We start from the raw sequence: 112,197 nt of genomic DNA on the forward strand, positions 1-112,197 counted from the left end.
CGTCCCCGGGCGCGGCATGGCGAAGATCAACGCCGCGTACGCGTGGGGCGGCGTCCCGCTGACGGTGCAGACCGTCGAGAACCTCCTCGACGTCCGGATCGACCACGTCGCCGAGATCGACTTCGCGGGCTTCCGGGACATGACCGACGCCCTCGGCGGCGTCACGGTGAACGCACCGAAGGCGTTCACCGCCGGAGGACACTCCTACACCGCTGGCGACAACCGCCTCGACGGTGATGCCGCACTGGCGTTCGTGCGTGAGCGCCACTCCTTCGCCGACGCCGACTACACCCGCGTGAAGAACCAGCAGGCGTTCATGCGCGGCATCCTCGACGGCGTCCTCGCGAAGGGCACGATCACGAACCCTGGGCGCATCCAGGACTTCGTGACCGCGACGAGCGAGTACCTGTCCGTCGACGAAGGCCTGACCTTCCAGACCCTCGTCGGTCTCGGCTGGTCGTTGCGCGACGTCCGACCGTCCGACCTCACGACCTTCACGATGCCCACCGCGGGAACCGGGACCTCACCGGGCGGCCAGTCCATCGTGAACGTCAACACCCTCGCGGTGCAGTCGCTGTCGCAGGCGCTCCGGTCCGACGACATGCCGCAGTGGCTGCGGGACAACCCGCAGTAGTCCGTGACGACGGAACGCCCCGCGACCGAGGTCGCGGGGCGTTCTGTACTGATCGGCGGCGCTCAGGCGGGGAGCTGGAGCACCTGGCCGGCGTAGACGAGGTTCGCGTCGTCGATCGTCGACGTGTTCGCGGCCCAGAGCTTGTTCCAGCCACCGTCGATCTTGAGCTTCGTCGCGATGCTGTCGAGCGTCTCGCCCGACACGATCGTGTACGTCTTGCCGCTCGTCTTGACGGGTGCGGGCTTGCTCGGAGCAGCAGGCTTCGGCGCGGCCTGCGTGGTGCTCGGCGCGGCCTGCGTCGTGCTCGGTGCCGCCTGCTGCGGCGCGGCCTGCTGCTGCGGGGCGGCGGCGGGCGCCGGAGCGGCGGGTGCCGGAGCCGCTGCCTGCGGAGCCGCACCGGCCGTGCCGCTCAGGCCGAGCTTCGCGGAGCAGGCGGGCCATGCGCCCCAGCCCTGCGAGGCGAGGACGCGCTCGGCGACGGCGATCTGCGCGCTGCGGCTCGCGGAGGCCGGGTTCCCGGCGCCACCGTTCGCCTGCCAGGTGCCGAGGTTGAACTGCAGGCCGCCGTAGTAGCCGTTGCCGGTGTTGATCGCCCAGTTGCCGCCGGACTCGCACTGCGCGAGGGCGTCCCAGGTCGAACCGGATGCTGCGTTCGCGGGTGCTGCTGCGAGGCCGACACCGGTCGCGGCGATGCCGGCGAAGGCCAGGCCGCCGACGATGGTGCGGGTACGGGAAAGCTTCTTCATGGTTGATACTCCAAGCAGTTGCGGGAGCGCCACCGAGGGTGGGGGTCTCGTGCCGGCGGCGCCTCGGTCGGCCACCATAGGAAACTCTTGACTGTTATCAAACCGAGACCAACGGTTCTACCCGTAGATGCTATGTACCCCGGCGCTGACCCTGTACGCGCCAATCGCCGCGAGCGCGGCGATCACGGCGTACCCGGGTACGCCACCTTGGCAATTCCCTGGCAATGACGGCCTGGAGGCACGTGGCGGCGGTGAGCTGCGCCTCCCGTCCGCCATCCCGGTCACCTCCGGGACAGCAGCGTGACGGCTTCCAGGTGCCCCGTCTGCGGGAACATGTCGAGCACGCGTGCGCGCCGCAGGCGCAGCGACGGCATGCGCGCGAGGTCCTTCGCCAACGTGACCGGGTTGCAGCTCGAGTAGACCACGTGCTGGACGTCGGAGTCCTCCAGCCAGGTGGACAGCGTCTCGCCGATCCCGCGCCGCGGCGGGTTCACCACGACGAGTTCCGGCAGCGCCTCGGGGCGGGACCGCAGCGCGTGCTCCGTCGCGTCGTCGGCGGCGAACCGGACCTCCTCGAGCCCGGCTTCGCGCGCCGACTGCTTCGCCGACCGGATCGCCTCTCTGCTGGTCTCGATCCCCGTCACCGCGCGGCCCGGACGCGCGGCGTGCAGGGCGAATCCGCCGACCCCGCAGTACAGGTCCCACAGCGAGGCGGGCGACACCTCGTCGATCCACGCCGACGCCTGCGCGTACAGCTGCGTCGCCACGGACGTGTTCGTCTGGAAGAAGCTCTGCGGGCGCAGGTGCATCGTGACGTCGCCGAGCCGCATCGACAGGGTCTCCTGGTCGGTGAGCACGATCTCGCGCTCGCCCTCGGTGACCGCCTTGTGTTCGGGCAGCAGGTTCGCGGTCACGACCACGGCGTTCGGCAGCACGCGCTGGAGCGCCCCGAGCTGCTGCCGGAGCCGCGGGAGCTGCCCCTCGGAACGCAGGACGAACCGGACCATGAGTTCCGCATCGGGCGACTCGGTCACGAGCACGTACTTCAGCTCGCCCCGGCGTGCGGCGACGTCGTACGGGATGAGCCCGGCGTCGGCGATGAAGCCGGCGAGGATCGGCAGCGCGTGCTGGATGCCCGGGGTGCAGATGCCGCAGTGCCGCAGGTCGACGCCGCGCTGCCGGTGGTCGAGGATCCCCACCGTCGGGTGCTGCACCGTCCCGCCGACGACCATCTTCGCCTTGTTGCGGTAGGCCGACTCGGGGCTCCTGATGGCCGGGAGCCACTCGACTGCCCCGGGCCCACCGACGGCCTCCACCGCGTCGTGCAGGAGTTCGCGCGTGCGGAGTTCCTTGTCCAGGACCTGCTCGGCGTACGGCTGACCCATGAGCGTGCACGATCGGCACACCCCGCGGTCGAAGTAGTCGCACTGCATGGCCGGGTCAGGATACGACAGCGCGGCGCCTCGTCGTGGTGATCGGTTCTCGAGCCCAGTGCGACCACGCCGCCCTGCACACGATGTCGGCTCGAGCGGCGAGTTCGCGCGTGGCCGCACCGCTCGCCGAGGTCGCCGCGTCGATCGCCGCGCACCACGAGTCCACCGAGCGGTCGGCGAGGTACCGGGAGTCCGGGTAGAGGTCGGCCATGCTCGACCCCGCGGGACCGACTGCGGGGGTCCCGAGCTCGAGCGCTCTGATCGCGATGCCGGACTGGAAGAAGCGCGTGTAGGGCACGAGCACCGCGTGGGCGGTCGACATCAGGTCGTCCAGGCGTTCCTCCGTGACGAAGGCGTCCGTGACCGTCCAGCCGTCGACAGCGGGCCACCGCCGACCGACGATCTCGAGACGGTGCGAGTCGCCCAGTCGTGCGCCGATCCCGGCGAGCACCGCAAGGTCGCGGTCGGGTTTGAACTGCCCCAGGACACGGACGACCGGCCGCCCTCCGGCCGCCCGCTTCGGCGCGGTCGCGGCACGCGGGACGACCGGATGCGGCAGGAGCACGGGCACGAGGTCGGGGCAGTCCGCGGCGAGGGCGGCTGCTGCTGTCCCGCTGTGCACGACGACCTCGACCCGGCAGCGGTCACCGACCCAACGGGCGACCCGTCCGTAGCCACGGGCCGGGACGAGTGGGCGCGGGTCGTGCATGACGAGCGACGACTCCACGCCGCGACCGAGCACCACGTGCACGATCAGTCGATCGAGGTGCCCGAGGACCGGCCACGTGACGAGCACTCGTGCGCCGGACCGACGGGCGGATCGTCGTGCGGACCACAGTGCGAGCACGTACCGGCGGACCCAGCCGACTCCGCTGCCGCCCGCCCGGCTCGGCTCGTCGACGTGGTCGACGGAGATCCGCGCCCCCGAGGCGCCGATGGACGCGACGAGCCCCACCGTGTAGTGCCGGAGCGCACCACCGAGCGTGTTGACGACGATGACGTCCGCGGCGGTCACGACTGCGCCTGGATCGGGCGGTCGGCCACGTCGGCGACGAGTCGCGCGGTCGCCCCGTGCAACCAGGCATCCGCGACCAGGCGGCCGTCGGTCTCGGGCAGCGATGCACGGACCTGGTCACGATCGAGCGGCGCACGCAACACGCGGACGATCGCCCTCGACAATCGACGCGTGAACGAGGTGCCGGCGTGCCCCACCACTTCGTGCCCATGGTCCCGCAGCCACCCGGCGAGACCGGTCTGCTCCGTGGTGACGATCGTGACGCCCGCGGCCAGCGCCTCCTTGATCGGGAGGCCGATCTGTTCCCTCCAGCGCCCGTCGGGCACGGACGGAGCAACCAAGGCCGTGGCCGACCGGAGCACCCGGGCAGCCTCGGTGTGCGGCAACCGTCCGACGACGCACCGCGTCGACGGCGATTCGGCTGCCCAGGCAGAGGTCTCGTCGAGGAGCGGGCCCGGCCCGACGAGGACCAGACGAGCCCCGGGCACCTCGGCCTCGACCAGCGGCCAAGCCTCGATGAGCGCACGGACACCCTTGCGGTGCTCCATCGCGCCGACGAACACGCACGTGGGCGGCACGTCCGGCGGAGTCGCCGCGACCGCCCGGGGAAGTTCGATCGTGGCCGCCTGCTCGATGCCGTCGACGAACGGCAGCGCCCGGTAGGCAGCCCTCGACGCAGCGCTCGCGAACGCGATCCTGTCGATCGTCAGACGCGCGGTCGCGCCGATGAGTGTCGCGACCGCGCGGACCGTCCAGGCCGGCGCTGCACGGCGGCCGCCGACGAGCGTCGCGATGTCGTTGTTCTCCATCGCGTACGTCACGACACGGTGCGCACGGCGCCGGAGGACACCGGCGGCCCTGAAGCCGACGACGAGCACGACGTGCTTCGGCCAGAAGCGCATCCACAACGGCTCCGGGACCTCGAGCGTGGTCGCGTTCGTGCGGAAGAAGCGCCCCAGGGCTCCCGCGACCGTGACCCGCTGGATGCCGCCCGCGACGGGCGTGCCAGCGAGGTCGTAGTTCGTGCCGAGGTACAGGAGTTCGGCGGGGGTGCCGAGCCGGTGCCGCTCGATGTGCGCGGCGCGGAGCTCGGGCACGATCCGCATGCTGGCGACCGGGGCGTTCACGAGTCGACCCGCTCGGTCAGGACAGGAGTGGCGAGCCCAGCCGTCGCTGCGAGGGTGTGTTCGTAGTCGCTGCAGACACCAGCCCAGGTGTAGGCGGATCGTGCCCGCTCCACGACCGCGGACCGGAGCCTGCGCCGCTGGGCCGGGTCGGCGAGCAGCGCGAGGACGGCGCCGGCGATGGCATCGGGGTGGGGCGCTACGAGACGGCTGCCGGTACCGGCGAGGACCTCCCGGTTGTAGACCGTGTCCCGCGCCACCGTCGGCGCACCGCAGTGCATCGCCTGCACCAGGGCCGGGTTCGTCCCACCGACACTGTGCCCGTGGAAGTACACGCCCGCGTGCTGCCACAACGCGAACAACCGGGCGTCGTCGGACAGGTGACCGAGCCAGTGCACGTTCGGGTTCGACGCCGCGAGCGTCCGCGCCTGCTCGTCGAGGTCGCCGCCGTACCCGGTCGACCCCACGATCACCACCGGGTACTGCTCGGCGATCCGCTCCGCAGCGACCAGGAACTCCGGCACCGTGTTCTCCGGCACGAACCGCGCCACCACCAGCGCGAACGGCTTCCCGCTCAGGTGCGCGTCGTCCTCGTGCAACGGCAGGTCGGCGGTCTCTGTGCCGCCGTACGGGATCACCACACCGGTCTTGTCGAACTCGCGGCGCCAGTAGTCACCGATCGCGTCGGCGTCGAACACCAGACGGTCGGCGAACCACGCCGTGCACCGGGCACCGGACCTGAACACGAACTTCGCGAGGCGACCCCACTTCGCCCGCTCCCACTCGATGCCGTCCACGTTCACCACCGTCGGGATCCCGGCGAGCCGCAGCAGCGGGAGCCAGAACCCGTTCGCGCAGTTCATCACCAGCGCCACGTCCGGACGCCGGCGGATCGTGTCGAGGACCGCGGTCAGGCCGTAGGTCAGCGTCGACAGCGACTTCGACTCCGACCCCCGGGTCGTGCGGCGGGTGATGCGTTCGTCGAGGGACGGGTCCCCGACCCGCTCCTGTCCGGGGCGGCCGTACACCGTCACGTCCCAACCCTGGTCGGCCAGGTGCGGTGCGATGTGCCGCACCGCCGTCTCGAACCCGCCGTAGTAGGACGGGTACCCACGCGTCCCGATGACCGCCACACGCTTCGTCATGCGCACTCCGTTTCCTGGTCGACTGCAATGAAATACTACATTGCAGTACCAGGTTCCGGAAGTGCCACTACCGAGCAGCGTCCGTGGTCGTCGTCGCGATCCGGTAGACCGACGTCGTCGCCGCCAGGAACAGCGTGGTACCGTCGTCCCCGCCGAAGCAGAGGTTCGCCACCGTCTCCGGCACGTCGATCTGGCCGAGCCGGCGCCCCGACGGGTCGAACACCACCACGCCCCGGTGGGACGACGACCACACGTTGCCGTGCACGTCGACCCGGATCCCGTCCGGCGCGCCCTCGCCGGGTTCGAGACGCGCAAACACCCGACCGTTCTTCAGCCGAACGCCGCTCCGGTCGTATGCACGGATCACCGGCTCGTCGGAGGACGAACTCGCGATGTAGAGGACCCGTTCGGTCGGGTCGAACGCCAATCCGTTCGGTTCGTCGAGGTCGACCGCCACCGGGCGCAGCCCCTCGCCGTCGGGGCCGCAGCGGAACACCCAGTGGTCGCCGTACTCCCGCTCGCCGGGGTGCCCTTCCCGCGGCTGCGTGATGCCGTACGCGGGGTCGGTGAACCAGATGCTGCCGTCACGGGCCACCACGACGTCGTTCGGGGAGTTCAGCCGGACGCCGTTCCACGAGTCGACGACCGGCGTGACGACGCCGTCCCGGTCCCGCTCGACCCGCCGGAGTCCGTGCGAGCACTGCACCACGCTGCCGTCGCGGTCGAGCGTGCGGCCGTTGGTGAACTCGACGCCCACGGCGTGGTCGTCCACCGCACCGGTGTCGGCGTGCCACTGCCGGATGCGGTCACCGGGGATGTCGGACCAGCGCAGCGTCCTCGTCGCGGGGATCCAGCACGGGCCCTCGGCCCAGGTGCTGCCCGTGGCGATCAGGTCGAGCGCGGCGGGGTCGGGAACGAGGTCGGTCAGCCCACGGGGCACGTCGTCATGCACGTCGCCAGCGTATGCCGGTTCAGTCGATCTCGGGCTCCCGGAACCGCGAGAGGAAGCTCTCGCGCGTGGGGACGTAGAGGGCCTGGAACGCGTCCAGGACGGCGGAGAGTTCGCCGGCCAGCACCGCATCGTGCACCACGTCGACGGTGGACCGGAGGGCCTGGACGTCCACCGTCGTGACCGCACCACCCGGGGAGAGGAACCGCGCGAGCTCGGTGTCGATGCGTCCGACCTGGCCGTCGAGCTCCGCGTTGCCGACCCGCTCCGTGAGGACGCGGAAGAACGCGCTCACGCCGCGTGCGATGCGGAGCCCGTCACCGGACTCGACAGCGGCCCGCACCTCGTCGCGCCGGGCGGTGAGCGCTTCTGCGATGGCACGCACGTCGGTCCCGACCACCCGGCGAGCTGCGTACTCGTTGAACACCGCCGACACGAACAGCGCTCGGTTCGTGCGATCCGGCGCGAGCTCGGCGACGGTGGTCTGCCGACCGGCGGACATCTCGATGAGGCCGGACTCGGCGAGACGGATCAGCGCGTGCCGGATCGGTGTGCGGGACATCCCGAGCCACGCCATCAGTTCCTCGTCACGCAGGACCTCGCCGGGGAGGAGCTGGCCCGACTGGATCGCGTCGAACAGGGCGCCGTACGCCCGGTCGCGGAGGAAGGTGCGGCCGGCCGGCTGCGCGGCGCTTCCGGGGAGCGGCATCAGATCGTCTCCTGGGCACGTGCTCCGAGCACGGTTCGTGGGTGTGCGTCGTGGGCGTCGAACCAACGACGGAGGACGGCCTCGGCATGGTCGCCGTCACCGTCCGCCACCGCAGCGGCGAATCCGTCCAGGTCGAGTTCGTCCATCGACGGCATGTGCTCGGGCGCGAGCGTCCAGGTCCGGAGCACGTGCGGGACGAGTTCGTCCCACGCCTGCCGGAGTCGTGGGTTGCCGATGACCCCGACGAGTGCGTCGAAGACGCCGTCCTCCGCGATCAGCTCGGTCGCCGACCGGACGGACCGCGTGCGCCGCACGACGGCGTCGCGCTGGGAGACCGTGGTGGCCGGGACGACGATCCGCGACGACACGGCGAGCAGCTCACCGAGCAGGGAGAAGGACGACGACGCCCGGCGCGGGTCGAGCGCGGCGACGAGTGTCCCGCGCTGCGGCAGCACGTCGACAAGCCCCACCGCCGCCAGCCGGTCGATCGCCTCGCGCACCGGGGTCCGGGACGCGTTCGCCCACGACTCGACGTCGGACTCACCGATCGTCTCCCCCGGCTGCAGCTGCCCGCTCACGATCGCATCGCGCAGCTTCGCGAACACGACGTCTCGGAGCAGCAGTCGCTTCGCCGGGCGGGTCGGCTTCGGGATCGGCATGCACACAGCATAAAGCCATCACTGGATATCAGATACTGCGCGGTCGGGCACGGCGTGTCGACGTCCGCATCGACCGTTCGACTCAGACCCGGTCGATGATCTCCCGCATCGCCGCCGACGCAGCCGAGGCGTCACCGGCCGCGATCGCTCGAGCGACCGTGACGTGCAGTCCGATGTCGTGCAGGTCCGGGCCGATGCCGGCGCGCTCGTCGAGCGCACGGTCCACCACACCGCCGAGGTGGCGGAACAGCGCGTTGCCCGACATCGCCAGGATCCTGCGGTGCAACTCACGATCGGCCTGGAGGAACGCGGCGGCGTCATCGGGACCGGTGGCGGCGGCGAGACGGTCGGCGGCGGCGAGCAGCGCCTCCAGTCGGTCCTGGCAGGACGCGTCCGACGCGCGCTCCGCGGCTGCCGCGGCCGCGGCGGGTTCGATCGCGCGCCGCAGGGCGTGCAGTTCGTCGAGCACCTGGCCACGGTCCGGTCCGGCGAGCCGCCACCCGACCACGCGCGGATCGGAGACGTCCCACATGCCGATCGGCACCGCGACGACGCCGACGCGGCGTCGGGCGGTCAGCAGTCCGAGGCCGACCAGGACTCGGACGGCCTCCCGGACGATGCTGCGACTCGCCCCGGTGCGTTCGACGAGCTGGTCGATGCTGCGACGTTCCCACGCCGGGTGCGCTCCGGTGACGACCGCGGCGCCGAGCTCGTCGAGCACCCGGTCGAACGTGCTGGTCACCGCTGCGACACCGGGCTCACGACGAGTTCGTCGATGCGCACGTGCGCGGGCGACCCCAGCACGAACGAGACGGTCCGGGCGATGTCGGTCGGCTGGAGCATGACGGCCCGGGCGGCGTCGTCCGGCACCGAGGGCCGCTGGTCGAGGAAGTCGGTCGCGACGTCGCCGGGGCAGAGGTGCGTGGCGCGGACCCCGTGTGGTGCCTCCTGTTGGTTGAGTGTCCGGACGACCGAGCCGAGGGCGCTCTTGCTCGCCGAGTAGGCGACCCCGGCCCCCGGCTGGAACGACCACCCGGCGTACGAGGACACCACGACGACCACCCCGCCGGACTCGCGCAGCGCGGGGAGCGCCGCGTCGACGACGGAGACGACCGCCGTGAGGTTCGTGTCCACGATCGCGCGGAAGTCGGGCACCGACTGGTCGTCCCACCGACGCCGCGGGACGTTCAGGCCGGCGGCGAGCACGAGCCCGTCGAGCCGCCCGTGCTCGGCGAGCACTGCGTCCCGAGCGGCGCGCACGGCGTCGTCGTCGGAGACGTCGAGCGGGAGGGCGCGAGCCGAGCCGCCGTCGGCGCGGATGGCCGCGACGACCTCGTCGAGCGCCTCGGGTCGTCGGCCGCTGACCACCACGGTCCAGCCGTCGGCCGCCGCCGCCCGGGCACTCGCGGCCCCCATGCCGCTGCCGCCGCCGGTGATCCACAGGACTCGCTGCTCCGTCATGCTGGAATAGTATGCCTATTGCAGTCGCCGTCGACCCGCGGTCGCGGCCTGCCCGACGAACAGGAGCGTCCGATGCACCTCGACCTGACCGACCGCGTGGTCATCGTGACCGGGGCCGCCCGCGGCATCGGGCACCGCATCGCCTCGCGCTTCGCCGACGAGGGAGCACGCGTCGTGGCCCTCGACCTCGCGTTCGAGCCGGACTTCCCGCTCGAGCACGTGGTCTGCAACGTCGCCGACCCCGCTTCCGTCCGGGCCGCCGTGGACACGGTCGTCGAACGGCACGGCACGATCGACGTCCTCGTGAACAACGCGGGCATCAACGTCGAGGGCACCGTCGCCGAGCTGGAGTGGGACGCCTGGCGTCGCTGCATGGACGTCAACCTCGGCGGCACGTTCCTGATGAGCCAGGCGGTCGCACCGGTGATGCAGGCGGCGGGTCGCGGTCGGATCATCAACGCGGCGTCCTTCGCGGCGATCGTGCCGAGCGTCGGCAGCGCTGCGTACGCGGCCTCGAAGTCGGCCGTCGTCGCCTTCACCAGGGTGCTCGCGTCGGAGCTCGGGCCGTGGGACATCACCGTGAACGCCTACGCGCCGGGCATGGTGCCGACGGCGATGAACGGCTTCGCGACGATGCCGACCGAGGCGCAGGACCGGCTGCTCGACACGCTGTCGCTCCGGCGGTGGGAGACCCCGGACGACGTCGCCGACCTGCTCGTGTTCGTGGCGAGCGACGCCGCTGGCTACATCACCGGAACGCTGCTCGACGTGTCGGGCGGCAAGCTCGCGACGCAGATCCCGTCCCGGGCGCACGGGCGCTGACCGACGCCGGCGGCAGCGCCCGTCAGCGCAGCATCCGCTCGAGCAGGTCGCGCAGCGCGTGCCGGTCGTCGACCGGCAACCGCGTCGTCAGGGGCAGCAGCGCGTCGCGCATCGCCGCCTCGAGCGACCTCGCGACCTCGAGGCCGGCCACGGTGATCACGACGTCGACCGCGCGGGCGTCCTCGGCGTTGGGCTCCCGCGCGAGCAAGCCCTTGGCCGATGCCCGCGCGACGAGTCCGGTCATCGTCGACCGCTCGAGCCCGAGGTGGTCCGCGAGGTCCCCGATCCGCAGCCGACGATCGCGCAGGATCGCGAGCACCCGCAGCTGCGTCAGGGAGACCCCGGCATCCGCGGCGATCCCGGTCAGCGCGCCCATCGTGCGGAACGCGGTCTCGCCGAGTGCATCGACGAGCAGTTCGTCCTCGGTCATCTCCTGCATGTACCCAGCCTACTTGACTCGTTTCGTGTTGCGAACTAATTTGTTTCGTAACACGAATCATCAGGAGGACACCATGCACGCAGCAGTCGTCATCACCTTCGGCCACGCCCCGACCTGGCAGGAGTTCGCGGAGCCCACCCCGGCGGACGGCGAGGTCGTGGTCGAGGTCGTCGCCGCCGGGCTCCACCCGCGCGTCCGCTCACAGGCCGACGGATCCCACTACACGAGCGAGGGCGCACTTCCACTGATCCCCGGCGTCGACGGCGTCGGGCGCTTCCCGGACGGCTCGCTCCGCTACTTCGCCGTCGGGAGCGACACCCGTGGGTCGATGGCCGAACGCGTCGCCGTCGACCCGCGCGCGAGTGTCGCCCTGCCCGACGGTGCCGACCCGGTCGCGATCGCCGCCGGTGCCAACCCGGTGATGTCGTCGTGGGTGGCCCTCCGCCGGCGGATCACGTTCGAGTCCGGTAGCCGCGTGCTCGTCCTCGGCGCGACCGGAGCGTCCGGCACCGCCGCCGTGCAGGTCGCGAAGCACCTCGGCGCGTCGCGCGTGGTCGCGAGCGGTCGCGACGCCGGCCGGCTCGCAGCACTCCGCGGCCTCGGTGCCGACGTCGTCGTCCCGCTCGACGACGTCGAGGGCGTGGCCGCCGCGGCCGCCGACGTGGACGTCGTCATCGACTACGTCTGGGGACAGCCCGCAGCGGACGTCATGCGGGCGCTCGTCACGGCCCGGTCGGACCGCGGTCGTCGCCTCGACTGGGTCGCGATCGGGTCGACGGCCGGCCAGGAGGCACGGATCCCCTCCGCCGCGCTCCGTGCGTCCGGCCTCACGATCGTCGGGAGCGGCCAGGGCTCGGTCGGTCGCGCCGCGTTCGTCGCAGAGCTGCCCGGGATCGTCGCCGCGATCGCGGACGGCACCGTCCGCATCGAGGCGACGGGCATGCGGTTCGCGGAGGTCGAGTCGGTCTGGGCCGGACAGGGTGGGACCGGCGCGGGCAGAGTGGTCCTGCAGGCCTGATCCTCGATCGGCCTCCCTGTCCGTCCACTCAGGCTCTCCACATCGCGCGCTCCGTAGGCTGTGAGCGCCCAGTGAGCCGGACTGCAGCCCGACCCCGAGGAGGTGTCCGATGGTCACCGTCCTCGTCGCGTTCGCGGTCGTCGCCCTGATCGTCCCCGCCCTGACCCCCGTCCTCGGCCGCCACGTGTTCACCGTGGCGGCCCTCGCACCGGCAGCGGCCGCGGTCCTCACCGTGGCGCAGACCGGCTCGGCGTTGGACGGCGGCGTCACCGAGCGGTTCGGGTGGGTGCCACAGCTCGACCTCGCGATCGCCCTGCGGATGGACGCCCTGTCGTGGGTGCTCGCCCTCGTCGTCTCGGTGGTCGGTGCCCTCGTGCTCGTCTACTGCGCGTCGTACTTCGGCCGCGACGAACCCGGACTCGGTCGGTTCGCCGGCGTCCTCACCGCCTTCGCCGGGTCGATGTACGGCCTCGTGGTCGCCGACGACGTCATCGTCCTGTTCGTCCTGTGGGAAGCCACCACGGTCTTCTCCTACCTGCTCATCGGCCACGACTCGGTGAAGCGCGCCAGCCGTGCGGCCGCGATGCAGGCCCTCGTCGTCACCACGGCCGGCGGGCTCGCGATGCTGGCCGGGCTGGTGATGCTCTCGGTCACGGCGGGCACGACCTCGCTCTCCGGGATCATCGCCGACCCGCCGACGGGCACGATCGTCTCCGTCTCCGTGGTCCTCGTGCTGCTCGGCGCCCTGACGAAGTCCGCGATCGTCCCCTTCCACTTCTGGCTCCCGGCCGCGATGGCCGCGCCCACCCCGGTCAGCGCCTACCTGCACGCCGCGGCGATGGTGAAGGCGGGCATCTACCTCGTCGCCCGCCTGGCCCCGGCGTTCGCACTGCTCGAGGGGTGGCGGGAGACCATCACCCTGCTCGGTGTCGCCGGCATGCTCATCGGCGGGTACCGGGCGCTCCGGCAGACGGACGTCAAGCTCCTGCTCGCCTACGGCACGGTCGCGCAGCTCGGGTTCCTCGTGCTCGCCGCCGGGTGGGGAGCACCGGCGGTCGCGCTCGGCGGGGTCGCCCTGCTCGTGGCGCACGCGGCGTTCAAGTCGACACTGTTCCTCGTCGTCGGGGCGATCGACCACGTCACCGGCACCCGCGACCTCGCGAAGCTGAGCGGCCTCGGCCGGAAGCTCCCGTGGCTCGCCGTGGTGGCGGTCCTGGCGCTGCTGTCCATGGCCGGCATCCCGCCGACGATCGGGTTCGTCGCGAAGGAGGCCGTGCTCACCGGGTTCACGGAGTCACTGCACGGCCCCGATGCCGGCTGGGCCTGGTTCGCGCTCGTCGGCGTGACGATCGGTTCGGTGCTGACGGTGGCGTACTCGCTCCGGTTCCTCTGGGGCGCGTTCGCCCGGAAGCCCGGCGTGCCGGACACGGAGCCGCACGCCCTGCACGGGCTCGGTGTCGTCCCGTCGGTCCTGGCGCTCACCGGCGTCGCCCTGGGGATCGCGACGCCGTTGGTGGCGCACGGCCTGGAGCCCGCGGCGCGCGCCGCCGCACTCCCCGGCGATGTCCCGCACCTCGCGCTCTGGCACGGTCTCGAGCCGGCGCTCGGCCTGTCCGCGATCACCCTCGTCGGTGGTCTCGCGCTCTTCGCCCTGCGCCGCCCGGTCGAGGCGCTGCAGCACCGTCTCGCGGGGTTCCCGAGCGCGTCGGGCATCTACCGGCACGTCATGCGCGGACTCGACCGCGGGGCGACCGCCCTCACCGCCGGGGTCCAGCGCGGTTCGCTCCCCTACTACCTGACGGTGATCCTGTCGGTGTTCGTCGCCGGCGCCCTCGTCAACCTGGTCATCGGCGGCCCGTGGGTGTTCCACGTCCGGTTCGCCGACTCGTGGGGCCAGATCCCCGTGGTGATCGTGATGTCCGTCGCGGCGATCGCCGTGCTCACGGCGAAGACCCGGTTCGCGGCCGCGGTGCTGGTCGGGGTGACCGGGTACGGCATGTCCGTGCTGTTCGTCCTGCACGGCGCGGTCGACCTCGCGCTGACGCAGATGGTGGTCGAGACGGTGACGCTCATCGCGTTCGTGCTCGTGCTCCGGCGGCTCCCCCCGCGGATCGCGACGACGAACCCGTCCCGCTTCCGGGTCGTCCGGGCACTGTTCGCCGCCCTCGCGGGCGTGACGCTCGCGATCGTCGTGGTCGTCGCCGCCTCGGCCCGCACCGCCGAGCCGCTCTGGCCGGACCTGCCGGCGCTGACGAGCTCGTTCGGCCACGGCCTGAACGTGGTGAACGTGGCGCTCGTGGACCTCCGCGGCTGGGACACCCTCGGCGAGCTGACCGTCGTGGTCGCCGCGGCCACCGGTGTCGCGAGCCTGATCTTCGTGAACTCGCGGGAGGACACGCTCCCCCGACTCCGCGACCTCCCCGCGACGGTCACGGCCGACAAGCACCGCCCCGACGGTGAACCGCGCGCCTGGCTGCCGACGAGCGCCGCGATCCCGACCGGCCGCTCGGCGCTCCTCGACGTCGTCGTACGCCTGCTGTTCCACGGGCTGATCGTGCTGTCGGTGTACCTGCTGTTCGCCGGGCACAACGCGGCGGGCGGCGGCTTCGCGGGCGGCCTCGTCGCGGGCATCGCCCTCGCGGCCCGGTACCTCGCCGGTGGTCCGGCCGAACTCGGCGCCGCAGCTCCGGTCCGCGCCGGTCGGCTGCTCGGGCTCGGTGTCGCCACCGCCGCGATCACCGCGCTCGTGCCGATGTTCTTCGGCAAGGAGGCCCTGTCCTCGGAGTTCTTCGAGGCGACCGTCCCGGTGCTCGGGCACGTGGAGTTCGTCACGGCGACGTTCTTCGACATCGGCGTGTACCTCGTGGTCGTCGGCCTGGTGCTCGACGTCCTCCGCAGTCTCGGGGCCGAGGTCGACCGCCAGCGACTGGCGGACGCCTCGACCCCCGTGCAGGACATGCTCGAGACCCCCACCCCGGAAGGGAGCGCCACGTGACCGTCACCCTCGTGCTCGTCATCGCGATGGCGGTGCTGTTCTCCTGCGGCGTCTACCTGCTGCTCGAACGGTCGCTGACGCGGATGCTGCTCGGCTTCCTGCTGCTCGGCAACGCGCTCAACCTGCTGCTCCTCGTGATGTCCGGCGCCGCCGGGAACCCGCCGATCGGCAAGACGTCCGAGGGCATCGCCGACCCGTTGCCGCAGGCGTTCGCCCTCACCGCGATCGTGATCACCTTCGCGGTCAGTGCGTTCCTGCTCGCGCTCATCCACCGCTCCTGGAAGCTGTCCCGTGCCGACGAGGTCGAGGTGGACGAGGCGGACGTCGCGATCGGCCGCGAGCGTGACGAGGCCGCCGACGAGGACCCGGAGACCACCACCGACGCAGAACAGGAGGCGACCCGATGACCTGGCTCGTCCCGCTCCTCGTCCTCGTCCCGCTGCTCGGTGCCGCGGTCGCGCTCGGACTCCTCAACCACCAGAAGCTCCAGCGGGCGATCACCGTCGTGGTGCTCGTGGTCGCGCTGGCGGTCGCGGCGACGCTCATGGTGCTCGTGGACCAGCACGGCACGATCGTCGTGCAGGTCGGCGGGTGGGAGGCTCCGTACGGCATCTCACTCGTGGTCGACCGACTGAGCGCGCTGCTCCTCACCGTGAGCGCGAGCGTGCTGCTCATCGTCCTGCTGTTCTCGATCGGGCAGGGGCTCGCCGCGGACGACGGCGAAGCACCGGTGACGATCTTCTACCCGACGTACCTCGTGCTGGCTGCTGGCGTGCTCGACTCGTTCATCGCCGGTGACCTGTTCAACCTGTACGTGGCGTTCGAGATGCTCCTGGTGGCGAGCTACGTGCTCATCACCCTCGGCGGCAGCGAGCAACGCGTGCGGGCCGGGACGACGTACATCGTGACGAGCCTCATCGCATCGGCGATCTTCCTCGCGGCGATCGGCCTCGTCTACGGCGCGACCGGCACGGTGAACATCGCGCAGATCAGCGAGCGGATGGCCGGTCTGCCGGAGCACGTGCAGCTGTTGCTCCACACGATGCTGCTCATCGGCTTCGGCATCAAGGCGGCCGTGTTCCCGCTGGCGTTCTGGTTGCCCGACTCGTACCCGACGGCTCCGGCCCCGGTGACTGCGGTCTTCGCGGGCCTGCTGACGAAGGTCGGCATCTACGCGATCATCCGCCTCGAGACGATCATCTTCCCGAGGCCACAGCTCAACACCGTGCTGCTGATCGTGGCGATCCTGACGATGGTGGTCGGCGTGCTCGGTGCGGTGTCGCAGACCGACGTGAAACGCCTGCTGTCCTTCACGCTCATCAGCCACATCGGGTTCATGGTGATGGGCATCGGCCTCGGCTCGGTCGTCGGTACGGCCGCGGCGGTGTTCTACACGGTGCACCACATCGTCGTGCAGACCACGCTCTTCCTGGTCTCGGGGTTGATGGAACGGGTCGGCGGCACCACCTCGACCCGGTCCCTCGGCGGGCTGCTCAAGGCCTCTCCGCTCCTGGCGGCGCTGTACCTCGTGCCCGCGTTCAACCTGGGTGGCATCCCGCCGTTCTCCGGGTTCATCGGGAAGCTCGGGCTGTTCCGTGCCGCGGCGATCGACGGCTCGCCCCTGGCGTACGCGACCATCGCCGCCGGCGTCGTGACGAGCCTCCTCACCCTCTACGCGCTCATGCGCGTCTGGGATGCCGCCTTCTGGCGGCCGCGGCCGGCGGCAGAGGCCGCGGCACCGCACGCGAGCGTGGCCGAGCCGCACGCGCACCTGCGGTCCCCGGAGCCCGCCCCGCTGACCGTGTCCGAGGACACGGGCAAGGCGTTCCACCCTGGAGGCACGGTGACCGTCACCGACGCGGCCCACGCGAGTCGCGCCTCCAGTCCGGAGACCGCGCCGACGGCCACGCAGGACGGCGTCGGTGAGGCGCCCACCCGCGTGAAGCTGCCGCGCATGCTCGTCGGCGTGACCACGGTCGCGGTCCTCGGGTCGGTCGCGCTGACGGTCGTCGCCGGCCCGCTGTACGGCTACGCGACGCGCGCGGCCGAGTCGCTCGAGTCCCCCGACCAGTACGTGCAAGCGGTCCTCGGAGGTGGGCGATGAGCGACACCCGCCGCATCACCAACGCCCGCCGGATCGCCGTCGCCTGGCGCTACGACGTCCCGCTCGTCGCCGGGCTCACCGTCCTGTGGGCGCTGCTCTGGGGCTCGTGGACCCCGCTGACGCTGCTCTGCGGCATCGTCGTGGCGCTGCTCGTGACGCAGGCGCTCCCGCTCCCGCCGGTGCCCCTGTCGTCCCGGTTCTCGATCGTGCACTTCGCGTGGTTCCTCGTGGTGTGGTCGGGGCTCGTCGTCACGGCGTCGTTCCGGGTCGCCTGGGTGGCGCTCCGGCCGCGAGGGGTCCGGCGCAGCTCGATCACCCTGCTGCAGCTGCACACCACGTCCGAGATGACCTTCACGCTGGCGACCCTCGCGATCTCGCTCGTGCCGGGGTCGTACGTGGCCGACGTCGACCTCCGCCGCCGCCGACTGCTGCTGCACGTGCTCGACACCGAGCGCATCGAGCAGGTCGACGCGGCACGGCGCGAGGCACTCGGCATCGAGGCGATGGTCATCCGCGCGCTCGGGTCGAAGCAGGACCTGTCCGAACTGTCCGAGCCACTGCCGGAGGTCACCCGATGAGCGCCGCCGTCGTCGTCATGGGCATCGGGATCGCCCTCGTCCTCGCGCTCCTGGGCGCCACCCTCGCACTCGCGGTCTTCCGGATCGTGCGGGGTCCGACCATCCTCGACCGCATGATCGGGTCGGACATGGTGCTGACCACGGCGCTCATCGTGATCGGTGCCGCGATGGTCGTGCGGCAGGACCTCACCGGGGTACCCGTCCTGGTGGTGATCGCCGCGACGAGCGTGTTCGCCACGATCGCCGTCGCGCGGGCCGTCACGCCGTCCTCCGATCCGTCCGACGAGGGACTCACCGTCACCACGCCGGAGCAGGCCACGGAAGGGGATCGCTCGTGATCGACGTCATCCAGGGCTTCATCGACGGTGCGGGGGTCCGCGCGTGGATCGCGATGGGACTGCTGCTCGTCGGATCGCTGCTGTCCCTCGGCGCGGGTGTCGGGATCGTGCGCTTCCCCGACCCGCTTGTCCGGCTGCACGCCATGGCGAAGCCGCAGGTCCTCGGGCTGGCGTTCGCGCTGGCTGCGATCGTCGTCGCCGTGTGGACGTGGACGGCGTTGTGGGTGGTCCTGCCGATCATGGTGTTCCAGCTGTTCCTCGTGCCGGTGTCGACGCACATGATCGCCCGCGCGGGTCTGCGGTCGAACGACTACCGCCACCAGGACCTGCTCGTCGACGACACGGAGTGAGTGTTTACATTCCTTATCCGACTTTATGAGATCGCGATAAAGCGGTGTAAACCTTGTAACGTTGCGGCGTGGACAGCGTCAGGAACCCCTTCACGCCGAACGCCGGCGCGACGCCCGAGATCGTCGCCGGCCGAGTCGAACACACCCGTGCATTCGAGGTGCTCCTCCAACGCCTCCTGCGCGGCCGCACGGAGCAGTCGTTGATCATGACGGGGCTGCGGGGCGTCGGGAAGACAGTGCTCCTGAACGAGTTCGCCGACCAGGCGCGGACGGCTCGTTGGGAGGTCGTGGAGCTCGAAGCGACCAAGCACGACGACGGCCAGTTCCGGCAGACGATGGCCTCACTGCTGCGATCCGCCCTCCTCCAGATGTCGCCGCGCAAGCGATGGGGTGAACGTGCCAGCCGCGCGGCCTCGGTCCTCACGTCGTTCGGCCTCTCGATGACCTCGGACGGCACGTGGTCGATGTCCTGGGACGTCGAGCCGGCCGAGGGGCTTGCGGACCACGGCGACCTGGCGATGGACCTCACGGACGTCTTCGTGGCCGTCGGACAAGCCGCCCAGGAACAGGGGCGCGGCGTCGCGATCCTCGTCGACGAGGTCCAGTTCCTCCGATCCGCGCAGCTCGAGGCGCTGATCCAGGCGTTGCACAAGACCGTGCAGCGACGACTGCCCATCACCTTCGTCGGCGCCGGTCTCCCGCAGATCGCCGAACTCGCGGGCGACGCCAAGTCCTACGCAGAGCGGCTCTTCCGTTTCCCCGAGATCGGATCGCTCGACGATCACGACGCCCGCGAAGCCCTCACCCGCCCCGCCGAGATCGAGGGCGCGACGTTCTCGGAGGCCGCGGTCGGCCTCGCGCTCGAGATCACGAAGGGGTACCCGTACTTCATCCAGGAGCTCGGCTACCAGGCATGGGAGATCGCCGCGGGTCCGGAGATCACGGCCGACGACGTGGATGCCGCCCGAGATGGGTACCTCACGAAGCTCGATCGATCGTTCTTCCGAGTGCGGCTCGACCGAGCAACCGTGCTCCAGACCGCCTACCTCCGAGCGATGGCGGAGTTGGGGCCGGCTCCCCAGAAGGCCGCCGACGTCGCCCGCGTCCTCCACCGCGAGTCGACACAGCTCGGGCCGACCCGCGCCGAGCTCATCGACATGGGGCTCCTCTTCACGCCGGAACACGGGTACGCCGCGTTCACCGTGCCTGACTTCGACCAGTTCATGCTGCGCGCGGTGCCGCAGCTGGTCATCCCGGAGGTCCGGGCACGGCGGCGGCGCAACGACGGCTGACGGTCGGAGGAGACCACCGTCAGCTGGTCACGCCGCGTTGCGACGCGGCAGCAGCAGGTTCACCACCGCTGCGAGCACCACGATCGCGGCGGACGCGGCGGGCAGCAGCATCGCTGCCGCGGCACCGTGCTGCTCCGCGACGTCGCCGGCGACCGCCGACGTGAGCGACTGCCCGACGATCACGGCGGACCCGAGGATCGTCATGGTCGTGGCCGAACGGCCGACGGGCGAGCGGTCCGACCCGAGGCTGTACTGCGCGACCAGGGTCGGGCCGATGCCGACGCCCATCACGGCGAGGACGATGCCGACTGCGAGCACGGACTCGGCCTGCGAGAACGCGATCGCCCCGCCGAGCAGGACGACGCCGAACACGAGCCACCGCCAGCCGAGGGCGAACCGGGTCGGGAAGGCAGCCGATCCGAGGGCGAGCCCAGCGGACCCGATGCCCATCAAGCCGTAGAGGAGTCCCGCCTGCGAGGGCTCGCCGTGGGTCTCCATGAACGCCGTCAGCGAGGTCAGCGTCGACCCGAAGAACATGCCGACGCCGAGGATGCCGACGACCACGACGACGAGTCGCGGCCGGAGCAGTTCGCGGGCCGGGGCCTGCACGAGTTCCTCGTGACGACCGAGCACGAGCTTGCCGGTCGGGTGCAGGGCGAACGCGGTGACGAACACGAACGTCAGCGCCGATGCCCCGGCGACGGCGACCCACGGGGCGATGGCACTCGCCAGGACTCCGACCAGGAACGGGCCGATGATGAAGACGGTCTCGTCGGCGGCCGACTCGTACGCCATCGTGCCGCTGAGGACCTTGCCACGGCGCGCGGGGGCCATCCGCTGCCCGATGATCGCGACGAGCCGCGTGCGGGACATGGGGGCGACCTGCGGTGCGGAGGCACCGATGCAGAACGCCATCGCGAGCACGGCGAGGTCGGGCGCGGTCCCGATCACGACGAAGGGGAACGCTGCGAGCAGGACGGCGTTCACCAGGCCGACGGGGACGAGCACGGTGCGCTGGCCGAACCGGTCGGCCGCAGCGCCGACCATCGGGCCGAACACCGCCGCGCCGATGCCGACGGAGGCCGAGTTGATGCCGCCGAGGGCCACGGAGTCGCGGGCGGAGACCACGAGCGTCAGGACGCCGACGACCATCATGGCGAACGGGAGCCGGGCGATGAACGCGACCGGGAAGTACCACCGCCCGGCGTGCGCGATGAGCGATCGGTCGTCCGCCGTCGAGGCAGGCGGAGCAGAAGTGGTGTGGAGCATGGGGTGTGCCTTCTCGGCCCGGCCCGGTGTTGCGGGGGGCGGACCCATCGGGTGCCGCCGTTGTCCGCCGGGGTTGCCGACGGCCGGTAGATACACACTGCGTGTTGGTGGAGCCCGTCCAGGGTACCAGCGGTAACGGTTCGTCACCCGGGGCCCACGGGGCGAAGGGTCCTCATATCGTGGCGCGCATGGAACAGCGACGCATGGGGCGGACGGGCGCTCCCGTGAGCGCGCTGACCCTCGGGAGCAGGGCGCTCGTCCCCGTCGCGGAGCGGGAACCCGACGACGCCGTCCGGCTCGTGCACGAGACGCTCGCCCGTGGTGTCACCTCGGTGGACGTGTCCGACGCGGACGGTGCCGGGCTCGCCGAGAGCGTCGTCGGGGCGGCACTCGGCGACCGGCGGGACGACGTCTTCCTGTCGGTCCGGTTCGGCGACCCGGTCGACCGCGACCCGTCGCACCACGGCAACGGTCGACGCTGGATGTTCCGCGCGGTCGAGCGGAGTCTGAGCCGGCTCGGCACCGACGTCATCGACCTGTACCAGCCGGCCCACCCCGACCCGGCGACCTCGCTCGACGAGACCCTCGACGCCCTGGCGGACCTGGTGTCGCAGGGCAAGATCCGGGCGTTCGGGATCCCCGGCTTCCCCGCCGAGGAACTCGTCGAGGCGCAGTGGCTCCGGTCCGGCTCCAAGAGCGTCACCGCGACGCACGCCCCGTACTCGATCCTCACGCGGACGGCGGAGCGCACGACGTTCCCGGTCGCTCGCCGCTTCGGACTCGGCGTGCTCGCAGCGGCACCGCTCGCCGGCGGCTGGCTCGCCGGCGCGTACCGGAACGGCACCGTGCAGCCCCGGTCGCCCCGGGTGGCCGAGGAGCCGCACGCCTACGACATCGGTGCCCCGGCGAACCGCCGGAAGCTCGAGGTCGCCGACCGACTGGGGCAGCTCGCGGACGAATCCGGGCTGACGCTCCTCGAGCTCGCGGTCGGCTTCACGTTGACGCACCCGGACGTGTCCTCGGTGGTCATCGGTCCGCGCACGGTCTCGCACGTGGACGCCTACGCGCAGGCATCGGAGGTCGCGCTCGACGACGGCGTGCTCGACGCGATCGACGCGATCGTGCCGCCGGGGACCCACGTGCTCGAGGGCGACACGGGCGTGGTGCTGCCCGGGCTCACCCGGGAGCGGTTGCGCGGCCGCGTCCTCGCCCGCTGACGCTGCGGCGTGCGCCGGTGTCTCGTGCGAACGAGACACCGCCTCGCCCGCGAGACACCCCCAGGTCAACGAGACACCGCCGTTTCCGGCGGCGTCTCGTTCCTGCGGCGGTGTCTCGCGCGGCGGGCGGCGTCTGACGTCCGCGAGACTCCGCAAGACCCCGCGGCTTCCCCACCCCTAGGATCTCGACCATGGTGGAGATCCCGCAGCCGAAGCCGACGGACCTGCTCACGATCGGCGAGGTCGTCGAACGGACCGGGGTCGCCGCATCGGCGCTGCACTTCTACGAGCGCAAGGGCCTCATCCACCCCGAGCGCACGGCCGGCGGCACACGGCTCTACCCGCGGCACGTCGAGCGGCGCATCGCGATCATCCAGGTCGCCAAACGCCTCGGCATCCCGTTGAGCGAGGTCGCCGAGCAGTTCGCGACGCTCCCCTCCGACCGCATGCCGTCCCTCCGCGACTGGAACCGGCTGAACGAGCGGTGGCGCGCACGGTTGCGCGCACGGCAGCTCGAGCTCGAGCGCCTGCAGCAGGAGATGACGCAGTGCATCGGTTGCGGGTGCGTCTCACTGAACGCGTGCCTGGTCATGAACCCCGGGGACCAGTTGGGCGCCGAGGGGCGCGGGGCCCGGCGGTTGCTGCCGATCGAGGACGAGGCGCCGGACGCACCCGACTGACGGCCTGGAGGCGCGTGGCGGCGCCGCACCGTGCCTCCAGGCCGTCAGCGGGTCGCCTCCCGCAATCCCTCGTCGACCCGCGTCAGCAGCGCGAACGTCGCGGCGACGTCCCGCTCGTCCCCGGCGAGCGCCGCGCGGAGTGCGGTCGCCCAGTGCGCGTGCAGCCGCGCGATGCTCTGCGCGGCGAGCTCGGTCGAGAACAGCTGCACGGTCCGGGCGTCCTCCGGGTCGGGTCGGCGCTCGACCATCCCCTTCGCCACGAGGGACCCGAGCGCGACGCTGAGGTTGCTGCGTTTGAGTGCCGTCGCATCCGCCACCGCACTCGGCGTCGATCCCGGGTTCCGGTCGATCCAGCGCATCACGAGTGCCTCGGTGCCGGTGAGCGGCACGATGTCGAGCGACCGCGCACCGTGCGGGTCGACCTCGCGCGAGATCCGGAGCACGACGTCGGCGAGCTCGGCGAGGAGGTCGTCGGACACCGCGGGTTCCATGCGGTCACTGTACCGGCGCGGACAATGAGTTATGATTTCATAATCATGACGACCGACACCGGCTCCATCCGCGCGCACGCCGCGCCGCCCACGACCCGCCAGCAGGGCATCACGACCGGGCTCCTGCTCGTGCTCGGTCTGCTCAGCGCCGTCGCGCCGTTCGCGACTGACCTCTACCTGCCGGCGTTCCCGCAGATGACCGGGGAGCTGCAGGCCTCCGCCACGACCGTGCAGCTCACCCTCACCGCGTTCCTGGTCGGCGTCACCGCGGGGCAGCTCGTCTTCGGGCCGCTCTCCGATCGGTTCGGCCGGGTCCCGCCGCTCCTCGCCGGGGCGGCGCTCTGCGTGCTCGCGAGCGCCGCGGCCGTGCTCGCGCCGAACGTCGGCGTGCTCGTCGTCGCACGCCTCCTGCAGGGCCTCGGCGGAGCGGCCGGCATGGTCATCGGCCGTGCGGTGATCTCCGACCTGGCGACCGGCAAGCCCGCGGCCCGCGCGTTCTCGCTCATGATGATCGTCGGCGGAGTCGCCCCGGTGGTCGCCCCGCTGCTCGGTGGCCTGCTCACCGGGCCGATCGGGTGGCGCGGGCTGCTCACGATCGTGCTCGGGCTGTCGATCCTCATGCTCGTGGCGGTGCTCGTGGTCGTCCGCGAGACCCACCTCCGCTCGCGCCGCGACGCCCTGCGTGCCGAGCGACAGGGCTCGGGCTCGCCGCTCCGTGCCCTGCGGTCCCGGACGTTCCTCGGCTACACCGCGGTGTTCGGCTTCGCGTTCGCGGTGATGATGGCGTACATCTCGGCTTCGCCGTTCCTGTACCAGGACATGCTCGGGCTCGGCACGGTCGGCTACGGGCTGGCGTTCGGCCTGAACGCACTCGCGTTGATGGGGATCAGTATCCTGTCCGCGAAGCTCACCGCGACCCGGTCCGTCTCCGGCGTGCTCACCGTCGGGATCGCCCTCGTGCTCGCGTCCACGGTCGCGTTCGCGGTGCTCGTCGTCACCGGTGCGCCCGTCTTCTGGCTGGCCGTCCCGCTGTTCACGGCGGTGGGGTCGCTCGGGCTCGTGCTCGGGAACGCGACGGCGCTGGCGCTCGGCGCGGTGCCGTCCGTGGCGGGCAGCGCCTCGGCCGTGCTCGGTGCGCTGCAGTTCGGCCTGGCCGCGCTGGTGTCGCCGCTCGTGAGCATCGGTGGTGAGGGCACGGCGGCGCCGCTCGCGATCGTGATGCTCGCGTCCGCCCTGGTCGCGGTGGTCGCCCTCGTGCTGGCGCGAGGCCGGAACAGCAGCCGAGGCCGGAGCTGAGGCCACGGCCGGGGCCGGGGTCGCGGCCGGTCAGCGCGTCCGGGCCCGGGCCCGCGGCGGTCAGCGCGTCCGGGTCCCCCGCGGCCGCAGGAACGGGATCTTCGGCATGAGCCAGTCGACCCACACCACGCGCACACCCGGTGCCACGGCGAGCGCCCACACGATCGAGGCGAGCGCGTCCGTCGGGTAGTGCACGGCATCGATCGACACCGAGAAGAACACGACGACGATCGCGACGATCCCGAGCGTCAGCACCATCCGGTGCCACCGGGTGTCGCGGAGGAGCCAGATCAGCGCGATCACGAACGCCGTGATGTAGACCGTGTGCCCGCTCGGGTAGCCGGGGTCCGGCTGCACCGGGAACGGGTGCGGCAGCACGGCGACGTCGGGTCGTGCACGGTGCACGATCTCCTTCACGATGGCCGACGGCACCCACGTGATCGCGATCGTGCCGCCGAAGGCCAGAGCCGGGCGGAGGTCCCTGGTGCGCCACCAGATCACCGCGACCACGACGACGGTGATCCCGATCGCAGGGCCGGGGCTGATGACGTGGTAGACCGCCGTGGTGAACGCACCGAGGAACCCGGTGTGCAGCCCGTTCAGCGCCTTGGACAGGCCGAGGTCGACCGTGCCGAGGGTGAACCCGACGATCGTGATGACGATCACCGCGGCGACGGCGATGGCGACCGACGCGAGCGGGTACGGGCTGCGGTCGAGGATCCCGTTCAGGTCGGACTCTCGTCGGCGGGGGCGGAGCGCTGCGTCGGACATCCGCCCATCGTCCCAGTACCGGCTGCATCCATCGCTCCGGCAAGCCTCTGAAAGCACTCAGTGCAGCCGCCGCCGAGTAGACAGGAGGGCATGACAACCGTTGCCGAGAACATCGTCGCCACCCTTCGTCAGAACAACGTCGAACGGGTGTACGGCCTCCCCGGGGACTCCCTCAACGGCTTCACCGACGCGCTGCGCAAGGACGGCACGATCCGCTGGGAGCACGTCCGGCACGAGGAGGCCGCCGCGTTCGCCGCCTCCGCCGAGGCCGAGCTGACCGGAGAGCTCGCCGTCTGCGCCGGCAGTTGCGGTCCCGGCAACCTGCACCTCATCAACGGCCTGTACGACGCGAACCGGTCCCGCGTGCCCGTCCTGGCGATCGCGGCGCACATCCCCACGGCGGAGATCGGCTCCGGCTACTTCCAGGAGACGCACCCGCAGGAGCTGTTCCGCGAGTGCTCGGTCTACGTCGAGTACGTCGCCGACCCGTCGCAGATGCCCCGGCTGCTCGAGATCGCGATGCGCGAGGCGATCGAGAAGCGCGGCGTCGCGGTGCTCGTCATCCCCGGTGACGTCCTGCTCGCCGACGCCGTCGCTCCCCGCACGACGCGCATCGAGCGGACGACCCCGCGCGTCATCCCGTCCGACACCGAGCTCCAGCGGACCGCCGAGCTCCTGAACGGCGCCGACCGGGTGACGATCCTCGCCGGAGCCGGTGTGGCCGGTGCCCACGACGAGGTCCTCGCGCTCGCCGAACGCCTGCAGGCCCCGATCGTGCACGCACTCCGGGGCAAGGAGCACATCGAGTGGGACAACCCGTACGACGTCGGCATGACCGGCCTGCTCGGCTTCGCGTCCGGGTACCGCGCCATGGAGGACGCCGACGTCGTCCTCATGCTCGGCACCGACTTCCCGTACCAGCAGTTCTTCCCCGCGAAGGCGAAGCACGTGCAGGTCGACGTCCGGGGGTCACAGCTCGGGCGACGGCACCCCGTCGACATCGGACTGGTCGGCACGGTCAAGGACACCGCGCTCGCGCTCATCCCCTTGCTCAGTGGCTCGCACCCGACGAAGCACCTCGAGGACGCCCGCAAGCACTACGCCAAGACCCGCGCGAAGCTCGACGACCTGGCGGTCCCCGCCGGCAAGCACAAGCCGCTGCACCCGCAGTACGTCACCCGCGTGCTCGACCGGCTCGCCGACCAGGACGCCGTGTTCATCCCGGACGTGGGCTCGCCCGTCGTGTGGGCGTCGCGGTACCTCACGATGAACGGCGACCGCCGGCTGATCGGGTCGTTCGTGCACGGCACGATGGCGAACGCCGTCCCGCAGGCGATCGGCGCGCAGGCGGCGTTCCCGGAGCGGCAGGTCATCGCGATGGCGGGCGACGGCGGCCTGACGATGCTGCTCGGCGAGCTCATCACGATCGTGCAGAACAAGCTGCCCGTGAAGATCGTGGTGTTCGACAACTCGTCGCTGAACTTCGTGGAGCTCGAGATGAAGGCGGCCGGGTTCGTGAACTACGGCACCGAGCTGCAGAACCCCGACTTCGCGGCCGTCGCCGAGGCCATCGGCATCAAGGGGTTCCGCGTCGACGAGTCCGACCAGCTCGAGGACGCCCTCGCCGCGGCGCTCGCGCACGACGGTCCCGCGCTCGTCTCGGTCAAGGCGAACCGTCAGGAGCTGTCGATGCCACCCGCCGTGACCGCCGAGCAGGCGAAGGGCTTCACGCTCTACGCGATCCGCACCGTGTTGTCCGGACGCGGGGATGAACTGCTCGACCTCGCGTCGACGAACTTCCGCCAGTTCATCTGACGCCAGGCAGGGCGGCGCTCAGGACTCCGCGCCGCCCTGCTCGACGATGTCGCCCGACGGATCGATCGACGCGCGCACCACGGCGTCGAGGGCGGTGACGATCTGCTCGAGTTCGAGCGACGGTCCGTCGCCGGCGATGTCCGGCGTGGCGGGGACGTGCACGAACCCGGCCCGGAAGCCCTCGCGCCCGGCGAAGGACATCAGCTCGTAGAACACCTGGTTGCACGTGAACGTCCCGGCGGTGTTCGACACCGACGCCGGGACGCCCGCTGCCCGAATGTCCCGCACGATCCGCTTGATCGGGAGCCCGGAGAACGCCGCCGGGGCACCGCGCGGGTCGATCGGCTCGTCCACCGGTTGCGCGCCCGCGTTGTCCGGGATCCGGGCGTCCATCACGTTGATCGCGACGCGTTCCGGCGTGACGGCGGCTCGTCCGGCAGCGAGGCCCGTGGCGATGACGACGCTGGGCCGGTGCTTCGCGATCGCGGCCGCCAGGCGCGCCCGCTCCTCCGCGAAGACCACGGGCAGCTGCTCGACGACCAGGGTCGCGGGCCCGTCCCACGTCTCGGCGAGCCGCTGCGCGGCGTCCCACGACGGGTTCCGGGCGTCACCGCCGAACGGCTCGAAGGCGGTGAGCAGGACGGTCGGTTCGGTCGCGGCAGCCACGTGACCAGGCTACGGACTGGAGGCACGATGCGGGCCCGCCACGCGCCTCCAGTCCGTCGGGCGGTCGGGTGCGACGCCCGCCTGGCGGATCCAGGCGTATCTGACGGAATCGGGCGTACCTGCCCTGTTGAATCAACCCGGTACGCCCGATCCCGCTTGCCATCGCACGCGTTCTGGGAAAGAACATCACCACCCGAGCGGCGCACCGTCCTCCAGGAAGACGCCCGTCGGGCCGTCCGGGCCGGCGGCGGCAGCCGCCACGACCGTCGCGGCACTGACCTCCACCGGGCGACCGTGCGGGTTCTCGACGCCCCCGAACTCCGTCGCCGTGTACCCGGGCTCGACCGCGACGACGTGCACCTCGGGCACCGCGCGGGCGTACTGCACCGTCAGCATCGAGACCGCGGCTTTGCTCGCGCCGTAGACTATCGCCTGGTACTGCGATGCCGGCTTCTCCGGGTCGTGGTTCGCCGCGAACGAGCCGAGCGCACTCGAGATGTTCACGATGACCGGGTTCGCGGAGCGGCGGAGCAGGGGCAGCGCAGCCTCGGTGGTCCGGACGATGCTGACGGCGTTCGTGTCGAAGACCTCGAGGGCTTCGGGGCCGTTCAGCGCGACCTTGCCGATCCCGGCGTTGTTCACCAGGACGTCGAGCCCGCCCTCGGTTTCGAGCTGCGCGAACGCCGCGGCCACCGAGGCGTCGTCGGTCACGTCGAGTTGCACGGCTCGGGCGCCGATCGACTCGGCGACGGCGCGGCCGGTGTCGAGGTTCCGCGCGCCGATCCAGACGGTGTGTCCGGCGGCGACGAGCTGGCGGGCGGTTTCCTTGCCGAGGCCGCGTGTGGCCCCCGTGACGAGTGTCGTTGTCATGGCCCCAGCGTCGGACGGCACGACAGCGCCGGGGAGTCGTCCGGTTGTCGTAGGACTGACGGACCCAGGACACCGACCGTCCGTGGTCGCACACTGGAGCGGTGGAGCACACCGAGTTCGGAAGGACCCTCCGACGTCTGCGCGACCACGTCGCACCGGAGGCGGTCGGCGTCGTCGCGGGGAGTCGCCGCCGCGCCTCCGGGCTGCGCCGGGAGGAGCTCGCCGCCCTCGCGGGGATCTCCGCCGACTACCTCACCCGGCTCGAGCAGGGGCGTGCCACCTCACCGTCCGCCCAGGTCGTCGAGGCCCTCGCCCGGTCGCTCCGGGTCGCCGACGCCGAGCGGGAGCTGCTCTTCCGGCTCGCTGGGCACGCGGTCCCCGGGGCGGACGTCGTCCCGTCGCGGATCCCGCCGAGCGTGCAACGGCTGCTCGACCGCCTCGCCGACACCCCGGTCGCGGTGCTCGACGCCGCGGGGACGATCCTCGTCGCGAACGCCCCGTACGACGCGCTCATGGGCCCGGTGGGCGCGCTCCGAGGGCACGAGCGGAACACCGCGTGGCGGCACCTCGTCGGCCCGGGCAGCCGAGCGGTGCACTCCGACGCCGAGCAGCAGGCGTTCGAGGCATCGGTCGTCGCTGCGCTCCGGGTGACCGTCGCCCGCTACCCCCTGGACCGCGCGCTCAGACAGCTCGTGCGGGACCTGCGTGCCGCGAGCCAGCGGTTCGTCGCACTGTGGGAGTCCGGCGACGCCGCACCCTCGCGGGAGTCCGGTCGTCGGAAGGTCGTCGACCACCCGGCCGTCGGGCGCATCACCCTCGACTGCGACACCCTGCAGATCGCCACGGACGACCTCACGGTGCTCGCGTACACGGCCGAGCCGGGCACCGAGGACGCCGATCGTCTGGCGCTCGCGATCGTGCTGGGGACGCAGTCGCTCGTCGGCTGAGGCGGTTCAGGCGCTTGGTGCTCGCGCTGACGACGACTGCGCACGGTCCACCACGAGCAGTCGTCGGCAGCGCGAGCAGTTCCGGAGGCGAGCGCGTCAGTCGTCGATGTCGAACACGACGACTCGCGAGCTCGCACCCCGGATGAACGCCGCAACGGGCTGGTGCTCCTCGTGCGGCAGGTACCCCTCGAGCGCCGCCCGGTCCCGGAAGCGGACGACGAGCATCCAGTCGAACCCGCCCTCGAGCCCCTCGGTGCTCACGCTCTCCCCCGAGCGCACCGACTCCACCCCGTCGATGCGCGGCAGGTGCTCGCGGCAGAGTGCGTCCGCCTCCGCTGACGCTCCGGCGTCGTTCCACTCGACCAGGACCACGTGCGTCGTTCCTGCCACGGTTGCTCCTCACGCGGCCGGCTCGGTCGGACGGTTCCGCTCCGTCGAGCCTGGCACGGCGTGCGCGACCCGGCCACAGGCGGCCTGGCGCGCACCGCTCAGCTGCGACGCGAAGCGTTGCGCGGGGCGCGCCGACCGAGCCTGCGAGGGAGGACGGTGCCAGCTGGCACCGCGCCTCCAGTCCGTCACCGGCCACGTCTAGAACGCGGGCGTCCCGCCCGCGACGGTGATGGTCGAACCGGACTGGTAGCTCGACTCCGGGCTGACGAGGTGCACGTAGGCGGCACCGAGCTCGGCGGGCTGCCCCGGACGGCCGAACGGCGACTGCTCACCGAAGTGCGACACGGTCTCGGCGTCGTCGGACCCGGGCTGGAGCGGCGTCCACACCGGCCCCGGCGCCACCGAGTTCACCCGGATCCCCTTCGGCGCGAGCTGCTGCGCGACGGCCTCGGTGAAGAGCTTGATCGCACCCTTCGACACGGCGTAGTCGATCTTGTCGGCCGACGGGGTGGAGGCCTGGATCGACCCGGTCGTGACGATCGTCGAACCGGGCTCCAGGTGCGGCATCGCTGCCTTGGTCAGCCAGAACAGCGAGTAGATGTTCGTCTTGAACGTCGAGTCGAACATCGAGGTGTCGAGCGTCAGGATGTCGTCGTTGCTGTCCATCCGACCGGCGACCATCACGAGGGTGTCGAGCCCGCCGAACTCGTCGACGGCCTTCTGCACCAGGTCGCCGCAGTACTGCTCGTCGGAGATGTCTCCGGGGAAGAGCACCGCACGGCGCCCCTCGCCCTCGAGCAGGTCGCGCACCTGTTCGGCGTCCTCCTGCTCGTCGGGCAGGTAGGACAGCACGAGGTCGGCGCCCTCGCGGGAGAGCGCGATCGCTGCGGCACGGCCGATGCCGGAGTCGGCACCGGTGACGATCCCGCGGAAGCCCTTGAGACGACCGAGGCCGACGTAGCTGTCCTCGCCGTGGTCGGGCTTCGGGTCCATCTTCCACGCGGCACCCGGCAGGGACTGCTCCTGCTTCGGGTACGGGGGGGCAGGGTAGAGGGTGTTCGGGTCGCGCTTGTCGTACTGGCTCATGCGCCCCACGGTGCCCGTGGAGTCCTGGACGGTGGTCCAGGACGGAATGCGCGCACGCTGCAAACCGGCGTGGGGTGCGCTCCGAATGCGCTGTGGACGTCATGAGCGCCCGGATCGTCGCAGCAGAGCGTCGGTCCTCTCCGGAAGAGAGGTCTCACCATGACCAGCAACGCAGTCAGCAACCGCGTCGGGTACGGATCGACGTGGACCCAGAAGGGCGCCTTCGTCTTCGGCGTCGTCTTCCTCCTGGTCGGCATCGCCGGCTTCATCCCCGGCCTGACGATGGACATGGGCACCATGTCCGTGGCGGGTCACGGCTCGATGGCGATGCTCGTGGGCCTGTTCCAGGTGTCCGTGCTCCACAACATCGTGCACCTGCTCTTCGGTGTCGTCGGGCTCCTCGCGGCCCGCAGTGCTCGCGGCGCCCGGCTCTACCTCGTCGTCGGCGGCATCGTCTACGCGGTCCTGTTCGTCTACGGTCTCTTCACCGCGGGGATGGCCGACCCGGCGAACTTCGTGCCGCTGAACAGTGCCGACAACGTGCTGCACCTGATCCTCGCCGTCGCGATGATCGTGCTCGGCCTGCTCCTGCCGCGCATCGGGGCGCGCCGGGCGTAGCCCTCACACAGCCCCGTACGAGCCGAGCCGGCCCGAACCACGAGATCAGGTGGTTCGGACCGGCTCTCGTCGTGCGCCGGGTTGGTCTGAGCCGCCCGTGCACGCGACTCGCGACCCGACACGGCGCGGCGGCGCCGTCGCAGCCCGGCGCCGGCCTGTGGCGGCGCATGTGACCGATCGCTGACAAGAGCGAGGTGTCACCGATCGCTCACAACCGCGCCGCCACGCACGAGGTCCCGCACCTGCGCCGCCGCCCCGAGCGCGACCGCGTCGGCGCCGAGCGCACTCTGGGCCAACCGGATGGTCGCACCGCTCACCGGGGGTTCGACCGCGATGGCCGCAGTGACGGCCGGTTCGAGCAGGTCCCACGACCGCGCGACGCCACCGCCGATGACGACCGTCGTCACGTCGAGGATCCCGGCGGTGAGCAGGGCGGCACGGGCGATCCCCCACCCGGTGGTCGCGAACACCGCAGCCGCGTCGGGGTCCCCGGTGCGGGCCGCGTCGGCGACGGCACGAGCCGACACCCGACGCCCCGACCGCTCGGCGTACCGGTCGGCGATCCCCCGTGCGCCGGCGATGGTCTCCAGGTGGCCGACCTGCCCGCAGGTGCAGCGGACGTCACTGAACCCGGGGACGTGCCCGATCTCCCCCGCCGCGCCGCGCGGTCCGGCGAACAGGGTGCCGCCGAGCACGAGGGCCCCTCCGACGCCGGTGCCGAGCGTCATGCCGAGGGCGTCGGGCTCCCCGGCGACGGCGCCGGCGGCGAGCTCGCCGAGCAGGAACGCGTTCACGTCGTTGTCGAGCGTCGCGGGGACACCGAGCGCCGCCGACACCGCCGCGGTGACGCCGTACCCGGCCCACCCGGTGAACGAGTTCGCGGTGACGAGGACCGTGCCCGTGGTCGCGTCGACGACGCCGGCCGCGCCCACCCCGACACCCGCCAGGGAGGCCCGGTGCCGGTCGAGCAGGACGCGCACCGCCTCGACGGCGGCGGTCACGATCGCGTCCCCGCCCGCGTGCGCCGGTGTCGGCAGGTCGATGCGGTCGATCACCTCGAGGTCGGGGGTCGCGAGCAGCACCTTCGTGTTGGTGCCGCCGACGTCGATCCCCGCGAGGACCGTGCTCACGCGTCCACCGCCGCGAGCGTCGCGAGGCGCTCGGCGCGACGCTGCCGTTGCAGCACCGGGTCGGGGACGGGCACGGCCGCGAGCAGCCGACGCGTGTAGTCGGTCGTCGGGCGCAGCAGGGTGGTGTCCGTGGTGCCCTGTTCCTCGATCACGCCCTGGCGCATCACGACGACCCGCTCGGCGAACTGCTGCACGACGGCGAGGTCGTGCGAGACGAACAGGCACGCGAAACCGAGGTCGTCCTGCAGTTCGCGCAGGACCTCGAGCACGGTCTCCTGCACGCTGACGTCGAGGGCGCTCGTCGGTTCGTCGGCGACGAGCAGCCGCGGCGAGAGCACGAGCGCACGGGCCAGCGAGACGCGCTGCCGCTGGCCGCCGGAGAGCTCCCGGGGCGCGCGGGGCGCGAGGGTCCGGGGCAGGCGAACGGCGTCGAGGACCTCGTCGATGCGCTTCCGGCGGTCGGCGGAGGACATCCCGCGGCGGTGCACGGCGAGCGGCTCGGCGATGCACTCGGCGACGGACATCCGGGCGTCCAACGACGCGACCGGGTCCTGCAGCACGACGCCGATGCCGGACCGGAGCGCCCTGCGGTCCCGCCCCCGTGCGGTGCGGAGGTCGGACCCGAACAGGTGCACCGAGCCGGAGGTCGGCTTGACGAGCCCGAGCGCCACCCGGGCCGCCGTGGACTTGCCGGAGCCGGACTCGCCGACCAGGCCGACGGTCTCGCCGGCGTGCACGGCGATGTCGATGCCCTGCAGGGCGTGCACCGCGCGCGCCCCGCGCCCGAAGGTCACCGAGACGTCCCGCAGGTCGACCACCGGGGCCGCACCGTGCCTCCCGTCCGGAACGTCGACGGAGGCGACCGGTGCGACCGACCCGACTGGGGCAGCAGCGCCCGCCGGTGCGACCGTCAGCCGCGGTACGGCGGCGAGCAGCCGCTTCGTGTAGTCGTGCTGCGGCCGGAGCAGGACGTCCTCGACGCCACCGGTCTCCACGATCTCGCCCTGCAGCATCACCGCGACCCGGTCCGCGAAGTCCGCGACGACACCCATGTTGTGGGTGACGAGCAGCACGCCCGTGCCGGTGTCCGCGGCCAGACGACGGAGCAGCTCGAGGATCTCGGCCTGCACGGTGACGTCCAGCGCGGTCGTCGGTTCGTCGGCGATGAGGAGCTTCGGCGAGTTCGCGATCGCCATCGCGATGACGACGCGCTGCCGCTGCCCGCCGGACAGCTGGAACGGGAACGCCTTCGCACGCTGCGCCGGCGAGGGGATGCCGACGCGGTCGAGCAGGTCCACGGCGCGCGCGGCTGCGTCCGACGCGGAGACGTCCCCGTGGTTCCGGATGACCTCCGCGATCTGCGCGCCGACGCGGGTCAGGGGGTCGAGGGCGGTCGCCGGCTCCTGGAAGACCATCGAGACGGTGCTCCCGCGCAGACGGCGGAGGGCGGTCTCCGGGGCGCCGACGACCTCGTGGCCCTCGACGACAGCGCTGCCGCGTGCGGTCGCGTTCCCGGACAGCAGGCCCATCGCGGCGAGGGCGACGGTCGACTTGCCGGACCCGGACTCCCCGACGAGCGCCAGGGTCTCGCCCGGTTCGACGTGCAGGGACACCCCGCGGACGGCGTCGACGGTGCCGGACTCGGTGCTGAACGCGACCCCGAGGTCGGTGGTGGTCAGGATGGACATCAGCGGCCCCTCACGTCGAAGGCGTCCCGGAGCCCGTCGCCCACGGCGTTGAACGCGCAGACGACGAGGATCACGGCGAGACCCGGCGGCACGATGAGCCACCACCGTCCCGAGTAGGCGGCGGTGAGACCCGCCGAGAGCATGCCGCCCCAGTCCGTCGCCGGGGCCTGGACGCCCAGCCCGAGGTACGAGACGTAGGCGACGAGGAGGATCGCGTCGGCGACCTGGAACGTGGCGGCGACGACGATCGTCGACACCGAGTTCGGGAGCAGGTGCTTCCCGATGGCGCGGGCGTGCGAGCCGCCGATCGCGCGGAGCGTCAGGACGTAGTCGCGGTTCTTCAGCGTCAGGGTCTCCGCGCGGATGAGGCGGGAGGGCACGAGCCACGACACGAACCCGAGGATGACGATGAGTCCGCCGACACCCGGTGTCGTGATCGCCGAGATGACCAGCAGGATGAACAGCGCCGGGATCGCGATGCCCGCGTCGACCACGCGCATCATGACCGCGTCCACCCAGCCGCCCACGTACCCGGCGACCGAGCCCCACAGGGTCCCGACGACGGTGGCGAGGATGCCGGCGGCGATGCCGACCATGAGCGAGACCTTGCCGCCGAACATCAGGCGACCGAGGACGTCGTGCCCGACGGCGTCGGTGCCGAGCCAGTGCGCCGCACTCGGGCCGAGGTTGGCCTGGGACAGCTGCGTGTGGGTCTGGTCGGTCGGGTACAGGAACGGGCCGACGAAGCAGAACAGCACGATGACGACGATGACGACGAGGCCGATCACCGCGAGGGTGTTGTGCCGGAAGCGACGGACGGCGAGCCGCCAACCCGTCGACGCGACGGGCTGGACCAGGGACGCAGCACCGGGTGCTTCGGGTGCGAGCTGTGCGGTCATGCGCGGCCTGCCTTCACTCGGGGGTCGATCAGGGACTGCGCGACATCGGCGAGCAGCGTGCCCACCACGGTCGCGATCGAGATGACCAGGACGCAGCCGAGCAGCGTCGGGTAGTCGGACGTCTGCGCGGCGTTCCAGAAGAGCAGGCCCATGCCGGGGTAGTTGAACAGCTGCTCGGTCACGAGCGCGCCGCCGAACAGCACGGGCAGGTAGTACCCGAGCATCGCGACGACCGGCGTGAGCGAGTTCCGGAACACGTGCCGCCGCAGGATCGTGGCGGTGGACGCCCCACCGGCACGGGCGGTCCGCACGTAGTCCTCCTGCAGGTTCTCGAGCGTCGAGGCCCGCATGTACCGGCTGAAGACGGCGATCATGGCGAGGGCCCCGGTCACGACGGGGAGGACGAGCCCGGCCGGGTCCTGGAAGACCTCGGCGAGGGTGTTCCCGCTCGGCGCCTGCGACGGCAGCCACGGCAGCTGCTGGCTGAAGACGATGATGAGGACGAGGCCGAGGAAGAACGCCGGCGTCGAGTAGAAGACGAACGCCAGGGCGGTGGCCGCGTAGTCGACCGCACCGTTGCGCCGGGCCGCCTGCCACATGCCGACGGGGATCGCGATGACGAGGCCGAGGACTGCGGAGATCCCGGTGAGCACGAGGGTCTTCGGCAGCCGCTCGGCGATGAGCTGCGCGACCGGTTCGTTGAGCGTGTACGAGGTGCCGAGGTCGCCGGTGAGCAGCCGTCCGAGGAACCGGAGGTACTGCACGGGCAGCGCCTGGTCGAGCCCCTGCGCCTGGTTGAACGCGGTGATCTGCGCGGGTGTCGCCGAGACGCCGAGGACGCCGCGGGCGGGTCCGCCCGGCAGGGCGTGCAACAGGCAGAACACGACGATCGTGACGATGAGGACCACGGCGAGTGCTTGCAGCACGCGCCGGAGCAGGTACAGGGCTGTGGTCATGCGGCTTCCGTCGATTCGGTGTGGACGTTGGTGCGGACTGGAGGCGCGGTGTGCGTCGGACGCACACCGCGCCTCCAGGCCGTGGTCGCGTCAGCGACCTACTTCGACCACTTCCACTGGGCCGGGTGGAAGTTGGCGAGCGAGTCCTGGTCGAACCCGGTCAGCCCCTTCTTCACGACCGAGATCTGGTAGTCCGGGCTCGGCAGCCAGATCACGGGCAGGTCCTTCGCGACCGCGGCGCTGTAGTCCTGCACGGCGGTGGCGTCGGGCGAGGTGGTGGTCGCGTCGATGAGGGCGTCCACCTGCTTGTTGGAGTAGCTGCCGAAGTTCGCCGAACCGCCGGTCGAGAAGAGCGACTCACCGGTCGGGTAGGCCGGGAAGTACCAGCTGCCCGCGGTGCCGAAGAAGGACAGGTCCCACTTGCAGCTCGCCTCGTCGGACGTGCAGGTCGGGGTCTGCGACAGGACGCTCGACACCGGCGCGGTCTTGATGGTGAAGCCGATGCCGGTCTTCGCGAGCGAGGACTGGATGGCGCTCATCATGTTGTCGGTCACGGTCGAGCCGGACTGCGACAGCACCTGCATGGTGAACTTCGTGCCCTTCGCGACGCCGTCGCCGCACTGGCTGTCGGACGTGCCGGGGTCGGTGCAGACCATCGTGCCGCCCTGCTCCGACCAGCCGTGGCTGGTCAGCAGGTCCTTGGCCTTCGACGTGCTGAAGGGGTAGGGGTTGTCCTTCTGGACGCTCGACACGTAGTCGGACTCCTGCGCCTGCGGGATCGGCCCGTAGGTCGAGGTCGCGGTGCCGTTGAAGACGACCTTCGACAGCGACTTCTGGTCGATCGACATCTGGACGGCCTGGCGGGCGTACAGCTGCTTGAAGACGGCGCCCATCGTCGGGTTGTTGAAGTTGTACGGCATGTACGTGATCGCCCAACCGGTCCACGGTTCGACGGAGTAGCCCTTCGCCGTGAAGGACGACTTCTGGTCCATGTCGGTGGCGTTGATGTAGCCGTAGTCGACCTCGCCGGAACGGACGGCGTTCACCTCGGCGTCGCTCGTGGTGAACGGCAGCAGGTTGACCGTCTTGATGGAGGGCTTCTCGCCGCCGTCGTACTTCGTGTTGGCGGTCAGGGTGACCTTGCCGGCCGTGGTGAAGGCCTTGACGCCGTACGGACCGGAGATCGTCTTCCACAGGTCGTCGCTGGCGTAGTCGGAGATCTTGCCGGCCGCGGTGTTCAGGTACTTCCACACCTGCTTCGCGCCGGCGGTCGTCTCGTCGGCGTTCCCGACCGAACCGTTGGCGCTCGTCTTGTCCCAGGCGTGCTGCGGGAGCGGGATGATGTGGCTCAGCTGGTTGGCGAGCATCCAGTCGGAGTTGTACGCCTTGTCGAACGTGATCGTGAAGTGCGTGTCGTCGACCGTCGTGAAGGACGTCCAGTTGTCGGGGGCCTTGCCCTCGGAGTACGAGCCCCACTGGTCCTTGTTCGCCTTGATCAGGTTGAACCAGAAGGCGACGTCGCGGCTCGTGATCGGCTTCCCGTCGGACCAGTGCCGGTCGCCGAGGGTCACCGTGGCGCTCTTCGAGTCGGACGCGAACGAGACGTCGGTGGCGACGGAGCCGGCCTTGTTCCACGCGATCTTGCCCGTGGATCCGTCGTACGCGATGAGCGGCTCGTAGAGCGACTGTGCGATCGAGCCGTTGTTCGTGTTGAGGTGCGCCGCCGTGCCGATCGGGAGGATCCAGTTCGGGGTGAAGTTGGCGGGCAGCGCGTAGTTGATCGCGTCGGAGTCCGTACCGGAGGAGGCGTTGCCGCCCCCGGAACATCCGGCGAGCAGGGCGCTCACAGCGATCGCAGCTCCGGTGAGGAGCGCCCAGCGACGGGGCTTGGACATGCGGTGTCTCCTTGTGCGAGGGACTTCGGGGAGGTTGGTGCACGGGTGCCGATCGGCACGCGGACAGTCAATGGCCAAACCCGTTGGAAAAACAAACATCTCGATGTAAAAACTGCGTTACTGCGGAACGGACGAAAGGGTCGACCGCGCATTCCGCCCCCTAGGCTCGGCTTCGATCGGGGTTCCGATCACGTTCCGCCCGGATTGGAGAAAGTCGTGCCGGACCTCAGCGCCCGTGTCCTCGAGCTCATCGCCTCCGGACAGGCCTCCAGTCGCACCGAGATCGCGGACCTGCTCGGTGCCGCTCCCTCGACCGTCTCGCACGTGGTGTCGCAGCTGCTGTCGCACGGGCTGCTCGCGGAGGAGGGCACCGACACCTCGACCGGCGGACGCCCCCGGAAGGTGCTCCGCATCGGCGGCGTCGACGAGTACGCGGTCGCCGCGGACGTCGGCGGCGGGCACGCACGCATCGGCGTGGTGCTGCCGGGAGGCGCGCTCGAGTCGGTCGCCAACGTCCCGTTCGCGCTCTCCGAGGGCCCGGCATCGGGGCTGCAGCGTCTGGCCGGGTTGCTCGAGCGACTCGCCGACGAGCGTGGCCGGGAGGGCCTCCGCGGCGTCGGGCTGAGCCTGCCCGGGCCCGTCGACGTCGAGGCCGGCGTGGTGGACCTGCCGAGCCGGATGCCCGGGTGGAACGGGTTCCCGGTGGCGTCCTGGCTCTCCGAGCGCTTCGGCCTGCCCGCGATCGTGGACAACGACGCGAACTGCATGGCCGCGGGCGAGCAGACCGTGCAGGACCCCGCTCGACGCCAGACGATCACCATCAAGGCCGGGTCGGCGATCGGCGCCGGGATCGTCATCGACGGGCGGCTCTACCGCGGGTCGACGGGTGCGGCGGGGGACATCACGCACGTGCGGATCGACGCCGCGGGCGACACCCCGTGCTCGTGCGGCAACACCGGGTGCCTGGAGACCGTGGCCTCCGGGGCCGCCCTCGTCCGGATCCTGTCGTCCGCCGGGGTCGACGTCACCTCGACCGCCGACGTGGTCCGGCTCGCGTCCGACGCGCACCCCGAGGCCACCCGTGCCGTGCGCCTGGCCGGCCGCTACCTGGGCGAGGTCCTCGCCGCCAACGTGAACTTCTTCAACCCGGACGCCGTCTACCTCGGCGGCATCCTGTCCACCCTCGACCCGTTCATCGCCGCCGTGCGGAGCCAGCTCTACGAGAGCTGCCACCCGCTGATGACGCAGCACCTCGCCATCGAGCCGGTGTCGCTCGGCGCCGACGCGGGTCTCGTCGGCGCCGGACAGTTCGCCCTGCAGCGCGGCCTCGCCGCCTCGCTCGAGCAGCTGTCCGCCCCGATCCCGCAGTCCACCACCAGGAACAGGAGCGTCCGTGTCTGACCACGTCCCCGCAGCCCCCGCCACCCGCCGCCCGGTCATCGCCATCGCGGGCCTCGCCATCGAGACCTCGACGTTCACCCCGACGCGGACCCTCGCCCCGGCGTTCCACCCGGACCGCGGGGACGAGGTCGCGGCGCGGTACCCGTTCCTGTCATCGATGGCCGCCGACTTCCGCGGGGCGCTCATCGGCCACTCCCTGCCCGGCGGGATCGTGGCGCGGGAGGCGTACGAGGAGCTCGCCGACGAGATCGTGACCCGGCTGCAGGCCATCGTCGACGCCGAGCACGTGGACGGCCTCTGGTACGACATCCACGGTGCGATGGTCGTCGAGGGGCTGGACGACGCCGAGACCGACCTGCTCGGGCGCATCCGCGCCGTGATCGGCCCTGACGTCATCGTGTCGGCGTCGATGGACCTGCACGGCAACGTCACGCGCGAGCTGGCCCACCAGGTCGACCTCGTCACCTGCTACCGGATGGCTCCGCACGAAGACGCCCTCGAGACGAAGGAGCGCGCCGTCCGGAACCTGGTCGACGTGCTCACCACCCGTCCGGTCGGGGCGCAGCGTCCCGTGAAGGCGTGGATCCCGATCCCGGTCCTGCTGCCCGGCGAGCAGACCTCCACCCGCATCGAGCCCGCGGCGTCGCTGTACGCGCAGGTGCCCGAGGTCGAGGCGACCGAGGGCGTGCTCGACGCCGCGATCTGGGTCGGGTACGCCTGGGCGGACCAGCCGCGCGACCGGGCCGTCACGGTCGTCACCGGCTGGTCCTCGGACGTCGTGGCGGCCGGTGCCGAGCGCCTGGCCCGCGCGTTCTGGGACGTCCGCGAGGACTTCGTGTTCGTGGCGCCGACGGGCTCCTTCGACGAGTGCCTCGCCGCCGCGCTCGCACCGGGCGCAGCGCGGCCGTTCTTCGTCTCCGACTCGGGCGACAACCCGACGGCCGGCGGTTCCGGCGACATGACCTGGGGGCTCACGCAGGTGCTCGCCCACCCGTCCTTCGCTGCGGCGGACGGCCCGACCGTGATCTACGCCAGCGTGCCAGGTGCCGAGGCCGTCGCCACAGCCGTCGAGGCCGGTGTCGGCGCGACGGTCACCGTGACCGCCGGGGCGACGGTCGACGCCGTGCACGCCGGACCGATCACGATGACCGGCCGGGTGCACGCGATCAAGCACGGCGACCGCGACGCCGAGACCGAGGTCGTCCTGCAGGTCGGCAGCGTGTTCGCCATCCTGACGAAGCTCCGGAAGCCGTACCACCACGAGCACGACTTCACCGACCTCGACCTCGCGCCACGCGACGCGGACGTCGTCATCGTGAAGATCGGGTACCTCGAGCCGGAGCTGTTCGACATGGCCGCCGACTGGATGCTCGCACTGACCCCGGGTGGCGTTGACCAGGACCTCGAGCGGCTCGGGCACCACAGGATCGAACGCCCCCTGTTCCCCTACGATCGAGTGTTCCCCGAGGCACCGGACCTGACCGCCAGGATCATCCCGGCCTCGGACCAGCCCCTCGGAGACCCTGCATGAGCACGACCGTCGCACTCGAGATCGCCGTCACCTCCCCCGCGGGCGCGATCGTCGCACGTGACGGCGGCGCCGACCGGGTCGAGCTCTGCGTCGGCCTCGAGCTCGGCGGGCTCACCCCCTCCCAGGCGCTCGTCGAGACGACGCACGAGACCGGGATCCCGGCACACGCGCTCGTCCGCTGCCGTCCCGGCGGCTTCGTCTACGACGCCGACGAGATCGACCTCATGGTGCGCGAGGCCCGCACGGTCCTCCGCTCCGGCGCGGCCGGTGTGGTCGTCGGTGCCCTGCGACCGGACGGTTCGCTCGACCTCGACGTGCTCGCCCGGTTCGTGGACGCGGCACGGTCCGTCAGCGCTGCCGCCGAGGTCACGCTGCACCGCGCGATCGACCACGCGGCGGACCCCGTCGCCGCCGTCGCGACGCTCGAGGCGCTCGGGTTCACCCGGGTCCTGACCTCCGGCGCCGCCCCCACCGCGGTCGCCGGTGCCGACACGATCACGCGCATGGTCGCCGCAGCCGGCTCGGTGCAGGTCATGGCCGGCGCGGGCGTCACCCCGGCCGACGTCCCCGCACTCGTCGCCACCGGCGCCGCCGCCGTGCACCTCTCGGCCAAGCGGCCGGCGCCCGACAGTGCACACGCCGGCGTCCCGATGGGCGGTGCCGACGACGGTTCTGCGCACTTCCTGACAGACCTCGACGTCGTGCGCGCAGCGCGCGCGGCGCTCGACGCCTGACCTGCTCGGCTGCTGACACCGCGCGCTCACCGAGACACCCGATCACCATCGAGACGCCGTCGGATCCGGCGGTGTCTCGCCGACGTGACTGTGTCTCGAGCCCGCAGCGGCGTCTCGCCGACGCGACCACGCGGACGGACTGGAGGCGCGGTGCCAGCCGGCACCGTCCTCCCTCGCAGGCTCGGTCGGCGCGCCCCGCGCAACGCTTCGCGTTGCCGTTGAGCGGGGCGCGCCAGTCCGTCACACGGTCGCGTCACGCGACCGCAGCCGACTCAGTCAGCCGCGTCCAGGACCGCCTGCGCCTTCTTCTCGGCGGTGGCGAGCGCGTCCTCCGGGCTCTCCTTCAGGAGCATCGCCTTCTCGAGCTCCTTCGACAGGGCCTCGCTGACCTCGCCGTACGCGACGATCGACGGCCGCGACTTCGCGTAGGCGAGCTCGTCCGCGAACGCCGTGATCCGCGGGTTGTCGGCGAGGTGCTTCTTCCAGGTGGCGTCGTCGTTCGTCGCCGTGTTCGCGGGGAGCAGGCCGGTCGCGATGTCCCACTTGGCCTCGACCTCCGGGCTCAGCCACCACTGCATGAAGTCCCACGAGGCGTCCTTCTCGGCCTTCGAGCCGTCGAGCAGGTACGAGTTGTTCGTGCCGAGGTTCGCCGCGTTCTGCTCGATGCCGGGCAGGGCGAAGACGCCGACGTTCTCCTTGCCGAGCGCCTCGTCGAGCGTGCCGAGGTCGTACGCGCCGGTGATGGCCATCGCCGCCTTCTTCGCGGTGAGCGCGGGCGTGCCACCGTTCGACGTCGACGTCATGAGCGACTGCGGGTAGGCGCTGCCGTCCTCGAGCATGTCGGTCCACGCCTTCAGGGCCTTCACGCCGGCGTCGCTGTTGAACTCGACCTTCGTGTTGTCCTCGTTCATGAACTCCCCGCCGGCGCTCCAGAGCATCGACTGGTAGGTGAACACGGGCCACTCACCGGTGCCGATCGGCAGGTACATGCCGTACTGCGTCGTGCCCTTGGTGAGCTTCTTCGCGTCCGCCTGCAGCTCGGCCCAGGTGGTCGGGGTGTCGGTGATCCCTGCCTCCTTGAACATCTGCTTGTTGTAGACGACGGCGTAGTCGCCGATGTCCGTGGGGAGCGTGTAGGTCTTGCCCTCGAACTTGCCGGTGGCGAGCATGCCCTCGGTGAAGCTCTTCGTGGTGATCGACGAGTCGGAGTCGGACAGGTAGTCGTCCAGCGGGACGACCTTCCCGGTCTCGACGACCTGGCCGATCTTCTGCGGCGTGCTGTCGCCCAGCACCATGTTCGGGCCGGTGTCGTTCTTCAGCGCGTTGATGAGCTTCGCGTCGAACTGGTCGCTCTGGGCCGCGTACTGGGCGGTGACCTCGACCTTGTCCTGGGAGTCGTTGTACTCCTGGATGAGCTTCTTGGCCTCGGTGGCCTGGTCGCCGGTGTAGTTGTGCCAGACGGTGATCTGGGTCTTGCCGCCGGAGTCACCGCTGTTGCCGGTGACCGACCCGCCGGAGCAGGCCGACAGGGTGACGGCGACGCCGATGGCGAGTGCTGCCACGCCGAGCATTCGTGATCGCATGGAAGGTGTCCTTTCCGGACCGCTGGGGAGGGTGCAGGGAGGTGGAGCGCTGGGTTCTCAGCGCAGACCGCCGGCCATGGCCGACACGATCTGCTTCTGGAAGATCAGGAACACGACGAACACCGGCAGGATCGCCAGCGTCGAGCCGGCCATGAGCAGGTTGAAGCTCTCGGCGGCGTTCGCGGACTGCAGCTGGGTGAGGCCGACCGAGACCGTGAAGAACTCGGTCTTCGTGGCGACCAGGAACTGGAAGAAGAAGTTGTTCCAGTTGTAGACGAACGACAGGACCGCGAACGATCCGATCATCGGCGTCGCCATCGGTGCCACGACGGACCACATCCGCCGCCAGACGCCGGCACCGTCGACCCGGCTCGCGTCCTCGATCTCGGCCGGGAACGAGGTGAAGAACTGCCGGAACAGGAACACCCCGAGGATGGACGGGATGTTCGGGACGATGAGGCCCTGGTAGCTGTCGAGCCAGCCGAGCGACGAGAGCAGGCTGACGAGGGGCGTGAAGACGACCTCGAACGGCACGAGCAGCGCGGCGAGCAGGATGACGAACACGACGTTCTTGCCCGGGAAGTGCAGGCGGGAGAACGCGAAGCCCGCTGCGAGGCTCGTGACGATCTGCCCGGCCGTGGTGAGCACCGCGACGATCGTCGAGTTGAGGTAGTAGATGCCGAACGGGGCGACGTCGAACACCTTCGTGTAGTTGTCGAACCGCCACTCGCGCGGCAGGAAGCTCGGCGGGAACGCGAGCGCCTCGGCGGAGGACTTGAAGCTCGTCAGCACCATCCAGAGGAACGGGCCGAAGAACAGCACCACCGCGACGATGAGGATCACGTGGCGGAGGACCGCCGGGCTGGCCTTCCGCCAGCGAGCGCGGAACGGTCGCTTCCGACGGGGGACGGCCACCGTTCCGGTGGCGAGCTGCCTGGAGGCCCGTGGTGCGCCCGCGAAGGGCGCGTCGGCTTCGAAGTGGGTCACGTCGGTCTCCTAGGTGAGCTCGATCGGGTCGCGACGGTTGATGAACCGCAGCTGGATGACGGCGACGATGATGCCGACGAGGAGGAGGACGACGGCCGCTGCGCTCGCGGAGCCGCCGTGGAAGAAGACGAAGCCCTGCTGGTAGATGTAGTAGAGGATCGTCTCGGTCGACCCGAGCGGGCCGCCCTGGGTGAGGACGTAGACCTGGGTGAACACCTGCAGCGCACTGATCACGCCGGTCACCGCGAGGAACCCCGTGGTGGGGGCGACCAGCGGCAGCGAGATCGTGAAGAAGCGGCGGACCGGCCCGGCACCGTCGAGCGTCGCGGCCTCGTGGTAGCTGGCCGGGATGTTCGTCAGGGCGGCGGAGTAGATGATCATCGCGTAGCCGACGCCCTGCCAGATCGAGAACACCATGACGCTCACGAGCGCCCAGGGTTCCGAGTTGAGGAAGCCGATCGGCGGCCCGCCGAGCGAGGTGATCACGCCGTTCACCAGGCCACCGAGGGGCGACAGGATGAAGCTGAAGATGAGCGCGCTGCCGACGATCGGGGCGATGTACGGCACGAAGAGCAGGGCGCGGTAGACCCCGCGGCCGCGGAACGGCTGGGCGAGGAGCGCGGCGAAGAAGAGCCCGAGGACCATCGTCACGGGGACGACGATCACCACGTACAGCGCGGTGTTGCCGGCGGCCTGCAGGAACTCGTCGTCCTGCAGGAGGCCGGCGAAGTTGGCGAGCCCGACGAAGTCCCCGGCCGCGCCGGTCGCGGGGTTCCAGTTCGTGAACGAGTACCCGACGGTCTGGACCAGTGGGTACAGGTAGAACAACGCCAACAGGATGCTCGTCGGGGCGATCAGGGCGTACCCCGCTCGTCCCTCCTTGCGCTCGAGTGACGAGCGGGGTGGTGCTGCCACAGCACTCGGCATTGGTGCCTCCTTCGTTCTTCGTTGAACGCTAGGAATCGTGTGTTTCCGAGACATTACTCGTCGATGACGAAAAGTAAATAGTCATTCTTCGGCGCACTTCATTCGAACATCGACGCAACTCCGGGCTAGCATGACGCCATGAACCACCGCCTCTACCAGGACGTCGAGCCCGTGCCCGGGTCCGTCGGGGACGTCCTGCGCCTGATCCGTGGCGGCGAGTCGTCCTCGCGGTCGGTCCTCGCCCGCACCACCGGGTTGGCACCGTCCACCGTCGGACTGCGCGTCGATGCGCTCGTCGACCTCGGCCTGGTGCACGAGGTCGGCGCCGAGGGGTCGCGCGGTGGACGCCGGGCCCGACGACTCGAGCTCGACGGCACCGCGGGGTTCGTCGCCGCGGCCGACCTCGGGGCGAACCACACGCGCATCGTGCTGAGCGACCTGGCCGGCCGGACGCTCGCCGACTCCGACGACACCCGGTCCTCCGCACCGCTCCCCCGTGACGACGGACCCGCCGGTGCCGTCGCGGAACTGTGGCGGCGCTTCGAGACCCTCGCCGCGGAGTGCGGGCTGGCCGTGGCGGACTTCCAGGGGGCCGCGATCGGGGTCCCGGCACCGATCGCGTACCCGAGCGGGCGCATCGTCACCCCGAGCTTCGAACCGACCTGGCACGACGTCGCGCTCGGCTCGCTGTTCGCCTCGCACACCGACGCCCCCGTGCTCGTCGAGAACGACGCCAACCTCATCGCGCTCGCCGAGCGCTCCGACACCGAACCGCCGGAGCGGTCGAACCTCGTCGCGGTGAAGCTCGGCACCCGCATCGGCGGCGGGGTCATCGCCGGCGGACGGCTCCACCGTGGTGTCGGCGGTGCCGCCGGCGAGGTCTCGCACACCTCGGTGGACGGCACGTCGGTGATCGGGTGCACCTGCGGGGTGCCGAACTGCCTGGAGTCCGTTGCCTCGGCCGGTGCGATCATCGCCCGGCTCCGCGCCGCCGGGCACGACGTCTCCACCACCGCGGACCTGCTCCGGCTCGGGGCCCAGGGCGACGCCGCCGTCGTCGAGGAGCTCCGCACCGCCGGGGCCCTGATCGGTCGGGTCCTCGCCGGGATCGCGAACTTCTTCAACCCGCGCGAGGTCGTGCTCGCCGGCGCCATGTCGGCGTCACCACCGCTCGTCGCCGCGATCCGGAGCGAGCTGTACCGGATGTGCCTGCCCCTCGTGGCCGACGACCTCGACGTCCGGGCCAGCCGGGCACCCCGTGACGCCGGTGTCCACGGCGGCGTGGTGCTCGCGCTCGACGAGGTCCTCGCCCCGACCCGGATCGACGAACTCGTCCGCCGGGCCACGGTGTCCGACGACCGCACGGTGCGGAGCGCCTGATGGCCGTCGTCGCGGTGGACATCGGCGGCACGACCGTCAAGGGCGCCCTGTTCGACGCGGACGGCACGGTCCTCGACCGGGCCACCGTCCCGACCTTCCCCGTGGGCGCGACCGATCCGGGACTGCCCGGCGGAGTCGCCCTCGCCGCCGTCACCGCGCTCGTCGACCAGCTCGCGGCGAGCGCCACCGCCTCGGGCCGGTCGCTCTCCGGCATCGGGCTCTGCTCCCCCGGACTCGTCGACGCCGAGCGCGGTCGCGTGGCCCTGGCCGTGAACCTCGGGTGGGCGGACCTGCCCGTCGCGGAGCTCCTGGCCGACCGGTTCGGCGTCCCCGTCGCACTCGACCACGACGCGCGTGCTGCTGCGCGCGCCGAACGAGCGGCCCGTGGTGCCGCGGGACGGTCGGTCGACGAGTTCGTCTTCATCCCGATCGGCACCGGCATCGCGGCGACGATCGTCACCGGCGGCGCGATCGTGCACGGTGCCACGGGCGGCGCGGGCGAGTTCGGGCACGTGCCCGTCGTCCCCGGCGGCGAGCTCTGCACGTGCGGCCAGCGCGGCTGCGTCGAGGTGTACGCCTCCGCCGGCAACGTCCTGCGTCGCTACCGGGAGGCCGGCGGCTCCCTCGCCGCGAACACCCGCGAGGTCACCGAACTCGTCGGCACCGACCCCGTCGCGGACCGCGTGTGGCACGACGCCGTCGACGCCCTCGCCACCGGGGTCGTCATGCTCACCGCCGTCCTCGACCCGGACGCGATCGTCATCGGCGGCGGGCTCGGCGAGGCCGGTGAGCGGCTCCTCGCCCCGCTGCGCACGGCCGTCGCCGAACGCCTGCAGTGGCGGTCCGTCCCGGCGATCGAGCAGTCGCTCGTCGGCGCCGGAGCAGGACTCGCCGGTGCCGCCCTCCTCGTCAACTCCCCCGTCCACCACCCACCCGTGAAGGAACCCTGATGTCCGACACCTCCCCCCGGATCGGCCTCGTCGGCGCCGGCGGCATCGCCTACGCCCACATGCCCGGCCTGCTGCGGCTCGGCTCCGTCGTCGTGTACGCGCAGGACGGCGCCCCGGAACTCGCGGCGGCGTTCGCCCCCGCCGCCTCGGCCGCGGGGACCTCGATCACCGTCGTCGACTCGCTCGACGAGCTGCTCGCCACCGCCGACCTGGTGGACGTCGTCACCCCGACGTTCGCGCACGCCGAGGTCGTCCGTGCCGCGCTCACGGCCGGCAAGGACGTCGTGTCGGAGAAGCCGCTCGCGCGCACCGACGCCGACGCGGCCGAGCTGGTGGACCTCGCTCGGGACGCGGGCCGACAGCTGTACCCGGCCCACGTCGTGCGCTTCTTCCCCGCGTACGTGCGCCTCAAGGAGGCCGTCACCACGGGCCTCCTGGGCGACCTGGCCGTCCTGCGGTTCGTGCGGTCCGGGGCGTTCCCGACGCGCACGCCGTGGTTCGCCGACCGTGCACTGTCCGGCGGCATCGTGATGGACCAGATGATCCACGACATCGACATCGCCCGCTGGGTCGCCGGCGAGGTCGTCCGGGTCTCCGCGGTCAGCGTCCGAGGCGGCACCGACGCCGAGCCGGTCGAGGCGGCGCACGTGCTGCTCACCCACGCGTCCGGTGCGATCAGCCACGTCGCGGGCATCTGGGGGCCGCAGCACCTCGGGTTCTCCACCGAGTACTCGGTCACCGGGACGCTCGGCAGCCTGTCGCACTCGTCGCGTGCGGAGCAGGACTACGTCGCCGACCTCGCGGCACCGGAGGCGCTGGACGGCTTCCTGCCGCAGGTCGACCCCGCCGACGACCCGTACGGCGCGGAGCTGCAGGAGTTCGTCGCGGCCTTCGCCGGCGGCGCAGCACCGCGGGTGACCGCCCAGGACGGTGTCGCAGCCGTCCAGATCGCGAACGCGGCGCTCGAGTCGCTCGAGACCGGGCAGCCCGTCGACCTCGCCCCGACCACCACGGAGGTGCTCGCATGACCGACCTCAAGATCGCCGTGATGTCCTTCGCCCACACCCACGCCATCGGGTACCTCGCAGCCCTGGCCGCGATGCCAGGCGTCGAGGTCCGCGGCTCCGACCCGGACGGCGTCAGCACCGGGTCCTCGATCGTGGAGCTCCGCGGCGCCGACCTCGCCGCGGCGCTCGGGGTCGACTACGCGGAGTCGTACGAGGAGCTCCTCGCCTGGGGTCCGGACGCCGTCGTCGTGACGAGCGAGAACGCCCGGCACCGCGAACTCGTCGAGGCCGCTGCCGCCGCCGGCGCGCACGTCCTCTGCGAGAAGCCCCTCGCCACCACGTGGGAGGACGGCATCGCGATGCGCGACGCCGTCGAGGCCGCTGGTGTCATGCTCATGGTCGCGTTCCCCGTCCGCTTCGCCTCGGCGTTCGGGAAGCTCCGGGCCGCGCACGAGTCCGGCGCCCTCGGGCAGCTGTTCTCGGTCCGCGGGGCGAACAACGGCATGCTCCCGCTCACGCGCTCCTGGTTCACCGAGCCGGAGCTCTCCGGCGGCGGCGCGCTCTTCGACCACGTCGTGCACATCGCGGACCTGCTCGAGGGGCTGATGGGCTCGGCTCCCGTGTCGGTCACGGCGGTCGCGAACCGGACCCTGCACGCCGGCCGGGCCAGCGCCGAGACCGCGGGGCTCGTCACCATCACCTACGAGAACGGCGTGGTCGCGGGCATCGACTGCTCCTGGAGCAAGCCCGACACGTCGCCGGTGTGGGGTGGCCTGACGCTCGACGTCGCCGGGACGGGCGGCACGGTGTCGCTGGACTTCTTCGGGCCGGCCGCCCACGGACTCGCCGCCGAGACCGGTCTGCCGATCGAGTCCCGCTACGGTGCCGACCTCGACGAGGCGATGCTCCGCACCTTCCTGGACGCCGTCCGCACGGGCGAGCAGCCGCAGCCGGACGTGCACGTGGGGCTCCGGACGCTGTCGATCGTGCTCGCGGCGCAGGAGTCCGTCGCCACCGGGAAGACCGTCGCCGTCGTCGGGGAGCACGCACCGGTCGACGCCTGACGGGAATGGACCGCCCCGGCGGCTGCTTGACGTCCGCATGACCTCGTCAGCAGCGCGCCGTGGGTGGCTCAGCGTCGTGTCCGTCGCACTCGGATCGTTCGTCCTCGTCCTCTCCGAGTTCCTCCCGATCGGGCTCCTCCCCGCGATCGCCCGCGACCTCGACGTCGGCATCGGCACCGCCGGGCTGATGGTCGTCGCGACCGGACTCGTCGGTGCCGTCGCGGCCCCGGTCGTGACGGTCCTGACCTCCCGTCTCGACCGTCGTGTGGTGCTCGTGTCCCTGACGATCCTGCTCGTGGTCGCCGACGGGCTGGCCGCAATCGCGCCGAACTTCACGGTGCTGCTCATCGCCCGCATGCTGCTCGGCGTCGGCATCGGCGGCTTCTGGGCGATCGGCGCCGGGATCGCCGGTCGCCTCGTCCGCCCGGAGGCCACCATCCGTGCCACGTCGCTCATCACCGCCGGAGTCTCCGTCGCGACGGTGGTGAGCCTGCCCCTCGGTGCCCTGGTGTCGTCGCTCGCGACCTGGCGGCTCGCGTTCGTGATCGGCGGCGTCCTCGGTCTCGTCGCCCTGGTGCTCCAGCTCGCGATGCTGCCGCGGATCCCGGCGCTGCAGCGGGTCCGGTTCGGCACCCTCGGATCGCTGCTCCGCGTCCCCCGCGCACGGGTCGGCCTCATCGCCGCCGCGTTCCTCTTCACGGCGCAGTTCGCCGCGTACACGTACGTCGCCCCCTACCTGCAGGACCTCGTCGGCGTCGGCCCGGACACGATCACGCTCGCGCTCCTGGTGTTCGGCATCGCGGGCATCGTCGGGAACTTCACCGCCGGCTTCACGCTCGGCCGCACCGTGCTCGGCACCATCGATGTCGCGAAGGTCGTCCTCGCCGTGTCGGTCGTCCTCCTGCCGTTGCTCGCGAACTCGGTCGTCGGCGTGTTCATCCTGCTCGTGGTGTGGGGACTCGTCTGGGGTGCGCTGCCGCTCGGGATGCAGACCTGGATGTCCACGGCGTCGCCCGCCGGGTCCGAGACCGGGCTCGCGCTGTTCGTCACGACGATCCAGCTCGCGATCGCCGCCGGCTCGGTGCTCGGGGGTGTCGCGGTGTCGTCCTTCGGACTCGCCGCGGACTTCTGGCTCGCGGGCGCCGTCGCCGTGATCGGCGCGGTGGTGCTCGTCTCGATGGGGCTGCGGCGCTCGAACGCCGTGCCGACGCCGGCAGCTGCCGCTGCTGTGCCCGAGACCACGCCGACGGGTTCGGTCGCGGTCGTCTGCCCGTAGGTCGCGACCGAGCGCTCAGCCCAGGCTGACGACGCGGTCGGCCGCCGCGATCGCGGTCCGGTCGTGCGCGGCGTGGACGACGACCGCACCGGCCGTCGCCTCCTCGGCGAGCGCCGCCACGACGAGTGCGGCCGAGGCGGTGTCGACACCGGCGGTCGGCTCGTCGACCAGCAGCACCCGGGCCCGTTGCGCGAGGCCGAGCGCCACGAAGGTGCGCTGCCGCTGGCCGCCGGAGAGCTCGTCGAGCTGACGGTCGGCGAGGTCCGTGATGCCCATCCGTTCGAGTTGCCGGTCGACGACGAGCCGGTCCGCGCGTCCGAGCGGCCGCCACCACGCTCGGTGACGCCAGCGTCCCATGGACACGGTGGCCCGGACGGTGAGCGGGAGCGTGGTCGGGGGCACGGACTGGGTCACGTGGGCGACGCCGTCGGACGGGAGGCCCGTCACGCGTCCGAGAGTCGGCCGCACGATGTCCGCGAGCACGTCCAGGAGCGACGACTTGCCGGATCCGTTGGGTCCGGTCAGCGCCGTGACGACACCCGCCGGGAAGGTCGCGTCGAATCCGTCGAGGACGGTTCGTCCGCCGCGGTGCACGACGAGCCCGGACACGTCGAGGGTGGCGGTCGTCGCGGTGGTGGGCACCTGAGGACACTATCAGTATCGATAGTCATTTTCATGTAGCGTCTCCGACCGTGACCTGGCTGACCGATCCCCTCTCCGTCGACTTCATGGTCCGTGCCCTCGTCGGCGGCGGACTCGCGGCCGTGCTCTGTGCCGTCGTCGGGACGTGGGTGGTCGTGCGCGGGATGGCGTTCCTCGGCGAGGCGCTCTCCCACGGCATGCTCCCCGGCGTCGCGGTCGCCACACTGACCGGCATCCCAGCGGTGCTGGGCGCCGCGGTCAGCGCAGCCGTGATGGTGTTCGGTGTCGGCGCACTCCGCCGTCGCGCCCGGCTGTCGTACGACACCTCGATCGGCCTGCTGTTCGTGGGCATGCTCGCCCTCGGCGTCATCATCGTGTCCTCGTCGCGCTCCTTCGCCACCGACGTGACGGCGATCCTGTTCGGAGACGTGCTCGCCGTGACCCGCACGGACCTCGTCGGCCTGGCCGCTGCCGTGGTCGTCGCCCTCGCACTTGCCTCGGCCTTCCACCGGTCGTTCACGGCCACGGCGTTCGACCCGAGGAAGGCGGCCACGCTCGGCCTGCGCCCGCGCCTCGCCGAGGTCGTCCTGATCGCGCTCGTGACGCTCGCGGTCGTGGCGTCCTACCGAGCGGTCGGCACGCTCCTGGTGGTCGGTCTCCTGCTCGCCCCCGCGGCGGCTGCCCGGGTCTGGACGCGGCACGTCGTCTCGACCATGGCGCTCGGCGCCGGCTTCGGCTGCACCGCCGTCCTCGCCGGGCTCCTCGTCTCCTGGCACGCGGGCACCGCAGCCGGCGCGAGCATCGCCGTCGTCGCGGTCGTCTCGGTCGCACTGTCGCGTGCCGTCGCCGCTGTCGTCCGGCGCCCCGTCGCGCCGACGACGACACCCGTTCCCGCCCCCACGTCCGCGGCCACCCGACGGCCGACCACACCACGATCCACAGCACCACCTCGAGAGGGAGCATGAACCCGACCACCAGCCGCGCACCAGCGCGCACCCTGACCACCATCGGCCTGGTCGCCGGCCTCGCACTCACGGCCGCGGCGTGCTCGTCCGACCCGCGCACCACAGCCGCAGACCCGACCGACACCGCGCGCCCGCACGGCTACGTGGCGGGCGCGACCGAGTCCCAGGAGCCGCAGCTGCGCCTCCTGGCGGTCTCCGCGACCGGCGACACCGCCCTGCACGACCTCCTCACGGCGGACAGCACCGACCTCGACGCGGTCGACGCGCCGGAGCACAGCGCGACCGACGGTCGCTTCCTGCTGACGAGCGACGACGACCGGACGACCGTCGTCGACGGCGGCGCCTGGACCGTCGACCACGGCGACCACACCCACTACTACGCGGCAGAGCCGCGCGTCGTCGGGACCCTCGACGGCGGCGGGCGCGTCGAGGTGCACTCCTCCGAGACCCTGACCGCCGTGACGTGGCCGGACCGCGGGAAGGCGGTCCTCCTCGACCGGTCGGCGCTCGGGCAGGGCGACCTCGACGTCACCGCCCGACTGGACGCGACCGTCCTCCTCCCCACCGCGGAGCACCTCGTCGCGGCGTCCGGCGACACGGTCCGCGTGCTGTCCGCGGACGGGGAGGACGTGCGCGCCGAGCAGCCGTGCCGACACCCGGCCGGCGGCATCGCCACCCGGGCCGGCGCGGTCGTGGGCTGCGCGGACGGTGCGGTGATCGTCGACGACGATGGCGAGACGCGTGCCGTCCCGCTGCCCGAGACCACTGCGAGCGCCGTCCCGGGGCCCACCGCGTTCGCGGCGCGCGCCGGACGGCCGACCGTCGCCGGGCTGGCCGGGAACACCGGCTTCTGGCTGCTGGACAGCCGCGAAGGAGCCTGGCATCACGTCCCGACCGACCGGCCGCTCCGCGCGGTCGTCGCGGTGGACGACGCCGACGAGCACGTGGTCGGCGTCGACGACCAGGGCCGGGTCGTCGTGCACACCATGACGACCGGCGCCGTGGCGACGACCGACGCGCTCATCGGCGGTGCGGCCGGGCCGCTCCTGCAGCTCGATGCCCAACGCGCCTACTTGGCCGACCCGGAGGACGGTGTCGTGCACGAGATCGACTTCGCGGACGACGCCAGGGTGTCGCGCACGATCGAGCTGCCGGTGGCGCCGGTCGCGTTCGCAGAGGTCGGACTGTGACCCGGAGGCCGCCGGCCACCCGAGTCCGCCGGCGCGCCCGCCTGCGCCGCACCGCGCGGCTCCTCGGCGTCACGCTCGTCGCCGCGGTGTCCGCCGCGGGACTGTCCGCCTGCGCACCGAGCACGGCCGACCGCCCCCTCGTCGCCGTGACGACGAACATCCTGGGCGACGCGGTCGCCGAGGTGGTCGGGGACGACGCAGAAGTGATGGTCCTGATGCCCGCCGGCGCCGATCCGCACTCGTTCGAGGTGTCCGCGAAGGAAGCCGCCCGGCTGCGGGACGCCGACCTCGTCGTCGAGAACGGCCTCGGGCTCGAGGAGGGCGTCGCCCATCACGTCGCCGCGGCCGCCGCCGACGGCGTCCCGGTGTTCACCGCAGGCGACGCCGTCGATGCGCTGGAGTGGAGCACCGAGGACGACAGCGGCCCGGACCCGCACTTCTGGACCGACCCGGCCCGGATGCTCGACGTGGTGGACGCGCTCGGCGTCGAACTCGACGAGGCAGGCATCGGGACGCCCGGGGCCACCGCCTACCGTGAGCAGCTCGAGGAGCTCGACGCCGCGATGACGGCTTCGTTCGCGACTCTGCCCGAGGACCGCCGTGCCCTCGTCACGAACCACCACGTCTTCGGGTACCTCGCCGACCGGTTCGACTTCCGGGTCGTGGGCGCGGTCATCCCGAGCGGGACGACCCTGGCGTCCCCCAGTGCGGCCGACCTGCGGGACCTCGCCGCGGCGATCGAGGAAGCCGGTGTGCCGACGATCTTCGCGGACGCCTCGCAACCGGCCCGGCTCGCCGAGGTGCTCGCCGAAGAGGTCGACGTGCACGTGGCGATCCGCCCCCTCGCGACCGAGTCGTTGACCGCCGAGGGCCCCGCATCCACCTACCTCGGGATGATGCGGGCCAACACCGACGCGATCGTCGACGGCCTGTCGATTTCGAATTGAGAATGAGAATCAATACAGTTTTGTCCATGACCAAGAAGACACTGCCCCTGGCGCTCCTCGGCGCCGCTGCGCTCGCCCTCGCCGGCTGTTCCGCCGACCCGTCCGACACCGCCTCGACACCGACGGCCGAGGCCGCCGCCGACGGCACTCGCATCACCCTCACCTACGACGGCGGCCTCCTCGTCCTCGACGAGGACCTGCAGGTCGTCGCCGACGACGCGATCGACGGCTTCACCCGCGTCAACCCGGCCGGCGACGGACGCCACGTGCTCGTGACCGTCCCGGAGGGCTTCCGGGTCCTCGACACCGCGGCCGACCCGGCCCTGACCGACGCCGTGTTCCCGGCCGACACCGGTGGACACGCCGTCGTGCACGGCGATCGCACCGCCCTCTTCGCCGACGGCACCGGCGACGTCACCACGTTCGACAACACCGACCTCGACGGTGACGAACTTCCCGAGACCACCACGACGAAGTCCGACGCGGCGCACCACGGCGTCGCCATCGAACTGCAGGACGGCACGCTCCTCACCACGATCGGCACCGAGGAGTCACGGAGCGGCGTCCGCGCGCTCGACGCCGACGGGGCGGAACTCGCCCGCTCCGAGGAGTGCCCGAACGTGCACGGCGAAGGCGCCGTCGAGGGCGACGTCGCCGTGTTCGGCTGCACCGACGGCGCCCTCGTCTACCAGGACGGCGCGTTCGAGAAGATCGACGCCCCGACCGAGTACGGCCGCACCGGCAACCTGTTCACAACCGAGACGTCGCCCGTCGCGGTCGGCGACTACAACGACGACGAGGACAGCGAGGGCTACCTCCTCCGCCAGATCGCCCTCATCGACGCCGACGCCGGCGAGTACCGCGTCGCTGACATGCCCGAGGGCGTCGGCTTCACCTTCCGCGACCTCGCCCGCGGCCCGGGTGACGAGGCCGTGGTCCTCGGCTCCGACGGCTCCCTGCACACCTTCGACGAGACCACTGGCGAGCAGCTCGACTCGTTCCCCGTGATCGACGCGTGGGAGGGCCCGACCGAGTGGCAGGACGCCCACCCCGCACTGAAGGTCGCGGGGAGCGTCGCCTACGTCACGGACCCGGCCGAACGGAAGGTGCACGCGGTCGATCTGCGCTCCGGGAAGACGATCGCCTCGAGCGGCGCCCTGCCGGGCGTCCCGAACGAGATCGCGGTCGCGTAGCACCGGGACATCCGGACAGTGCGCCGCAGCCGTGCGGCGTACTGTCCGGGTCATGCCCGCACTCATCGACACGTTCACCCTGTCCAACGGCCTGCACATCCCCAAGATCGGCTTCGGCACGTGGCAGATCCCGTCCGGCGACGACGCCTACGACGCCACGAAGACCGCCCTCGACCTCGGCTACCGCCACATCGACACAGCGCTCGCGTACGGCAACGAGGCGAGCGTCGGCCAGGCCGTCCGCGACAGCGGCGTCCCGCGCGACGAGGTCTTCATCACCACGAAGCTCCCCGCCGAGATCAAGACCGCGGCCGGCGCACGCGAGGCGTTCGACACGTCGAGCCGCAACCTCGACCTCGGCGTGGTCGACCTGTACCTCATCCACGCGCCGTGGCCGTGGGGCGACATCGGGTCCGACCACCGTGACGGCAACGTCGAGGTCTGGAAGGTCTTCGAGGAGCTCTACGACGCCGGACGGACGCGCTCCATCGGCGTCTCGAACTTCGAGGTCGCGGACCTCGAGGACCTGCTCGGCCGCACCGACGTCGTCCCGCACGCCAACCAGATCCGCTGGTTCATCGGCAACACCCAGGACGCCACGACGGCGTTCGACCGGGAGCACGACATCCTCACCGAGGGCTACTCACCGCTCGCCACGGGTGGACTGCTCGACAACGAGCAGATCGCCGAGATCGCGGCGAAGTACGACAAGTCCGTCGCCCAGGTCGCGATCCGCTACCTGCTTGAGAAGGACGTCCTGCCGCTGCCGAAGTCCACGACGCCGGAGCGGATCGCCGCGAACGCCGACGTCGACTTCGTGCTGTCCGCCGAGGACGTCGCCGCCCTCGACGCGCTGCAGGACACGACCGCCTGACGCGCACGGGAACACGACACCCCCGTCGCCGGTTGCACCCCGTGGTGCCACAGCCAGCGGCACGACCCCAAGGAGGCCAGCATGACCACCACCGAAACCGCCATCCTCGCCGGCGGGTGCTTCTGGGGAGCGCAGCAGCTCCTCCGTCGACGCCCCGGCGTCATCAGCACCCGCGTCGGCTACTCGGGTGGCGACACCCCGAACGCCACCTACCGCAACCACGGCGACCACGCCGAGGCCGTCGAGATCGTCTTCGACCCGTCCGTGATCTCGTACCGGGACCTGCTGGAGTTCTTCTTCCAGATCCACGACCCGTCGACGAAGGACCGGCAGGGCAACGACGTCGGCCGCAGCTACCGCTCGGCGATCTTCTTCACCTCCGACGAGCAGCGCCAGGTCGCCCTGGACACCATCGCGGACGTCGACGCCTCGGGCATCTGGCCCGGCAGGGTCGTCACCGAGGTCGAGCCCGCCGGTGACTTCTGGGAGGCCGAGGAGGAGCACCAGGACTACCTCGAGAAGTACCCCGCCGGGTACACGTGCCACTTCGTGCGCCCGGGGTGGAAGCTCCCCCACCGCGACGAGGCGACCGCGGCCGTCTGACGGCCGCGGCGGATCAGCGCGATCCGCCGAGCAGTTCCAACCAGTCCCCGGGAAGGCGGTCCGCCGGCCCGGGGACTGCCTGCGTCACGGGGTGGCTGGTCGGTGCCGCGAGCTCCAGCCCGTCGGACCGGGTGTCGTCCCGGTAGTCCCAGGACCAGGTCTCCCCGGGTTCGTAGCTCTGGATGACCGCGTGCCCGGTGTCCTCCCAGTGCCGGGTCGCGTGGGTGTTCAGCGAGTCGTCGCAGCACCCGACGTGGCCGCAGGCGGCGCACCGCCGCAGGTGGACCCACCACGAGCCGGTCGCGTCGCACTCGACGCACCCGTCTCCGCTCGGCGGGATCTCCGGGTGGACCATCGCGTCGTCGTCCGTCATGGCACCATCCTGGCCCACGCGAGCCGGATCCGGACTGGAGGCGCGGTGCCAGCTGGCACCGCGCCTCCAGTCCGTCACCTGGTCACGTCGAGGGCGCCCCGCGGCTCAGCCGCGCGGCACCAGCGCGTCGATGGCCGCGAGCTCCTCGTCGGTGAGCGGAGCACCGTCGAGCGAGTCGAGCGTGCCGTCCAGCTGCCGGACGCTCGAGGCCCCGACCAGCGCGGAGGTGACCGCCTGCTGCCGGAGCACCCACGTGATCGCGAGCTGCGCGAGCGTCTGCCCGCGCGCCGCGGCGACGTCGCTGAGGGCGCGCGCCGTCGTCAGGTACTCGTCGTCGATCCGGTCCGCGCCGAACCAGCGGCCCTCGGCCGCACGCGACCCGACCGGCACCGAGCCATCGAGGTACCGGTCCGTCAGGAGCCCGCCGGCCAGCGGCGAGAACACGATCGCGCCGGTACCGAGACGGAGCAGCTCGTCGAAGAGCCCGTCCTCGGGGACCCGGTCGAACATGTTGTAGCGCGGCTGGTGGATGAGCAGGTGGATGTTCTCGGCGGCGAGCGCCTCGGCCGCGGCAGCCGTCTGCGCCGGGTCGTAGTTCGAGATGCCGGCGTAGAGCGCCTTGCCCGAGCGGACCGCGGTCACGAGGGCGCTGACCGTCTCCTCGATGGGGGTCTCGGGGTCGGGGCGGTGCGAGTAGAAGACGTCGACGTAGTCGAGCCCGAGCCGTCCGAGGGACTGGTCGAGCGAGGCGAGCATGTACTTGCGCGAGCCCCAGTTGCCGTACGGTCCCGGCCACATGTCGTAGCCGGCCTTCGTCGACACCACGATCTCGTCGCGGAACGGACGGAGGTCCGACTCGAGGACGCGACCGAACTGCTCCTCGGCGGCGCCGGGCGGCGGACCGTAGTTGTTCGCCAGGTCGAAGTGGGTGACCCCACGGTCGAACGCGTGCAGCAGGATGTCGCGCTGCGTGGTGAGGGCTCGGTCGGCGCCGAAGTTGTTCCACAGCCCGAGCGAGATGCGCGGCAGCAGCAGGCCGCTCCTCCCCACACGCTGGTACGGGAGTCGCTCGTAGCGGTCGTCGGCGGGGCGGTGGACGTCAGGCATCGTTGCTCGATCCGGGTCGGGGACAGGCCGTCGTCGACGCTACCGTGTGTCAGCGCCAGACACGGTCGGCGACGTCGACGACGCTGCGGACCTTCGCCCACTGCTCGTCCTCGGTGAGCACGTTGCCCTCTTCCGTCGAGGCGAACCCGCACTGCGGGCTGAGCGCGAGCTGCCCGAGCGGCGCGAACTCGGCGGCGTCCCGGATGCGCTGCTCGATGACCGCCTGGTCCTCGAGCTCGCCGGTCTTCGAGGTGACGAGCCCGAGCACGACGACCTGGTCGCCCTCGGGCAGGAACCGCAGGGGCTCGAAACCGCCGGCACGGTCGCTGTCGTACTCCAGGAAGAACCCGTCGTAGCCGGTGTTGCCGAGGAGCTGCTCGGCGACCGGCTCGTATCCGCCCGAGGCGATCCAGGTCGACCGGAAGTTGCCGCGGCACACGTGCGTGGTGACGACGAGGTCCTCCGGGCGGCCGTCGAGCACGCGCCGGATGATCGACGAGAACCGCTCGGCGATGCCGTCGGTCTCGATCCCCCGCTCACGGGCCTTCGCCATCTCGGCGTCCGAACAGGCGTACGCCCACGCCGTGTCGTCGAGCTGCAGGTACCGGACCCCGACGGCGTAGAGGGCGGCGATCGCGTCCCGGTAGGCCTGCACGAGGTCCTCGGTGATGGCGTCGCGGCCGTCGTAGTGGTCCGTGCGGATCTGGTCGGCGTCGAGCCGGAAGTCGAACACGGTCGGCGCCGGGATCGTGAACTTCGGGGTGAGGCCGCGTGCGGTGGCCTCGGCGACGACGAACGCGGCGTCGGCGACGAAGGGGTGGTCGGCCGGGAACGACACCGGGCCCGTGACACGCATGCCCTTCGGCGTGGTGGTGACGCCCTGGAACGCGATGCCGTGGTCGAGCTCGACGACCTCGACGCCGTCCAGGCCGCCCCAGAAGTCGAGGTGCCACCAGGCGCGTCGGGCCTCGCCGTCGGTGGCGAGCTGCAGTCCGGCGGCCTGCTGTGCGTCCATGAGCGCGCGGATCGCGTCGTCCTCGACGGCACGGAGCGCGGCGGCGTCGATGCGGCGCTCGGCGAAGGCCGCGCGGGCCTCCTGCACGGGGGCCGGGCGGAGGAAGCTGCCGACGACGTCGGCTCGGAAGGGCGGGTGCTGACGCATCCCTCGATCGTACCGAAGCGGAACCACCGGATCGGGGTCAGACCTGGAACGCGTTCGAGACGGGCACCACGAGTACGAAGACGATCACGATGGCGATCGCGACCAGCGCCTTCGGACGACTCCCGGGACGCCCGTGTCGGAACATCTCGAGGACGGCGCTGTACGCGCGCGGCGACCACGCGGCCGCGACGATCCCGAGGCCGAGCAGGACGCCGAGCACCGTCGCGTTGCCGATGTAGCCGATCGCATCCGGCGGCAGTGCCGCTCCGGTGGCGGACACGGCGACGAGCAAGGACCACAGGGTGCTCACCCCGGTGATGCCCAACGCGCTGACGATCAACGCCGGGCCGGCGTACCGATCGATCCGACCGTCCGGCACGGTCATGTCGCGCACGGTCAGGAGGGCGAACACCGTGACGACGACCCCGATGACGATCACTGCGATGCGCCACAGCACCCGCTGCACGTCTCCGTCCGGCTCGACGACGGACACCACGACGTCGGACTGGATGCCGAGGAAGAACGCCGCGACGAGCGCGACGGCACCGGCCACGACGGCCAGTGTCCCGCTGCGCGGCTCCGTGATCTCCACCCCGGCTCCGACGGACGTGGAGACGCCACGCGGCCGACGGTTCTTCTTGCGCTGTTTACCCACGGCCCCATGCTGGCAGTGCGTGACCGACCCTCAGGTTTGTGGGTCGCCCCGTCTTCGAGGGACGTCATCGCTCGCGTGCCGCACGGACCGGGTGACGACACCGACCGACGACGATCCGGAGCACCGCCGCCTCGAGCCCTGCCCCTTGCCGAGCGACTTCCGAGGATTCTTTTGGCACTCTCCAGGCTCGAGTGCTAAAACGTTGACAGTTGAGTCGACGGGACTCAACAGCAGAGACGAAGGAGTTGATTTCGATGACGATGAACTTCGACCCGTTCCGCGAGCTGGACCGCCTCGCCGGCTCCCTGCTCGGCACCACCGGGCCCCGATCGATGCCGATGGACCTCTACCGCACGGGCGATCACTACGTCCTCGATGTCGACCTGCCCGGGATCGACCCAGGCTCCGTCGACATCGACGTGGACGGCTCCGTCCTGACCATCCGCGCAGAGCGCACCCTCGGCGCCCCGGAAGGCTCCCAGTGGCTCACCCGGGAGCGCCAGCCCGGCACCTACGTCCGTCAGCTCACACTGGGCGACGGCCTCGATGCCGAGCGCATCACCGCCGGGTACGACAACGGCGTGCTGAGCGTCACGATCCCCGTGAAGGAGTCGGCGAAGCCCCGCAAGATCGCCGTCACCACCGGCGCCGGTCGCGAGCAGCTCGCCGTCGGGAGCGGGGAGTAGGAGCGCCCACCGTGTCCGACCTCGTCAACGCGCTCGCCTCGGTCGCCGCCGTGACGGTCGCGCTCACACTGTCGAGCCTCGACCGGCGGACAGCGGTACTGCTCGGAGCGACCGGCGGCGTCATCGGGAACTTCCTCGCGTGGCTGTCCGCCCCGGGCGTGTGGGAGCGGTCGCTCGTCCTGCCCTGGATCGCCGCGGCCACGGGTACCGTCCTGCTCATCGCGGGCTGGAGCACCGTCCGCGCCTACGCCAGCCTGTTCGAGGCGCCGCCCGCCGAGGACACCGACACGGGAGCCGTGGTGACCTCCGGTCGGGCCGCCCACGGATCGCGGTGACCTGCGAGCAGTGATGAGAGTCCCGGCACCTGAGCCGGGACTCTCATCATGCTTGGTGACGCGCGAGACGCTCTCCAGCAGGTGTCCAATCCGCTGTCACAGATGGTCGACATGTGGTGCCGCTGCCGGCTTCGACGGAGACTGCGTGCGACCGGCGGTGCACGCGGATGGGGTTCGGGCCGCCCACCCGCCCGTGGCCCAATGGAGCAGCGGCAGCAGGACCCAGTTCAGCACCGCGACCAGGATCGCCGCATTGACGACCACCAGGACGAGATGTGGCAGCGCACCGGAGAGCAGCGGCGTGAGGCCCACGTTCAGCAGGACGCTTACAGGAAGGACGCCGCTGAAGGTGATGAGACCCGACCGCCACGTGCCGGGACGCAGCGGCGGCCTCACAGCGAGGAGAATCCGGCTCGCCAGCTCGGACGACGCAGATCGAGCCCACGAGCTCGAGCGCGTGCGTTGCTGACGGGTCGGCCCACGTCACCGCTCGTCGTGGCCTCGGGCGCAGGAGCGCCGACCCGGTCGGCGAAGACCGGCGCCCATTCGGTGCCGGCGGCCGGTTCGTCGTCGACGATGTTCCACGTCCCTGCCGGCCAGTCCAGGGCCGCGGAGATTGCCCGAGCCGCATCGTCGACGTGGATGAACGACGTGACCGTCTCGGTCGCTTGGAGCTTCCCGGCGCGTGCCGCGTCGGCGAGCGCCCCGTCCCGCGCGTACCAGGTACCGTCGCCGTACAGCTGGCCGAAGCGGAGCACCACACCCGTCTCCAATTCGTGCACAGCCGCTTCCAGAGCCACGACACCGTTGATGGTGGAGAGGCGCGGTTCCGGAGCACCCAGGTCCAACGGATCGTTCTCATGCGCGACGCCGTCGCCGGGCGGGTACACCCAGGAGATGCTCTCTGCGATCATCCGCTCGACGCCTGCACCGGTGGCCGCATCGACGAGGTTTCGGGTCCCCTCGATCCGCAGACGTGCGTTGGTCGCCGAGTTACCGGACGCAAGGTCCGTCAGGAGGTCGACGACGATGGCCGGCTTCACATCTGACATCATGCGAGTGAGTGCGTCTCGGTCGAGGGCGTCGGCGATGACCGGCTCGGCGCCGAGACGCTGGATCGTGTCCGCCCTGCGCGCTGAACGGGCCGCCCCGGTGACGTGGTGGCCGGCGGCGACCGCGAGTGGGATGAACGCTCGTCCGAGTACACCCGATGCTCCCGCGACGAGGATTCGCGAACCGGTGCCTTCATGTGCCGTGGTCATGACTCGAAAGTAGGACCAGGCTGGCCTACTCGGAAGGACCACGACGAGCGACATATTCTGGTCCAATGGACTCGGTACTCGCGCTCGATCCGTCGCTTCCGAAACGTCGAGCGGTCGAGGACCTCATCCGCCGGATGATCGCAGACGATCTCTGGCAGGTGGGCAGCCGGGTACCCGCTGCACGCGAACTGGCGCTGGAGTTCGGAGTCGCCCGCGGAACGGTGGTCGCCGCGGTCGACGACCTGGTCGCGGACGGGCTCCTGGTCAGTCGCGAACGCGCTGGGATCTTCGTTGCCAGGTCGGGCGAGCCGTCCACCGTTCCAGAACCCATCCTTGAGACACGCGCGCCACGATTCGATCTTCGGCCGGGGCGCCCCGAAACGGGTTCGTTCCCCGGCGCGAAGTGGAGCGCGGCATTGCGACGGACCGCCGGCGTCGGGCTTGCGAACGCCCCTGGCGAGGAACCGCTGATGGGCAGCCATGAACTCCGCGTCGAGCTCGCGGGGTACCTCCGCCGTGCGCGCGGGGTGGAAGCAAACCCGGCGTCCATCGTCATCTGCGGCGGCTACCGGTCCGCGTCAACCATCCTTGCTGCGACGTTCCGGGAGCTCGGCTTACGAACCGTGGCGATCGAAGACCCGTCCCTCCCTGAAATGGACCGGCTGTGGCGTGCGGCTGGCATGGACGTCGTCGACCTCCCCGTCGACGAACTCGGTGCGCAGACGGAGCTTCTCGACGGGACCATCGACGCCGCGACCTTGACGCCGGCGCATCAGTTCCCGCTCGGTGGCGCTCTCGAGTCCAGAAGACGACGCGTGGCTGTCGCTTGGGCGGAACGCTCCGATCGATTCATTGTCGAAGACGACTACGACGGTGAGTTTCGCTTCGATCGCCGCCCGATTGCCGCACTGCAGCGGTCAGCGCCCCACCGCGTCATCTACATCGGAAGCGTCAGTAAGACGTTGGACACTCGGCTCCGCCTCGGGTGGATGGTGCTGCCGCAGTCATTGATCCGGCCCGTCGCGGCGACGACAGCACGCCTGACCGGCGGAGTACCACTCATCGATCAGCTCGCCCTCGCACACCTCATCCGCTCCGGCGACTTCGAACGACACGTGCGACGGCAACGCCGCGAATACGCTCGCCGGCACGAGTTCTTGATCGCCGCCGCCGCTGCGGAACACCTCACTGTGCCCGGCATCCCAGCCGGCCTGCAGGCACTCGTTCCACTCGGATCCGCCCTCGAAGCCGACGAGGAAGACCGCGGCGTCATTCGCCTCGACGACTTCGCTACCCATGCGGTGCACCGATACGTCCGGAACAGCGACCGTCCTCCGGCGGTCGTCGTGGGCTTCGCCACCCCGTCGCGCGCAGCGTTCCCGACGGCAGTTCAGCGCCTCTTCGAATGGATGCGAGACCGCCCCTGACTCTCAACGGGCTGCAGCAGAACCGAACGTCAGCCGACGACACCACACCCCGACTGTTGGCCCAGAAGTGTGCGCGGCACCTGGACCTTCATCGGCCGAGAGCAACTGCGTACAGTCACGTCCTGTGGCACCACCGTCCTCAACCCCCGGCGAGTCCCTTCCTGTGCTCGACTACCTGACTCGCCGGCTGGCGGGGACACTGCGCCCCGGCGAGACGACCTTGGTTCGCTACCCGACCGCGATCGAGCAGACGCTGGGGTTCACGTTGGTCGACGTTGGTGGACGGAGTGCGGTCGTGCAGGTTCACGCCGACGTCGAGCGGTTCGGAAACCAGCAGGGAACAATCCACGGCGGTTTTCTCTGCGAGCTGGCGGACGCGGCGATCGGTACCGCCCATTCGACGGTCATGCGCGCTGGGGAGTCGTTCACCAGCACGGACCTGGTTGCGAGGTTCCTGCGGCCGTCATGGTCGGGGACGTTGACGGCCACGGCGACATGCACACATGCGGGGAGGACGTTGAGCCAGTACCTCTGCGAGGTAACCGGCCGTGACGGCCGAGTCATCGCGAGCGTCACCAGTGCGGTGATGACCCTCCGAGGCGACGCAGCGAAAGGACGATGATCGAGATGAACCAGTCGCTGGAAGCAGTCGGTCCGAGTTGGCCGTGGTCTCGCAAGTCCCCGGCTGGCTCGATGCGGGCGACGCCAGGGCGGTGGGGCGAGGCTTCGCCGAGCGGCGGGATACGGCGTCCTCGCTCGGTCATCGAGCCGGTCACGCTCCGGTACGCGGCACCTTCGCGAACGCTCTGACCGGGATGGTTCCCAGGCGCGCGACCTTCAGTGGAACGGCGGTGAACGTCAAATCGGCCGGAGGTAGCGCATCCATGCCTGTCAGATGTTCGACGACGTGGATCCCGGCTGCGAGGAGGAACGAGCGGGCGGGCCGTTCTCCCCGAGCCGTCACTGCGAGGTCGTCGATGTCGATCGAGTCGATCCCGACCAGTCGAACACCTTGCGCCGCCAGGTACTGCGCGCCGTCCGCACGGAGGAACGGGGCCCGGTCCTGGTACCGCGGCGTGCCGAAGTGCCGATCCCAGCCGGTGTGCAGCAGTACTGCCTTCCCGCGCACGTCCCGGTCGTGGAACACCGAAGCGGGGAGACCTCGTTCGACCGCGTCGGACAGGTGGAAGACCTCGGTCGGCAGGTCCACCACACTGTCAAGTCGGACCATCGGAAGGTCAGCGCCGTCTTGATGGCGATGGAACGACGTGTCAAGGCACGTTCCAGTGTTCTCTGGCAGGGACATGCCGTCTGACGCGGATGGCGTCCCTGTCGCGGAGCGCTGCGTCGACTCCTGCCGGCTGAGAAGCGATGTGATGATCGGCGACGCCTCGGGCAGGGTGCTCATGCCCTCCCGAATCGTGTGACTGAGATCAACGAGGAGATGGTCCACGTCCCTGGTCGGGTCCCGCTGCTCGCGTACTCCGCGACTGCCCTTGTGTCGCTCTGCCACAATCTGGAGCCGACTGAAGCGGACATCGCCGACGAGCGCGAGTCCCAGGTGTTGCACGAGCAGACGAGCCACGTCTCGCTCGGACGTGCCGGAGCCTGGCACATCGAGCCGGAACCCTTCGGCGGTCAGCCCGCCACCGTTCACGAAAGCGATCTGGACGTCGAAGACGGCGCGGTAGTCAGTCAAGACAGGTCTCCCAGGAAGGTTGTGGCGCACGCAGTCGCGTGATCGGGCTGGCTCGAGGTGCTCGGCGCACTGGCTGTCCCCTCGCCTACCGGAACACGAGCGCCCTGACTCACTCATCTCGCCGGTCCGCTGCGGACGCTCATGGCCGACGATTCGCTAGAAGGAGATGACAGTGGCGTTCTCGAGGGTGAAACGAATGAACTCATCGCGGGCCACGGAGAGCTTCACGCCGCGCTGCACCAGTGCGGATTCGACGCCCGCTTCGCGGGCAGCATTGATGCAGGCTCCGACGCGAACTCCGGACGCGATGAGCGCATCGATCTGCGAGTTGAACAAGCGGTCCACCTCGGAGCGGGCCTCGCTGAGGTGTTGTTGAGCGGGGCCGAAGACGAACACCTCGACCGAGATGCCGTTCGTGGCCGCCGTTTCGCCGACTCTCGCGGGCAGCCGGCTTCCGATCGTCAGTGATGCTTCGTCGTCGTGGAAGATGTGGGCAACGGTTTTCATGATGCGTTCCTCGGCACACGGCAGGGCAGCTGCTCTCGGCAAGACCACGTCACCAAGTCAGTCGACGGAGACAGCAACGGGCTCCCCTCCGGTGACGGCGGTGAGCTCATCGAAGCTCAGCGGAACAACGGTGTGCGGTGTACCCCCAGCCGTCCACACGGTCTCGTAGCTCGCGAGCGAACGGTCGATGACGGTTCGCACGGGCACTGGATGCCCGACGGGAGCGACGCCGCCAACAGCCTGTCCGGTCACTTCCCGCACCTGCTTCGCACTCGCCATCTCGATGGCTTCCGCGCCCACCTCGGTGGCGAGGATCGTCGTGTCGACGCGATGTCGGCCACTGGTCATCACCAAGAGAGGCAGCCCGTCAGCGAAGAACAGGAGGCTGCTCGCGATCGCACCGACGTCACAACGCAGTGCTGCAGCAGCCTCGGCCGCCGTGCGGGTCGATTCCGGCAGCTCGCGTACTCGGGCGGTGAGCCCCGCGCGGTCGAGCTGCCGCTGCACGATCTGGCTGCGCTCTGGCAGACCTCGTTCTTCGGTCATGACCTTCTCCCTCCTTTCGGAGCCCGATCACCAACGCCGATCAACGCCCGGATCGCCTGCGGAGCGGGTGCTCGCAGTGTCATCACGCTTCACGCCCGTCGCGACAGCATCGGCTTGGGGACGGGCCGCTTGCAGCACTGCGTGCACGCTCGCGCTCAGCACGGAGCGGTGTCGGCCGGCGGCCCAACCGGTGTTCGCACCAGCGCGGTACTCGATGAGCGTGAGCGCGTCGCTCCCGGCACCGGCAGCGAGTGACGTTTGATGCAGCGACAGAACCTCGACGTCGATGTCGTGGTCGGCGAGCAACGCCACAGCTGCCTCGACCGGGCCGAGCCCCTCGTACTCCTCGAAGTACTCGATGTCGTTCATGCGGATCCCGATCCGGATGCAACTCGATCCACTGCGGTCCTCGGCTTCGAGCCGGATCAGTTCGAAGGCCGGCCCCTGCCCGTACAAGTAGGACGAGGTGAACAGTTCGAGGAGTTGCGCCGCGGAGGATTCACCGCCGCTCGCGTCGGTGTGAGCTTGTACACGTCGCGCGAAGTCGATCTGCATCCGCCGCGGAAGTTCGATGCCGTGCTCACGCTCGAGCAGGTAGGCAATGCCGCCTTTCCCGGATTGGGAGTTGACCCGGATGACAGCGTCGTAGTTCCGGCCGAGGTCTGCAGGATCGATCGGCAGGTACGGCACCCGCCAGGCGATCTCCCGTTCCGGCCGTCCCTCGACAGTCGCACGGGCGCGGTGCTCCGCGAACCCCTTCTTGATCGCGTCCTGGTGCGTTCCGGAGAACGCGGTGTGGACGAGATCACCGACGTACGGATGGCGTGGATGCACCTCGATACGGTTGCTGTGCTCGACGGTGCGGCGAATCTCGTCGATGTCGGAGAAGTCGATCATCGGGTCCACGCCCTGCGCGTGGAGGTTCAGCGCGAGTGTGGCGAGGTCGACGTTGCCCGTTCGTTCACCGTTGCCGAAGATGCACCCTTCGACCCGCTGCGCTCCCGCGAGGACGGCCAGTTCCGCGCATGCGATACCGGTCCCCCTGTCGTTGTGGGGGTGCACCGAGAGGATCACCCCGTCACGGCGGTCGAGGTGCTTGTGCATGTACTCGATCTGGTCGGCGTACACGTTCGGAGTCGCGATCTCGACAGTGGCTGGGAGATTGAGGATGACGGGCCGGTCAGGGGTTGCGTCCCACAGCTCGGTCATCACGTCGCAGACGTCGAGCGCGAAGTCCGGTTCAGTGAGGTTGAAGACCTCCGGCGAGAACTCGAATCGAACGTTCTCGAGGTGCCCAGCGAGCTCGAGCACAGCTCTGCCGCCGGAAAGGATCATGTTGCGGAGCCCGTCGCGGTCCTGCCCGAGAACGACGTCTCGCCAGGTCGGCGCGGTTGCCGCGTACATGTGGATCACAACGGGATTACGGATGCCGCGGATGGATCCGACGGTACGTTCGATGAGGTCCCGGCGAGCAGGTGTGAAGACCACGATGGTGACGTCCTCGGGGGCGATGTCCGTCTCCGCGAGGCGGCGGACGAAGTCGTAGTCGGTCTGCGATGCGGAGGGGTAACCGACCTCGATCTCCTTGTACCCCATCGCGACCATCAGCTCGAAGAACCGTTGCTTGCGGACAGGATCCATCGGTTCCGTGAGAGCCTGGTTGCCGTCGCGCAGGTCGACCGGCACCCACAGTGGCGCCTGCGTCAGTCGTTCGGTCGGCCAATCACGCGTCTGCAGCGGGACGGAGACACGTGAGTAGACGTCCTCGTAGCGATGCGACGGCATCTGCGACTGCCGTTGCCGATTCCAAGCGGGTGCACTGTCTGGGATCGGGCCGACGGGGGTGGCGATGGTCGGGAAGTTCGTACTGCTCATCGGTTCGTACCTGTCCGGGTTGTTCGACGTTCGTTGACCGGCGCGCGCCGCTGTCCCACGTCGGGGAGCCGGTCAGGCTAGGCCCCGCCGTGGCGGCGAAGGAGAAGCAGCGAGTCGAGCACATCTGGACGGTACCACAACTCCTCAGACAAGTAGAGGGGTGTCACGATGGGAGGATGCTTCCATGACGAAGGTCCGACGCGAGTCGCTCGCGGAGCAGGCGGCTGCTCTCCTGGTAGCGCGCATCAGCGACGGCGAATGGGAGGTCGGCGGGAAGCTCCCCAGCGAAACGGCGCTTGCCCCGCAGCTCGGCGTCGGGCGATCGACGGCCCGGGAAGCAATCCGCATCCTCGCCGGACGCGGCATCCTCGTCACTCGTCAAGGAGCCGGCGTCTTCCTGGCTTCCACCGACGACCTCGACACCTGGAACACGCGATTGCAGGCCGCCGACATCGTCGCAGTCATCGAAGCTCGAACCGCCATCGAGGTCGAAGCAGCGATCCTCGCCGCAGAACGTCGAACGGCGGCAGACCTTCAGCACATCCACGCAGCGCTGGAGTCACGCGGCCGAACCCGAGTTGGCATCGTCGAACACGTCGCAACGGACATCGACTTCCACCGCAGCGTCGTCGCAGCAGCGCACAGCCCAGTCCTCCTGGACGTGTTCGACGACCTCACGCCGCGCAGCCGTCAAGCAATGGTCGACATGCTGACCCTCCGAGGACACCATGGGAACGAAGCGGATCAGGAGATCCATCGACGTGTCTTCGACGCGATCGCACTCGGGGACCCGGCGACCGCGAGCCGAGTCACGCGGGCGCACCTCCTCCGACTCGCGAAGCAGATGCACTGACCCAGTGTCCTCTCTGGAGCACGTCGGGAACGGCTCCGTACTTCCGCGGAGGGTGGAGTCGCAGCGACACGGGGCCGGGCGCACCGCCACCGACATGCACACGTGCCGCACGCGGGTCGATGCTCGTCCGCACTCCACGGCGTGACACACGTGTACGGAGGGTGGGCGCCATCCGCACTGGGAGCCCCAGCGACGGCCTGGAGACGGCGCCCAGTTCTGTGACACAGACCGTCTTCGTCCAGACCTCTGGAAGCCGAAGGCCGGTGTCCGCTGGGCCCGATCCGGGATTCGCTCACTTCTCCTCATGTGGCCGTGCGATGCCTCTCGGTCGATTACAACGTTGACTTGCCGTTTGCAGCGCTGTAAACATGACACGCGCGAGGGAGCGCACAAGGGAGCAGCAATGGTCGGCAGCAGGACAGGGTTCACCGGGACGACGCTCGGACGGCGGGGGTTCCTCACCGGAGCGGCGGGCGGCATCGCGCTCGGGACGTTGGCGTTGGCGGGGTGTGCGACACCCGGCCAGGCCGCAGCGGGCAGCACCACGCTCCGCTTCTACGAGCAGAAGCAGGAGGTGATCGCCTACTTCGACAAGCTCCTCCGCCGCTTCGAACGCGAGCACGCCGGTGTCTCCGTCGTCCACGACAGCACCACGGCGATCGCACCCCAGTTCGTCCGGGGCCAGCCTGCCGACGTCGGCTGCTTCAACGACAACCTCGAGCTCGCCCGGTACGTCGAACGCGGCGTGCTCCGCGACCTCAGCGGTCTGCCGTCCGCCGGCCGGATCCGCCCGAGCATCGCGGCCCTCGGCGACCAGTACGCGAAGTACCCGGGCCGCGTCAGCGTCCTGCCGTACTCGCTGGCCGCCGCCGGCGTCATCTACAACAAGAAGATCTTCCGCGACCACGGCCTCCCAGTGCCGACCACCTGGCACGAGTTCGTCGACGTCTGCACCGAGCTCAAGAAGGCGGGCATCACGCCCGTCTACGCGACCGACCGGGACACGTGGACGCTCTGGCAGGGGCTGTTCGACTACTCGGTGGGCAGCCTCGTCGACACCGGCGAGTTCTTCCGGAAGATGAAGGCGATCGGCGCCGACGTCGGCCCCGATTCCGAGGTGTCGTTCGAGAAGACGTTCGCGGTGCCCATGGAGCGCGCGAAGACGATCTCGTCGTTCTTCAACCCCGACCACGCCACCCGCTCCTACGCCGACGGCAACCTGGCGTTCGGACAGGGCAAGGCGGCGATGTACCTGCAGGGACCGTGGGCGCTCGGCCAGATCGCGCTCATCGACGACAAGCTCGAGGTCGGCACCTTCGCGCTCCCCGTGTCGAACGACCCGGCCGACCGGAAGGCCCGGGTGAACGTCGACCTCGGGCTCTGGATCCCGGAGGCCAGCACGCACGTCGACCGGGCGCAGGAGCTCATCGAGTTCCTCATGCAGGACGAGGTCATCGACGCGTACAACCGCGACAACCTCGCCTACTCCACCCGGAAGAACGCGCCGCCGCAGACCGACGAACGTCTCGCGGGCCTGCAGCAGTACGTCGACGACGCCGCGTTCTACCAGGGTGCCGGCACCTTCATCCCGACCTCGATCCCGCTCGGCAACTACCTGCAGTCGGCGATCCGGAGCGGTGACTTCACCTCGATGCTGCGGCGACTCGACGCGGACTGGCGGCGACTCGCCGGCCGGTCGGCGACGGTCTGAGCCCGGCGACCAGGACCCCAGGAGCGATCATGACCATGCAGACCCCCCTGACCCGCGAGACCGACGCGTCCGGCGGCTCGGCACCCGGACCGAGGACGGCCGCGACCCGCGTGCACCGTCGCGTCGGCTCGCTGCACCGCACGGAACCGATGTACTACTTCTTCGTGGTGCCGGCCCTCGTGCTGTTCACCGCCTTCGTCGTCGCCCCCGCGTGCGTCGGCGTCTTCTACAGCTTCACCGACTACCTCGGCTTCGGCGCGTGGCACTTCCTCGGGCTCGAGAACTACAAGGCCCTCGTGTCCGACCCGTCGATCCTCGCCTCGTACGGGTTCACGCTCGGCTTCGCACTCGTCACGGTCGTCGTCACGCAGGTCATCGCGCTCGCGCTGGCGATCGGCCTGACGAAGAAGGTCAAGTACGCTGCCGGACTCCGCTCGGTGTTCGTCATCCCGATGGTGGTCTCCGGCATCGTCGTCGCGTACGTCTTCAACTACCTCTTCTCGAACACGCTCCCCGCCCTCGCGACCTCGGTCGGCTTCGGCCCGCTCGAGCAGAGCATCCTCGGCGACCCGAACCTCGCCTGGCTGTCGATCGTGATCGTCTCGGCCTGGCAGACCGTGCCCGGGGCGCTCCTGGTCTACACGGCGGGGCTCACGTCGATCCCGAACGACCTGTACGAGGCGAGCGCCCTCGACGGCGCCGGCGCCTGGAAGCAGCTCCGCTCGATCACGCTCCCCCTCATCAGCGGGTTCATCGTGATCAACACGGTGCTCGGTGTGAAGGGCTACCTCGGCGCCTACGACGTGATCGTCGGCCTCACCGGCGGCGGACCCGGCACCGCGACGAGCAGCGTCGCGATGACGATCTTCGGCGGGTTCACCGGTGGCGACTACGCCTACCAGATGGCCAACGCGACCGTCTTCTTCATCATCACCGTCCTCATCTCCGTGCTGCAGCTCGCGGCGACCCGTGGAAGGAACCTGCGACTCGCATGACCGCCGTCGACACCCGAACCCAGACCACCGTCCCGAGCGGGCGCGGTGACATCGACCGCCCGCTCCGACGACACCGCCTCGGCCGGGTCAACTGGCCGCTGACGATCCTGCTGGCGGTCGCGTCCCTCACCGTCCTCGTCCCCCTCTACGTCACCGTCGCGATGGCGTTCAAGACGAGCGCGCAGTCGGTGGACGGGAACGCGCTGTCGCTGCCCGCGCCGTTCAACCCTGCGAGCTTCGTCGAGGCGTGGCAGATCACCCGCTTCCCGGTGTCGTTCTCGGTCTCGGTCGGCGTCGCCGCGCTGACCGTCGTCGCGACGCTGCTGCTCAGCTCCTTCGCGTCGTACGCGATCGTGCGGAACTGGCACAAGCGGTTCTTCCGGTTCTCGTTCGTCTACCTGCTCGCCGCGATGTTCCTGCCGTTCCCGGTCATCGCACTGCCGCAGATCAAGCTGACCGCGCAGCTCGGCCTGGACAACCCGATCGGCGTCGGCATCCTGCACGCCATGTTCCAACTGTCGTTCAGCGTGCTGCTCTACTCGGCCTACCTCCGCTCGATCCCCGTCGAGCTCGAGGAGAGCGCCCGCATCGACGGGGCGAGCACGTGGCAGATCTTCTGGCGGATCATCCTGCCGCTGCTCGCGCCGATGAACGCCACGGTCGGCATCTTCGCCTTCCTGGCCTCGTGGAACGACTTCATGCTGCCGTCGCTCATCACGGCCGACCCGACGATGCAGACGCTGCCGGTCGTGCAGAACATCTTCCAGAGCAAGTTCGGCACGAACTACAACGTGGCGTTCGCGTCGTACCTGATGGCGATGGCGCCGACGATCATCGTGTACCTGTTCGCCCAGCGCTGGGTCATCTCCGGCGTGACCCAGGGAGCGGTGAAGAACTGATGGCGACCACCGGAACGCTGCGCGCGGACGTCGTCCGACCGTTCCCCGGCACCGCTCCGCGCGCCGACCCCGCCGCCACGATCACCGGCGACCACTGGCGCGTGACCGTGCTCGCCGACGGCGTGTTCCGCGTCGAGTGGAGCGACGACGGCGGCTTCGAGGACCGCGCCTCGACGTTCGCGATCCGCCGCGCCCTGCCGGTGCCGGAGTACACGGTCGAGCACACCGACGGCGGCGTCGTCGTCACCACCGCCCGCGCCCGCCTGCGCTACGACGGCCGCCCGTTCTCCGCCGGTGGCTTCACCGTCGAGACCCTCGGCCCGGACGCGAACCGGTGGCGGTGGGGCCAGGAGCCGCGCGACCTCGGCGGCACCGGTCGCACGCTCGACGACGTCGACGGCCGGATGCCCCTCGAGTCCGGCGTCCTCGCCCGCGACGGCATCACCGTCCTCGACGACTCGGACTCCTTCCTGTTCACGGAGGACGGCTGGATCGGCACTCGCGTCCCGGGCCGCCGCGACGTCACGGTCTTCGCGTACGGTCGCGACTACGAGGCAGCACTGCACGCCTTCCACGCGGTCTCCGGTGCGCCGTCGCTCCTGCCGCGGTGGGCGCTCGGCAACTGGTGGAGCCGGTACCACCCGTACACGGACACCGAGTACCTGGCCCTGGTGGACCGGTTCGCCGACGAACGGCTGCCGTTCTCGGTCGCGGTCATCGACATGGACTGGCACCGGGTCGACTCCGTCCCGGAGCGGTTCGGCAACGGCTGGACCGGCTACTCGTGGGAGCCGTCGCTGTTCCCCGACCCGGTCGCCTTCCTGGGCGCGCTGCACGAACGGGGCATGCGGACGACCCTCAACCTGCACCCGGCCGACGGGGTGCGCGCGTTCGAGGACGCCTACCCCGCGGTGGCCGCGGCGATGGAGATCGATGCCGCATCCGAGGAGCCCGTCGCCTTCGACCCGACCGACCGCCGATTCCTCGAGACCTACTTCGCGGACCTGCACCACCCGCTGGAGGAGCAGGGCGTCGACTTCTGGTGGATCGACTGGCAGCAGGGTCGCACCACGAGCCTGCCCGGCGTCGACCCGCTCTGGCTGCTCAACCACTTCCACCACCTCGACTCCGCCCGCGACGGCGGCGCCGGCATGACGTTCTCCCGCTACGCCGGTCCGGGCAGCCACCGGTACGCCGTCGGCTTCTCCGGCGACGCCGTGGTCTCGTGGGCGTCGCTGGCGTTCCAGCCCGAGTTCACCGCCACCGCCGCGAACATCGGCTACGGCTGGTGGAGCCACGACATCGGCGGGCACACCCGCGGCGTCCGGGACGACGAGCTGGCGACGCGGTGGGTGCAGTTCGGGGTGTTCTCGCCGATCATGCGGCTGCACTCCGCGAACAACCCGTTCATCCGGAAGGAACCGTGGGCGTTCCCCGCCGAGTCGCGCGACGCGATGGGCGAGGCACTGCGGTTCCGGCACCGACTGGTGCCGTACCTCCACACCATGAACCACCGTTCCGCCGCTGGCACCGCGCTGGTCCGGCCGGTCTACCACCTGGAGCCGCACCGCGACGAGGCGTACGACGTGCCGAACGAGTACGCCTTCGGCAGCGAACTCCTCGTCGCACCGATCGTCGAGCCGCGCGACCCGGCGTCGCTCCTCGGTCGCGCCCGCGCCTGGTTGCCTCCGGGCACCTGGACGGACGTCTTCACCGGCACCACGTACGCCGGCGACCGTCGGGTCGACCTGCACCGCGGCATCGAGGGCATCCCGGTGCTCCTCCGCGCCGGCGGCGTCCTGCCCCTCGCGGCCGAGGGTGAGGTCGACGCCACCGTCAACCCGGCAGCGCTCGAGGTGCTCGTCGCCCCCGCTGCGTCCGGGTCGTTCACCCTCGTCGAGGACCGCGAGGACACGCCCGACTCGGTCTGCACCACCCGGTTGGCGTGGGACGCGGACACGTCCGTCTTCCGGATCGAAGCCGCAACCGGCGACCGGACGTCCGTGCCCGCCAGGAGGCGCTGGCGGATCACCTTCCTCGCCGCACCGGCAACGGGGCAGCCGGTGGACGAGCAGGGACCGGGCCGCTTCTCCGTCGACCTCGACGTCGACACCGTCGACGGCGCGGTCCTCACCCTCACCGGGGCGCCGCGCGTGGGCGTCGACGCCCGCGACGGCGCCCGCCGTCTCCTGGAACGCGCCCAGGCCGGCAACCCCGAGAAGCTCGAAGCCTGGCGCGTGGTCGCGCGCGACGCGCCGCGCGCGGACCGCATCGCCGAGCTCGCGAGCGTCGACCTCCCGGTCTCCGTCCGCGACGCCCTGGTCGAGCTGCTCGGCAGCGTCCACCCGGGAACGGACTGACGGTGTGACGGACTGGAGGCACGGGGCGGCCCCGCCACGTGCCTCCAGTCCGTCACCGTTCCGGACGAGAGGCGCGGGTCGGCCCCGCCACGCGCCTCCTGTCAGTCGACGGATCCGTCCGCGTACGGCGCGCTCTCGCCCACCACGAGGCGGTGTCCGACGGTGACGAGGCGGCCGGCCGCCTCGTCACCGTCGATGCGTGCCAGCAGCAGGTCGAGTGCGGACTCGGCCAGGGCGACGGTGTCCGGGGCGACCGAGGTGAGGCTCGGTGCGAGGCTCGCGGCGAGGCCGAACCCGTCCCAGCCGACCACCGCGACGTCGTCCGGCGCCTCGAGTCCGCGCAGCCGCATCGCGCGGAGCGCGCCGATGGCCGCGAGGTCATCGCGGCAGAGCAGCCCGTCGACGTCGAGCCCCGCGTCGAGTGCGGCACCGAACGCGGCTTCAGCGCCCGCGGCGTCACCGACCGCACGCGCGACGAGGAGCCCGTCGTCCGACGCGAGGCCCGCCCGTTCCAACCCGAGGCGGTAGCCCTCCAGGCGGAACGCCGACGTCCGGGACGACGGACCGGTCTCGTGCCCGAGGAACCCGATGCGCCGCCGGCCGAGGGCGACCAGGTGACCGACCGCCTCGGCCGCGGCGCCGACGTTGTCGATCACCACCTGGTCGGAGCACTCCGGCCGCAGGTCCTCGCCGAGGAACACGACCATCGTGTCCCCGCGGATGCCGTCGATGTACTCCGGTGTGAGCACCTGTGGGTGGATCACGACCCCGTCCACCACACCGGCCTCCCGCCCACGGACCGCCGACCGTTCGCCGTCCGCCGTGCCGCCGGTCTCCTCGAGGAGCAACTGGTACCCGCGATCCGCGCAGACCCGGGAGAACACGTGGGCGAGCTCGGCGAAGTACGGACGCCGCAGGTCCGGGAACGCGAACGCGAGCATGTTCGACCGGCCCGTCGCGAGGCTGCGACCGGAGACGTTCGGGCGGTACCCGAGCTCGTCCACCGCTGCCTGCACGCGGTCGCGCATGGACACGCTGACGTGCCGGTAGCCGCGGACCACGTTGGACACGGTCTTCATCGACACACCGGCGTGATCAGCGACGTCCTGCAGCGTGACCTTGCCCACGAGGGCAACCGTACCGGGCGTGGTGTGGCGGCTCCACCGTCGTGGCTACTGCACTCCCGCCCCTCGCCCGACACGGACCGCGGTGGCCTCGAACGGCGCCAGCGACGTCGTCGCGACGGTGCCGCGCAGCGTGACCGGGGCGCCCGTGTCGTCGCCGAGGTAGGTCGTCCGGGCCGCGGTCCGGACGGGGACGCCGAAGGAGAGCTCGACGTCGACGGGGACGTCCGCGAAGGACTGGAGCCGGACGATCGAGGTCGTGTCGTCGTCGCCCGCGACGACCGAGACGAGCCGGACGCGGGGGTCGCTGATCGTGAGGAGTTCGGCGGACGGCGTGTCCGCACCGCCCGTGCCGGACGCGGGCACGGCTGCGAGGGGCCGCACCAGGTCCGCGGTCGTCTGCACGGCGACGGACTCGACCGGCTCGGCCGCGTGCGACCGGACGCCGATCGCGTACTCGAAGGTCGCGGTGAAGCCCTGCTCGATCGGGAAGTTCGTGTCCCACACGTTGTTGTGCAACCACGAGTACACGGTCGCCGCCCGCATCGGACTCGTGCTCGCCGGGAAGGGCGCGTACGGCAGCGAGATGCTGCCGGGGTGCACGAGCGGTGCGTCCTTCGTCACCCACACCACCGCGTCGTCACCGTCCTGCACGCTGACCCAGTTCCGGATGGCACGCATGTGCTGCGGGGCGCCCGGCACGTGCGCCAGCCCGTCGCCGGTGACCCCGCCGGACACCTCGTACTGGACGACCGGCTCGGTCGCCGCGAACGGGAACGCGAAGAAGGCGCTCTCCTTCGTGCGGGTCACCGGCTTCTCGAGACGGTTCTCGATGCGCAGCCGGGGCTCGTCGTGGCGGAGCCGGAGGGTGACCGTAATGCTGTCCACGCCGGCGGCCGCGAACCGGTAGACCAGCCGTTCCTCGACGGCGTCGGACACCCGCTCGACCAGCACGGCCGCGCCGCCGGTGGTCCGGCCGGCCAGGAGTTCGAGGCGGTCCGAGCTCCACAGCTTGTTCGACAGGTGGTTCACGCCGGCCCCGGACGAGCCGTACTGGTCGTAGACATAGCCGTTGAAACCGGCCGGAGCGTCCTGCTCGACGATCTCGCGACCGGTCGCCCGCTCGATGACGGACCGGATCGTCGACGTCAGTGGGTCGACGGCGACACGGAGGAACGCGTTCTCGAGGGTGAACAGCTCGGCGGCCGGTGTCGTCAGAGCCTCGTGGGTACGCGGACCCTCCGGGGAGCTGTCGGACGGCAGCACGTCAATCCGGACGAACCCGAACGCCGGGACGTCGCGGACCTGCACGGCGACCCAGCGTCCGGATTCGCGGTGCAACGAGTTCGACTGCGGCTCGAGCACGAGGCCGAGCCGCTCGCCGGTCCGTCCGTCGCGCACGGTGACGTCGCCGTCGAGTGGAACCGTCGACTCCTTCAGCAGGAAGCGCACGACACCGGTCCGCACGTCTCCGGAGGCGTTCGCGACGACGATCGACACGAGGGCGTCGTCGGGCGCCGTTACGGTGTCGGCCAGGTAGACCAGGGCGTGCTCCTCGAGGTCCCGGCCGCGCTGGTGACCGGTCAGCGCCTGGCCGACCTTCCACTGCCACTGGCGCTCGCCCGAGTCGTACCCTTCGTCGCCGTGCGTCCACGAGTTGCTGGCGCCCCACGTGTGCTCGTTGAACATCGAGATCGCGTCGTACGTCGCGTCCGAATCGGCACGCTCCGTCGGGATCGCCTGGCCACCGAGCCACGCGGCCGCCTGCGAGAAGGAACGGGCATCGCTCACCGTTGCCTGCGCTGCACGGGTGAGCGCCAACGGGACGGCCGCCGACCCGACGCCCTCGACCCACCAGTCGCCCCAGTCCCCCTCGACCATGACGAGCTCGTCACCGTACCGGGCCTCCGCCTCGGCGAAGAAGTCCTCGTTCGTCGATACACGCAGCGTCGGGGACGTCCACGTCTCGTTCCAGCGGCGTACGACCTCGGAGAGGTGCAGCCGCGCAGGACCGTTGTCCCCCATGAACCCCTGCGTGCGCAGGTGCAGGACCTCCCACGGGTAGCCCGGACGCCCCTCGGCTTCCTCGCCGTGCGCGCCGAACACTCCGGGCGGGAAGGGGTACCCACGGGTCGCGAGCGCGGTCAGGTAGGCGGGCAGGTACGTCTCGGCGACCTCGTACGACTCGGTGAGGCCGACCATCGGGCCCTCCATGTAGGCCAGGCCGTGCGGGCTGTCGGTCATCCACACGACGACCGAGTTGCCGGCGGGCGTGCGCCAGCGGAACAACCGCGGCAGGTCGAGCGCGCCGTTCTGGTGGGGCATCGAGCGCCCGGCCCAGTTGTGGGCGACCGCGAGGTACCGGACTCCCACTTCCTGCAGCGCGTCGGGCAGGCCGACGACCTGGCCGGGCACGTCGGTCTGCATCGCGGTCGTGAAGTCGATCCCGTACTGCTCGCGGATGCGGCGGGCCTCGCGGAGGAGCTCGTGCAGTTCTTCGGTCGAGCAGGTGTCGGTGTGCAGGTTGTACGGCATCGCGCTGAGGCCGATCGACCCCTCCTGCACCAGCCGGACGAACTCGGCGACCTTCGCGGCGGGGCGGTGCCGCTCCCAGTCCGCGAACGCCCAGAGCGCCTCGACGTTCCACCGGAACCGGGCGGCATCCGGCCATTCGCTGGTCGCCGCGGCCAGCTCGACGGCGGAGTCGAGGTACGACCGTTGTGCAGAGATCACCGTGGTCTGCGGATCGGTGTACCCGAAATCGAAGTGCGAGTGGTGCACGACGTGCACGGACCAGTCGCGCTGTGGTTGCAGCACGAACGAGACCGTCTCGACGCCGAGGTCCGGCAGCGCCAGCGTCACCTGGGTCGGTGTGGTGACCGCGCGGACCAGGAGCCGGACGGACGTGTCGTCGGGAGCCGGAGCGGCACCGACGACGAGGTCGCCGTCCGGGCCGGTGAGCGTCGCCACTGCAGCGTCGGGGAGCGGCCCGCCGACGAGCAGCCGCACGGCCTGCACCGTCCCCCCGTCGTGCTCGGCTTTGAGGGGCTCGGGGAGGACGCGCACGCGGGTGCTGCCGATGGTCTCGGCGACGACGGTGGCCCGGTCCAGGAGTCCGTCGCGGGCCTCCAGGTGGGACCAGGGCTGGGCGGAGACGAGGGCGGCTTCGGTCATCGGAGCAGGACTTCCTTCGGTGGGTCGGTGATCGGAGTGCGGAGCGGGCGGGGCGAGGACGGTCAGGCCGTCGGGTTCAGGCCCCGGGCGAAGAACCGCTGGAACGCGAAGAACACGATGATCGTCGGCAGGGACGCGACGAGTGCTCCGGCGAGCGCCACGGGCGGTCCGTACGTGGAGTAGTTGCCGGTGAGGTCGGCGAGGGTCGCCATCACGGGCCGGATGTTCGGGCTGGACGAGAGCGTCAGGCCGAACAGCAGGTCGTTCCAGATCCACGTGAACTGGAAGACGAACGCGGCGAGGAGCGCGCTCGTGGAGAGCGGGAGGTGGACCTGGAAGAACATCCGGACCCACCCGGCACCGTCGAGCGAGGCGGCTTCGCGTACCTCGTTCGGCAGGCCGGTCATGTGTCCGCGCACCACGAAGAACGCGAACGGGATCGTCAGGGCCACGTACACGAGCAGCATGCCGTACTGGGTGTCGAACAACGACGCGGCGGCGTACCCGGTGAACAGCGGCGACAGGAAGGCCTGCAGCGGCAGGATCGTGCCGATGTAGATCACCCAGAACCAGAACGTCGGACGCTTGACCGGCATGATCGTGACCGCGAAGGACGCCAGCGCCGCGATGAACACCGCGGCTCCCGCCCCGACGACCGAGTAGAGCAGACTGTTCGCCATGCCCTGGCCGACGTTGGCGTTCTGGAAGGCGGTGGCGATGTTGTCGAACAACGACCACGAGGTCGGCCACCACGACGGCGTGCCCGAGTAGTCGGCGCTCTTCGTGAACGCGTTCACGACGAGCAGGTACGACGGGATCAACCAGATCAGTGACACGACGGTCAGCACGGCCGCCAGGATGCGGCGAGAGGTCTTCGTCATCTTCGGGCTCCAGCTAGTCGGTCGGTCGGAGTTGCCGGCGGAGGTACGCCCACGAGGCCACGACGACCACGAGCGTCAGGAAGACGGCGACCGCTGCACCCGCTCCGTACCGGGAGAGCGTGAACGTCTCGCGGTACATCGTCAGCGCGAGGGTCTCGGATGCGGTGCCGGGGCCGCCGTTCGTGAGCAGCAGCACCTGGTCGAAGACCTTCAGGCTGCCGACGATCGAGATCCCGACCACGACGACGGTCATCGGTCGCAGCTGCGGGAACGTCACCGACCAGAAGAGCCGCCACCCGGAGGCCCCGTCGATCTGCGCCGCCTCGAGCGTGTTCGGTGGGATGGACTGCAGGCCGACGAGGAACAGGATCACGCAGGCACCGGTCGCCTGCCACGTCGTCGCGACGATCATCATCACGGTGTTCAGCGGCCACTGGAGCAGCCACTGCGAGACGAGCCCGTCGAGTCCGACCATCCGCAGGAGCGTGTCCAGCCCGCCGTCGGTGGAGAGCATGAACGTCCAGACCACGGCGGTCGCCGAACCCGAGATCGCGTACGGCAGCACGATCGCGAACCGGGCGAGGCCGCCGAGCCTGAGCTTCCAGGTGCCCACTGCGATCGCGAGGCCGATCCCGACCGGTAGCAGCAGCGTGCCGACGACCCAGAGGAACGTGTTGAGCACGGACTGCCCGAACGCAGGATCGGCGAACATCGCGCGGTAGTTCTCGATCCCGACCCAGCTGCGGGTGAACCCGTTGTCGTTGAAGAAGCTGCGGGAGATCGTGAACAGGAACGGGACGACGAGCAACGCGACCACCAGCACGACGGCGGGGGCGAGGAACGCGCCTCCGGTGATCCGTGCTCTGAGGGGTGCGCGTCTCGACGGCGCGGGCCGACGTCGTGACGCGGGCCGCGCCTCCAGGTCGTCGACCACCGTGTCCGGGACAGGGGGTTGTGTGAGCGTCATGCGGCGTTCCAGGTCTTCCACTCGGTCGCGGCTCGGTTCTGCATGGATCGCAGGGTGGCGACGCCGTTCGCCTTCGACGGGTTCACCATGAAGGACCCGAGGTCCTGCACGTTGCCCTCGATGAGCGGCGTGGGCGAGGCCTCCCAGTAGCGGGTGAGCTCGACCGGGCGGGTGTCGGCGATGTCCTTCGCGAGGTCCTTCACCAGGTCGGACTTCGGCAGGACGTGAGGGTTCGGGCTCGTGTCGCCGAGGAAACCGACCCAGGCGGTCTGCACGTCGGTGGCGAGCCAGTTCTTCGCGACGTCGACCGCGGCGCCGTGGCGGTGCGCCTTCACCGGGACCGACAGCGATCCGCTCTCGACGACGACGGACGGGGCGGCCGATCCGCGGGGCGGGACTCGGAAGAAGCCGATGTCCGCGTCGGTGAGCCCGGCGGCGAGGAGCGTGTTCGCGAACCAGGTGCCGTAGAGCATCATGCCGAACTTCCCCTTGCTGACGAGCCCCGGCAGGTCGTTCGACGTGACGTCCGGCGCCGAGAAGAACCCCTCGGCGTACATCGACGACCAGAGGTCCATCGCCTGCTTCGCCGGTTCGTCCGTGTAGCTGGCCTCGTCGGTCGTGACGGCCTTGTAGTAGTCGGGGTCGATCGACGCGAGCAGCTGCATGAACCAGATCTCGGCCTCCCACGTGGTGGCGCCGGGCGAGAGGAACGGGGTGATGCCCGCGTCCTTCAGCCGTTGTGCAGCGGTGAGCATCTCGTCGAAGGTGGTCGGCACGCTGATCCCGTGCTCGGCGAACGCCTTCTTGCTGTAGAACACGGCGTAGTAGCTCTTGTAGAGCGGGACGCCGTACGCCTTGCCGCGGTAGCTGAACGACTCGCGCTGTGCCGGGTCCACCCAGCCGCGCTCGATGGCCGAGTCCCACACCGGGTCGAGGTCGGTGAGGATGTCCGCTCGGGCGATGTCCTGCAGGCGGTACCCGTTCGTCCACTTGATGAGGTCGGTGGTGCTGTCCGTCTGCGCCGTCATCCGGATGACCTGCGTGTAGTTGTTCACGCTCGCGATGGACCGGGACGTGATGCGGTACCCGATGCGCTTCGCCAGGACGGCGGACGCGGCGGCGTACCCGGGACCCCAGGTGGGGTTGTCGCTGTTCAGGGTGACCGTCCCGGGTGCCGACGGTTGCGTGTCGGAGCCACGGGCGCAGGCGGCCAGGGTTATGGCGAGGAGTCCGCCGCCACCCAGCGCGAGGGCGGTGCGACGGGTCACAGCGGGCCCTCGGGAGAACGGGTTCGGCATCGGGCGTTCCATTCGACGATGAATTGATAACGTTACCAACCGGGAGCATACACGGCGAGCGAGCGGCCGCAAGTGGGTTGTCCGGTATACAGGGACACATGGAGACAGCCGCGGGGTCCGGTCCGGGCCGGAAACCCGCGATGACCGTGAAGGACATCGCCCGGGTGGCCGAGGTCAGCCCGATGACCGTCTCCCGCGTGCTCTCCGGGGGCAAGAACGTGCGGCCCGCACTGCGCGAGCACGTCGAGCGCGTCATCGCGGAAGTGGGCTACCACCGCAACGAGAACGCGCGGAGCCTCCGGCCCGGACAGCGCTCGGGACTCGTCGGCGTGCTCATCACGAACATCGGCAACCCGTACTACGCCGGCGTGGTGCAGGGCATCGAGCAGGTCGTCGCGTCGACCGGCCGCCGCATCCTGGTCGGCACCACCAACGAGGACGCCGACCTCGAACGACAGCTCCTCTCCGACTTCCTCGGACGACAGGTCGAGGGGCTCATCGTGGTGCCCGTCGGGCAGGACACCGAGCGGTTCACCACCACGCGCCTCAACGACGCGCCGCTCGTGCTCGCATCGCGCACGGTCGCCGAGGTCGCCGCCGACGCCGTCCTGATCGACGACGTGCACGGCGCCCGCGATGCGACCTCGCTCATGCTCGACGACGGGCACGGACGCATCGCCTTCCTCGGCAACAAGGTCACGGTGTCCACGGGGCAACGCCGTCTCGCCGGCTTCCGGAACGCCTTCGCCGCGCACGGGACCGCCCCGGACGAGTCCCTCATCGTGCTGGGGCTGCAGGACGCCGACAGTGCCGAGCACGCGATGCGACGACTGCTCGAACGTCCGGACCGGCCGACGGCGGTGTTCGCCGCGAACAACCGGATCAGCGTCGGGGCGATCCGCGCGATCGCGAAGGCGCTCGCGGACGGCACCATCGCCGTTCCGCCGAACCTGTTCGCGTTCGACTCGTTCGACTTCGCCGACATGGCACCGATCCCACTGTCGGTCATCGACCATGACCCGGCGGAGCTCGGGCGGGTGGCGGCGCGGATGCTGTTGTCGCGGCTCGACGGGTCGGCCGCCGGCGAGGCGCCGAGGCTCGTCGAGCTGCCGGTGTACATCGTCCACCACTGAGCGGCGGCTGGTCGCGTCGGCGGGGGAACGCCTGACACGGCCCGACGGTCCGGCAGGTTGGCCGTCCGGCACGGTGGGCCGTCCGGCTCGGGCGACTGGAGGCGCGGCTTGCGTCGTCGTGCCCCGTGCGTTGTAGTGTTGGTAACGTTATCAGCGCGAAAGGGGCACCATGTCCACCTTCCTGTCCACCGACACGGTCGTCGGCCAGTACGACAAGGCGCCCGTGGTCGACCTGCCACCCGGACACGACGTCTGGTCCGGCCGCGCAGCCTGGGAGCGCATCGCGTCGGAGCTCGCCGACCGGCACACGATGGCCATCGACACCTACCCGGGCAGCGACCTCGCCGGCCTCCGCCGCGAACTCGCCGCCGCCGCGCCCGACGCCGTCCTCATCGACGTCGAGGAGGCCGCGGCCCTGCCGAACACCGTGATCGAGGAACGCATCGCAGCGAACCTCACCGACGACCGCGTCTTCGGCGTGCTCGGGCACCAGGTGCTCGACGACTTCTACGACGCCGCCCGCCTCGCCGAGGTCGCCGAGCGCGTCCGGGCCGCAGAGGGTTCCGTCGTCGTCTACGGCTGGGGGGCGACGCTGGTCCCGACGCAGTTCGACACGGTGGTCCTGGCAGACCTCGCGCGCTGGGAGATCCAGCGCCGACAGCGCGCCGGGGCGCCCAACTGGCGCGCCGACAACGGCGACGAGGACCAGCTCCGCAAGGTCAAGCGCGGGTACTTCGTCGAGTGGCGTGTCGCGGACCGGCACAAGCGCGCCCTGTTCGACCGGATCGACCTCGTCCTGGACGCCAACGGCTCGATGGCCGGAGCGAAGCTCATCCAGGCCGACACCTTCCTCGCCGGACTCGAACTCGCGAGCCGACGTCCCTTCCGCGTGGTGCCCTTCTTCGACCCCGGCGTGTGGGGCGGCCAGTGGATGAAGGAGGTCCTCGACGTCGGGGACGCCGACAACTACGCGTGGTGCTTCGACTGCGTGCCCGAGGAGAACAGCCTGCTGTTCCGCATCGGCGACACCGTCGTCGAGCTGCCGGCGCTCGACCTCGTCTTCCGGCACCCGCGCGAACTGCTCGGTGCGAAGACGTACGCCAGGTTCGGAGCCGAGTTCCCGATCCGGTTCGACTTCCTCGACACCATGGCCGGCGGCAACCTGTCGCTGCAGGTGCACCCGCTGACCGACTACATGCAGAACACCTTCGGCATGCCCTACACCCAGGACGAGAGCTACTACATGCTCGACGCTGCGCAGGACGCAGTCGTCTACCTCGGGGTCCGCGACGACACGGACCCCGCCGAGATGCAGGCTGCACTGCGGACGGCATCGGGCGGCGAGGAACCCTTCCCCGCCGACCGGTACGTGAACACCTTCCCAGCGAAGAAGCACGACCACTTCCTCATCCCGGCCGGCACCGTGCACTGCTCCGGTGCGGACTCGATGGTCCTCGAGATCTCCGCCACCCCGTACATCTTCACGTTCAAGATGTGGGACTGGGGACGGGTCGGTCTCGACGGCGTCCCGCGACCGGTCCACCTCGACCATGCGTTCGCGAACATCCAGTGGGACCGCCGCACGGACTTCGCACGTGACGAGCTCGTCAACCAGGTGACCGAGGTCACACGTGGTGACGGCTGGGTCGAGGAACGCACCGGCCTGCACGAGCTCGAGTTCATCGAGGTCCGTCGCCACTGGTTCGAGGACGTCGTGCCGCACGACACCGACGGCACCGTGAACGTCCTCAACCTCGTGGAGGGAGCCGAAGCCGTCGTCGAGAGCCCGGACGGCGCGTTCGAACCGTTCGTGGTGCACTACGCGGAGACGTTCATCGTGCCGGCCAGTGTCGGCCGCTACACGATCCGCCCCTGGGGTCTTGGCGTGGGGCAGCGGCTCGGCACGGTGAAGGCGTCGGCCCGCGGGACCGCCCTCAGCGACTGAGGCAGGTCGCTACCGGTCGGCGTCGCGGGTCCACGCGACCGCTGCGCCGACCAACGGGGCCCGCACCCCGAGTGCCGCCGGCACCAGGACCGGGTAGCCCGTCCTGGCGCCTGACGAACCTGCCGGCCCCGACAGCCCCGCGCGGAGCGGCTGCTCGATGACGTCCCACGACCGGGCGATCGACCCTCCGACCACCACGCGGTCCGCGTCGAACTGCTCGACCCACGGCCGGAGGGCGCACCCGAGCGCGTGCAACGCAGCCCAGACCACCTCGCGCGCACCACGATCTCCCGACCGCGCCGCCACGCAGATCTCCCGCACCGTCCGGTCGAGCCCCGACCGGGCGTGGTCCGCACGACGGATCGCGGGCGAGGACATCGTGTCCTCCAACGGGCGGCCGTCGATCGTGAGGCGGTGCACCTCGCCCGCCTCGGGCACCGCCGACCCGGTGTGCACCGGTTCGCCCGCCGCGAGGAAGGCCGAGCCGACGCCCGTCCCCAGCGTGATGCAGACCATCCGATCGACGCCGGTCCCCGCCCCCGCTGCCCACTCGCCGATCCCGTACGCATCCGCGTCGTTGCGGAACCGCACCACTTCGCCGGGCACGCCGAGCCGCTCGGCGAGCGCAGCTCGAAGGTCGACGCCGGCGATCGAGCGGAACTTGTCGACTCCCGCGAAGGTGCCCGTCCCGGCTCGGGCGTCGAACGGTCCGGGCATCGCGATCATCCAACCCCGGAACGGTGCCGATCCGGCGAGCGCTGCGGCACCGGCCAGAGCCCGAGCCGGCGCCGCGAGCTGGTCGAGCAGGACCGCACGGGCCGCGTGCGGGTCGATCGCGGTTCCCCGCTCGACCAGGACCTCGCCGACCGACGTCGGATCGACGAGGGCGGCCGTGACGTGGCCCCCACCGACGTCCATGACGCCGATGGGGGCCGCGCGATCCTGCACTTCGGTCAACTGACGTCCCCGAGCCGGTCGGAGCGCCATCCGAGCACCGCGAACACCTGGATCATCGCCGCTTGGTCGAGGGTCGCCGCCGGTCGGGCCCAGTCGGGATCCCCGCCACCGCTGGGCTGGAAGTGGAAGAGGCCGGTCGCCGGGTCGCGGTTGTCGCGCCACGTCGCGGTCGCCCACTGCTCCGCCGCCGCCCGATAGGACGGGTCGTGCTGCACGGAGTCCAGCAGCAGCAAGTCCTTGAAGTAGAACGCATCGAAGACCGCGGGCTGCTGCTGGAGTCGACCGTCCGCGCTCCAGTAGCGGAGGGACGCTCGAGCCGCCGTGGTTGCCTGGCGCAGGTACTTCGGGTCGTCCGTCGCGCGGTACAGGATCGTCGCCGTGCCGATCATCGCGCCGGAGTTGTAGGTCCACAGCGTCGAGTCGACGCTCCCGTCGTCGCCGAGGCTGTTCCGGTAGAGCCCGGCGGACTCGCGCAGGCACCGGTTGTTCCAGTCGGAGAGCCGGGTGCTCCACCGCAGGTACGACGGCTCGCGCGTCTCCTCGTAGAGGTGCGCGGCGAGCTGCGCGGTCAGGCCGGTGACGTTCGCCGCCCGGGTGGTGTTGTCCGGGCGGTCGATCCAGTCCGAGCCGCCCGGGCACGTGAGCGTCGCGTCGCCGTTCCAGCTCCGGACCGCCACGTCGAACGCCGCCCGGGCATGGTCGAGCGCAGCGGCGTCGCCGGTCGCCAGGTACTGGCTGACGAACGAGAGGCCGACGACGGCATTGTCGTCGTAGTAGACGTCGCCACCAGTGCCGAGCGGCGCCGGAAGGTACGACTCGTACCCGGGTCGGCCGCCCTGAGCGACTACGTAGTAGTGCTGGAACCCGTCGACCCGCGCGGCGGCGGCATTCGCGTACGCCGGCCCGACGTCGGCGACACCCTGCAGGTCGAGCGCCGCCTGGGTCGCCTCGCGGTACTCCCAGAGGAACGAGTACGGGTTGCCGGTCGTCGTGTCGGTGTTCTCGCGGTAGAGCCCGTGTCCCGCGGCACCCGTGTACAGGTTGTCCTGCATGGCGTCGTAGGTCGCGCTGGCGCGCTCCTGCCAGACCGGGTCCGGCGATGGCGTGGACGCGCTCGCCGCACCGACGGCAAGCGGCGTCGCAGAACCCAGGACGCCGACGACGAGCGCGGCGGTTCCCAGTCGGGTCGCGCGCGTTGTGCGGGTCGTTGTCGAGCTGAGCATCGTTGCCCCTCCGATTGTTGGTATCGTTACCATACGAACAGAACGGGGTTGGCGCAAGGCCGCACCCTTGATGCCGCCTGCTCTGGGAATGCAGAAAGCCCCTGGCGAACGAGGGGCTTTCGGTGGCGGTACCGGTGGGATTTGAACCCATCGCTCTGTGTTCGCACCTGCACGGGCACGCCCCCGATCGCCGGATTCATCGGGAAATTGCCGACGGGTCGAGCCAGCCAAAGCCGTCCCCGGCCAGGTAGCGGTGCACCAAATTGCACCACGGCGATGCCGGGGGACGCCCGCTCCCGAGAGCAGCGCGGAGGCGATGCACCCGCCCCGGATGGGCGTCCGGATAGCGCCCCGCCACCGCGAGCGTCTGCGGACCACCCATGTGAGACAGATGGTGAGAGCTGCGTGCGACCGCGACGGCTCGCACCCCGGAGGACCGGTGCCGAGTAGACGGCAGCCGGGCGATAGGAACACGTCGCGACGATCGGGGGGGTCGGGGGATTCTGGTTTCGAGGGAGTTCCTCGGTCCTGGCTCGGAGCGTCTCGATGGTGCTGACGTGGTTGACGAGCCGGGTGATGAGGGGTTGGAACTCGCCCGTCACGGACCGGGTCCAGGCGGCGGGGTTCTCCCGTTGTTTAGGGGGGAGTGGTTTCCACCCCACACCGCCATCGACGAGAGGGAGAGGCCAGACGGCGTGGAGGAGTTCGTTGCGGGTGTGAGCGTCCGCACGGGCGGCTGCGACCTCTGCTCGGAGGGCGTGAATGAGCTTCGGAGGTGCTGACCGTCGAGCGGGTATGCCCGCTCGTGCGATCTGGTCGAGCTCGTCGAGGACAGCGCCAGCGGGACGTCCGGCCCACGTGCTCTGCGGGGCGGTTCCGACGGTCGAGAGCAGCCCGTGAAGTTTGCTCTCCACGAGTGCGGACAGGAGCGCGACGCGGGCGATCGCTGCGGCGAACTCGTCGGGGATGGGGCCGCCGAACATTGTGTCTGGGACACCCCACCGATCGGCTCCTGTGTTCATGGGGTCACCTTGCCACGCCTCGTAGGAGCTCGGTGGCTCACGCGTCATGGTGGACAGTTGTAAGACAGGGCAGACGCGGCACCCGAGTGCGAAGCAGATGGCGTCGTCGGCAACTACGGCAGCGCTGGTGCCGGTGTCCGGTAGTCGATCGTGTATTGAAATGGTCAGTGGTGGTTGGGGACCCGGCGTGCCGGAGGCGGTCAGGGGAGAGTCAGCTCCGCCGACATCTGCTGTCCGGTGTCTGCTTCGGACCAGCTCACCGCGATCCGGCGAAGTGACAGCGTCAGTCGTGGTGACGTCTGAAAGACGCCGGCCTGGCCGGCGTCGAGGTTGCCGAGGCTACCTCCAACGAGGAGGGCTGCATGCTCGGAGGGAACTGCGCTGATCTGCACGTCCTCAGCGCCAACGTTTCCGACGTTTCGCAGCCGGTACGAGTGCGCGTCTGTGCGTTCCTCGATTGCCCACTCCACCTTCGCGTTCAGGGCAGCTTCGTACACGCGGACGAGGTCGACGTCTGGCTCAGAAGCGACCGCAGCCATCCTTTCGACGGCCTCCGCAATCCGCTCACCCGAATCTGCGCTGCGCCAGAGGGCTGCTGCTGCGTCTGCTCGGGCGTCGTTGGCAGCACTCTCTGACTCGTCCGCCTTCTTGCGTGCCGCGAGAGCGACGAAAAAGCCGATTACGCCTCCGGCCAGCCCGAGGGCCGCCAAAATGTCTGAAAGTGCCATGGCCCGATCCTTGCAGCTCGCGCCGTCCGGTAGCGGATGGGGAACCGGACGTTGCGATCCCGGGTTGATCAGCTCAGAGTGCCTGGGCGAAGTTGCCCTGGAGACGTGAGAACACTCGCTGCGCTGCGATGAGGAGCACGGTACCGACAAGGAGAGCAATGCAGAGCCTGACGAGGTGTTCCGCAGGCCAAGCGGGCTCTGTGGGTGCGCCGTGGGCCCAGATCGCTCGTTGCAGTCCGAGGATCGAGAGCGTGAGGGGGTTGTTCGTGTAAACGGCCAGGAGCCAGTCGACCTTTAGGCGCTGCAGCACCATCGAGTACGAGTACACGATTGGGGATGCCCAGAGGAGAACCATCAGTCCGACGTCGATGATGAACTGCACGTCTCGGAGATAGACATTGAGCGCAGCGAGCACGAGCCCGATCGCTGCGCTGTAGACGAGGATCACGAGCAGGGAGGGAACGAGGAAAATCAGCCCCTCGTGCCAAGGGAACGCCCGTAGGGCGACTGTCGCCGCGATCAGGATTGTGAACTGGATCAGGAAGTTCACCAGCGCTGCGCCGATGCTTGCGAGCGGGAACACCTCGCGGGGCACGTACACCTTCTTGATCAGTCCACTGTTGCCCACGATGGATCCGGTTGCGCCGGCGACGACTTCGCTGAAGAGCGTGTAGGCGGTCAGCCCGGTGAAGACGTAGATGGCGAAGTTGTCGATCGAGCGCGCTGAACCGAGGATCTTTCCCATCACGAAGTAGTAGATGAGCAGTTGGGTCAGTGGCCGCACCAGCGTCCACACGAAGCCGAGTGCTGAGTCCTTGTACCGCGCTTTGAGGTCGCGTCGGATGAGCATCCCGAGCATCTCGCGCTGTCGGAGGATGGCGCGAAGTTCTCGCCAAGTCCCCCTGAAGGCGCTGCTCCGTGCCCCGACGACGATGAGCGGCTCCTTGGCGAGTTCTGCCATGCGCGCGTGGTTAACCAACGGGCTCCTCATTCACAGGTATTCGACCACGGTAGGAAGCATGGAGCGGTTCCTTCTGGGTGTTGGCGCGGAGACCTTGCCGAAGGCTCAGTGTTCGCATCGGTGGCCTAGTTCGCTGCTTGATGGAGCTGGGCGTGGTCGTTCATCAGAGTTTCCCCCGACGGTTCGGGGATGCTTGTCCAAGCGGCGGTCGTCTGATGGACGCGCGCGCACATGTCAGACGGGAGGGCCACTTGCACCAGAGCACCGCATCGCGGTCCGCACAGCCGTGGGGGCGGCGGTTTTTGGTCGCCGCGACGGAGACAGCCATTCTGCTCAGCAGCGTCGCATACCTATTTGTCGGGCAATTCTGGACGCTGGTGCTGTGGGAGGCCGTCACACTGGCGTACTTGCTCGGCGGTCTGATAGCGACGTGGTCCGGGCGCCGTACGGATGAGAGCAAGAGCGCACTCCAGGAGTTCAAGCGGTGGTCATGGCTGCTGCCGTTGGTCGCGAGCGCGACCGGTGCCTACTCGGCAGTCGTGGCGCTGGTAGCTCAGGCAGACGGCGGCGGCGGTGCACTGCCGTTCGCCGTCACGGCGTCGATCGGTGTCGCGCTGTCGTGGACGTTGCTGCAGGTCGGGTTCGCGCACACTTACTGGGCTGCTGACGGTGGCGGCCGCCGCCGTGGTGTGCGCTTCCCGGGGAAGCGCACACCCGCACTGATCGACTACCTCTACTTCTCGTTCACGATCGGGACCGCGTTCGCGACCTCGGACGCGCAGGTCGAGAGCCTTGCTGTCCGACGGGTGGTGATGCTGCACAGCATCTTGAGCTTCTTCTACAACGCGCTCGTCGTCGCGGTCGCGTTCCAGGTGTTGCAGCAGATCATCCGCAACTGATCACGGCCCGCAGGGACTGCTGAGGGTCGTCTGCGCTCACATCACCGGCGGTCGGGACAGCGACGATGTCAGGTCTTCCGGGCGGACCTCAGATGCTCTGGGACGCCACGGCGCTCGCGCGAGGTGGTGCGCGATGGAGTTGGCGACGGCGACGAGCGGCACGGCGAACAGGGTCCCGGGGATGCCTGCGAGGAAGCCGCCGGCGGCGACGGCGAGGACGACTGCGAGGGGGTGGACGTTGACGGCGGCGCCCATGATCAACGGCTGGAGGACGTGACCTTCGACCTGCTGCACGATGAGGACGACGGCGAGCATGATCACGGCGGGCACGGGTCCGAGGAACACCAGCGCGACGACGACGGCGAGGACGCCGCTGGCGATCGCGCCGATGATGGGGACGAATGAGCCGAGGAACACGGCGATGACGATCGGCACCAGGAACGGGAACCCGTCGAAGAACAGACCGATGATGAAGGCACCGAGGCCGATGCCGATCGCGTCGACGAGGGCGACGAGGATCTGAACACGGGCGAACGCGGTGAGCGTCGCCCAGCCGGCGCGACCGGCACCGTCCACTGCTTCGCGTGCCCGTCGGGGGAAGAGGCGGACCGTCCATGCGAAGATTCCGCGGCCGTCGATGAGGACGAACAGTGTGGTGAACAGGACCAGGAGTGCGCCGGCAAGCAGAGTCCCGATGACACTTCCGGCGTTCAAGGCGCCCGTGACCAGGGATTGCGCGTTGTCCTGCAGGGCGTTCACGGCGCTCGTCAACGCGCCGGTGATGTCCGCGTCCGTGAGGGAGATGGGCGGCTCGTGCAGCCACGCGGAGACCTGGTCGAGTTGGTGCACGATCGCGGTGCGAAGGGCTGGGAGACCTGCTCGCAGCTGCCAGATGACCAACGCTGCGAGACCGCCGGAGACGCCGATGACGCCGAGTTCGCTGACCGTGACCGCTGCCCACTTCGGCCACCGGTGCCGCTGCAGCCACTCGGAGAACGGCACCAGCAGTGCCGCCAGGATCAACGCAACGAGGACCGGGATGACGATGATCCGGAGTTGTACGACGACGACGAGGATCACCGCGACGGCGATCGCGATGAGGAGGAACGCCTTCGACCATGCGGCGGCGAGGCTGACCGGTGTGGGCAGCGTCGCGCGCGGCTCAGTGGTCCGAGGGGTGGTGTTCATGGTCGGTTTCTCTGTTCAGTGGCGGATTGCGGGATGCGGGTGCAGGCCGAGTTGGGCCCGCGCCCGCGATCGCGTGGGTCAGCGTGCTGACGGGGTAGGGGTTGCCGGTTGCGTGGTGGCGGCCAACAGCTGCGCGACCTCGGTGGCGGCTCGGTGGCCGGAGAGGATGGCGCCGTTCATGGTTCCGGAGGTCTCGTCGGCGGTCTCGGTGCCGGCCCAGTGCACGCGTCCCACCGGTTCCCGAAGGAACCGTCCGAACGTGGTCCATGCCTTCGGTGCGACGGCGGGGTTCGGCCCTCCCGGGGCGAAGGTGTCGTTGCCCCAGGAGAAGTCCTGGTAGTCGATCAGTCGCAGCGCCTCGGCCCCGTACAGGTGCACCAGGTGCGCGAGGACCCGCTTGGATCGTTCGTCGCGGTCGTACGCGTCGAAGCCGCGGGGGTCGCAGAACACCATGAGGATGCCGGGGCCGTCCGCTCCGGGGCTGACGTCGAAGGTGAGGAACACGGTGTCGTCGTCGGAGACGCCCTCACCGGAGAGTCCCCGGTCGCGCCAGAACGGACGGTCGTAGGCGACGAACGCTTTGCTGAGCGCGCCGAGCCGCCAGGTGCGTGACAGGCCGCGGTGCTGTTCGGGCAGGGCCGGTTCGAACGTGATCGCTGCCCGGTGCGTCGGTGCGGTGGCGACGATGACGTAGCGAGCGTCGACGGTCACACCCTCGGCGTCGACGGTGACCGTGTCGCCGTGCGTCGTGACCCGGTGCACGGGTGCGTTCACGATGACGCGGGGGCTGAGCGTGTCAGCGAACCGGGCAACGAGGGCGTGCACGGTGCCGAAGATGCGGTCCTGTTGATCTCCACCCTCAACAGCCATCATGTGCTCGAGGCCGCCGAGGGTCTTGATGTACCGCAACGCGTTGAACAGGGAGATGTCGCCGGCAGGGGCACCCCAGTGCACCTTGCTGATCATGTCGATGAACTTCCGGGTGTCCTGCAGTGCGCGCTTCCGCGTCAGCCATGCACCGAGCGAGAGCGCGTCGTACTCCGCTGCGCGCGGGTGCGTGTGTGCGTCCTCGGTCGGCAGCTGGTCGACGATCTTCTGCAGCGCTCCCATGATCCGGGTGAGGTCGAGGACCACCCATGGCGCGAGCGCCAGCGCGCTTTCGGCCCGTCGGCGACCACGGAAGGAGATCAGCCCCTTGCCGTCGTGGAACTGCGGGACGGTGCGGCCACCGAGCCGGTCGATGAGCTCGTGCACGGCCGTGTGGTCCGGTGCGACCCAGGTTGCGCCGGCGTCGACGGGGACGCCGGCGACGGAGGTGGTGTGGATGCGGCCGCCGACGCGGTCGCGGCCCTCGAGGACGAGGACCTCGTAGCCGTCGTGGGTGAGTCGGTCAGCGGCGGACAGGCCGGCGAGGCCTGCGCCGACGATCACGACGTCGACGGATCGGGTAACGGTGGTCATGGTGTTCTCCGTTCTTCGCGGCGGTGGGCCGGGGTCAGTTGGTGGGGGCGGGCACCGAGCGGGATGCGGCGAGGGCGGCCGTGGTGAAGCTGCGGCGCGGCACGTCAGCGCGGCGGACCGCGAGGGCGGCGCCGATGAGGGAGCGGTCAGCGGTGAATCGCTGCCGGAGGTTCCCGGCGGTCGCGCGTTCGACCACGCCTGCGGTCAGCAGCTGCGCGGACCGGACGAACGGCAGCAGCCGCCGCCGGTATCGCAGCGCTGCGGCGGCGATGTTGTCGGGGGTGCGGCGGAGCTCGTCGGCGAAGATCGCTCCGCCGACCAGACCCCCGTGCGCGCCGGCTCCGGAGAGCGGGTCGATGCAGTGTGCGGCATCGCCGATGAGGACGACATTCCTGGCGTGCCACCGCGGGGCCCGGACCTGGGCGAACTTCGTGACGCGGATCCGATCCGGTGCGGCGGTGCGCACCTGGTCGACGAACGGGGCGAACCGGTCGCTGGCGGTGGCGAGCAGTTCGGCTGCGATCGGGAGGAGGTCGGGTCCGTGCTGCCGGCCGCGGCCGAGGTTGATGGAGGTCAGCACGAGGGTCTCGTCGTGGTCCGTGTACGGGAACACCTGCGCGCCGGCTCGGTCCCCGAGCAGGATCGCCGCTTCGGTCGTGCCAGCCATGCGTCCGGGCACGTTCACCCAGAGGTGGTGGCGGCCGTTCTCGTAGATCGCCGACCGGCCGTCTTCGACCGCGAGCCGTCGCACCGTGGAGCTCAAGCCGTCGGCACCGATGATCAGATCGAACTTCTCAGCGCTGCCGTCCGCGAAGCGAGCGACGACACCGGTGAGGGTGTGCTCGATGCCGACGAGCTCGACGCCGTACTGGAACGGCACCCGACGTTCCGCGTGGCGAGCGATCGTCGCGACCAGGTCACCACGGCGTGCGGACCGGTACCCGTCCGTGCGCATCCGCGCGAGGTCCTTTCCCTTGCGGGTGACGGTGATCGTCGCGGTCGGCGTGCTGAGCGCTTCGATCTCCGGCAGGACGCCGATGCGCTGCACCATGCGCATCGCGGTCCGGTCGAACAGGATCTGGTACCCGCCCCGGTATGGCTCGGTGATGGCGTCGACGACGCGGACGTCGTGTCCGTCGTGGGTGAGCATGAGCGCGACACCGCTGCCAGCGATGCCGGCTCCGACAACGAGGATCTTCATGGGGAGTGCCTTCCTTGGTCGCTCAGTGCTCGACGGGGGTTTCGGCGCGGGACGGGATCGCCCGCCACGCGATCACCGCCGCGACGATGAGCAGCACCGCGGCGATCACGGACGTCCACTGCATTCCGACGGTGAAGGCGTGCTTTGCCTGTTCGATGACGGCGGCGACGTCTGGCGCCGTGCGGTCCAACTGCGTCAGACCCGTCGCGAGGGACTCCCGCATCGACTGCTCGACGTCGGGGTTGCTGATCGTGGGCAGGTGGGCTCGGTAGAACGCGAGCTGCACCGACCCGAGTACGGCGATGCCCAGGGCCGCTCCGAGCTCGTACGCGGTCTCGGCGATCGAGGATGCCGCGCCGGCACGGTCCCGCGGGGCGGCGCCGACCACTGCGTCCGTGGTGAGCGTCATCGCCAGCCCCGCACCGAACCCGACGATCGCGAAGCCGATGATGATCCCGGCGAGGCCGTCGAGTCCCTCCGCGAGAGCGAGGACGCCGAGACCGACCGCGCCGAGCCCCAGGCCGACGCTGATGGCGCGGCCTCGTCCGAGCTTGCCGACCATGAACCCGGCCAGTCCGATCACGATGATCGACGCGACGGTCGCCGACAGCTCCGACAGCCCCGCCTGCAAGGGGTTCAGTCCCCGCACCAGCTGGAGGTACTGGGAGAAGAAGAACAGCAGCCCGACGAACGCGAAGATCGACACCGTGTTCGCCATCACCGCTCCGCTGAACGCTGGCGATCGGAACAGGGACACGTCGATCAGGGGCCGGGTCAGTCGGTGCTGACGGCGCAGGAACCACCATCCGGCAGCGACCCCCACGAGCACCGCGACGGCAACGCTCCAGTCGAACCCCTCCGCGAAGACATGCTTGATGGCGTAGACGATCGCGACGATCGCAACGAAGGACGACAGCGCCGACAGGAGGTCGACGCGTGCGCCGCGGGGATCCCGCGACTCCGGCAGCAAGAACACACCACCGATCAGGACCAGCACCATGATCGGGACGTTGATCAGGAACACGCTGCCCCAGTGGAAGCGCTCCAGCAGCGCGCCGCCCACGATCGGGCCGACCGCCGCACCCGCCGTCGCCCCGGCCGCCCAAACAGCAATCGCGCGGGTGCGCTGTGCCGGGTCGGTGAAGATGTTGCGCACCAGCGCGAGGGTCGACGGCATGATCGTCGCGCCGCTGATGCCCAGGATCGCGCGGGCGGCGATCAGCATCTCCGGGCTCGTGGCGAACGCCGCGAGCAGCGACGAGAGCCCGAAGCCGAGCGAGCCGATCAGCAGCAGCCGCTTCCGGCCGATGCGGTCGGCGAGGTTGCCCATCGTGACCAGCAGCCCGGCCAGCGCGAACGAGTAGATGTCGCCGATCCAGAGCAACTGCGTCGCGGTCGGGTTGAGATCCGCCGACAGGGCCGGCACCGCCAGCGCGAGCACGGTGCCGTCGATCGCGAGCAGGAGCACGGCCAGGGTCAGGATCCCGAGCGCTGCCCAGCTGCGTGCGGTCACCGGAGCGGAAGTCGTCGAAGTCACAAGCATCACAGTACCGACCAACTGGTCGGCTGTAGAACGCATGTAGACTGTTGACAGGAGATGAGCAGTTTCGGCGCCCCTTTCCTGATCAGATGGACGAGGAACTTCCCCCGACGACAAGGAGCAGGCCATGCCGGAGCACAACCAGTCGCCGGAGCGATCGACGCGCAACTCCGAGCGCACCCGAGCAGCGGTGCTCGCGGCGGCGGCGGAAGCCATGACCGACCGCGGCACGGGCGTTTCGCTCGACTACATCGCCAAGCACGCCGGTGTCTCGAAAGGTGGCCTGCTCCACCACTTCCCGAACCGGGAAGCCTTGATCGTCGCGCTCGTCAACGACGCGCAACAACAGCTTCGAGACAGCGTGCTTCAGCATCTGGACCTCACCGAGAACCGTCCGGGCAAGCTCCTCCGTGCCTACGTTCGCGCGATGACGTCAGGGGCCGATGCGACGCTGCAGTACTTCACGGCGGCGCCGTCCTGGGCTGGGATCTACCAGATCCCGAAGGTCAGCGAGATCACGGCCGCTGACACGCACTGGTGGAACGAGAACCTCGCAGCTGATGGCTTGTCCGCGGATCGGATCCTCGTCGTCCGGCGCGCGGCGGAGGGGATCGCGGCCGCCGTTGCGTACGGCGACGAACCACCATCGTCAGCAGAGCGCGCTCGCACTCTCCTTCTGCACCTCGCTGACGGCGGCGAGCTCGCTAGCCACGACGTCTGAAAGCGGGAGCGGCAACACGTCCGATAGCCGGTCGCTTACCGAGACGACACGAGCTCGAGCGCGAGCGCTGAGAACAAGCTGTGGGCAGCTTCGTTCGGTGTCGTGGTTTTCGTGGCGGTTCTGTGCCGGGACCGTTTGAGCGAACATCGCATGTTGGCGTCGTTGCCCGAGAGTGCACTAAGCCCGGCGTGGAACTACAGCACCTGACCTGGGGTTTCCATTTGTGTCCCCGAATAGGGGCCGCGGGGTAATACTCAGGTTCCTCTTGTGCTGCGGAAACTGACAGCTGATCTGGCTGAAGGACTCCGGTACAGGTGGTGGGTTCGTGCCGACTACGGGTCGGATTCTGGACACGAAGAACAAACATCGGCGGCTCCAGCACGCCGATGCCCGCCGACACGTACCGGACCGTCAAGGTCGCAGGCGTCGCGGACATCCCGAACGATGGCTCCGCGGGTGCGGTGTCGGTGGTGGCGACGGTGGCCGACATCTCCTCGCAGGGGATCCTGTTCGGCCGTCCGGACGCTGACACCTCGCAGACGCTGATGGGGATCTACGGCGGTGACGACAAGCAGACGACCTCGTTCTCCGCAGTCCTCGCGGTCGGATCCGACGGCACCATCCAGGTGAAAGCGAACACCACCGCCCGGCTGATCCTGGACGTGCAGGGCTACTACACCTCCAACGACGACGGGACTGCTCCGGGCGGGTTCGTCGCGATGAACGGCAAGCGCATCCGCTCTCGGCAAGAACGAGACCCGCTCCATCCAGATCGCCGGGAAGGCGGGCGTTCCGGTGATGGGGTCCGGCATCACCGCCGTGGCCCTGACCCTGACCTCGCTCGCCACGAACGGGGCCGGTAACGCCACGGTCTGGGCCGATGGCACGACCCGGCCGAACACGACGTCGATCAACTTCACCGACGGCACCATCCGCACCAACACCATCACCGTGCCCCTCGGCCTGGTTACTGGAGCGTGCTTTCCGCCCAACGAGAAGAGCCTCGGATCCCTGTCATGACGGGGATCCGAGGCTCTTGATCGTGGCGGTACCGGTGGGATTTGAACCCACGGTGGAGTTGCCCCCACACATGTTTTCGAGACATGATCCTTCGGCCGCTCGGACACGGTACCGGGAAAGAGTTTACACGATCCGGGAGGCACGACGCACCACCGCCGGGCCGCTCCCCCTCCACAGGAGGTTGGCTCCAGGGCGCCGTCCCCAGTACAGCAGGGACTCGTCGCGTCCCGAAGATCGCCGCGTAACGTCCACCCCATGAGATCCCGGACCCTGATCGCACTGCTGTCGTCGATCGTCGGCGGACTGGTCGTCACGGGCGGCGCAGCGTTCGGCGCACGGGCGGGCGTCCGCGGGCAACGCGCCGCCGCCCGACGCGTCGTGGACATGCTCCCGGTGCACGCCGACTGGTGGCGCGAGCGCCTGCAGCACGAGGGGCAGATAACGTACCTCGCGATCGGCGACTCGGCGGCGCAGGGCGTGGGCGCGACCGAACCGCACCGCGGGTACGTCGGCCTGCTCGCTCGGCGGATCCGGCACCGATCACGTACGTCGGTCCGCGTCGTGAACCTCAGCGTGTCCGGCTCGACGACCTGGGGTGCCCGGAAGGACCAGCTGCCGAAGCTCCGGAACTACGTGCCCGACATCTGCACGGTGTCGATCGGCGCGAACGACATCGCCGACTTCCACCCGGACAAGTTCGAGCGGAACATCCGCGAGATCTACGGTGCGGTGCCGTCCCATGCGATCGTGGCCGAGTTGCCGTGCATGTTCGTGCCGGACCGGGAGCGCAAGGTCGCGGTGGCGAACGAGATCGTGCACCGGGTGGCCGACGAACTCGGGCTGACCGTGGCGCCGCTGCACACCATCACGAAGCGGGTCGGGCTCCGCCGGACGTTCTTCAACAGCTACGGCGACCTGTTCCACCCGAACGACCGCGGGTACGAGATCTGGGCGAGTGCGTTCGAACCGGCCGTCGATGCCCGGGTCGACGTGGTCGCCGCGATCCGCCACTACCTCTCCGCTCGAGAGGCAGAGGACCTCGGCGCTGGTGCCGGCGCGGTGGCCACGGCTCGGGCGGAGCAGGACGTCGAGGGCGCCGAGGCACTCGACCACGCTGACCGGCCGGGGCGGATGGACCGACTCCGGCAGCGCATGACGGGTTCGGTCCCGATCCCGGGTGCCCACGACGACAGTCCGGACGACCGGTCGGGTCATGTCGGCGGCACGGCCTAGCCTGACGAGCATGGCCCGCCCTCAGTCTCTCTACCGCTGCACGGAGTGCGGCTGGACCAGCATCAAGTGGGTCGGCCGCTGCGGCGAGTGCCAGGCCTGGGGCACCGTCGAGGACTCCTCCGCGGCGACGGCCAGCACTCGTGGCACGGCCGCCGTCGCCGTCGCCGGCACTCGCGTCGCGCGCCCCATCACGGAGTCCCGCGGGACCACCGTCCAGCGCTGGCAGACCGGGATCGGCGAGTTCGACCGTGTGCTCGGCGGTGGTGTCGTCCCCGGTGCCGCCGTCCTGCTGTCCGGCGAGCCCGGCGTCGGCAAGTCCACGCTCCTGCTCGAGGTCGCCTCGCGCGCAGCGGCGACCGGCAAGCGTGTCCTCTACGTCAGCGCCGAGGAGTCCGTCGACCAGGTCCGCCTCCGTGCCGAGCGGACCGGGGCCATGCACGACGACCTGTACCTCGCGAGCGAGGTCGACCTCGGCGTCATCCTCGGCCAGATCGACCAGGTGCGCCCGGACCTCCTGATCGCCGACTCCGTGCAGACGATCTCGTCGAGTGCGATCGACGGCATCGCGGGCGGGACGTCCCAGGTGCGCGAGGTGGCTTCGACCCTGATCCGCGTCGCCAAGGACCGGGCACTCCCCGTCCTCATCGTCGGGCACGTCACGAAGGACGGCACGATCGCCGGCCCTCGCCTGCTCGAGCACCTGGTCGACGTCGTCTGCCACTTCGAGGGCGACCGACAGACCGCGCTCCGGTTCGTCCGGGCGCTGAAGAACCGCTTCGGCCCCACGGACGAGGTCGGCTGCTTCGACATGGCCGGCGACGGCATCCACGAGGTCCCCGACCCGAGCGGCCTCTTCATGTCGAAGAACGGTGCGCCGGTGTCCGGTACGTGTGTGACGGTCGCGCTCGAAGGGCGACGTGCGCTCCCGGTCGAGGTGCAGGCGCTCGTCGTGCCGAGCTCGGCCCCGCAGCCGCGGCGGGTCGTGAACGGCGTCGACTCGTCCCGCGTCGCGATGCTGCTCGCGGTGCTCGAGCGCCGCGCCGGCCTGAAGCTGTCCGACGCCGACGTCTACGTGTCGACGGTCGGGGGCATGAAGCTCACCGAACCCGGCGCGGACCTCGCGATCGCGCTGGCCCTGGCGAGCGCTGCCCGTGACCGGCCGTACCCGCACACGCTGGCGGCCGTGGGCGAGATCAGCCTCGCCGGAGAGATCCGTCCCACGACGGGCACGAAGCAGCGCGCGAGCGAAGCCGCCCGGCTCGGCTTCACGACCGTCCTCGGGTCGGACGCACAGCACCTGCGAGAAGCACTGCGCGTCGCGTTCTCCCTGGCGAACAACGAGCGGGAACGCGAGCTCGACCGCGCCTTCTGACCGCGCATCCTGACGGGTGCGCGATCGCGACGCGCCGTGCGACCCCGCACAGCGGGAATCGCTCAGGCGCGGAGTGCGGCGAGCAGGTCCTCGGGGGTGGCCTGCATCGTGTGCGGCCCGGCGATGTCGAAGAACACACCCTCGAGCGACTCGAGGTGCGCAGTCAGGAACTCCTCGAGCCGTGGCCCGTCGTAGACCATGACCTGCCGGATCTTCTCGTCGGGCACCATCGCCGTGTAGGCGTCCGCCGACGAGAACAGCAGCAGGATGCGCTTGTCGGCGCCCTCACGGCCGAACACCCGGACCTGCATGTCCTTCTTGCCGGTCACCAGTCGGGGGACGATCACGATGTCGTTGCGGAGGGCGAACGCCACCGCGGCGACGTCCTGCTTCGCGAGGGCTTCCTCGAGCTGTTCGCTCCGGAAGCGCTGTTCCTTGTCTGCCATCGCCCCTAGTCCACCAGATTCATGGCAGTTCAGCGACTTCGGCTCTTCCCTTGTGGCCACGAGAGGGTACATTGATACCAACCGCTTCGGCGGGAGTCCATCGTTCTTCCGGTGCCATGCACCTCGAGCGCCATCGGTCACTGGCCTTCCCCGGCCGCCTGGCCCCGAACCCGTTCCGCCGGCCCAATGCCCGCGGGGCGCATCGATCTGACGACATCCGTTGGTGGATCGGCGGTAGCGAATACCGCATCGCAAGGCAGTCGACAGCAGATGTCGACTGGCAAGAAAGTAAGGAACGCCATCATGGCATCGACCGGCACCGTCAAGTGGTTCAACAACGAAAAGGGCTTCGGCTTCATCGCCCCGGACGACGGCTCCGCTGACGTCTTCGCTCACTTCTCCGCGATCGCTGGCAACGGCTACAAGTCGCTGGAGGAGAACCAGAAGGTGGAGTTCGACATCACCGAGGGCCGCAAGGGCCCGCAGGCGGAGAACATCACCGTCCTCGGCTGATCTCGCTCAGCTCGAACGGGCCCGTCGTCCTCGTGACGACGGGCCCGTTCTCGTTTGCCCCGAGCGGACGGCGCTCGAGTTTCGACACCGCGCGCGTCGATCGACCGGCGCCGTGTCGATCACCGCGCGCAGAGCGACTTGACCGCGGAAGGCCCGGACGCTAGTTCAGGATGAACTGCACCGAGTCCTTCGACTCGATGTTCCCCACGGCGACCTGCAGGTGGTAGCTCGCTCCCCCACCGGTCACCGACGGCCGCGACGAATCGCACGTGGAGGTCGACGAACGCGTCCGGTCCCACGCGATCGCCGGCGTGGTCAGGGTCTGCCCGGCCTTGATCGTGACGTCCTGGTTCGTCCCGCCGGTCTGGCAGTCCTTGGAGGACCAGTACTGCTCCGTACCGGAGCTGATCGTGAGGACCTGCTGCGACGAGCCGAGGTCCATGTGGCAGGAGTTCGACCCGGTGTTCTTGATCGACATCGCGATCTTCGGGTCCTCGGTGGGGCCGTACGCGGTCTTGTCCACCACGGCGGTGAGCTGGATCTGGTCCTTCGCGCACGTGGATCCGTCGGCGGCGGATGAAGCAGACGGCGTCGATCGAGCGGAGGGCGAGGACGCCGACCCAGGCGACGACGCCGACCCAGAAGAAGAAGAAGAAGACGACGACGGCGACGCCGACCCGGTCGCCGTGGCCGTCGGCTCCGCCGAGGTCGCCCCGCTGCCCCGTCCGACGACGATCAGCACGACGACGACCACGATGAGCAGGAGCACCCCGATGACGGTCGCACGGCGACGCCAGTAGACGGCCGGCTTCTCGGGCCCGACGGGGTGACGGAACGACGACATGCGCACAGGGTAGACAACGGCTCGAGCCCGACGGCGGAACCCCGCCGCACGGCACCCGAAAGCGTCAGAGGATCTTCAGCATGCGGGTGTTGCCGAGCGTGTTCGGCTTGACCCGGGCGAGGTCGAGGAACTCCGCGACCCCTTCGTCCGACGACCGCACGAGTTCGGCGTAGACGTCGGGTGCGACGACCTGCTCGCCGATCTCGAGGTAGCCGTGCTTCGTGAAGAACTCGACCTCGAACGTCAGGCAGAAGATGCGGGCGACACCGAGCTCGCGGGCGTCGTGCTCGAGCGCCTCGAGCATGCGGTGTCCGACGCGCTTGTGGATCCAGTCGGCGTCGAGGGCGAGTGTGCGGACCTCGGCGATGTCGTCCCAGAAGACAGCGAGAGCGCCGCAGCCGATCGGGACCCCGTCGGGCCCCTCGGCGATCCGGAACTGCTGGATCGAGCCGTAGAGCGCGACGTTCTCCTTGCCGAGCAGGATGCGGCGGTCGACGTACGGCGAGATGAGGCGTTGGATGTGCGGGACGTCCGACGCGAGCGCCGGACGCACCAGGATGCCGTGTTCGTCCCGTTCGTGGAACGCGTGCTTCCCGTGCTCAGTCATCCCCATCACCCTAGTGCGAGCAACGCGCGAACCGCCTGGGCGCCGGACGCACCAGCCACCGACCCACCGGGGGACAACGCCCTGGGCGCCACCCAGCCGCACCCGCCTACCGTCCCGGACATGCCCCAGATCATCGAAACCATCGACGTGAACGTCCCCGTCGCAGCTGCGTACGGCCAGTGGACCCGGTTCGAGGAGTTCCCCGAGTTCCTCGACGAGGTCGAGAAGATCGTCCAGGTCGACGACAAGACCACCGACTGGACCGTGAAGGTCGCCGGTCAGGAGCGCGAGTTCCGCGCCGTCATCACCGAGCAGCACCCCGACGAGCGTGTCGCGTGGACCGTGAAGGACGGCGAGACCGACCACGCCGGTGTCGTCACCTTCCACAAGCTCTCCGACGACGAGACCCGCGTCACCGCGCAGATCGACTGGGAGCCGTCCGGGTTCCTCGAGAAGCTCGGTGCGGCGGTCGGTGTCGGCGGTCACGCCATCAAGAAGGACCTGCAGAACTACAAGGAGCGCGTCGAGGCCGCCCCCACGGACACCGGATGGCGCGGAGACGTCCAGGCCTGAGCCGAGCGCCATCGCGCCGCGCGGAGCGTCCGGCGCATGGACAAGCAACCCGAACCCGAAGCCCACGAGCGTCACCGCTCCGTGGCAGACCTCAACGACGAGTCACTCGGTCGTCCGTTCGACCAGACCAACGGTCTGGCGGACGGACTGAGCGGCGACTCCGACGGCACCGCCGACAGCGAGGAACACGGCGGACGCAAGAAGCACGGGAAGTAACCGCACAACAGCAGACGGGAGGCGCGGTGCCAGCTGGCACCGCGCCTCCCGTCCGTCTGCGGTTGGGTCCTAGGACTCGATCTCGCCCTGCGGAGCGTCCGTCGCCTCGACGGCGGCAGCCCCGGCGAGGACCTCCTCGCGACCCGGCTGACGCCCGGTCTCGAACTGGAACTTGCCCTCGGCGAAGTCCACCTTCACGTGGTCGCCGGCGTTGAGCTCACCCTGCAGGATGTGCTCCGACAGCTGGTCCTCGACCTCGTGCTGCATCGCGCGGCGGAGCGGTCGTGCACCGAGTGCCGGGTCGAACCCGACCTTGATGAGCTGCTCCTTGGCGGCGAGCGTGAGCTCCACCGTCATGTCGCGGTCGAGCAGACGGTCGGACAGACGCTTCACGAAGAGGTCCACGATCTGCAGCAGCTCGGGCTGCGACAGCTGCGGGAACACGATCGTGTCGTCGACGCGGTTGAGGAACTCCGGCTTGAAGTGCTTCTTGAGCTCCTCGTTCACCTTCGAGCGCATGCGGTCGTAGCCGACACCGGAGTCACCCTCGACCTGGAAGCCCACCGGGCCACCGGCGATGCCCTGCGAACCGAGGTTCGTGGTCATGATGATGACGGTGTTCTTGAAGTCGACCACGCGGCCCTGACCATCGGTCAGACGACCCTCTTCGAGGACCTGCAGCAGCGAGTTGAAGATGTCCGGGTGGGCCTTCTCGATCTCGTCGAACAGGACCACGGAGAACGGCTTGCGGCGCACCTTCTCGGTGAGCTGGCCGCCCTCTTCGAACCCGACGAACCCGGGAGGGGCACCGAACAGGCGGGACACGGTGTGCTTCTCGCCGAACTCTGACATGTCGAGGGAGATCAGTGCGCCCTCGTCGTCGAACAGGAACTCCGCGAGCGCCTTGGCGAGCTCGGTCTTCCCGACACCCGTGGGGCCGGCGAAGATGAACGAGCCCGAGGGGCGGTTCGGGTCCTTGAGGCCGGCGCGGGTGCGGCGGATGGTCTTGGAGAGGGCCGAGATGGCCTCTTCCTGACCGATGACGCGCTCGTGCAGTGCCTTCTCCATGAAGACGAGACGCGAGGTCTCCTCTTCGGTGAGCTTGAAGACCGGGATGCCCGTGGCCTGCGCGAGGACCTCGGCGATGATGCCCTCGTCGACGGTGCCGGACGCGGCGACGTCACCCGCACGCCACTGCTTCTCGAGGCGGAGACGCTCGCCGAGGAGCTTCTTCTCCTCGTCGCGCAGGCTCGCGGCCTTCTCGAAGTCCTGCTCCTCGATCGCGGCTTCCTTCTGCCCGCGGACCGCCGAGATCTTCTCGTCGAACTCGCGGAGCTCCGGCGGCGCCGACAGGATCGACAGCCGCAGGCGAGCACCGGCCTCGTCGATCAGGTCGATGGCCTTGTCCGGCAGGAAGCGGTCCTGCACGTAGCGGTCCGCGAGGTTCGCCGCGGCGACGATCGCACCGTCGGTGATGGACACCTTGTGGAACGCCTCGTACTTGTCGCGGAGGCCCTTGAGGATGTTGATCGCGTGCGGCAGCGACGGCTCGTTGACCTGCACCGGCTGGAAGCGGCGCTCGAGTGCGGCGTCCTTCTCGAAGTGCTTGCGGTACTCGTCGAGCGTGGTGGCACCGATGGTCTGGAGCTCACCGCGGGCGAGGAGCGGCTTGAGGATCGACGCTGCGTCGATCGCGCCCTCGGCGGCACCGGCACCCACGAGCGTGTGGATCTCGTCGATGAAGACGATGATGTCGCCGCGGGTGCGGATCTCCTTCGTGACCTTCTTGAGGCGCTCCTCGAAGTCACCGCGGTAGCGGGACCCGGCGATGAGCGAACCGAGGTCGAGCGAGTAGAGCTGCTTGTCCTTCAGCGTCTCGGGCACGTCGCCCTTGACGATCGCCTGGGCGAGGCCCTCGACGACGGCGGTCTTGCCGACGCCGGGCTCACCGATCAGGACAGGGTTGTTCTTGGAGCGGCGGGAGAGGATCTGCATGACCCGCTCCATCTCCTTCTCGCGGCCGATGACCGGGTCGAGCTTGCCGTCGCGCGCCGCCTGGGTGAGGTTCCGACCGAACTGGTCGAGGACCTGCGAACCCTGCTGCGCGTTCTGCTGCTGCTCGCCGCCGACGGCGACCGCTTCCTTGCCCTGGTAGCCGGACAGGAGCTGGATGACCTGCTGGCGGACGCGGTTGAGGTCCGCGCCGAGCTTGACGAGCACCTGGGCGGCGACGCCCTCGCCCTCGCGGATGAGGCCGAGGAGGATGTGCTCGGTGCCGATGTAGTTGTGGCCGAGCTGCAGCGCCTCGCGCAGGGACAGCTCGAGCACCTTCTTGGCGCGCGGCGTGAACGGGATGTGCCCGGTCGGCTGCTGCTGGCCCTGCCCGATGATGTCCTGGACCTGCTCGCGGACGGCATCGAGCGAGATGCCGAGCGACTCCAGCGCCTTGGCGGCGACGCCCTCGCCCTCGTGGATGAGGCCGAGGAGGATGTGCTCGGTGCCGATGTAGTTGTGGTTGAGCATCTTCGCTTCTTCTTGAGCGAGGACGACAACACGACGGGCTCGGTCGGTGAATCTCTCGAACATGTGCTCTCCCTTGCCGGGCTCGTGGAAGTCCGGTGACGTACATCGAGAGTAACCAGCGCTCACCCCGGTGGCTGCCCCTGTTCGCCGTGGGCGTGACCTCGCTGCGGGATGTGCGCCGTGAGCGGACACACGCGCCGACGGAACGGCGGACGGGAGGCGCGGGGCGGGGCCGCCACGCGCCTCCCGTCCGTCTGCGGGTCGCCTTCGACTACGCGCGTCGCGCCGCGCGACGCAGGGCACGCCGGAACCGGCGCGGCTCGACGCCGAGGCGCTCGAGGACGTCGTGCGCCGAGCCCGTGAAGGGGTCGTCGACGCCGTCGAGGACCGCGAGGACGACGTGGTGCGGCCGGACCCGCTCGAGGGGCCCGGCGATCCGGGCGGCCCGCGCGAGGATGCGCGCAGCGGCCGGCGAGCAGGTGACGCGATCGGTCACGTCCGGGCAGCCGGCACCCGCTCCGACGAAGACGCTGCTCGCGCTCCGGACGCGCTCGGGCGAGACGCCGTGCGCCTCCAGGACGGCACGGAGACCGGGCGTGCCGTCGCAGAGCGTCACGGCCGCCAGGAGCAGGTGTTCGGCGTCCAGGAAGCCGTACCCGGTCTCGCGGGACTCCTGTTCGGCGAGCAGCACGATCTCGCGACCGAGCCGGAGGGTGGGCACGGCGACGGAGAGCGCGGCGATCTGCATGCATGCAGAATATCTGATGCGCAGTGGTCGCACCAGAGGAGATCTCGGGTCCACTCGGTACGATCCGTGCATGGAGCAGCCCGTCGTCGGCCTCGTCGTCCACCCGACCAAGAACGTGCAGGAGTCCGTCGTGACCCTGCAGCGCTGGAACGCCTCGGGGCGCGGGCGTCTCGTCGCCCGGCGTGCGGACGCACAGCGCATCGGGGGCGGCGTCGACGTCATCGGCGACGAGGACTTCACCGAGGAGGTCGACCTCGTCGTCGCGCTCGGTGGGGACGGCACGATGCTCGGCGCCATGCGACTCGTGGCGAAGCGGCCCGTGCCGGTGCTCGGCGTGAACTACGGCAACGTCGGCTTCCTCGTCGAGATCGAGCCGCCCGAGCTCGAGGCAGCACTCGAACGGCTCTCCGCCGGCGACTACCAGCTCGAACCGCACCACGCACTCGAGGCCCGGCTGTTCTGGAGCGGGGCCCGCACGGACTACCTCGCCTTCAACGACCTCACGATCGTGCGACGCCCCGGTGCGGGACAGGTCTCGGCGGACCTCAGCGTCGGCGGGCTCGGGTACGGGTACTACCGCGCGGACGCCATCGTCGCCGCGACCCCCGCCGGGTCCACGGCGTACAACTACGCCGCGGGCGGACCCGTCCTCTCCCCCGCCCTGTCCGGCTCCGTCGTGACCCCGGTCGCCCCGATGGCGGGGATCGACCGCGCCGTGGTGCTCGCCGCCCGCGAGCGCTACCGGTTCGACATCGCCGAGGGCACCAGGAGCGCCGCACTCGAGGTCGACGGTCTCGTCGTCGGCGAGGTCGCGACCGGCGCTCAGCTCGACGTCCGGCTCCGCAAGGACGCCGGCAGCGTCGTCCGGCTCGACGCCGAACGGCACGGGCGGACGGGCCGGGTGAAGCTCAGCCTGCTCGACCTCCCGGTGCGACCGGACCAGCTCATCGAGCTCATCCCGCAGGACCTCCGGCAGAAGCTCGGTCGCGAGGTCGAGGAGTAGGCACTCCGCCCGGGAACGTGAATGGCCCGCTCACACCGAAGTGCGAGCGGGCCGTCCCATCACCCCACCGGATCGTCTTCCCACAGAACGACCCGGCTCCCCGTGCCGGCACTCACGCGCCGGCCGAAGTCCGCTGACCTCAGTCGGTCAGGTACAGCTGCATGTCCTGCGAGACCGCCTTGGCGAACAGGCGGAGCTTCGCGCGGGACTCCACACGGCTGACCGCCTGGCGGGTCGTGTGGACGATCTTCGAGATCTCGTCGAGCGTCATCGGCTTGTCGTCGTCGAGGCCGTAGCGCATGCGGATCACGTTCGCCTCGTCGCTCGGCAGTTCGGCGACGATGGACCGGATGTCGCGGTGCAGGAGCGTCGTCTCGGTGAGCTCGTTCGGGGACGCGGCGTCCTCGTCCTCGATGAAGTCACCGAGCTCGCTGTCGTCGGAGTCGCCGACGACGGTGTGGATCGAGACCGGCTCGTGCGAACGGCCCTTGAGGTCGACGAGCTCCTCGACGCTCATGCTCAGCTCGGCGGCGACCTCGTCGGGCATCGGGGCGCGGCCGAGGTCGACGGTGAGGTCGCGCTCGGTGCGGGAGATCTTGTTGATCAGCTCGACCGTGTGCACCGGGATGCGGATCGTGCGCGCCTTGTCGGCGAGGCCGCGGGAGATCGCCTGGCGGATCCACCAGGTGGCGTACGTCGAGAACTTGTAGCCCTGCGTGAAGTCGAACTTCTCGACGGCGCGGACGAGGCCGAGGTTGCCCTCCTGGATGACGTCCATGAACGGCAGGCCACGCTGCGAGTACCGCTTGGCGATGCTCACGACCAGGCGGAGGTTCGAGGTGATCATCCGCTCCTTGGCACGCTCGCCGTCGCGGACGAGCCAGCGGAGTTCACGCTGCAGGGTCTTCGCGAGCCCGGGCTCGGTGTTGAGCTTCTCCTCGGCGAAGAGGCCGACCTCGATGCGGCGGGCGATCTGGGCCTCTTCCTCAGCGGTGAGCAGCGAGAGGCGCCCGATGTGGCGCAGGTAGTCACCGACCTGGTCGACCGAGGCGCCGCGGACACCCGCGAGCTGCTCGTCGGCTTCGACCTCGGTGTCGAGCGTGGTGGTCTCGACCGCGGTGACCGTGGTCTTCGCTGCGGCTGCGTTCTTGGAGCGGCGCGCGGTGGTCGTCGTCTTGGGTGCTGCGGTTGCGATCGTCATGATGACTCCCTGCGTTCGACGGGTGATGACCTCGTTGGGGGTGTGATGAGTAAAGCGTTCCGGAGGTGTACCCCACAAACCGATGCGATCGATTCTCAGGCTTCTCCGTGCTTCAGCATCGAAACCGTCCCCCATGGGGTACAGCATGTCGTCAGTCTGGTCCCCTGACCGCCCGGGAATCAAGGGCATGTCGTGATGTTTCCGGCGTTGCATCGGTGTTTCTTGCTCGTTTCCGATGCTGTACCCCGTCCCGCCGCGTCGAGCGGACACAGAAAAGGGGTACGCCGGATCGGATCGTCGTGACCCGGTCGTCGTACCCCGAAAACCGAACTGTTGGGGGTCACCAGGAGGGCTCGAGCCACCCCTCGCGACGCTTCGAGACCTCGAGGTCGGCGTCACGGTCGAACTCGTCGTACTCGCTCTCGATGTCGCCGACCAGGCTCCGGCCGGTGAAGCCGTGGCCACGAACGGCGCTGCGGCCGGTGGTGATCTGTGTGATGGACATGCCGACGATGCTCACCCCGGCCGGCGACGGGAGGGTGAACGCGCGGTGACGGTCCCCGGACGCTCAGACGTCGATGTCGTCGTCGTCCCCGTCGGGCCACACGGCGTCGTCCCGCTCGGGGTCGGCGATGGCCGGGTGGCCGAACGCGTCCTCGAGGTCGAGGTCCGCCGGGTCACCGGGGTCGGTCTCGCGGTCTGGGCGCATGCCCGACAGGGTCACACCGCGCGGTGAACGCCGGGTGAAGTCGTCGGCGACGGGCGGACGGCTACTCCGCCGAGGCGGGTGCCGGCGCGGGGACGCCGTGCTCGCGCTCGAAGCGTGCGCGCTCCTCGGCCTCGACCTTGGCGTACGCGGCACGCTCGGTGCGGTCGGCCCGCATGATGGCGCGCATGACGAACCAGAAGATGAGGCCGACGACGACGGTCGGCGTCAGGGCGAAGATGATCCCGGTCACGACTCCATGCGGCACCCGAGCATCGTACCTCGCTTCATCGGACCGGACTCGCAAGCTCGTCCGGGGCTGGCGTCGCGCGCCGCTGGCGCGTCGCCTTGAGCTCCAGCGCCCCTACTTGACGAGGGGGAACAGGATCGTCTCGCGGATGCCCAGGCCGGTGATCGCCATGAGCAGGCGGTCGATGCCCATGCCCATGCCACCCGACGGCGGCATCGCGTGCTCGAGCGCCCGGAGGAACTCCTCGTCGACGCGCATCGCCTCGAGGTCCCCGCCGGCGGCGAGCTTCGCCTGCTCGACGAAGCGCTCCCGCTGGAC

Annotated in this window: 110 protein-coding genes and 1 tRNA gene (2 of these 111 only partly in view); 50 read left to right on the forward strand and 61 right to left on the reverse strand. The window is 70.3% G+C overall.

The window, feature by feature from the left end:
* On the forward strand, window positions 1-634 hold the 3' portion of the coding sequence (locus CRP27_RS16110) for an LCP family protein (protein ID WP_097181641.1). Its footprint begins 404 nt before the window's first position; 634 of the gene's 1,038 nt are visible here — the last part of the coding sequence; its start codon lies beyond the left edge, outside the window; it ends in the stop codon at window positions 632-634.
* A 62-nt stretch (window positions 635-696) separates the two neighbouring features.
* On the opposite strand, the gene CRP27_RS18605 is transcribed toward CRP27_RS16110, so the two are convergent.
* The 10 genes from CRP27_RS18605 to CRP27_RS16160 form a co-directional block, all read right to left on the reverse strand.
* A complete protein-coding gene (locus tag CRP27_RS18605; RefSeq protein ID WP_097181642.1) occupies window positions 697-1,380 on the reverse strand; it encodes a transglycosylase family protein in 684 nt (227 codons plus the stop codon).
* 281 nt (window positions 1,381-1,661) lie between these two features.
* Window positions 1,662-2,813, reverse strand: coding sequence for a 23S rRNA (uracil(747)-C(5))-methyltransferase RlmC (rlmC, locus tag CRP27_RS16120; protein WP_097181643.1), 1,152 nt, complete (start codon window positions 2,811-2,813; stop codon window positions 1,662-1,664).
* Window positions 2,814-2,820: 7 nt separating this feature from the next.
* On the reverse strand, window positions 2,821-3,828 hold the full coding sequence (locus CRP27_RS16125; protein ID WP_097181644.1) for a hypothetical protein: 1,008 nt from the start codon (window positions 3,826-3,828) through the stop codon (window positions 2,821-2,823).
* Window positions 3,825-4,925 carry a glycosyltransferase family 4 protein gene (locus tag CRP27_RS16130; protein ID WP_176505650.1) on the reverse strand — a complete coding sequence of 367 codons (1,101 nt, stop codon included), beginning with the start codon at window positions 4,923-4,925 and terminating at the stop codon, window positions 3,825-3,827. The genes CRP27_RS16125 and CRP27_RS16130 overlap by 4 nt, the downstream gene beginning before the upstream one ends.
* Window positions 4,926-4,951: 26 nt before the next feature.
* Window positions 4,952-6,097, reverse strand: coding sequence for a glycosyltransferase (locus CRP27_RS16135; RefSeq protein ID WP_097181645.1), 1,146 nt, complete (start codon window positions 6,095-6,097; stop codon window positions 4,952-4,954).
* A gap of 67 nt (window positions 6,098-6,164) precedes the next feature.
* Window positions 6,165-7,049, reverse strand: coding sequence for an SMP-30/gluconolactonase/LRE family protein (locus CRP27_RS16140; RefSeq protein ID WP_255257629.1), 885 nt, complete (start codon window positions 7,047-7,049; stop codon window positions 6,165-6,167).
* 19 nt (window positions 7,050-7,068) lie between these two features.
* Window positions 7,069-7,755, reverse strand: coding sequence for a GntR family transcriptional regulator (locus tag CRP27_RS16145; protein ID WP_097181646.1), 687 nt, complete (start codon window positions 7,753-7,755; stop codon window positions 7,069-7,071).
* Window positions 7,755-8,414, reverse strand: coding sequence for a GntR family transcriptional regulator (locus CRP27_RS16150; protein ID WP_097181647.1), 660 nt, complete (start codon window positions 8,412-8,414; stop codon window positions 7,755-7,757). Before CRP27_RS16150 ends, CRP27_RS16145 begins: the two co-directional genes overlap by 1 nt.
* 82 nt (window positions 8,415-8,496) lie before the next feature.
* Window positions 8,497-9,156 carry a FadR/GntR family transcriptional regulator gene (locus CRP27_RS16155; RefSeq protein WP_097181648.1) on the reverse strand — a complete coding sequence of 220 codons (660 nt, stop codon included), beginning with the start codon at window positions 9,154-9,156 and terminating at the stop codon, window positions 8,497-8,499.
* The gene (locus tag CRP27_RS16160) at window positions 9,153-9,875 is read right to left on the reverse strand and encodes an SDR family oxidoreductase (protein ID WP_097181649.1); all 723 of its coding nucleotides are present in this window, start codon (window positions 9,873-9,875) and stop codon (window positions 9,153-9,155) included. Before CRP27_RS16160 ends, CRP27_RS16155 begins: the two co-directional genes overlap by 4 nt.
* A 72-nt stretch (window positions 9,876-9,947) precedes the next feature.
* Here CRP27_RS16160 and CRP27_RS16165 point away from each other — a divergent pair, with 72 nt between their 5' ends.
* A complete protein-coding gene (locus CRP27_RS16165) occupies window positions 9,948-10,697 on the forward strand; it encodes an SDR family NAD(P)-dependent oxidoreductase (protein WP_097181785.1) in 750 nt (249 codons plus the stop codon).
* A 22-nt stretch (window positions 10,698-10,719) separates the two neighbouring features.
* Here CRP27_RS16165 and CRP27_RS16170 read toward each other — a convergent pair whose 3' ends face one another.
* The gene (locus CRP27_RS16170; RefSeq protein ID WP_097181650.1) at window positions 10,720-11,136 is read right to left on the reverse strand and encodes a MarR family winged helix-turn-helix transcriptional regulator; all 417 of its coding nucleotides are present in this window, start codon (window positions 11,134-11,136) and stop codon (window positions 10,720-10,722) included.
* A 73-nt stretch (window positions 11,137-11,209) separates the two neighbouring features.
* Here CRP27_RS16170 and CRP27_RS16175 point away from each other — a divergent pair, with 73 nt between their 5' ends.
* The 8 genes from CRP27_RS16175 to CRP27_RS16210 all read left to right on the forward strand — a co-directional run bounded on the left by CRP27_RS16175 (window position 11,210) and on the right by CRP27_RS16210 (window position 19,811).
* Window positions 11,210-12,154 carry a zinc-binding alcohol dehydrogenase family protein gene (locus CRP27_RS16175; RefSeq protein WP_097181651.1) on the forward strand — a complete coding sequence of 315 codons (945 nt, stop codon included), beginning with the start codon at window positions 11,210-11,212 and terminating at the stop codon, window positions 12,152-12,154.
* A 109-nt stretch (window positions 12,155-12,263) separates the two neighbouring features.
* Window positions 12,264-15,149, forward strand: coding sequence for a Na+/H+ antiporter subunit A (locus tag CRP27_RS16180; protein ID WP_097181652.1), 2,886 nt, complete (start codon window positions 12,264-12,266; stop codon window positions 15,147-15,149).
* Window positions 15,146-15,556, forward strand: a complete 411-nt coding sequence (locus CRP27_RS16185; protein ID WP_097181653.1) for a Na(+)/H(+) antiporter subunit C — start codon at window positions 15,146-15,148, stop codon at window positions 15,554-15,556. The genes CRP27_RS16180 and CRP27_RS16185 overlap by 4 nt, the downstream gene beginning before the upstream one ends.
* Window positions 15,553-17,253 carry a Na+/H+ antiporter subunit D gene (locus CRP27_RS16190; protein ID WP_079237801.1) on the forward strand — a complete coding sequence of 567 codons (1,701 nt, stop codon included), beginning with the start codon at window positions 15,553-15,555 and terminating at the stop codon, window positions 17,251-17,253. Before CRP27_RS16185 ends, CRP27_RS16190 begins: the two co-directional genes overlap by 4 nt.
* Window positions 17,250-17,831, forward strand: coding sequence for a Na+/H+ antiporter subunit E (locus CRP27_RS16195; RefSeq protein WP_097181654.1), 582 nt, complete (start codon window positions 17,250-17,252; stop codon window positions 17,829-17,831). The genes CRP27_RS16190 and CRP27_RS16195 overlap by 4 nt, the downstream gene beginning before the upstream one ends.
* A complete protein-coding gene (locus tag CRP27_RS16200; protein WP_097181655.1) occupies window positions 17,828-18,169 on the forward strand; it encodes a sodium:proton antiporter in 342 nt (113 codons plus the stop codon). The genes CRP27_RS16195 and CRP27_RS16200 overlap by 4 nt, the downstream gene beginning before the upstream one ends.
* A complete protein-coding gene (gene mnhG, locus CRP27_RS16205) occupies window positions 18,166-18,519 on the forward strand; it encodes a monovalent cation/H(+) antiporter subunit G (RefSeq protein ID WP_097181656.1) in 354 nt (117 codons plus the stop codon). Before CRP27_RS16200 ends, mnhG begins: the two co-directional genes overlap by 4 nt.
* Window positions 18,520-18,587: 68 nt before the next feature.
* Window positions 18,588-19,811 carry an ATP-binding protein gene (locus CRP27_RS16210; RefSeq protein ID WP_097181657.1) on the forward strand — a complete coding sequence of 408 codons (1,224 nt, stop codon included), beginning with the start codon at window positions 18,588-18,590 and terminating at the stop codon, window positions 19,809-19,811.
* A 27-nt stretch (window positions 19,812-19,838) separates the two neighbouring features.
* Here the strand turns inward: CRP27_RS16210 and CRP27_RS16215 are convergent, their stop codons facing one another.
* Window positions 19,839-21,080, reverse strand: coding sequence for an MFS transporter (locus CRP27_RS16215; protein ID WP_097181658.1), 1,242 nt, complete (start codon window positions 21,078-21,080; stop codon window positions 19,839-19,841).
* Between the two features lie 188 nt (window positions 21,081-21,268).
* Between CRP27_RS16215 and CRP27_RS16220 the strand changes: the two genes are divergently transcribed.
* Together CRP27_RS16220 and soxR are read left to right on the forward strand one after the other, a co-directional pair.
* On the forward strand, window positions 21,269-22,297 hold the full coding sequence (locus CRP27_RS16220) for an aldo/keto reductase (protein ID WP_097181659.1): 1,029 nt from the start codon (window positions 21,269-21,271) through the stop codon (window positions 22,295-22,297).
* A 191-nt stretch (window positions 22,298-22,488) separates the two neighbouring features.
* Entirely contained in the window at window positions 22,489-22,977 is a 489-nt protein-coding gene (soxR, locus tag CRP27_RS16225) for a redox-sensitive transcriptional activator SoxR (protein ID WP_097181660.1), read from the forward strand.
* 44 nt (window positions 22,978-23,021) lie between these two features.
* Here soxR and CRP27_RS16230 read toward each other — a convergent pair whose 3' ends face one another.
* Window positions 23,022-23,468: a MarR family winged helix-turn-helix transcriptional regulator gene (locus CRP27_RS16230; protein WP_255257630.1), complete on the reverse strand. Its 447-nt coding sequence runs from the start codon at window positions 23,466-23,468 to the stop codon at window positions 23,022-23,024.
* Window positions 23,469-23,513: 45 nt separating this feature from the next.
* Between CRP27_RS16230 and CRP27_RS16235 the strand changes: the two genes are divergently transcribed.
* Window positions 23,514-24,764: a multidrug effflux MFS transporter gene (locus CRP27_RS16235; RefSeq protein ID WP_097181661.1), complete on the forward strand. Its 1,251-nt coding sequence runs from the start codon at window positions 23,514-23,516 to the stop codon at window positions 24,762-24,764.
* A gap of 60 nt (window positions 24,765-24,824) precedes the next feature.
* On the opposite strand, the gene CRP27_RS16240 is transcribed toward CRP27_RS16235, so the two are convergent.
* Window positions 24,825-25,535 carry a phosphatase PAP2 family protein gene (locus CRP27_RS16240; RefSeq protein ID WP_097181662.1) on the reverse strand — a complete coding sequence of 237 codons (711 nt, stop codon included), beginning with the start codon at window positions 25,533-25,535 and terminating at the stop codon, window positions 24,825-24,827.
* 90 nt (window positions 25,536-25,625) lie between these two features.
* On the opposite strand from CRP27_RS16240, the gene poxB reads away from it, so the two are divergent.
* Complete coding sequence (gene poxB / locus CRP27_RS16245; RefSeq protein WP_097181663.1) at window positions 25,626-27,350, forward strand: ubiquinone-dependent pyruvate dehydrogenase; 1,725 nt, start codon at window positions 25,626-25,628, stop codon at window positions 27,348-27,350.
* A gap of 18 nt (window positions 27,351-27,368) precedes the next feature.
* Here poxB and pcp read toward each other — a convergent pair whose 3' ends face one another.
* On the reverse strand, window positions 27,369-28,016 hold the full coding sequence (pcp, locus tag CRP27_RS16250) for a pyroglutamyl-peptidase I (RefSeq protein WP_097181664.1): 648 nt from the start codon (window positions 28,014-28,016) through the stop codon (window positions 27,369-27,371).
* A gap of 186 nt (window positions 28,017-28,202) precedes the next feature.
* Window positions 28,203-28,886 (reverse strand): SDR family NAD(P)-dependent oxidoreductase, encoded by a 684-nt coding sequence (locus CRP27_RS16255; RefSeq protein ID WP_097181665.1) that lies wholly within the window; start codon window positions 28,884-28,886, stop codon window positions 28,203-28,205.
* Between the two features lie 101 nt (window positions 28,887-28,987).
* On the opposite strand from CRP27_RS16255, the gene CRP27_RS16260 reads away from it, so the two are divergent.
* On the forward strand, window positions 28,988-29,833 hold the full coding sequence (locus tag CRP27_RS16260) for a helix-turn-helix transcriptional regulator (RefSeq protein WP_097181666.1): 846 nt from the start codon (window positions 28,988-28,990) through the stop codon (window positions 29,831-29,833).
* Between the two features lie 96 nt (window positions 29,834-29,929).
* Here the strand turns inward: CRP27_RS16260 and CRP27_RS16265 are convergent, their stop codons facing one another.
* Window positions 29,930-30,223 (reverse strand): Dabb family protein, encoded by a 294-nt coding sequence (locus CRP27_RS16265; protein ID WP_097181667.1) that lies wholly within the window; start codon window positions 30,221-30,223, stop codon window positions 29,930-29,932.
* 198 nt (window positions 30,224-30,421) lie between these two features.
* Window positions 30,422-31,309: an SDR family oxidoreductase gene (locus CRP27_RS16270; protein WP_097181668.1), complete on the reverse strand. Its 888-nt coding sequence runs from the start codon at window positions 31,307-31,309 to the stop codon at window positions 30,422-30,424.
* A 159-nt stretch (window positions 31,310-31,468) separates the two neighbouring features.
* Between CRP27_RS16270 and CRP27_RS16275 the strand changes: the two genes are divergently transcribed.
* Window positions 31,469-31,927, forward strand: coding sequence for a DUF4383 domain-containing protein (locus CRP27_RS16275; RefSeq protein WP_097181669.1), 459 nt, complete (start codon window positions 31,469-31,471; stop codon window positions 31,925-31,927).
* Window positions 31,928-32,124: 197 nt separating this feature from the next.
* On the opposite strand, the gene CRP27_RS16280 is transcribed toward CRP27_RS16275, so the two are convergent.
* From CRP27_RS16280 to CRP27_RS16300, 5 genes are all read right to left on the reverse strand, one after another.
* Entirely contained in the window at window positions 32,125-33,057 is a 933-nt protein-coding gene (locus CRP27_RS16280; RefSeq protein ID WP_097181670.1) for an ROK family protein, read from the reverse strand.
* Window positions 33,054-34,745 (reverse strand): ABC transporter ATP-binding protein, encoded by a 1,692-nt coding sequence (locus tag CRP27_RS16285; RefSeq protein ID WP_097181671.1) that lies wholly within the window; start codon window positions 34,743-34,745, stop codon window positions 33,054-33,056. The genes CRP27_RS16280 and CRP27_RS16285 overlap by 4 nt, the downstream gene beginning before the upstream one ends.
* On the reverse strand, window positions 34,745-35,644 hold the full coding sequence (locus tag CRP27_RS16290; protein WP_079237782.1) for an ABC transporter permease: 900 nt from the start codon (window positions 35,642-35,644) through the stop codon (window positions 34,745-34,747). Before CRP27_RS16290 ends, CRP27_RS16285 begins: the two co-directional genes overlap by 1 nt.
* The gene (locus tag CRP27_RS16295; RefSeq protein ID WP_097181672.1) at window positions 35,641-36,600 is read right to left on the reverse strand and encodes an ABC transporter permease; all 960 of its coding nucleotides are present in this window, start codon (window positions 36,598-36,600) and stop codon (window positions 35,641-35,643) included. The genes CRP27_RS16290 and CRP27_RS16295 overlap by 4 nt, the downstream gene beginning before the upstream one ends.
* 98 nt (window positions 36,601-36,698) lie before the next feature.
* Window positions 36,699-38,495, reverse strand: a complete 1,797-nt coding sequence (locus CRP27_RS16300; protein ID WP_097181673.1) for a peptide ABC transporter substrate-binding protein — start codon at window positions 38,493-38,495, stop codon at window positions 36,699-36,701.
* A gap of 216 nt (window positions 38,496-38,711) precedes the next feature.
* Between CRP27_RS16300 and CRP27_RS16305 the strand changes: the two genes are divergently transcribed.
* The 3 genes from CRP27_RS16305 to CRP27_RS16315 are packed head-to-tail and all read left to right on the forward strand — an operon-like array spanning window position 38,712 to window position 42,161.
* The gene (locus tag CRP27_RS16305) at window positions 38,712-39,896 is read left to right on the forward strand and encodes an ROK family protein (protein ID WP_097181674.1); all 1,185 of its coding nucleotides are present in this window, start codon (window positions 38,712-38,714) and stop codon (window positions 39,894-39,896) included.
* Window positions 39,889-41,427, forward strand: a complete 1,539-nt coding sequence (locus CRP27_RS16310) for a M81 family metallopeptidase (protein WP_097181675.1) — start codon at window positions 39,889-39,891, stop codon at window positions 41,425-41,427. The genes CRP27_RS16305 and CRP27_RS16310 overlap by 8 nt, the downstream gene beginning before the upstream one ends.
* On the forward strand, window positions 41,424-42,161 hold the full coding sequence (locus CRP27_RS16315) for a copper homeostasis protein CutC (RefSeq protein ID WP_097181676.1): 738 nt from the start codon (window positions 41,424-41,426) through the stop codon (window positions 42,159-42,161). The genes CRP27_RS16310 and CRP27_RS16315 overlap by 4 nt, the downstream gene beginning before the upstream one ends.
* Before the next feature lie 272 nt (window positions 42,162-42,433).
* On the opposite strand, the gene CRP27_RS16320 is transcribed toward CRP27_RS16315, so the two are convergent.
* From CRP27_RS16320 to CRP27_RS16330, 3 genes are read right to left on the reverse strand one after another with little or no spacing between them, the layout of a single operon-like run.
* The gene (locus CRP27_RS16320) at window positions 42,434-43,744 is read right to left on the reverse strand and encodes an ABC transporter substrate-binding protein (RefSeq protein WP_097181677.1); all 1,311 of its coding nucleotides are present in this window, start codon (window positions 43,742-43,744) and stop codon (window positions 42,434-42,436) included.
* A gap of 57 nt (window positions 43,745-43,801) precedes the next feature.
* On the reverse strand, window positions 43,802-44,731 hold the full coding sequence (locus CRP27_RS16325; protein WP_097181678.1) for a carbohydrate ABC transporter permease: 930 nt from the start codon (window positions 44,729-44,731) through the stop codon (window positions 43,802-43,804).
* Between the two features lie 9 nt (window positions 44,732-44,740).
* Complete coding sequence (locus tag CRP27_RS16330; protein WP_141399791.1) at window positions 44,741-45,658, reverse strand: carbohydrate ABC transporter permease; 918 nt, start codon at window positions 45,656-45,658, stop codon at window positions 44,741-44,743.
* A gap of 138 nt (window positions 45,659-45,796) precedes the next feature.
* Here CRP27_RS16330 and CRP27_RS16335 point away from each other — a divergent pair, with 138 nt between their 5' ends.
* Genes CRP27_RS16335 through CRP27_RS16355 form a run of 5 tightly spaced genes read left to right on the forward strand, consistent with a single transcriptional unit; the run spans window position 45,797 to window position 51,335 of the window.
* Window positions 45,797-47,038: an ROK family protein gene (locus tag CRP27_RS16335; RefSeq protein ID WP_097181680.1), complete on the forward strand. Its 1,242-nt coding sequence runs from the start codon at window positions 45,797-45,799 to the stop codon at window positions 47,036-47,038.
* Complete coding sequence (locus CRP27_RS16340) at window positions 47,038-47,988, forward strand: ROK family protein (protein WP_097181681.1); 951 nt, start codon at window positions 47,038-47,040, stop codon at window positions 47,986-47,988. The genes CRP27_RS16335 and CRP27_RS16340 overlap by 1 nt, the downstream gene beginning before the upstream one ends.
* Complete coding sequence (locus CRP27_RS16345) at window positions 47,988-49,016, forward strand: Gfo/Idh/MocA family protein (RefSeq protein ID WP_097181682.1); 1,029 nt, start codon at window positions 47,988-47,990, stop codon at window positions 49,014-49,016. The genes CRP27_RS16340 and CRP27_RS16345 overlap by 1 nt, the downstream gene beginning before the upstream one ends.
* On the forward strand, window positions 49,013-50,059 hold the full coding sequence (locus tag CRP27_RS16350; protein ID WP_097181683.1) for a Gfo/Idh/MocA family protein: 1,047 nt from the start codon (window positions 49,013-49,015) through the stop codon (window positions 50,057-50,059). The genes CRP27_RS16345 and CRP27_RS16350 overlap by 4 nt, the downstream gene beginning before the upstream one ends.
* A 37-nt stretch (window positions 50,060-50,096) precedes the next feature.
* Window positions 50,097-51,335 carry an MFS transporter gene (locus tag CRP27_RS16355; protein ID WP_097181684.1) on the forward strand — a complete coding sequence of 413 codons (1,239 nt, stop codon included), beginning with the start codon at window positions 50,097-50,099 and terminating at the stop codon, window positions 51,333-51,335.
* A gap of 15 nt (window positions 51,336-51,350) precedes the next feature.
* On the opposite strand, the gene CRP27_RS16360 is transcribed toward CRP27_RS16355, so the two are convergent.
* Complete coding sequence (locus tag CRP27_RS16360; RefSeq protein WP_255257631.1) at window positions 51,351-51,977, reverse strand: ATP-binding cassette domain-containing protein; 627 nt, start codon at window positions 51,975-51,977, stop codon at window positions 51,351-51,353.
* Between the two features lie 50 nt (window positions 51,978-52,027).
* On the opposite strand from CRP27_RS16360, the gene aztB reads away from it, so the two are divergent.
* The 6 genes from aztB to msrA all read left to right on the forward strand — a co-directional run bounded on the left by aztB (window position 52,028) and on the right by msrA (window position 57,749).
* Window positions 52,028-52,942, forward strand: coding sequence for a zinc ABC transporter permease AztB (gene aztB / locus CRP27_RS16365; RefSeq protein WP_097181685.1), 915 nt, complete (start codon window positions 52,028-52,030; stop codon window positions 52,940-52,942).
* Window positions 52,939-54,132, forward strand: coding sequence for an ABC transporter (locus tag CRP27_RS16370; RefSeq protein ID WP_097181686.1), 1,194 nt, complete (start codon window positions 52,939-52,941; stop codon window positions 54,130-54,132). The genes aztB and CRP27_RS16370 overlap by 4 nt, the downstream gene beginning before the upstream one ends.
* Window positions 54,133-54,218: 86 nt before the next feature.
* Entirely contained in the window at window positions 54,219-55,079 is an 861-nt protein-coding gene (locus tag CRP27_RS16375; RefSeq protein WP_255257639.1) for a metal ABC transporter substrate-binding protein, read from the forward strand.
* Between the two features lie 26 nt (window positions 55,080-55,105).
* Entirely contained in the window at window positions 55,106-56,272 is a 1,167-nt protein-coding gene (locus CRP27_RS16380) for a hypothetical protein (protein ID WP_097181687.1), read from the forward strand.
* A 52-nt stretch (window positions 56,273-56,324) separates the two neighbouring features.
* Window positions 56,325-57,146, forward strand: a complete 822-nt coding sequence (locus CRP27_RS16385) for an aldo/keto reductase (protein WP_097181688.1) — start codon at window positions 56,325-56,327, stop codon at window positions 57,144-57,146.
* An 81-nt stretch (window positions 57,147-57,227) separates the two neighbouring features.
* Window positions 57,228-57,749 (forward strand): peptide-methionine (S)-S-oxide reductase MsrA, encoded by a 522-nt coding sequence (gene msrA / locus CRP27_RS16390; protein ID WP_097181689.1) that lies wholly within the window; start codon window positions 57,228-57,230, stop codon window positions 57,747-57,749.
* A gap of 13 nt (window positions 57,750-57,762) precedes the next feature.
* Here the strand turns inward: msrA and CRP27_RS16395 are convergent, their stop codons facing one another.
* From CRP27_RS16395 to CRP27_RS16410, 4 genes are all read right to left on the reverse strand, one after another.
* The gene (locus tag CRP27_RS16395) at window positions 57,763-58,122 is read right to left on the reverse strand and encodes a UBP-type zinc finger domain-containing protein (protein ID WP_097181690.1); all 360 of its coding nucleotides are present in this window, start codon (window positions 58,120-58,122) and stop codon (window positions 57,763-57,765) included.
* Window positions 58,123-58,227: 105 nt separating this feature from the next.
* Window positions 58,228-59,229: an aldo/keto reductase gene (locus tag CRP27_RS16400; RefSeq protein ID WP_097181691.1), complete on the reverse strand. Its 1,002-nt coding sequence runs from the start codon at window positions 59,227-59,229 to the stop codon at window positions 58,228-58,230.
* Window positions 59,230-59,278: 49 nt separating this feature from the next.
* Entirely contained in the window at window positions 59,279-60,391 is a 1,113-nt protein-coding gene (locus CRP27_RS16405) for a 5-methyltetrahydropteroyltriglutamate--homocysteine S-methyltransferase (RefSeq protein ID WP_097181692.1), read from the reverse strand.
* 37 nt (window positions 60,392-60,428) lie between these two features.
* Window positions 60,429-61,046, reverse strand: a complete 618-nt coding sequence (locus CRP27_RS16410; RefSeq protein ID WP_141399792.1) for a hypothetical protein — start codon at window positions 61,044-61,046, stop codon at window positions 60,429-60,431.
* 254 nt (window positions 61,047-61,300) lie between these two features.
* Between CRP27_RS16410 and CRP27_RS16415 the strand changes: the two genes are divergently transcribed.
* Both CRP27_RS16415 and CRP27_RS16420 read left to right on the forward strand, forming a co-directional pair.
* On the forward strand, window positions 61,301-61,732 hold the full coding sequence (locus tag CRP27_RS16415; protein WP_097181694.1) for an Hsp20/alpha crystallin family protein: 432 nt from the start codon (window positions 61,301-61,303) through the stop codon (window positions 61,730-61,732).
* An 11-nt stretch (window positions 61,733-61,743) separates the two neighbouring features.
* The gene (locus CRP27_RS16420; RefSeq protein WP_097181695.1) at window positions 61,744-62,067 is read left to right on the forward strand and encodes a hypothetical protein; all 324 of its coding nucleotides are present in this window, start codon (window positions 61,744-61,746) and stop codon (window positions 62,065-62,067) included.
* Between the two features lie 96 nt (window positions 62,068-62,163).
* Here the strand turns inward: CRP27_RS16420 and CRP27_RS18035 are convergent, their stop codons facing one another.
* The gene (locus tag CRP27_RS18035; protein WP_141399793.1) at window positions 62,164-62,379 is read right to left on the reverse strand and encodes a hypothetical protein; all 216 of its coding nucleotides are present in this window, start codon (window positions 62,377-62,379) and stop codon (window positions 62,164-62,166) included.
* Window positions 62,380-62,459: 80 nt separating this feature from the next.
* Window positions 62,460-63,383 carry an NAD(P)-dependent oxidoreductase gene (locus CRP27_RS16425; RefSeq protein ID WP_217990755.1) on the reverse strand — a complete coding sequence of 308 codons (924 nt, stop codon included), beginning with the start codon at window positions 63,381-63,383 and terminating at the stop codon, window positions 62,460-62,462.
* 11 nt (window positions 63,384-63,394) lie between these two features.
* Between CRP27_RS16425 and CRP27_RS16430 the strand changes: the two genes are divergently transcribed.
* Together CRP27_RS16430 and CRP27_RS18305 are read left to right on the forward strand one after the other, a co-directional pair.
* Entirely contained in the window at window positions 63,395-64,756 is a 1,362-nt protein-coding gene (locus CRP27_RS16430) for a PLP-dependent aminotransferase family protein (protein WP_097181697.1), read from the forward strand.
* A 163-nt stretch (window positions 64,757-64,919) separates the two neighbouring features.
* Window positions 64,920-65,378, forward strand: coding sequence for a PaaI family thioesterase (locus tag CRP27_RS18305; protein ID WP_176505647.1), 459 nt, complete (start codon window positions 64,920-64,922; stop codon window positions 65,376-65,378).
* Between the two features lie 150 nt (window positions 65,379-65,528).
* On the opposite strand, the gene CRP27_RS16440 is transcribed toward CRP27_RS18305, so the two are convergent.
* The 4 genes from CRP27_RS16440 to CRP27_RS16455 form a co-directional block, all read right to left on the reverse strand.
* A complete protein-coding gene (locus tag CRP27_RS16440) occupies window positions 65,529-66,455 on the reverse strand; it encodes a cyclase family protein (RefSeq protein ID WP_097181699.1) in 927 nt (308 codons plus the stop codon).
* 156 nt (window positions 66,456-66,611) lie between these two features.
* Complete coding sequence (locus tag CRP27_RS16445) at window positions 66,612-66,962, reverse strand: DsrE family protein (RefSeq protein ID WP_097181700.1); 351 nt, start codon at window positions 66,960-66,962, stop codon at window positions 66,612-66,614.
* A gap of 57 nt (window positions 66,963-67,019) precedes the next feature.
* Window positions 67,020-67,508, reverse strand: coding sequence for a YbaK/EbsC family protein (locus tag CRP27_RS16450; protein WP_097181701.1), 489 nt, complete (start codon window positions 67,506-67,508; stop codon window positions 67,020-67,022).
* A gap of 27 nt (window positions 67,509-67,535) precedes the next feature.
* Entirely contained in the window at window positions 67,536-69,383 is a 1,848-nt protein-coding gene (locus CRP27_RS16455; RefSeq protein WP_097181702.1) for a 2-isopropylmalate synthase, read from the reverse strand.
* Window positions 69,384-69,567: 184 nt separating this feature from the next.
* Between CRP27_RS16455 and CRP27_RS16460 the strand changes: the two genes are divergently transcribed.
* From CRP27_RS16460 to CRP27_RS16480, 5 genes are all read left to right on the forward strand, one after another.
* On the forward strand, window positions 69,568-70,236 hold the full coding sequence (locus tag CRP27_RS16460) for a FadR/GntR family transcriptional regulator (protein ID WP_097181703.1): 669 nt from the start codon (window positions 69,568-69,570) through the stop codon (window positions 70,234-70,236).
* Window positions 70,237-70,639: 403 nt separating this feature from the next.
* Complete coding sequence (locus CRP27_RS16465; RefSeq protein WP_097181704.1) at window positions 70,640-71,947, forward strand: ABC transporter substrate-binding protein; 1,308 nt, start codon at window positions 70,640-70,642, stop codon at window positions 71,945-71,947.
* A 29-nt stretch (window positions 71,948-71,976) separates the two neighbouring features.
* On the forward strand, window positions 71,977-72,942 hold the full coding sequence (locus tag CRP27_RS16470; protein WP_097181705.1) for a carbohydrate ABC transporter permease: 966 nt from the start codon (window positions 71,977-71,979) through the stop codon (window positions 72,940-72,942).
* The gene (locus CRP27_RS16475) at window positions 72,939-73,841 is read left to right on the forward strand and encodes a carbohydrate ABC transporter permease (RefSeq protein ID WP_097181706.1); all 903 of its coding nucleotides are present in this window, start codon (window positions 72,939-72,941) and stop codon (window positions 73,839-73,841) included. The genes CRP27_RS16470 and CRP27_RS16475 overlap by 4 nt, the downstream gene beginning before the upstream one ends.
* The gene (locus tag CRP27_RS16480) at window positions 73,841-76,201 is read left to right on the forward strand and encodes a glycoside hydrolase family 31 protein (RefSeq protein ID WP_097181707.1); all 2,361 of its coding nucleotides are present in this window, start codon (window positions 73,841-73,843) and stop codon (window positions 76,199-76,201) included. The genes CRP27_RS16475 and CRP27_RS16480 overlap by 1 nt, the downstream gene beginning before the upstream one ends.
* A 101-nt stretch (window positions 76,202-76,302) precedes the next feature.
* On the opposite strand, the gene CRP27_RS16485 is transcribed toward CRP27_RS16480, so the two are convergent.
* From CRP27_RS16485 to CRP27_RS16505, 5 genes are all read right to left on the reverse strand, one after another.
* Window positions 76,303-77,328, reverse strand: coding sequence for a LacI family DNA-binding transcriptional regulator (locus CRP27_RS16485; RefSeq protein ID WP_097181708.1), 1,026 nt, complete (start codon window positions 77,326-77,328; stop codon window positions 76,303-76,305).
* Window positions 77,329-77,373: 45 nt separating this feature from the next.
* Window positions 77,374-80,499: a glycoside hydrolase family 38 C-terminal domain-containing protein gene (locus tag CRP27_RS16490; protein WP_097181709.1), complete on the reverse strand. Its 3,126-nt coding sequence runs from the start codon at window positions 80,497-80,499 to the stop codon at window positions 77,374-77,376.
* 62 nt (window positions 80,500-80,561) lie between these two features.
* Window positions 80,562-81,380, reverse strand: coding sequence for a carbohydrate ABC transporter permease (locus tag CRP27_RS16495; RefSeq protein WP_097181710.1), 819 nt, complete (start codon window positions 81,378-81,380; stop codon window positions 80,562-80,564).
* Window positions 81,381-81,393: 13 nt separating this feature from the next.
* Entirely contained in the window at window positions 81,394-82,347 is a 954-nt protein-coding gene (locus CRP27_RS16500; protein WP_097181711.1) for a carbohydrate ABC transporter permease, read from the reverse strand.
* On the reverse strand, window positions 82,344-83,615 hold the full coding sequence (locus CRP27_RS16505) for an ABC transporter substrate-binding protein (RefSeq protein ID WP_176505652.1): 1,272 nt from the start codon (window positions 83,613-83,615) through the stop codon (window positions 82,344-82,346). The genes CRP27_RS16500 and CRP27_RS16505 overlap by 4 nt, the downstream gene beginning before the upstream one ends.
* A gap of 128 nt (window positions 83,616-83,743) precedes the next feature.
* Between CRP27_RS16505 and CRP27_RS16510 the strand changes: the two genes are divergently transcribed.
* Together CRP27_RS16510 and CRP27_RS16515 are read left to right on the forward strand one after the other, a co-directional pair.
* Complete coding sequence (locus CRP27_RS16510) at window positions 83,744-84,778, forward strand: LacI family DNA-binding transcriptional regulator (RefSeq protein ID WP_097181713.1); 1,035 nt, start codon at window positions 83,744-83,746, stop codon at window positions 84,776-84,778.
* Between the two features lie 169 nt (window positions 84,779-84,947).
* A complete protein-coding gene (locus CRP27_RS16515; RefSeq protein WP_097181714.1) occupies window positions 84,948-86,723 on the forward strand; it encodes a class I mannose-6-phosphate isomerase in 1,776 nt (591 codons plus the stop codon).
* 9 nt (window positions 86,724-86,732) lie between these two features.
* Here CRP27_RS16515 and CRP27_RS16520 read toward each other — a convergent pair whose 3' ends face one another.
* The 4 genes from CRP27_RS16520 to CRP27_RS16540 form a co-directional block, all read right to left on the reverse strand.
* Complete coding sequence (locus CRP27_RS16520) at window positions 86,733-87,671, reverse strand: ROK family protein (RefSeq protein WP_255257641.1); 939 nt, start codon at window positions 87,669-87,671, stop codon at window positions 86,733-86,735.
* A 5-nt stretch (window positions 87,672-87,676) separates the two neighbouring features.
* Window positions 87,677-88,903 (reverse strand): glycoside hydrolase family 76 protein, encoded by a 1,227-nt coding sequence (locus CRP27_RS16525; RefSeq protein ID WP_097181716.1) that lies wholly within the window; start codon window positions 88,901-88,903, stop codon window positions 87,677-87,679.
* 1,222 nt (window positions 88,904-90,125) lie between these two features.
* The gene (locus CRP27_RS16535) at window positions 90,126-90,653 is read right to left on the reverse strand and encodes a hypothetical protein (protein ID WP_097181718.1); all 528 of its coding nucleotides are present in this window, start codon (window positions 90,651-90,653) and stop codon (window positions 90,126-90,128) included.
* A gap of 73 nt (window positions 90,654-90,726) precedes the next feature.
* Window positions 90,727-91,614: an ABC transporter permease gene (locus CRP27_RS16540; RefSeq protein WP_255257632.1), complete on the reverse strand. Its 888-nt coding sequence runs from the start codon at window positions 91,612-91,614 to the stop codon at window positions 90,727-90,729.
* Between the two features lie 215 nt (window positions 91,615-91,829).
* Here CRP27_RS16540 and CRP27_RS16545 point away from each other — a divergent pair, with 215 nt between their 5' ends.
* The gene (locus CRP27_RS16545; protein ID WP_176505653.1) at window positions 91,830-92,513 is read left to right on the forward strand and encodes a DUF1345 domain-containing protein; all 684 of its coding nucleotides are present in this window, start codon (window positions 91,830-91,832) and stop codon (window positions 92,511-92,513) included.
* A gap of 36 nt (window positions 92,514-92,549) precedes the next feature.
* Here CRP27_RS16545 and CRP27_RS16550 read toward each other — a convergent pair whose 3' ends face one another.
* The 4 genes from CRP27_RS16550 to CRP27_RS16565 form a co-directional block, all read right to left on the reverse strand.
* Window positions 92,550-93,701, reverse strand: coding sequence for an AI-2E family transporter (locus CRP27_RS16550; protein ID WP_097181721.1), 1,152 nt, complete (start codon window positions 93,699-93,701; stop codon window positions 92,550-92,552).
* 78 nt (window positions 93,702-93,779) lie between these two features.
* The gene (locus tag CRP27_RS16555) at window positions 93,780-95,162 is read right to left on the reverse strand and encodes a flavin monoamine oxidase family protein (RefSeq protein ID WP_097181722.1); all 1,383 of its coding nucleotides are present in this window, start codon (window positions 95,160-95,162) and stop codon (window positions 93,780-93,782) included.
* A 34-nt stretch (window positions 95,163-95,196) separates the two neighbouring features.
* Entirely contained in the window at window positions 95,197-96,363 is a 1,167-nt protein-coding gene (locus tag CRP27_RS16560) for an NAD(P)/FAD-dependent oxidoreductase (protein ID WP_097181723.1), read from the reverse strand.
* Between the two features lie 22 nt (window positions 96,364-96,385).
* Complete coding sequence (locus CRP27_RS16565) at window positions 96,386-97,900, reverse strand: MFS transporter (protein WP_255257633.1); 1,515 nt, start codon at window positions 97,898-97,900, stop codon at window positions 96,386-96,388.
* A 130-nt stretch (window positions 97,901-98,030) separates the two neighbouring features.
* Between CRP27_RS16565 and CRP27_RS16570 the strand changes: the two genes are divergently transcribed.
* On the forward strand, window positions 98,031-98,624 hold the full coding sequence (locus CRP27_RS16570; protein WP_097181724.1) for a TetR/AcrR family transcriptional regulator: 594 nt from the start codon (window positions 98,031-98,033) through the stop codon (window positions 98,622-98,624).
* 479 nt (window positions 98,625-99,103) lie between these two features.
* Window positions 99,104-99,487: a hypothetical protein gene (locus CRP27_RS16575; protein ID WP_141399794.1), complete on the forward strand. Its 384-nt coding sequence runs from the start codon at window positions 99,104-99,106 to the stop codon at window positions 99,485-99,487.
* A 180-nt stretch (window positions 99,488-99,667) separates the two neighbouring features.
* On the opposite strand, the gene CRP27_RS16585 is transcribed toward CRP27_RS16575, so the two are convergent.
* Window positions 99,668-99,757: transfer RNA gene (locus CRP27_RS16585), tRNA-Ser, on the reverse strand.
* A 142-nt stretch (window positions 99,758-99,899) separates the two neighbouring features.
* Here CRP27_RS16585 and CRP27_RS16590 point away from each other — a divergent pair.
* Both CRP27_RS16590 and radA read left to right on the forward strand, forming a co-directional pair.
* Window positions 99,900-100,877, forward strand: a complete 978-nt coding sequence (locus CRP27_RS16590; protein WP_097181727.1) for an SGNH/GDSL hydrolase family protein — start codon at window positions 99,900-99,902, stop codon at window positions 100,875-100,877.
* Between the two features lie 10 nt (window positions 100,878-100,887).
* Window positions 100,888-102,249 carry a DNA repair protein RadA gene (radA, locus tag CRP27_RS16595; RefSeq protein ID WP_176505654.1) on the forward strand — a complete coding sequence of 454 codons (1,362 nt, stop codon included), beginning with the start codon at window positions 100,888-100,890 and terminating at the stop codon, window positions 102,247-102,249.
* Between the two features lie 62 nt (window positions 102,250-102,311).
* Here the strand turns inward: radA and CRP27_RS16600 are convergent, their stop codons facing one another.
* Window positions 102,312-102,695, reverse strand: coding sequence for an SseB family protein (locus CRP27_RS16600; protein ID WP_079237747.1), 384 nt, complete (start codon window positions 102,693-102,695; stop codon window positions 102,312-102,314).
* Between the two features lie 303 nt (window positions 102,696-102,998).
* On the opposite strand from CRP27_RS16600, the gene CRP27_RS16605 reads away from it, so the two are divergent.
* Entirely contained in the window at window positions 102,999-103,208 is a 210-nt protein-coding gene (locus CRP27_RS16605) for a cold-shock protein (RefSeq protein ID WP_017887662.1), read from the forward strand.
* Between the two features lie 160 nt (window positions 103,209-103,368).
* Here the strand turns inward: CRP27_RS16605 and CRP27_RS18040 are convergent, their stop codons facing one another.
* Together CRP27_RS18040 and CRP27_RS16620 are read right to left on the reverse strand one after the other, a co-directional pair.
* Window positions 103,369-104,052 (reverse strand): hypothetical protein, encoded by a 684-nt coding sequence (locus CRP27_RS18040; protein ID WP_141399796.1) that lies wholly within the window; start codon window positions 104,050-104,052, stop codon window positions 103,369-103,371.
* A 64-nt stretch (window positions 104,053-104,116) separates the two neighbouring features.
* Window positions 104,117-104,659 carry an amino-acid N-acetyltransferase gene (locus tag CRP27_RS16620; protein ID WP_079237744.1) on the reverse strand — a complete coding sequence of 181 codons (543 nt, stop codon included), beginning with the start codon at window positions 104,657-104,659 and terminating at the stop codon, window positions 104,117-104,119.
* A 120-nt stretch (window positions 104,660-104,779) separates the two neighbouring features.
* Here CRP27_RS16620 and CRP27_RS16625 point away from each other — a divergent pair, with 120 nt between their 5' ends.
* Both CRP27_RS16625 and CRP27_RS16630 read left to right on the forward strand, forming a co-directional pair.
* Window positions 104,780-105,232, forward strand: coding sequence for an SRPBCC family protein (locus CRP27_RS16625; protein WP_097181730.1), 453 nt, complete (start codon window positions 104,780-104,782; stop codon window positions 105,230-105,232).
* Window positions 105,233-105,268: 36 nt separating this feature from the next.
* A complete protein-coding gene (locus CRP27_RS16630) occupies window positions 105,269-105,448 on the forward strand; it encodes a hypothetical protein (protein ID WP_097181731.1) in 180 nt (59 codons plus the stop codon).
* A gap of 69 nt (window positions 105,449-105,517) precedes the next feature.
* On the opposite strand, the gene CRP27_RS16635 is transcribed toward CRP27_RS16630, so the two are convergent.
* A complete protein-coding gene (locus CRP27_RS16635; protein WP_097181732.1) occupies window positions 105,518-108,034 on the reverse strand; it encodes an ATP-dependent Clp protease ATP-binding subunit in 2,517 nt (838 codons plus the stop codon).
* A 208-nt stretch (window positions 108,035-108,242) separates the two neighbouring features.
* Window positions 108,243-108,719: a Clp protease N-terminal domain-containing protein gene (locus CRP27_RS16640; RefSeq protein ID WP_176505655.1), complete on the reverse strand. Its 477-nt coding sequence runs from the start codon at window positions 108,717-108,719 to the stop codon at window positions 108,243-108,245.
* A 70-nt stretch (window positions 108,720-108,789) separates the two neighbouring features.
* Here CRP27_RS16640 and CRP27_RS16645 point away from each other — a divergent pair, with 70 nt between their 5' ends.
* Entirely contained in the window at window positions 108,790-109,722 is a 933-nt protein-coding gene (locus tag CRP27_RS16645) for an NAD(+)/NADH kinase (protein WP_079237739.1), read from the forward strand.
* Window positions 109,723-109,861: 139 nt separating this feature from the next.
* Here the strand turns inward: CRP27_RS16645 and CRP27_RS16650 are convergent, their stop codons facing one another.
* The 5 genes from CRP27_RS16650 to lysS form a co-directional block, all read right to left on the reverse strand.
* Window positions 109,862-110,923, reverse strand: a complete 1,062-nt coding sequence (locus CRP27_RS16650; protein ID WP_097181734.1) for a sigma-70 family RNA polymerase sigma factor — start codon at window positions 110,921-110,923, stop codon at window positions 109,862-109,864.
* 340 nt (window positions 110,924-111,263) lie between these two features.
* A complete protein-coding gene (locus CRP27_RS18310; protein ID WP_176505656.1) occupies window positions 111,264-111,428 on the reverse strand; it encodes a hypothetical protein in 165 nt (54 codons plus the stop codon).
* Window positions 111,429-111,491: 63 nt separating this feature from the next.
* Window positions 111,492-111,632 (reverse strand): hypothetical protein, encoded by a 141-nt coding sequence (locus CRP27_RS18315; RefSeq protein WP_176505657.1) that lies wholly within the window; start codon window positions 111,630-111,632, stop codon window positions 111,492-111,494.
* Between the two features lie 61 nt (window positions 111,633-111,693).
* A complete protein-coding gene (locus tag CRP27_RS16660; protein ID WP_031262806.1) occupies window positions 111,694-111,897 on the reverse strand; it encodes a hypothetical protein in 204 nt (67 codons plus the stop codon).
* Between the two features lie 96 nt (window positions 111,898-111,993).
* Window positions 111,994-112,197 carry the end of a lysine--tRNA ligase gene (gene lysS / locus CRP27_RS16665; RefSeq protein ID WP_097181736.1) on the reverse strand. It continues 1,302 nt past the right edge of the window, so only the last 204 of its 1,506 coding nucleotides appear in the window; the start codon falls outside the window, past its right edge; it ends in the stop codon at window positions 111,994-111,996.

This window comes from Curtobacterium sp. 314Chir4.1 (assembly GCF_900215175.1).
GTDB classification, from domain to species: domain Bacteria; phylum Actinomycetota; class Actinomycetes; order Actinomycetales; family Microbacteriaceae; genus Curtobacterium; species Curtobacterium pusillum_A.

What these genes read in the sequence shown, in the direction of transcription:
- CRP27_RS18605 (WP_097181642.1), bottom strand. Translation starts at nt 1,380, where the DNA reads ATGAAGAAGCTTTCCCGTACCCGCACCATCGTCGGCGGCCTGGCCTTC.
- rlmC (WP_097181643.1), bottom strand. Translation starts at nt 2,813, where the DNA reads ATGCAGTGCGACTACTTCGACCGCGGGGTGTGCCGATCGTGCACGCTC.
- CRP27_RS16135 (WP_097181645.1), bottom strand. Translation starts at nt 6,097, where the DNA reads ATGACGAAGCGTGTGGCGGTCATCGGGACGCGTGGGTACCCGTCCTAC.
- CRP27_RS16145 (WP_097181646.1), bottom strand. Translation starts at nt 7,755, where the DNA reads ATGCCGCTCCCCGGAAGCGCCGCGCAGCCGGCCGGCCGCACCTTCCTC.
- CRP27_RS16150 (WP_097181647.1), bottom strand. Translation starts at nt 8,414, where the DNA reads ATGCCGATCCCGAAGCCGACCCGCCCGGCGAAGCGACTGCTGCTCCGA.
- CRP27_RS16160 (WP_097181649.1), bottom strand. Translation starts at nt 9,875, where the DNA reads ATGACGGAGCAGCGAGTCCTGTGGATCACCGGCGGCGGCAGCGGCATG.
- CRP27_RS16165 (WP_097181785.1), top strand. Translation starts at nt 9,948, where the DNA reads ATGCACCTCGACCTGACCGACCGCGTGGTCATCGTGACCGGGGCCGCC.
- CRP27_RS16170 (WP_097181650.1), bottom strand. Translation starts at nt 11,136, where the DNA reads ATGCAGGAGATGACCGAGGACGAACTGCTCGTCGATGCACTCGGCGAG.
- CRP27_RS16175 (WP_097181651.1), top strand. Translation starts at nt 11,210, where the DNA reads ATGCACGCAGCAGTCGTCATCACCTTCGGCCACGCCCCGACCTGGCAG.
- CRP27_RS16180 (WP_097181652.1), top strand. Translation starts at nt 12,264, where the DNA reads ATGGTCACCGTCCTCGTCGCGTTCGCGGTCGTCGCCCTGATCGTCCCC.
- CRP27_RS16190 (WP_079237801.1), top strand. Translation starts at nt 15,553, where the DNA reads ATGACCTGGCTCGTCCCGCTCCTCGTCCTCGTCCCGCTGCTCGGTGCC.
- CRP27_RS16195 (WP_097181654.1), top strand. Translation starts at nt 17,250, where the DNA reads ATGAGCGACACCCGCCGCATCACCAACGCCCGCCGGATCGCCGTCGCC.
- CRP27_RS16200 (WP_097181655.1), top strand. Translation starts at nt 17,828, where the DNA reads ATGAGCGCCGCCGTCGTCGTCATGGGCATCGGGATCGCCCTCGTCCTC.
- CRP27_RS16215 (WP_097181658.1), bottom strand. Translation starts at nt 21,080, where the DNA reads ATGCTCCACACCACTTCTGCTCCGCCTGCCTCGACGGCGGACGACCGA.
- CRP27_RS16220 (WP_097181659.1), top strand. Translation starts at nt 21,269, where the DNA reads ATGGAACAGCGACGCATGGGGCGGACGGGCGCTCCCGTGAGCGCGCTG.
- soxR (WP_097181660.1), top strand. Translation starts at nt 22,489, where the DNA reads ATGGTGGAGATCCCGCAGCCGAAGCCGACGGACCTGCTCACGATCGGC.
- CRP27_RS16230 (WP_255257630.1), bottom strand. Translation starts at nt 23,468, where the DNA reads ATGGAACCCGCGGTGTCCGACGACCTCCTCGCCGAGCTCGCCGACGTC.
- CRP27_RS16235 (WP_097181661.1), top strand. Translation starts at nt 23,514, where the DNA reads ATGACGACCGACACCGGCTCCATCCGCGCGCACGCCGCGCCGCCCACG.
- CRP27_RS16240 (WP_097181662.1), bottom strand. Translation starts at nt 25,535, where the DNA reads ATGTCCGACGCAGCGCTCCGCCCCCGCCGACGAGAGTCCGACCTGAAC.
- poxB (WP_097181663.1), top strand. Translation starts at nt 25,626, where the DNA reads ATGACAACCGTTGCCGAGAACATCGTCGCCACCCTTCGTCAGAACAAC.
- CRP27_RS16255 (WP_097181665.1), bottom strand. Translation starts at nt 28,886, where the DNA reads ATGACAACGACACTCGTCACGGGGGCCACACGCGGCCTCGGCAAGGAA.
- CRP27_RS16270 (WP_097181668.1), bottom strand. Translation starts at nt 31,309, where the DNA reads ATGAGCCAGTACGACAAGCGCGACCCGAACACCCTCTACCCTGCCCCC.
- CRP27_RS16275 (WP_097181669.1), top strand. Translation starts at nt 31,469, where the DNA reads ATGACCAGCAACGCAGTCAGCAACCGCGTCGGGTACGGATCGACGTGG.
- CRP27_RS16285 (WP_097181671.1), bottom strand. Translation starts at nt 34,745, where the DNA reads ATGTCCATCCTGACCACCACCGACCTCGGGGTCGCGTTCAGCACCGAG.
- CRP27_RS16290 (WP_079237782.1), bottom strand. Translation starts at nt 35,644, where the DNA reads ATGACCGCACAGCTCGCACCCGAAGCACCCGGTGCTGCGTCCCTGGTC.
- CRP27_RS16295 (WP_097181672.1), bottom strand. Translation starts at nt 36,600, where the DNA reads ATGACCACAGCCCTGTACCTGCTCCGGCGCGTGCTGCAAGCACTCGCC.
- CRP27_RS16300 (WP_097181673.1), bottom strand. Translation starts at nt 38,495, where the DNA reads ATGTCCAAGCCCCGTCGCTGGGCGCTCCTCACCGGAGCTGCGATCGCT.
- CRP27_RS16315 (WP_097181676.1), top strand. Translation starts at nt 41,424, where the DNA reads ATGAGCACGACCGTCGCACTCGAGATCGCCGTCACCTCCCCCGCGGGC.
- CRP27_RS16320 (WP_097181677.1), bottom strand. Translation starts at nt 43,744, where the DNA reads ATGCGATCACGAATGCTCGGCGTGGCAGCACTCGCCATCGGCGTCGCC.
- CRP27_RS16330 (WP_141399791.1), bottom strand. Translation starts at nt 45,658, where the DNA reads ATGCCGAGTGCTGTGGCAGCACCACCCCGCTCGTCACTCGAGCGCAAG.
- CRP27_RS16335 (WP_097181680.1), top strand. Translation starts at nt 45,797, where the DNA reads ATGAACCACCGCCTCTACCAGGACGTCGAGCCCGTGCCCGGGTCCGTC.
- CRP27_RS16340 (WP_097181681.1), top strand. Translation starts at nt 47,038, where the DNA reads ATGGCCGTCGTCGCGGTGGACATCGGCGGCACGACCGTCAAGGGCGCC.
- CRP27_RS16345 (WP_097181682.1), top strand. Translation starts at nt 47,988, where the DNA reads ATGTCCGACACCTCCCCCCGGATCGGCCTCGTCGGCGCCGGCGGCATC.
- CRP27_RS16350 (WP_097181683.1), top strand. Translation starts at nt 49,013, where the DNA reads ATGACCGACCTCAAGATCGCCGTGATGTCCTTCGCCCACACCCACGCC.
- CRP27_RS16355 (WP_097181684.1), top strand. Translation starts at nt 50,097, where the DNA reads ATGACCTCGTCAGCAGCGCGCCGTGGGTGGCTCAGCGTCGTGTCCGTC.
- CRP27_RS16370 (WP_097181686.1), top strand. Translation starts at nt 52,939, where the DNA reads ATGAACCCGACCACCAGCCGCGCACCAGCGCGCACCCTGACCACCATC.
- CRP27_RS16380 (WP_097181687.1), top strand. Translation starts at nt 55,106, where the DNA reads ATGACCAAGAAGACACTGCCCCTGGCGCTCCTCGGCGCCGCTGCGCTC.
- CRP27_RS16385 (WP_097181688.1), top strand. Translation starts at nt 56,325, where the DNA reads ATGCCCGCACTCATCGACACGTTCACCCTGTCCAACGGCCTGCACATC.
- msrA (WP_097181689.1), top strand. Translation starts at nt 57,228, where the DNA reads ATGACCACCACCGAAACCGCCATCCTCGCCGGCGGGTGCTTCTGGGGA.
- CRP27_RS16395 (WP_097181690.1), bottom strand. Translation starts at nt 58,122, where the DNA reads ATGACGGACGACGACGCGATGGTCCACCCGGAGATCCCGCCGAGCGGA.
- CRP27_RS16400 (WP_097181691.1), bottom strand. Translation starts at nt 59,229, where the DNA reads ATGCCTGACGTCCACCGCCCCGCCGACGACCGCTACGAGCGACTCCCG.
- CRP27_RS16405 (WP_097181692.1), bottom strand. Translation starts at nt 60,391, where the DNA reads ATGCGTCAGCACCCGCCCTTCCGAGCCGACGTCGTCGGCAGCTTCCTC.
- CRP27_RS16415 (WP_097181694.1), top strand. Translation starts at nt 61,301, where the DNA reads ATGACGATGAACTTCGACCCGTTCCGCGAGCTGGACCGCCTCGCCGGC.
- CRP27_RS16425 (WP_217990755.1), bottom strand. Translation starts at nt 63,383, where the DNA reads ATGTCGCTCGTCGTGGTCCTTCCGAGTAGGCCAGCCTGGTCCTACTTT.
- CRP27_RS16430 (WP_097181697.1), top strand. Translation starts at nt 63,395, where the DNA reads ATGGACTCGGTACTCGCGCTCGATCCGTCGCTTCCGAAACGTCGAGCG.
- CRP27_RS16445 (WP_097181700.1), bottom strand. Translation starts at nt 66,962, where the DNA reads ATGAAAACCGTTGCCCACATCTTCCACGACGACGAAGCATCACTGACG.
- CRP27_RS16450 (WP_097181701.1), bottom strand. Translation starts at nt 67,508, where the DNA reads ATGACCGAAGAACGAGGTCTGCCAGAGCGCAGCCAGATCGTGCAGCGG.
- CRP27_RS16455 (WP_097181702.1), bottom strand. Translation starts at nt 69,383, where the DNA reads ATGAGCAGTACGAACTTCCCGACCATCGCCACCCCCGTCGGCCCGATC.
- CRP27_RS16460 (WP_097181703.1), top strand. Translation starts at nt 69,568, where the DNA reads ATGACGAAGGTCCGACGCGAGTCGCTCGCGGAGCAGGCGGCTGCTCTC.
- CRP27_RS16465 (WP_097181704.1), top strand. Translation starts at nt 70,640, where the DNA reads ATGGTCGGCAGCAGGACAGGGTTCACCGGGACGACGCTCGGACGGCGG.
- CRP27_RS16470 (WP_097181705.1), top strand. Translation starts at nt 71,977, where the DNA reads ATGACCATGCAGACCCCCCTGACCCGCGAGACCGACGCGTCCGGCGGC.
- CRP27_RS16475 (WP_097181706.1), top strand. Translation starts at nt 72,939, where the DNA reads ATGACCGCCGTCGACACCCGAACCCAGACCACCGTCCCGAGCGGGCGC.
- CRP27_RS16480 (WP_097181707.1), top strand. Translation starts at nt 73,841, where the DNA reads ATGGCGACCACCGGAACGCTGCGCGCGGACGTCGTCCGACCGTTCCCC.
- CRP27_RS16490 (WP_097181709.1), bottom strand. Translation starts at nt 80,499, where the DNA reads ATGACCGAAGCCGCCCTCGTCTCCGCCCAGCCCTGGTCCCACCTGGAG.
- CRP27_RS16495 (WP_097181710.1), bottom strand. Translation starts at nt 81,380, where the DNA reads ATGACGAAGACCTCTCGCCGCATCCTGGCGGCCGTGCTGACCGTCGTG.
- CRP27_RS16500 (WP_097181711.1), bottom strand. Translation starts at nt 82,347, where the DNA reads ATGACGCTCACACAACCCCCTGTCCCGGACACGGTGGTCGACGACCTG.
- CRP27_RS16510 (WP_097181713.1), top strand. Translation starts at nt 83,744, where the DNA reads ATGGAGACAGCCGCGGGGTCCGGTCCGGGCCGGAAACCCGCGATGACC.
- CRP27_RS16515 (WP_097181714.1), top strand. Translation starts at nt 84,948, where the DNA reads ATGTCCACCTTCCTGTCCACCGACACGGTCGTCGGCCAGTACGACAAG.
- CRP27_RS16525 (WP_097181716.1), bottom strand. Translation starts at nt 88,903, where the DNA reads ATGCTCAGCTCGACAACGACCCGCACAACGCGCGCGACCCGACTGGGA.
- CRP27_RS16535 (WP_097181718.1), bottom strand. Translation starts at nt 90,653, where the DNA reads ATGGCACTTTCAGACATTTTGGCGGCCCTCGGGCTGGCCGGAGGCGTA.
- CRP27_RS16540 (WP_255257632.1), bottom strand. Translation starts at nt 91,614, where the DNA reads ATGGCAGAACTCGCCAAGGAGCCGCTCATCGTCGTCGGGGCACGGAGC.
- CRP27_RS16545 (WP_176505653.1), top strand. Translation starts at nt 91,830, where the DNA reads ATGGACGCGCGCGCACATGTCAGACGGGAGGGCCACTTGCACCAGAGC.
- CRP27_RS16550 (WP_097181721.1), bottom strand. Translation starts at nt 93,701, where the DNA reads ATGAACACCACCCCTCGGACCACTGAGCCGCGCGCGACGCTGCCCACA.
- CRP27_RS16555 (WP_097181722.1), bottom strand. Translation starts at nt 95,162, where the DNA reads ATGACCACCGTTACCCGATCCGTCGACGTCGTGATCGTCGGCGCAGGC.
- CRP27_RS16560 (WP_097181723.1), bottom strand. Translation starts at nt 96,363, where the DNA reads ATGAAGATCCTCGTTGTCGGAGCCGGCATCGCTGGCAGCGGTGTCGCG.
- CRP27_RS16570 (WP_097181724.1), top strand. Translation starts at nt 98,031, where the DNA reads ATGCCGGAGCACAACCAGTCGCCGGAGCGATCGACGCGCAACTCCGAG.
- CRP27_RS16590 (WP_097181727.1), top strand. Translation starts at nt 99,900, where the DNA reads ATGAGATCCCGGACCCTGATCGCACTGCTGTCGTCGATCGTCGGCGGA.
- radA (WP_176505654.1), top strand. Translation starts at nt 100,888, where the DNA reads ATGGCCCGCCCTCAGTCTCTCTACCGCTGCACGGAGTGCGGCTGGACC.
- CRP27_RS16600 (WP_079237747.1), bottom strand. Translation starts at nt 102,695, where the DNA reads ATGGCAGACAAGGAACAGCGCTTCCGGAGCGAACAGCTCGAGGAAGCC.
- CRP27_RS16605 (WP_017887662.1), top strand. Translation starts at nt 102,999, where the DNA reads ATGGCATCGACCGGCACCGTCAAGTGGTTCAACAACGAAAAGGGCTTC.
- CRP27_RS18040 (WP_141399796.1), bottom strand. Translation starts at nt 104,052, where the DNA reads ATGTCGTCGTTCCGTCACCCCGTCGGGCCCGAGAAGCCGGCCGTCTAC.
- CRP27_RS16620 (WP_079237744.1), bottom strand. Translation starts at nt 104,659, where the DNA reads ATGACTGAGCACGGGAAGCACGCGTTCCACGAACGGGACGAACACGGC.
- CRP27_RS16625 (WP_097181730.1), top strand. Translation starts at nt 104,780, where the DNA reads ATGCCCCAGATCATCGAAACCATCGACGTGAACGTCCCCGTCGCAGCT.
- CRP27_RS16630 (WP_097181731.1), top strand. Translation starts at nt 105,269, where the DNA reads ATGGACAAGCAACCCGAACCCGAAGCCCACGAGCGTCACCGCTCCGTG.
- CRP27_RS16635 (WP_097181732.1), bottom strand. Translation starts at nt 108,034, where the DNA reads ATGTTCGAGAGATTCACCGACCGAGCCCGTCGTGTTGTCGTCCTCGCT.
- CRP27_RS16640 (WP_176505655.1), bottom strand. Translation starts at nt 108,719, where the DNA reads ATGCAGATCGCCGCGCTCTCCGTCGCCGTGCCCACCCTCCGGCTCGGT.
- CRP27_RS16645 (WP_079237739.1), top strand. Translation starts at nt 108,790, where the DNA reads ATGGAGCAGCCCGTCGTCGGCCTCGTCGTCCACCCGACCAAGAACGTG.
- CRP27_RS16650 (WP_097181734.1), bottom strand. Translation starts at nt 110,923, where the DNA reads ATGACGATCGCAACCGCAGCACCCAAGACGACGACCACCGCGCGCCGC.
- CRP27_RS18310 (WP_176505656.1), bottom strand. Translation starts at nt 111,428, where the DNA reads ATGTCCATCACACAGATCACCACCGGCCGCAGCGCCGTTCGTGGCCAC.
- CRP27_RS18315 (WP_176505657.1), bottom strand. Translation starts at nt 111,632, where the DNA reads ATGCGCCCAGACCGCGAGACCGACCCCGGTGACCCGGCGGACCTCGAC.